This is a genomic window from Paludibacter sp., from assembly GCF_009712605.1.
In the GTDB taxonomy this organism is placed as follows: domain Bacteria; phylum Bacteroidota; class Bacteroidia; order Bacteroidales; family Paludibacteraceae; genus Microbacter.
This window is the reverse complement of record NZ_WASO01000002.1, coordinates 57,672-173,014: the sequence shown is the minus strand read 5'-3', so window position 1 is coordinate 173,014 and position 115,343 is coordinate 57,672. Positions and strand designations below refer to the sequence as shown.

Below are 115,343 nucleotides of genomic sequence, written 5' to 3'. Positions count from 1 at the left end.
CTCGACAATCTTGCCGGAGTCTATTTCAAAATGCAACGTTACAAAGATGCACTGGAGGTGACAGATCGCATGCTTCAATTAGCTCCGTATCTGCCGGGTGTATTCAATTATCGCGGTTATATCTACAAAAACCTGAATCAGCCGGAACTGGCAAAAGAAAGCTTTCGCAAGTCGATCTATTACGGTCCGACATCTTACGACTCAAGGGCTCAGCTGCGCTTACTGGAAAACAAAAAAGAGGTTGGCGAACTGTTTCCGAAGAACGATCTGACCGAAATTATCGCCAAAGCCCCTTCTTCAAAAGAATATCCTGAAGATAACTCTGCTATCCTTCTAAATGACCAGCAACTGGTGGTGTATCCTGAAGGCGCCAAAGAATATCACTACGAGATTGCCATTAAAATTCTGAATCAGGCCGGAATAGAAACATGGAAAGAATATTCCATCGGTTATAATGGCAATACACAGAAGTTGTTGCTCGACAAAGCGGAAGTAATCAAAGCCGGTGGTAACAAAGTGAAAGCCGAAACAAATGACGATAACGACCGCATTGTATTTACCAATCTGGAAGTGAACGATGTACTTCATTTGGATTATCGCGTACAGGACTTCTCTACCGGTGAAATTGCCAAGCATTTCTACGACCAGTTCCTGATGCAGTATAGTATTCCTTCATTACTGAATCGTTATAGCATTCTTGTACCCCAAAACAAAGAGTTCAAATCACTCGTAACAAACGGCGACATCAAGCCGACCATCAGTGATGTGGAAGACATGAAACTGTATCAGTGGGAATCGCGCAACATGCCGGCAATCAAAAGCGAACCGTACATGAGCGAACTGGTGGACGTGGCTCCTACCCTCTCTATCAGCAGCATTCCCGACTGGAAATACATCAGCCATTGGTACAAAGACCTTACTACAAACAAACTCAAATCCGATTTTGTCCTCAAACAGACCATCAGTCAGTTACTGAAAGGAAAAGAGAATGCAAGTGCCATGGAAAAAGCCCGCATTTTCTACAACTATATTCTGGAAAACATCTCCTACTCCAATGTTGCTTTTCTGCACAGCAACTACGTGCCGCAGAAAGCTTCGCGTACCATTACAACCCGTTTGGGAGATTGCAAAGATGTGGCAACGTTGTTTGTTTCTCTTTGTCGTGAAAGCGGAATCAAGGCCAATCTGGTGCTGATCTCCACGCGCGACAACGGCTACAACCGCCTGGTGCTTCCGACTATCGACTTTAATCACTGCATTGCCCGCCTGGACATTGACAACAAAGTCTATTATCTGGAACTTACGGACAACAAACTTCCGTTCAAAGCCGCTTTGACGGTCGATCTGAATTCGAACATACTACCGATTCCTTATGATACGGAATCTTTCGGCGATAAATTAATGTCGATGAAAATGCAATCCCGCCCCAAAAACAGGATTAATCGGAACAACACAATCACGCTGGTAAATAAAGACATGCAGGTACAGCGCCATTCGGTACATTATGCGGCCGACGCTTCTTACCTCAGAGATGCCTATCGTGATCTCGGAGCAGAGGAACAACTGAAGAAAATCACTCAGTCGGTAGCTTCCGATTTTAGCGTGCCCATCAAGGTAACCAACCCGAAATTCAAGAACCTTGAAAACCTGAACGACAGCATCGTATATGACTGCAATATTGAAATCAAAAACAGCTTACAGGATGTTGCCGGAATGAAAATCATGCAATTACCATGGACAGACAAAATCAGTTCTCTGGAAGTAGTCGCCGAAGACACCCGTAAATATCCCATGGAACTCTGGCAATATCATATGGAAGATATCACCACCGAAACACTTACCATTAAATTGCCACAGGGAAAGAAATTCGTTGAAATCCCTTCGAACGTGAATATCGAATGCGCTAATGCCCGTTATAGCCTTACCTACGACACAAAGACCGCAGGCACAGTTATCGCACACCGCACTTTTATGAGAAAGACAGAAACGGTATCGATTGCTGAATATCCTAAATTCAAGGAATTCATGAATTTCGTAAGCGAAGCCGACAACAAACAATATGCAATAAAATAACCTGCTAACCACTATAACAAACGCTGAATGAAACCTTTCTCTTTTTTATTTACACTGCTGATCTCTGCTACCTGTGTAACAACACTTTCGGCAAAAGAATTTGTAGTAGAATCACCGGATAAGTCCATTTCTCTGAAAGTCAATGTAGACAAAACTATCTCCTGGGCTGTCGACTGTAATAAACAGTCGGTTATTACGCCATCTGTTATTTCACTCACGCTGCAGGGAGAAGCTCCTTTGGGTGTCAATCCTTCAGTAAAGACAAGTAAAATAACCACCGTCAACAACATTATCGCAGCTCCGGTTTATAAGAAAAAGAGCATAACCGACAACTACAACGAATTGTCAATAACTTTCAAAGACAATTACTCGCTGATTTTCAGAGCATATAACGATGGAGTGGCATATCGTTGGGTGCTTAACCGTCCGGGAGAAGTGGTTGTAAGTAACGAAGATGCCCGATTCAACTTTGACACCAACTATGTAGCTTACATTCCGTACGCTAATTCGGGAGCAAACAATGTGTATCAATGTTCGTTCGAAAACACATACAAACATTTCAACATCAACCAAATGGAAGACAAACCCACTTACACCCCCATTCTGATTGAGCTGAAAAACAAGATGAAATGTGCCATTACAGAAGCCGATCTTGAAGATTATCCGGGCATGTTCCTCCGCCTCAACAAATCAACCAAACAAGGATTTGTAAGCGATTTTGCACCCTTCCCTCTCGAAGAAAAACAGGGCGGGTACAACAACATTCAATCGTTGGTAACTAAAGGCGGCGATTTTATTGCCAAAACGAAGGGTAACCGGTCTTTTCCGTGGCGCGCGCTGATTATTTCCAAAGAAGACAAGGATTTACTGAACAACGACATGGTTTATAAACTGGCAACGCCTTCCCGTGTACAAGACACAGAATGGATCAAACCGGGACAATTAGCATGGGACTGGTGGAACAACTGGAATCTTGAAGGAGTCAATTTCAAAGCCGGCATCAACACAGAAACATATAAACACTATATCGATTTCGCAGCCAAATACAACCTTTCTTACGTATTACTCGACGAAGGATGGGCCGCCAAAGGTCAGTTGATTAATACCATTCCAGAGATTGATCTGCCTGCTATCATCGATTATGCCAAGTCTAAAAATGTTGGTGTTATTCTCTGGTGTGGATGGGTTCCTTTGAACCAGAACATGGAGCAGGTGTTCGAACACTATTCAAAAATGGGCGTCAAAGGATTCAAAATAGACTTTATGGATCGTGATGATCAAAAGGTGGTAAACTTCTATTACAAAGTGGCACAACTAGGAGCTCAACACCACATGCTGATTGATTTTCACGGAGCTTATAAACCTACCGGACTGCAACGAACCTATCCGAATGTAATCAACTTTGAAGGTGTTTATGGTATGGAACAACTCAAATGGAATAATCCGGACATGCCTCAAAACGACGTGTTGATTTCATATATCCGCATGTTGGCCGGTCCGCTCGATTACACCCCAGGAGCAATGCGCAACGCATCCAAAGACAGTTTCCGTCCAATCGTCGGACAACCCATGAGTCAGGGAACACGTTGCCATCAGCTTGGTTTGTACGTTGTATTTGAAGCTCCGCTCTGCATGCTGGCCGATAGCCCGAGCAATTATGAGAAAGAGCAGGAATGTACCAAATTCATTTCGCAGATACCGACTACCTTCGATCAAACCATCGCTCTCGACGGAGAAGTTGGAAACTACTCGGTCATCGCGCGCAAGAAAGGCAATAACTGGTATATAGGAGCCATCAACAATTGGGATAAACGCGACATCACCATCGATTTCTCATTCCTCGGCCCTGGCAAATGGAAAGCCGAAGTATTCAAAGACGGAGTCAATGCCAACAATAACGGCAACGACTATAAACGGGTATTTTTGAATATCTCCGACCAGTCGCATCTGGCAGTGCATCTTGCCGAAGGTGGAGGCTGGGCTGCCATTGTTAGGGCTGAATAGTCAACAAAACACCCTGAAACAAAAAGCTCCGTGACATTCATCTGTCACGGAGCTTTTTGCTATATAAAGAACAGTAAATTATCCCTTATGCTGCACTTTCCCGTGTCCAGTATGCGACAAATCCTCTAATTCGCCATCGCCGCAATAAGCGACATCGCCGTGTCCGAGATTCTGAATTTTAATGGAGTGAGACGCAAACACCGTTGTGTCGCCATGTCCGATACTTTTCACATTAACATCTCTGGACACAAGATCAGTTCCGGAAATGTCACCATGCCCTTCGTTGCAGATGGACAAAGAATCGCACGAACCGGTCAAAACCATATCGCCTCTCCCTTTGTGGTTTATTTCTACAGCAGCACCTTTCAGGTCAAGGTTCAGATCGCCTTTGCTGGCATTATTAATGACTAAATCGTTGGTTTCGCATTTCAATGTGAAATCGCCATGATTCGTCGACATCACTTTTACGGAAGGAGCCTTTAGTTCGACAAACACATCTCCGTGAGAAACCGTCTTGATTACCATTGCATATTTGGATTCGAGAGGTTTCACCGTTTTAATATCTGCATGTGAAGTCACATAAAGCGCTTCGAGCGCATGGCAATAAATAGTGATTTTACCGTATGTAAAAAGAGGAATTTTTTGGCGAAGATCCTGAGTTACGAAAAGCGTTTTGATGGAATTATCCACCCGTACGCCGTCAATCAGGTTGTCGTCCATTTCAATCACCACTTTTTCTTCGTCCGATTGCACAATCTCGACGTTACATTGAGTGCAAAGATGAAGTTGCAGAAACGGACTGACCGCTATTGTTTTACTGACAACGTTTCCGCTGCCTTTTTCATTAAATATTCTTCTGAGTTTTTTGAATGTCACCATCTCAATAGAATTTTGGTATTAAATCCTTCAGTTGTATGTGTTAATTCGACAAAGATAAACCACCATATACGATGTTCATTTATATATAAAGAAATTGTTTTTATATTTGCAGAATATTATTTTATATTATTTATTGCACTCAGCTTCAAAAAACACAATGACAATTACCATCAACAACCAGACATACTCTTTGTGTGACAGCAAACTGGATTCGGAAAGCATTGAGCAGCTTCTGACGTTTTGGGCAAAAAAGCAGGCAGCTTTATCCATTTTCGAATCGGAGGAACTTTGTGTTTTTTGCCTCCAAAAGCCGCCAATTTCAAAAACCCGATTTTGTCACAACGATTACGACAAAGGTCGGTTGTTGTTTGCCCGTCAGTACCTGCTGGATCACCTGACAATGCCCCCGACAATAGAGGAACTTGCCAAAATCGCAGGCATAAACAGTTTCAAGCTCAAAAATGGCTTCAAAGAATTGTTTGGCGATACCATTTACTGTTATCTGAACAGTTTTCGCCTTGAAAAAGCTGTAAATATGATTGCTTTAGGCGAAAAAAACATGACTCAGATTGCTTTTGAGCTCGGTTTTTCCTCTCTTCAACATTTTAGTACAGCATTTAAAAAAGCATACGGGTGTTCGCCAAAAAAAATTAAATCTACCCCGGGCTTCCTGTCCAAACTATAGGTGGGCAAGAAAAAACTATTATATTTGTTGCATCATTTTTCCAAAACAGGGAGCCCTCAGTCGTTTTTTAAACAAAACGATTACTCTTACGTCTATCAGACTAGACTGTATTTACCTCCGTAAACCAATGATACGGACGGTTCGTTTAACCAAAAACTAACTACTACCAAAAATGAAAACACTGCTATTATCTGCTGTCTTTGCGTGTTCGTGCTCTTTGTTGTCTGCCCAGAATATTCAACTTCCACAACCTGTTCGTACAGGTGGTAAACCGTTGATGGAGGCATTAAACCTGCGTCAGTCTGCCCGTCAGTTTGATTCTGAAAAAAATATTTCAAACCAAACGCTTTCCAACTTGTTGTGGGCGGCATGGGGTTTTAACCGGGAAAAGAAGAGAACTGCTCCTTCTTCGATGGATCGTCAGGAAATCGATTTATATGTCGTTACAAAAGAAGGAATTTACAGATACGATGCAGCAAAAAATAATCTTGTACTTATTGTTGCCGGAGATTATCGCAAAGACACAGGCATGCAACCATATGTAGGCGAAGCTCCTGTGAACATTGTATTTGTTTGCAATAAATCTAAGATCAATTCAAAAAGTGAAAGCGGACTGATTGAAGCAACTTATGCAAACAGCGGTTTCATTTCACAAAATATCTATTTGTTTTGCGCTTCAGAAGGACTTTCAACTGTTGTCCGCGCAAGCATTGCCAAAGAAAAACTGGCAAAAACAATGAACCTGACCGATGACCAGATGATTACGCTGGCTCAAACCATCGGTTACCCTAAAAAGTAAATTCAAACTCATACGCGGCTATTTGCAAGTCGCTAAAAACCATCTAACCCAATGCGCTATTTAGTCTTTTTATTACTCATCTCAATAAATGCTGTTTCACTTTCTGCTAAAGGGAAATCGTCCGCTTCCGTCACATTGCGCGATTCGTTGGTGCACTATGCGAAAACATTAATCAACACACCGTATCGTTCAGGATCAAAAGGTCCAAGCGGATTTGATTGTTCAGGCTACACAAGCTATGTATACGGCAAATTCGGCATGTCTCTCAATTCATCGTCCGGTTCGCAAGTAACAAACGGTCAGGAAGTAGATATAGACAATCTCAAAAAAGGAGATTTGGTATTTTTCAAAGGACACAACAGCAAGAAATCACGTATTGGCCACGTTGGTATCTTTTTGGACAAAAATCCTGATGGAAGCTTTAATTTCATCCATTCAGCCAACGGTGGCGGTGTTCGCATCGACAACAGCAACGCCGGCTACTATGCAAAACGGTATGTTACAGGATGTTCGGTAATAGCCGACAAGAAATTATACAAATTTGATCCCGTTCAGGTGAAATCGTTCTCTGGTTTTGACGACGACGTACAATATGCCTCAACAGGCAAAATCCACAAAGTACGGAAAGGTGAATCGTTATATACCATTGCTCAGAAATACAATGTTTCGGAAGAGCAGCTGAAAGAATGGAACAACATTAACGGTAACAAAATAAAACCGGGACAAAAGCTTTCCATTCAGTCGGAGCAAAAAAGTTCAGGCAAAGAGTTGGCCAGCAACACTGATAAAAAACACGCTAAGGAACAAATTGCATCTGAAGGCAAGACCCACACTGTAAAAAAAGGGGAATCATTTTATACTATCGCAAAGAAATATCATGTTTCTGAAGACGAACTGATCAAAGCCAATTCTCACAACGGAGAAAAAATTAAACCCGGAGATAAACTTCAAATTCCCGGCGGATCATTATCTGCCAGGAACGAGAACGAATCACAGGAAAGTGTAGCTACAAAAACGGTTACTTCACGACAAACCCACAAGGTAAAGAAAGGTGAAACTTTGTCTGAGATCGCCGAAAAATATCATACCACTACAGCAAAAATCAAACGTCTGAACGGATTATCGGGCAATAAGCTCAAACCGGGTGCAACACTGACTGTGCAAGAAGTTGAAAAGGAAGTTCCTGTAAAAGAGACTAAAGCCGAGACAACTTCAAAAGCTTCTAAAAAAGAGAGCGTAAACGAAGAAGAACAAGCCACAAAAACAGCTACTACACGCAAAACACATAAAGTGCGTAAAGGTGAGACCCTATCTGAAATTGCCGACAAGTTTGGTATTTCTGTTTCTCAGCTCAAAAAATGGAACGGACTGTCCAAAAACAAAGTAAAACCAGGAACTTATCTGACTGTTCAGATGACAGAAAAAGAAGTTTCTGCAAAAGAAGTTAAAGCTGAAGCTGCTCCTAAAGCCTCTAAAAAAGAGACAGTAAACGAAGAAGAACAAACTACAAAAACCGCCACATCACGCAAAACTTATAAAGTACGCAAGAAAGATACATTATCTGGTATTGCCGATAAATTCGGTATTTCCGTTACGCAACTCAAAAAATGGAACGGTCTGTCCAAAAACAAAGTAAAGCCAGGAACTTACCTGACTGTTCAGATGACAGAAAAAGAAGTACCCGCAAAAGAGGCCAAAGCTGAAGCTGCTACTAAAGTCTCTAAAAAAGAGATCGTAAACGAAGAAGAACAAGCTACAAAAACCGTCACATCACGCAAATCTCACAAAGTGCGTAAGGGTGAGACTTTATCCGGAATTGCAGACAAGTTTGGCGTTTCTGTATCGCAGCTCAAGAAATGGAACGGAATTTCAAAAAACAAAGTAAAACCGGGCACCTACCTGACAGTTCAGATGACAGAGAAAGAAGTTCCTGTAAAAGAAGCCAAAGCAAAATCTGAGACAGAGACTTCTACCGTTCAAAAAGAAAACCCATCGGAAAAGACTCATGTCGTAGAAAAAGGAGAAACACTCTATTCTATAGCCAAATCACACCACATATCAGCACTAAAAATCAAAGAGCTGAACAACCTCTCAGACAATCAGGTTCATGAAGGAGACGTACTCTCTCTTGATCCGAATGCTCCGGTGTCAAAACCGAAAGAAGTGGTACAAAACGAAACAAAAGCTCAACAACCGGAGGTTGCTCCAGCTCAAAAGGATGATGTAAAACCCGTCGTTCTCAATGCACAACCAACCGAAAAAATAGACACACTGACTACCAGTTATAAAGTCAATAAAACTCACATTGTACAAGACGGAGAAACACTGGAATCGATTGCTGAACTTTATCAGGTAACACCGGCTCAAATAAAAAGCTGGAACGGAATATCCAGAAAGAAAAGCAAGGTAACTCCGGGGCAAAAGCTAACCATTGAAACGGTGAGAAAAGAATATGTTGTTGTATCCGCAAAAAAGAAAAGACCGGCAACAAAAGGGAAAACAACCAAGGAAACAGCTGTAGTCGCAGAAGAGCCATACTCTGCCCCCGTAGTTTCTACCAAGCCGGCAAAAACAAGTCACACTGTTTCCAAAGGTGAAACACTCTTCACCATTGCAAAAGAAACAAACCTCACGGTAGACCAATTAAAAGAATACAATCATCTGAACAACACGGATGTAAAGGAAAATCAGATTTTAAGTCTTATTCCTGACTCAACCAACGTGGTCAAAAAGGCTGAAATTAAAACATCAAATGCTACAAAACACGTCAAATATATTGTGAAACCCGGCGATACTCTCTTCTCTATAGCTAAAGCACACAACGTATCCGTTGACGATCTGAAAGCCGCAAATGAGATCACCTCAGGTGAAGTCAATATAGGTCAGCAGTTGCAAATTCCAGCACGCTAATCGCCCGTGAAAAGAAGGTATTTTATTTGGCTATCATATAACGGCACACACTATCACGGCTGGCAAATACAGCCCAATGGGGTATCCGTACAGCAAAAACTACAGGATGCAATTTCGCTGCTAATGCGGGTACATACCGACGTGATTGGAGCTGGCCGTACAGATGCCGGCGTTCATGCACGCACAATGGTTGCCCATTTTGACGCAGAAGAGATTGAACAACCAGAATTATTCCTTAAGAAGCTAAATGGCGTTCTTCCTAACGATATTGCCGTGTGGGACCTGAAAAAGGTAAAGTCGGGAGCTCATGCCCGCTTTGACGCCATAAACCGCACGTATGAATACTGGGTAACCCCCGAGAAGAATCCGTTCCACCTCGAATCAGCAGCTCGTGTGCATAGTCCGCTCGATTTTGAAGCTATGAATCAAGCGGCGGCAATATTACCCGAATATATCGACTTTACGAGCTTCAGTAAGCTCCATACAGACGTTAAGACCAATAATTGCACCATTACACAGGCATACTGGGCAAAACGGGGAGATATATGGGTATTTACCATTACAGCCAACCGATTTCTCAGAAATATGGTCAGGGCAATTGTTGGAACGCTGCTAAAAGTAGGAAGAGGTCAATTGTCCGAGAATGATTTCAGAGCCATCATCGAAGCCAAAGACAGAGGCAAGGCCGGCTCTTCGGCCTATGCACACGGATTATATTTAACGGATGTGGCTTATCCCGACTCGATTTTTGAGTCCGACGAATGTGCGCAATAAATTTTTGAAAAAAAAATTAGGCAATTAACATATTGAAAAAGAATGACGTAAAAAAAGAAGGCATATTTTTCCGCAAAAAAAGAGACAAAACATTTGCAGGTTTCAAAAAAACCCCTTACCTTTGCATCACTTTTCTGAGAGACATCAACCACAGCAAAGGCCGATAAACAAAGGAAAGTAACCTTCTTCAGTAGCTCAGTCGGTTAGAGCACCTGACTGTTAATCAGGGGGTCGTAGGTTCAAGTCCTACCTGAAGAGCCCTAAAAATTAAGCCACTCCAAAAGAGTGGCTTTTTTTGTATATTTTTGCCTGGAACACTTCTGAAACAAGGCTCACCTACAAAAGTTGAGGGAGAATAACAGAATTTCTATCTTTGCAGCAAAAAAACAGAGATACTAAAAGATGGATATAGCCTGTTATTACGGGTCGCCAATACGAACAACTCAAAAGACTTTAGATTAAACTCCTCACCACAACACACCTGCATAAAAAAAGGGGCATCCCGTAAAGAATACCCCTTCCTATATCTAATCAGATAAGATTACCATCTGTTGTTGCTACGACGGTCGTTATAACCACCACGGCTACCACCGCCATTATTGCTATATTCGCGACGAGGACGTTCTTCGCGAGGTTTTGCAATATTAACGTTGATAGTCATACCGTTAACTTCTGATTGATTCAAAGCTTCGATAGCTTTGTTAGCTTCTGCTTCATCAGGCATTTCAACAAAGCCAAAACCTCTTGATTTACCAGTGAATTTGTCTGTGATAACTTTAGCTGAATCTACTTGTCCGTAAGCTTCAAAGACTTCCTTTAACCCGTTGTCGTCAACACCATAGCTGAGGTGCGAAATGTAAATGTTCATTTGTAAAAATAATTAAAAAATATGAATACATAATTATGCCATTGAAAACAACCTGGTAAAAAAAACAAAATCGCTATCAATCATAATCAACGCAAAGATAGTGTTTTTTTATTAACTCCAATATCCCAACTGCTTTTTTCGGTAAATTACACACAAATTGCATGTTAAATATTATTAATTATATCCAATCAATTGATATTTATATTCGAAATTAACAACCAAAAGCATGTCTATAACAAACAGAGACAATCTGTTACTCTATATTTCACAATAACATTTTAAAATGACTATTCGTAAAATAAATATAGAAAGTCTATCTTTTATCATCACCACAAACATATTAGACAACTCAAATGTGCACTGTAAAAAGAAAACCTTAAATCAGTCAAATTACCTACTTTCTTCAAACAGAGGATAACCTCATCCAATCCACTTGCAAAGCCCTTAATATAGGGATTTGTTTTGAAAATGCCGGCCTAATTTTTATGCTTAACAACAAGCAAAAAACATTGTTACTATTAGAAATAAATGATAACTTGCAACGATTTTCATTAGAAAATCATTTTTATTTCGAAAAAAAACAGACTTAATAGGTTTCAAAACTCAAAAAAGCCATCACCATGAGTTATCTGAAATTTGACAAAACCTTACTGACGAATCTACAAAAGTCGTTGCGGAAAGAAATTTTGCGCACAAACAAGTCAGGTGCCTACAGTGCAAACACAATAACAGACTGCAATACAAGAAAGTATCACGGACTACTGGTAGTACCAATCCCTGACTTGGATGATTACAATCACGTTCTACTTTCATCGCTTGACGAAACTATCATTCAACATGGTGCCGAATTTAATCTCGGTTTGCACAAATACGAAGAAAATCATTTCAGTCCGAATGGTCACAAGTATATCCGCGAATTTCACTTTGATGCTACTGCCAGAACCATTTACAGAGTTGGTGGCGTAATCCTGGAAAAAGAAAGAATCTTTATTTCTCATGAAAATCGCTATTTGATAAAATACACGCTACTGGACGCTCACTCGCGAACAACCCTGCGCCTGCGCCCATTTTTGGCATTCCGAAATGTGAATGACCTCTGTGTTGCTAACGGCAAGGCAAATACTTCGTACACTGAGACTGAAAACGGCATTGGAATGTGTCTGTACGATGGCTACCCTACCCTTTTCATGCAAACGTCCAAACAGAACGAATTTATTCACCATCCGGACTGGTATCGTGGCATAGAATACCCAAAAGAACAGGAGCGCGGATACAATTACAAAGAAGACTTACTTATCCCCGGTTATTTTGAGCTCTCAATAGAGAAAGGAGAAAGCATTATTTTTTCTGCAGGAACATCTCCGATTGAAACTCAAAATCTTGCTGTCCTTTTTGAATCTGAAATAGAAAAAAGAACTGTCAGAAACAGTTTCTTCAACAGTTTGAAAAACGCAGCACAGCAATTTTATTTTAAACGCAACGGAGACTATTACCTCTTAGCCGGATATCCATGGTTCAAAAGTCGTGCGCGCGATGAGTTCATTGCTCTACCGGGATGCACTCTTGCGATAGAAGACACATCCACCTTTGAAAAGATTATGGCGACAGCTCTCATTGCCGTCAACGATTTTATCTCTGAAAAACCGATTGAAAAAGTTATTTACGAGCTGGATGCACCGGATGTTTTATTATGGTTCATAAGAACCGTGCAACAATATGCAAAGGCGGTCTCTATAGAAAAGGCAAACCAGCTGTACGGAGAAACCGTCTTAAAGGTTATTTCATTTATCCGCAAACAAAATCACCCGAATTTATTTTTGCACGACAACGGCTTGTTGTATACCAATGGAACGCAAACAGCTATATCATGGATGAATGCCATGGAAAACGGATGCCCGATAACTCCACGTACCGGTTACATTGTTGAAATCAATGCTCTTTGGTATAATGCCTTAAAATTCGGAGCTGAGATTTCGACCGTCCAAAAGGATGAATATGCCGCCGACTTACTGGATTATCAGTCCGAATTAACGCGCCAGTCTTTCGTTCATATGTTTTGGAACGGAACCTACCTGCACGATTATGTGGATGGAGATTACAAAGACTGGGAAGTACGCCCCAACATGATATTTGCAGTGTCGCTACCCTATTCTCCATTGGAAAAAGCACAGCAAAAATCGATTGTGGATATCACCACACGAGAATTGCTCACACCTAAAGGCCTGCGCACACTAAGCCCCAAGAGTCCTTTTTACCGCCCGACATACGTAGGTAGTATGCTTGAGCGGAACCGAAACTATCACAATGGACCGGTATGGCCATGGCTGACAGGCTCGTTTGCTGAGGCTTATCTCAAAATTTACAAACGTAGCGGTGTTTCCTTCATTGAACGCATGTTAATCGGTTTCGAAAGTGAAATGAGCGAGCTTTGCCTTGGCACTCTTTCCGAATTACACGACGGAAATCCGCCTTTTGCAGGACACGGAGCAATGTCGTTTGCTACAAGCGTTGCTGAAATCCTGCGTACGCTCAAGCTATTGGAATCAATAGAGCAATCCGGAGAACAAACAAAATCTTAAGTCTAATTTTCTTCCAATCAGAATATAACATGAAAGCATTAATGTTTGGATGGGAGTTTCCTCCGCATATCCTGGGCGGCTTGGGAACTGCAAGCTACGGACTAACCCGTGGAATGGCACTCCAGTCAGATATGGAGATCACCTTTGTTATTCCACGTCCGCACGGAGATGAAGATCAGAGTTTTCTCAAAATAATAGGAGCCTGCAATGTACCTGTCGTTTGGCGGGATGTTGAATGGAATTTTGTAAATGAACGCATCGGTAACATAATGCATCCGGATGAATATTACCACCTGCGTAACCGCATCCGCTACGACTACAGCCGTATCGGAACCAACGAACTGGGCTGCATCGGCTTCTCAGGACGCTACCCCGACAATCTGTTGGAAGAGATATCCAATTACGAAGCGGCAGCAAGTGTTATTGCCCATGCCTATCCGTTCGACATTATCCACTCACACGACTGGCTCACTTATCCGGCTGGGATTTTCGCCAAACAAATCACAGGCAAACCACTGGTAATACATGTGCATGCCACTGACTTCGACCGCAGCCGCGGCAATGTGAATCCAACAGTTTATGGTATCGAAAAACGGGGAATGGATACCGCCGATCATATCATTACTGTGAGTAACCTAACCCGCCAGATCGTCATCGAGAAGTACCATATCGACCCTCGCAAAGTGACCACAGTGCATAACGCAGTAGAACCGCTTGCCAACGCTGATTCATTTATAAAACAACCGAGAAAAGATAAGGTCGTAACATTTCTCGGGCGCATCACCATGCAAAAAGGACCGGAATATTTTGTAGAAGCGGCCGCCCGCGTTTTGCAAAAGACACGCCACGTACGCTTTGTAATGGCCGGAAGTGGCGACATGATGAACCAAATGATTCATTTGGTTGCTCAGCGGGGTATTGCTGACCGATTCCATTTTACGGGATTCTTGAAAGGACCGGAAGTTCACAACATGTTGGCGCAAAGTGATGTTTACATTATGCCTTCGGTATCGGAACCGTTCGGTATTTCGCCACTCGAAGCCATGCAGGTCGGAACGCCATCCATTATCTCTAAACAGTCGGGATGTGCCGAGATTCTGACTCATGCCATCAAAACCGATTATTGGGATATCGACGCCATGGCCGATGCCATCTATTCTATTGTAAAATATCCGGCAATGTACAAAAGTCTGCGCGAAGAGGGTCGTGCCGAAGTAAACCGGATTACCTGGGAAGATGCCGGAAAAAAAGTTAGAGCCATCTACGATAGTGTGTTGCGATAAGCCACTCTGATTGCGGTTCGCAACAATAAAAAACGGGAAGTTCCTTTTTACAGGTAACTTCCCGTTTCTCATTACTTGCGATTTATTATTCATTAATATTGAGATCTTTCACCATCCAAAGCGTACAAGCCGTATGCCCGGAATTACCCAATGGTCGGGGAATCGTGTGAAAGCCGGCTTTCTCATACATACCGACCGCCTTGGCCAGTTCGGGAAAACTTTCAAGATAGAGTTGCGTATAACCCAACTTCACGGCCGACTCAAAGCATTTCTGCATCAACAATTTTCCCAATCCGGTACCACGCCGGCTTGCCGCAACATAGAATTTCACCAATTCGGCGCACCCTTCGGGCAAACCTTCGGTAGGAAAAATACCACAACCGCCAGACAACTTACCATCGACCGCCACCACCCAATAGACCGAGCCGGGAGTTTGAAACAGCTGATAAAGTGCATCGGTAGTTGGGTCGGTAAACACCGTGCCAGGACGGGCAACACCATGCTCGCTCAATACGCTACGAATTATTTCAGCCAGCTCATGATTGTCGTCCGGCTGAATTTCGCGGAGAGTGATAGTGTTATTCATTCAGATACGAATCCTTGAAACCCAAGAAATAAAGAATACCGTCCAAACCTATCGTGGAAAGCGACTGGCGAGCATTTTCCTTCACCTTGGGTTTGGCATGGAAAGCGATTCCCAATCCGGCGACACCCAACATCGGGAGGTCATTGGCTCCATCACCCACTGCAATGGTTTGGGCAATATCCACCTTTTCCACCTGAGCGATCAGGCGCAGGAGTTCGGCCTTACGTTTACCATCTACAATGTCGCCCACGTAATTACCTGTCAGCTTGCCATCCACAATTTCCAGTTCGTTGGCATACACATAGTCGAAGTTATATTTTTGTTTCAGAAAGTTTCCAAAATAGGTAAAACCACCCGAGAGCACTGCTATTTTGATACCCACGCGTTTCAGAACGCTCACCAAGCGATCCAATCCCTCAGTGATGGGCAGGTTTTCGGCAATTTCGTGCATCACCGACTCATCGAGACCCTTAAGCAACTTAACGCGACGGGCAAAACTTTCAGAGAAATCGATCTCACCACGCATGGCCGCTTCTGTAATAGCACGCACCTCGGCACCCACGCCGGCACGTTCGGCCAGTTCGTCGATTACCTCAGTTTCAATAAGCGTTGAATCCATATCAAAGCAAATGAGGCGGCGGCTACGACGGTACATATCGTCTTCCTGAAACGAGACATCGAGTTGCAAACGGGTACTCAGATCCATAAACATCCGCTGCATCTCCTCCTTATTACTGGGAGTTCCGCGCACAGAAAGCTCCACGCATGACTTAGAGCTACGCACATCTTCTTTCAGTGGAATACGACCAGTCAGGCGCTGAATCATATCGATATTCAGACCCTGATCGGCTACAACTTTGGTTACTTCGGCAATTTGTACTGCCGTCAGTTTGCGACCTAATAGAGTGATAATATAACGGTTTTTGCCCTGAAGGCTCACCCAACGTTCGTAACGTTCTTCTGTGATAGGAGTAAATTTGATCCCCACTCCCAGTTCGTACGATTTGAACAGCAACTCCTTCATAATTTCGCCGGAGTTACTACTTTGAGTTCTATAGAGGATACCTAATGCCAGGTGGTTATGAATATCGGCTTGTCCGATATCGAGGATAAATGCGCCATAATGCGCAAGAATTTCGGTAAGAGCCGAGGTCACACCCGAACGGTCCTCTCCCGAAATGTTGATCAGAACAATTTCGTCTGTAGTGGTCATAAATGTAAAACTAATACTATTTGCGGCTGCAAAAGTAAGGAAAAAGTTTTAACAGGGAAATGAATGAAATGGCACAAAGCCGCGAAAAATGATATTTACCTCAATAAGCCATATCAGCTCCGATACTTTTTAAAAGCTGCATGAATTTAGCCAACACTACCAATTCACCACCCCGAGCGTTTGTAGCAACAAAGCCAGATTGAGGGCAATAACTATCGCAGCAATACCAGAAATCAGGAAGATAGTTCGCTTTTTGTTGGCATATTTACCCATCACTTTTTGAGAAGAGGTGAGGTATACCTGCAAAAGCACCGTTATCGGTAATTGAATACTCAACAACATCTGCGAAATCAGTAATCCCTGAAACGGATCGGAGATAAAGAAGATGACCAGCACCGCCCCAACGATCGAAATCAGCACACCCCAACGGGAGTGATTATCGCGAATATCGTAGGGTTCGGCAAAAAGTCCGGCAAAGATGGTACCGCCCGCCATACCCGAAGTAACACTGGAAGCTACACCCGCCATCAGCAAGGCCACCGCAAAAATCACCGAAGCATTGCTACCCAACAGCGGTTGCAGTAATCCATGCGCCTGTTGCAATTCGCTTACCGGTTTACCCATTTTAAAGAAGGTAGCCGCAGCCATTATAAACATGGCGCTATTAATAGCCCAACCCACAAACATCGAGAGCAGGGTATCCGCAAATTCGTATTTCAACAGTTTACGAATAGAAGCATCATCGCGTTTATGTAACTGGCGGCTCTGAATTACTTCCGAATGAAGGAACAGGTTGTGAGGCATCACCACAGCACCCAACACGCTAAGAACAATAAGTAACGAACCATGTGGGATCTGAGGTGCCACCACACCCACGGCCACTTTGCTCCATTCTACATTGACAAGTGAAAGTTCGTAGATAAACGAGATGCCGATTAACGACACGAAACCGATGATCCAGCGTTCAATTTTCCGATAAGAATTGGTGAGCAACAAAGTAAGTACAACAATAGCTGAGAGAACAGCTCCCAGCTTTAGCGGAACGTTGAACAACATCTGCAAAGCAATGGCTGCTCCCAAAATTTCGGCAAGCGAAGTAGACACCGAAGCAATCATGGCCGTACCTAAAACCGAGCGGGAAACCACGGGACGCAAATGCAAAGTAGCCGCTTCCGAAAGACACAAACCGGTAGCAATACCAAGATGCGCCACATTGTGTTGCAGCACAATCAGCATCAGCGTACTGAGCGTTACCACCCAAAGCAGCGTATATCCATAACCAGCACCACCCGCAATATTCGTTGCCCAGTTACCTGGATCGATAAAGCCCATGGTAACCAGGAGCCCGGGACCAATGTATTTCAGCACTTCGAGCCCGCCCAGCACCGGATGGTGACCAACTTTACTGAATAAATTTTTCAACATGAATCAAGAACAAAGAATAAAGAATAAAGAGCAAAGAATAAAGACAAATGGAATTATCTTTTATAATTTTCTCGATTACGATTGTAGTTAGAAACAGCTCACTGCAGACTGAGTACTGTATACTGCGTACTCGACCTACTTCCCTTCGTATTCTTTAATCAACGCCAAAAGCTTATCCACGGCGTCTTCTTCGGAGATATTCTTTTCGACACACTCCTTACGACGATAGAGGCTCACCTTTCCTTTGCCGGCACCTACGTAACCATAATCAGCATCGGCCATTTCACCGGGTCCATTCACAATGCAACCCATAATCCCGATTTTGAGTCCGGTGAAATGTTTAGTCGCTTCTTTCACTTTAGCTATAGTGGTTTGCAGGTCGAATAAAGTACGACCGCAACCCGGACAGGAAATATATTCTGTTTTGGATGTTCTGACACGCGACGCCTGCAAAATACCAAAAGCAGTAGCAACCACCTCATCGTCGTTAAGCATCGGATTTTCAAGCCAGATACCGTCACCAAAGCCGTCTATAAAGAGCACGCCCAGATCGGCAGCCGCCGACACCTGAAAGTTCTCCTTGTCATCATCCATATATTTGCGATAAAGGATAACCGGAACTTTGCAATCGTTATTCATTAATGTATGAAAAAACGCCCGCATTTCACCTACCGGATTGACATGATCGGAAGAGAGGATAACAACAATATTTTCAGCAGCTTTCAGTTGCTCGATAACCGCTTCGTTCAAATCACGATAAGTAAGTTGTACAAACCGAACCGGTACGGGAGATACAACGGCAGCTTCTATTTGCTGTGCAGTAAAAAGCGCCAGATGACTTTTGAGATAATCGGGTTTCAGATCACCAAAATCGCTTCCGGTACCCACTACCACAGGAACGTGAGCATCTCCGATATTACCTACAGAAAGTGCTTCACGACGTTGATAAACGTATGGATTAAAAAGTTCAGACGGTTTTGCCTTGATGGGCAGATGACACGCGCAGCTCACAACGTGTTTCATCAGCTTCAATGCCACCGGAATTTCTTTTTCCGGATCTTCACTCAACGAAACACGGATGGTATCGCCAATGCCGTCGGCCAATAAAGCCCCGATTCCCACAGCCGATTTAATGCGCCCGTCTTCGGCATCACCTGCCTCGGTAACTCCCAAATGCAATGGATAAGACATTCCCTCTTCAAACATTGTAGATACGAGTAAACGAACGGTTTGCACCATCACCACCGTATTCGATGCCTTGATGGAAATCACTATATTATCGAAATTTTCTTCACAACAAATACGCAAAAATTCCATACACGATTCCACCATTCCGGCAGGCGTATCGCCGTAGCGACTCATAATGCGGTCGGAAAGCGAACCATGATTCACTCCCAAACGCAAGGCGGTATGATGGCGACGACAAATTTCGAGTAAAGGAATTAGTTTCGCACGAATTTTTTCGAGTTCCTGACGATAACTTTCGTCGTCATATTCCAGTTTTTTGAATGTACGGGCACTATCGACAAAGTTTCCGGGATTGATCCTCACTTTTTCAACGTATTGAGCCGCAACCTCGGCAGCTGCCGGGTTGAAGTGAATATCTGCCGAAATAGGCTGGCGATATCCCCGTTCGATCAATCCGAAACGTATATTTTGCAAATTCTCCGCCTCACGCACACCCTGAGCCGTAAGGCGAACCAGTTCACCTCCGGCATTAAAAATACGGATGGCCTGTTCCACACTTCCTTCGGTATCGAGAGTGGAGGTATTGGTCATCGACTGAAGGCGGACGGGATTTACCCCACCCATTTTGAGTGAGCCGATCGTCACTTCGTGTGACATACGACGACGATAATTGAATAAATCAGGACAATATTTCATGTTAATAATGAATTATAAATTAATAATTATGACACTAAAGATGCATCATAGAACCTATATTTTACCATTAAGGCATTAAGAATATTATATAAATTAGATAATTAAAGTATAACGGTTTGTATTCTATGACCTCTCCCCTTACCCCTCTCCCGAGAGAGAGGGGAAAAATCTGCAAGACACATTAAATCCTAACTATCTCACAGCCTTACTCCTCCTCCCCTCGGGGGAGGAGGTTGGGAGGAAAAGTCTGACAGTGAGATTTATACACTCTTAATCTATACAATGTCTATTAGGAAAATAACATCTTGTTCTTATCATTTTTCACGCATTAATGGTTTATTTGAGTTTATACTTTCGTATAAAACCTGCACCACTGACGGATGCCACACTCTTCGCATTTTGGTTTGCGGGCAATGCAGACATAGCGTCCGTGCAGGATGAGCCAATGATGCGCCTTCGGAATCAGTTCCGGCGGAAAAAGCGAGACCAGCGTCTTTTCCGTTTCGAGTGGCGATTTGGAATTGGTAGTTAATCCCAACCGTTCCGATATACGGAATACATGCGTATCGACGGCCATGGCCGGTTTGTTGAAAATAACCGAAGCCACTACGTTGGCCGTTTTGCGACCCACGCCCTGCAATTTCTGCAACTCTTCGGGCTCTGAAGGCACTTCACCCCCAAACTCCTCTACCAACTGACGTGCCATGGCCGCCAAATGTTTGGCTTTGTTGTTCGGATAAGAAACACTTTTGATATACTCAAAGATCACTTCGTGTGTGGTGGCAGCCATCGCTTCGGCAGTCGGAAAATCGGCCAGCAATTTCGGCGTCACCATATTGACCCGCTTATCGGTACACTGCGCCGACAAAATCACGGCCACCAGCAATTCAAAAGGATTTGTATAATGCAGCTCGCTTTCGGCTACAGGCATATTTTTCTGAAACCAATCAATCAGGTAATTACAACGTTCCTGTGGTGTCATTTACTTTTCTGTTTAGATGTTATCGCAATCGTAAACCGTGCGATATAACTCATTTTTGACTTGTTCGAAATTCTGTTTGAGCAGATCTCCTCCCCACTCCATCAATCGCAATTCCACCGAATTTTGACCCGAAGCATAAGGAGGCTGGATAAACGGTTGCTCACAAAGCACAAAATCTTCTCTTTCGTAAAAACGAATACGACGACTATTTATTTCGCACACCGGAGGTTCCACTTCGAGCACCACCGGAAGATTATTCATTCTGAGGTATTTGTTTAACGCCGTTTTTCCAATGATCTGGCCCCGAAATGCATGTGCAATGGCAAAATGCTCGATATAACGAAATCCCGGCAATTGCCAGCTTAGAAACAATCCCACCGGTTCATCGGCTTTCTGCAAAACATTGCACCAGAAATCAGATCGCTGCAACAATGCCTCAAGATGGGGTAACGGACGGCGTTCATCGGCAGGAAAAGCCTCCAAATAGCAACTCACCAGAAAATGCCAATGAGGATGTTCACAACTGACTACACGATCAAAAACAACCATAGAACAATGATAAACGATTAACGGTTAATGGGAAATATGCATTTTTGCCCAGTTAACCATGTACTTTTAAAATTGGTTCCTGTGAATTTTGTCGTTCGCCAGTTTTGCTTCGTCGTACGGACGGCGTTCTTCGTCTTTATATCCGATAGCAATCACGTTTACCACGTTCATTTCTTCCGGAATTTGTAAAAGTTCGCGGATATATTGTTCGGCGGTAGTATCATCATTATGAGGGCGACGGGCAACCTGTACCCAGCAACTTCCCAGCCCCAGATCCTGTGCCTGCAATTGCAAAAAAGCAGATGCAATAGAGGCATCCTCCAGCCAGCAATCGCTTTTTGAGGGATCTGCCAGCACAACAATAGCCAAAGGCGCATTGGCAATCAGGGTGCTTCCCATGGGGCGACTAAGCGACAATTTCTGCAATAATCCGGCATCATCCACCACAACGAACTCCCACGATCTCGAATTTTTGGAAGTTGGAGCCATCAATGCCGACTTTAGCAGCGTATCAATTTTTGCGGGTTCAACAACCTGAGGTAAAAACTTCCGGATACTACGACGATATTTTATAAGTTCAGAAATTTCAATCATAATAGATTATGCATTAATTATATACAACTAAAAATAGCAATAAAATATAAAGTAAAAAAACATCAATACAAATATAAGGCTAATCACCGGTTTTTCCTACCCACATATTTTAACAACAGACATCAGTTTCATAATGTTTGAAAAGATGTTGATAAATATATGCTGAACATACCGATGTATTTGAAATTATCCGTAATTTTGTAATCTGTAGCTAATTATTGCTTAAGCAGGCAGCACTTCAAAAATCATTGCTGTTATATTTGCTACCAAACACCAATTAACAGGTATTTTGCATGGAGGGATTACTTCAACATTTAGAGCAGCTCATCATTCAGCACGACTACGCCATTCTTCCGGAATTCGGCGGGTTTATCGTGAATTATGTCCCTGCCAAAATTGATGAATCCAGAAACCTCATCGCTGCACCCTGTAAAGAAATCGTTTTCAATCCTGCACTGAATTACAACGACGGGTTACTTGCAGGATCAATCCAGCGAGCTGAAAATGTGTCTTTCCGAAAAGCTAATCTAATCGTTCGCGACAACGTCGATGAATTAAAAAAACGATTAAAAAACGGAGAAACTGTAGCTCTTGGCAAGATCGGCAGCTTACACCTGAACGAAAACGGTCAAACAGAATTCATATCGGCTAGTTCATACGATTTCCTACCGGATAACATTGGGAATTATGACATTCGGCTTAGAAATGTAAACCACGAAGAAGAGGAAACAAGTCAAATTGTGCTGCAATTACCAACGACTAAGCGCCGCTTTTACAAATATGCAGCAGTGTTTGTCACATTGATTGCTTTAGCCGCTCTGACACCTCTGCTTCACATGCACTTTTCTCCCTATTTAGCAAAACTCAACCCGCTGGCGTTTTTCCAGAAAGATTCTGTATTAACCGACTCAACGCACAAGCACCTCATTGTTGCTCTGACAGATACCGATGAATTAACAAAAGACAGTCTGGCGGCGAAAGTGACGCATGCGTCTGACAGCGCCAAAAACAAATGCAAAGCGCCCTGGCATGTAATTGCAGGTTCGTACCCGACGAAAGTAGAAGCCGTTGGCAAAGCACGGGAATTACAAAAGCAACCGGCATATAAAAATACCTGCATCGCTTACAGTACAAAGCTACAAAAGAGCGCTATACCGGCAGTCAAAAATCCGACAACCGCTCAAACACAAACACAAGGTCAACAAAAAGCATGGCACGTTGTAGTTGCAAATTTCGAAACGCCCAACAAGGCTCTCAGATTTGCACAACAACAATCAGCATCCGAAAAAATGCAGATAGAAGCTTACGGCACAAACAATGTTTACCGGATAATTGCGGGGTCATATTCTTCAGAAAAAGAAGCTGACATAAAGGTTGCAGAAATAAGAAAACGCGCAGCTTTCAAAACAGCATGGGTGCTTCACAATCCGGTTTTATTGAATTATCCGCTATCGTCAAAGCCAGCTTTAGCTTCGAAAACTGCGACACAGCCTGCAATGACCAAAACAGCATCTTCGAGCAGCAATGTACCGCAAATAACTACCGGTTCGTGGTATGTGGTGGTTGGCAATTACATGACGTTGCAACAAGCACAGCAATATGCCAATGAAACCGGGAAAGCAGAAAAAGTTTCGTTAAGTGTAATAAAAGACAAGAAATTCTATCGGGTCATTGCCGGAGCATTCAACGACAAAGAAGCCGCTAACGCCAAAATCAAAGAACTTCATAAACATTCGGCTTTCGCAGAGGCCTGGGCTTTCCACAAACCGCAAAAATAAAGTAATTCTTTATTCCAAAATTCAGGATTTCAGGGTTTCAGCAGTCTGCTGATTAAACAATTCAACGATTACACAATTCAACAACTGTGTACTGAGTACTGTAGACTGCATACTAAACTACAAATCTACCACCGTAATTCCGGCTCCACCCAATTGTACATGTTCGTCGGCAAAATGGCGCACACCGGGAATGGTTCCCAGATACTGACGGATCAACTGACGCAGGATACCGGTACCCGTTCCGTGCAGAATGCGCACCCGCTCCACACCCATCATCAGGGCATCGTCAATAAAATACTGCACCGCTTGTAATGCCTCATCGCCCCGCATACCCCGCACATCGATATCCTGTTTGAAGTTGAGTTTCCGCTGACGCAACACCTCGTCGCTATCACTACCCAAAGCACCTTTCTGACGGACAATCTCTTTTTCTTTGTTGCGACTTACCCGTTCCAAACGATTGGCTTTGACGGTCGATTTAAGGTTACCGAACGCTACCGTTACGTTATTGCCATCCACTTCAATCACATCGCCAATGGAGTCGTGACCAGCCAGCTTCACCCGATCACCCGCTTTAATCGGTTCGGGTTTCGGTTTTTCCGGCTGCTTGGACTGCTTCTCCTGTTTGGGTTTATGTTTTTCTTTGGGTTGTTTTTCGCGCTTCGGCTTTTCGTCGAGGTTGGTACGAAATTCCTCAAACTCCTGACGTGCTCCGCGGGTAGCTTCCCGTTCGGCCTGCGCCTCTTTGATACGACGAATCGTATTTTCGATGGTGGCATTGGCTTCCGACAACAGCTGTTGCGCTTCGGCTTTCGCCTTATTGATCACCTCTTTGCGCTGCGCCTTCATCTCGCTCTGGTCGGTTTCGTAGCGGGCGGTCAGCTCTTCGAGCCGTTTCTCCTTCTGACGAATCTGTTGCCGTTTGTTTTCCCAATAATGTTTATCACGAAGAATATCCTGCACATATTTATCCAGATCAACATGCGCAGAACCCGCCTTTTCGGATGCTTCGGCAATTACCTCTTCCGAAAGTCCAATCTTGCGGGCAATTTCGATAGCAAACGAACTACCGGGAATACCTATCTGTAATTTATAAAGAGGTTGCAATTGATGGCGGTCGAACAACATGGCGCCGTTGACGATGCCTTCGGCCGTCTCCGCAAAGTGTTTCAGGTTGGTGTAGTGAGTCGTAATCACCCCGAAAGCGCCGTTGGTATTGAGACGGTGCAGTACCGCTTCGGCAATGGCACCCCCGATCTGCGGCTCGGTACCGGTACCGAATTCGTCGATCAGCAAAAGGGTTTTTCCGTTGCTGTTGCGGATAAAATGTTTCATGTGCAACAGGTGCGAACTGTAGGTAGAGAGGTCGTCCTCGATCGACTGCTCGTCGCCGATATCGATAAAAAGTTTGTCGAAGATTCCGAAACGACTGGCATCACTTACTGGTACCGGAATACCGCACTGTACCATATATTGCAGCAAACCCACCGTCTTCAGGCAAACCGATTTACCACCGGCATTCGGACCCGAAATCAGCAGGATGCGTTGTTTTTCGTTTAATGTAATATCGAGCGGAACGATGGATTTACCCACCTTTTTAAGCGTTCGTTGTAACAAAGGATGGACAGCACGCTCCCACTCCACGCGGCAATCGTTGTCAATGCGGGGAACAATGGCTCCGTTGTCGAGCGCAAACAGCGCCTTGGCACGAATAAAATCGAAAATTCCCAACACACGGTAGGCAGCCTTCAATTCTTCAAGATCGGGACGGATGTAATTGGCAAACTCAGTGAGGATGCGAATTTTCTCGCGCCTCTCGTCCGACTGCAACTCGCGCACCCGGTTGTTGGCCTCCACCACCTCGGCCGGTTCAATGTAAACCGTCTTTCCAGTGGCCGATTCATCGTGCACAATGCCCCGTAACTTCCGTTTGAACGAAGGTGAAACGGGAATCACCAGACGGCCGTCGCGCACGGAAGGAGCGGCATCCTTCTCCACAAAACCTTCGGACTGCGCCTTTCTGAGAATAGAATGCAAAGTACGCGAAATGCTACCCTGCACCTGAAACAGGTCGCGTCGGATCTGTGCCAATGCTGACGAAGCATTGTCCTTCAACAATCCGTGCGCATTGAGCAAGCCATCGAGCCGTTTGAGCACTTCGGGAAAAAGCGCGGTACCTTCGGCACAAGCGCGCAACGCCACGTAACGGGTCTCGTCTCGTCGGGCAAAAAACTGCACCAAATCACGAATGGTACTCAGCGAGCGTTGCAGATCAAACAGCTCCGATTCCTGCGGAAAAGTCCCCTCTACCCGCAGCCGCGAGAGCATTTCGCGCAGGTCGAAATAGTAGCTCACCGGCCAGGCATCTGCCTCCTCCATCAGGATATCCATCATTTCGCGCGTCTCGGCAAGGCGGCGCACCACCTCATCGTAAACAGGTGAAAAGACGGTGAGTTCCACCTCTTCGCGCCCGATGGAGCTGAGGCAGCGTTCCTGCAAGAGGTTACGAACGGTATCGAACCCCACTTTTTGCTCAAAATTGGAAGGATATATCATGCCAATGCGACAATATGCTAATTTACGAATGTGTCAATTGAATCGGAATCGGGGCACACGGATAACACGGAATTATCCACGGATCGACACTGATTTTTAGGAACAGTGATTGTCCGTGTTGCCGAAGGCATCTGTGGAATCCGTGTGCTCAGATTTTCGGGTTACAAAAATACGCAAACAATTTGATACGGGAATATTTTGAACGCGACAGGCTGTGCCGGACGTTGATTCACGAACCTTCACCAATACCAAAAACATTTAACTTAAATAGTTGTAATTTAGAAATAAATTATTGATCTTTGGGAGATAAAATGCGAAATGATTTGATTGCCATTAAGCAAAGTCGGGAAAAGCCTATGCTACAAATGATCTTGCTGCTATTTATTTCAAAGTAAAACTCTTTTTCGTGACAATATTTTTCAGCATGAAAACAACAAAAATTTTATTTGCATTCATTCTATTCTGCAACCTTATATATGCGCAACCCAGCTGCAACTGCAAGGAAAATTTAATCCTATTAAATAATGCTTTGAAAGAGAATTACGCCGGTTATCAATATAAAAAAGAAGGATTCAATGGCATTAGATTAAATGCTCTATTTCAGCAACTATTAATAAAAGCAGATACCAAGCAATATCAGAATTATAATTGCGCACGTCTATTAGACGCATATGTTACAGCTTTTGAAGACAAACATACCCATTTAAACTATCTTGGCATAGGTCATTTAGCAAGAAAATTATCAGAAGAAGCTAAGGATTCTCTATTTAATGCTATTACCGAGAAAATTTCAATCAACAAGGATAGTTTGATTCTAAATCAAAAGAACTCAACAAATTATTTAGAAGGAATTTATGCCAATAACAGAGACACGTGTGTCGTCTTCAAAAACACGAATTTTCTGCACGACTATATTGGTGTTGTTTTGAACACTAATAAGAAGTATTGGAAGAAAGGAGAAGTAATGTTCGAACTAAAACAAAATCAGAAAAATCAGTATGATTATTTTTTGTACGATGAATTACATTCTTTAGAATCAAGACGTGACATAAAAGTAAGTCAAATGAATATAGATAGCTGGAAAAGAATCTCGTCAATAACAAATAGCCCGCAAAAGCAAGAAAATCTTATTTCTCACAACCAAAAATACTGTGACAGTACTTTATATTTGGCATTACCTACATTCGACAGCTCTTATAAACCTACCATTACTGATTTTTTGCAAAGAAATAAACAAAAACTGCGACACACACCAAATTTGATCCTCGACCTGAGAGGAAACGGAGGTGGAAGTGACGATACATTCGCAGAACTAATACCCTATCTGTACACAAATCCAATAGTCAGACAAGGCGTAAAATACTATTGTTCGCAAAACACGATAGAAAATTTACAAGATGAACTAACGGAAGAAGAGAACCTTTTCGTAAGAAAATTGATAACACGAATGAAAGCAAATATTGGTCAATTTATACCTTTACATGAAACAAACGAACTGACTATAAAATTAGACACAGTATTTCTTTATCCAACACACATCTATATCATAGTCGACAGATACTGTGCCAGCAGTGCGGAAGAATTTATACTGATTGCTAAGCAAAGTGCAAAAGCAAAAATACTGGGTGAGAACACGGCCGGATGCTTGGATTTCTCTAATGTAAAGTCATATGCTCCAAAAGGAGATATTGGTGTTACTTGGTGGAATTTAGATTATGCTTCAACTATATCTCAACGTTTACCCGAATCCCCTGTAGATAAGAATGGCATATTCCCTGATTTATATTTAAAAAACGATATAGATTGGATAGATCAAATATACCAGCTTATTGCCGATAGCTACAAATAGAATATTACCGTGCATAGCGACACGGAACCAGCAACATCCGGCAAAGGAACAATCCCGTTAGGGATGACAGGTTTATAGAAGCACCCATGAATACAACAAACGGAGTCCCGTATGGACGACACAAAACACTTGACCATGAAAAAACTTCTCATCTATTCGTTTGTGCTGCTACTGGCAGCATGTAGCGGTAAGAAAAGCGATTTGCCTGCATCGGACAACATAATCACAAAGTACACTTTTTCGTTGCCGCATACTATTGATTTTTCTGTTTGTGGTGCAAGCTACGTCGTGATTTATAACAACTCGCACCCGCTTGACACAGCACTCTTGTACAGTGGAGTATTCAACATTGGCAAAGACACTCTCATTTATGCACAAGTGCGTTCTGAACCCGATGAGAACGGGAAACGTTTTGAGTCCAAAAATGAATCGATGCATGGTGTAGTCACAACACTTTCTCTTTACGATGGCAAGCAGTTTCATTATCTCAAACTCCCGTATTTCGATCCGTTTTTCTCGTCCTTCTGTGTGAACAACTATGCCATTTTTTATTGGGGATTTCATACTGATAAGATGTTTGCCTGCCTGTATAACATCAAGACAGGCACGACTCGAGCCGTTTATCTATCGCAGATAGAAGGCACCGACGATATTGGAGCCTACAACCCGCCCCACATTGAGAATTCAGGCATTGTATTCCGGGACAGCATGGACAACGAATGGGTATTCAACCAAGATCTTAAACGGGTCATAAGTCTCAAATTACATCCGGAAATAAAACAGGAACAAAATTCAAATTCAACAAATATTGCATCTCAGGACACGAAAATATAACGGGCAAGAAACGAAAAAGAGGAAGATCTGTCGGGGCTGACACTCTTCCTCTTTTCGTTTTATTACAGGACAATATATTTAGCTCCTATTACCGGGGTCTGCCTCCACCGCCCGGAAATCCACCGCCACCAGGGAAGCCTCCACCGGCAGGACGATCAAATCCCTCAGGCATCTGGGAAGGGTCAAAGCCGGAACGAGACCGGTTGCCACTCCGGCGATTACCCATATTATTGAAACGATAAGAGATGGTCAACATACAATAACTGGTTAGAGCCGTGTACTGCGTATCGGTAATGGAGTTGGTTGTAACGCTTCGGTTCAGATTGAGACGCTGGTGTAAAATATCGTTGAACTGAAGACGCAGCGAACCTGCATTATTACGCAAAAATGCCTTGTTTAGTTGTGCGTTCCACATCACCTCATCCTGATTGTATCCTGCACTAAGTCCCCGATTGGCAGTATAAGTAATATCGGATGAAAGAGAAAATGACCATGGAAAGGTTATCTGATTGTTATATGAGATATTGTAGGTGGTCGACTGTTTCGGAGAGATTCCTTCCATGGAGTAAGTAGAGGAACTATACCGGAGCAAGCCCCTAAACTGACAATAAAACCAGTTATTCTTGTAACTTATCGATAAATTGGGAGAGACGGACGCTGTATGTGACACATTACGCTCGCTTTGTTTTTGCAGTAACGTATAACCTACCAGATTACTATAACTGGCACCGGTTCGCAGGTTCAGGTTAAAGTGCATTTGTTTATCAAGAGGAGTAGCAAATAAAATGTCAGCCTGACTGCTCCATGTACCGTTTTCGTTAATTGGCTTGGTGTATTGCACTCCTGTACGTGGCTCATAAGTGGTGTAATTGACGATTGAATTCTGTTCAAAGGTATGAGTCAGAGATGTGCTGAACGACGACTGCGATGTTCTGTTGTTGCTGTTGTATTCAAGTGAGATATTGTGATTAAACGACGGCAACAGATCCGGGTTACCACTACGGATATTCAACGGATTGGTTACATCCTGTGACGGATCGAGCTGTGTGATTGACGGCTGATTGGTTCTCCCGTTGTAACGCATACGCAAAAACTTACGAATCATTTTGTCGCCAGAGAAACGGTAAGTAAATTCAAACTGAGGTGCGTAATTTACCGTTTTGCGGGGCTGCGGTTCATTATAGACCGAATCCATGCCAGCTCCAAACCAATCTTTGACATAACCCAAATTATGGGTATAACTTGGAGAAACAGACATACCGATATTGTAAGTGTATCGTGGATGTACCGACCTCAAATTCACTCTGATATTCTGGCTGATAGAATGCACGGATGAGCTACGGCTGTAGTTTGCATTCAGGTCGCTGTATGTCCCGTTAACCGGATCATAGTCATACGTCTCCCTTTCATTGATAGTATTATTGAACTGAATATTATACAAGAAATCAATAAAATAGTTCTTGGCAATCGGCTCGACGTAGGTAAATCGCATGTTATAGGAATTACGGTTTGCCGTGTTGGCATTTTCCTGATTAAACACCGTATTTTTCCCTGTAGCCAGGTAGAAGATATTAGTTGAATTGTTTGTTCCGTTACCATTACTCTCATTCAAATTTAATGAACCGCTGAAACTAATGCGTCTCCCTTTGGCCGACAATCTTCGCGAAAAATCCAATTGCAAGCCCAAATTGGTACCGTTAGAACTTAATGAACTGGCGGAATTACTCTCATTAACTGCCGTAGAATCTTTGTCGCCAGCCATTGATTTTTGATAAGATGAATTGTGAGCCAACGATGAATTATAAGAAAACGTCGGAGTAAAAATAAACGTGGTCACTGAGTCCATTTGGTACTCCATTTTACCGCCTATCGAAAAATTGTGCGTGAAAGAACGGGCAACAGAGGTGCTTCGTCGATAGGAGACGCTATCTGTAAAAATATTTTCTCGAAAACTGCGGCTATTGGTGTAGTTATCTCCATAGTTATACGAAATATTGCCGCCCACTTTCAATTTCTTGTTTACCTCCTTTGCCATATTAAAGCCGAAGGTAGAGGAGCTTGTAATGCCGGTTCCTCCTGTTCCGCCACCGCCAAAGTTGCCGCCACGACCCGACATTACATTGTTTCCGCGATCAGTAAAAGCTCTTTCGTTGATATTATTCGAGTTTCCTATAATTGAATATTGTTCCGTATCAGTAAACCGATTTAGCATGGAAGATGCCACATATCGGGGATCTTCATCATTTTTATTATTCAGGATCTGGCCTCCTCCGGCAGAAAGATTACCCATCCACCCCTTCATCATCCCTTTCTTTATGGTAAGATTGATAATGGTTTCGGGTTCATCATCATCCACTCCGGTCAATATGGCCAAATCCGATTTCTTTTCAATGACCTGTACTTTATCAACAACATCGGCAGTCAGATTCTTGGTTGCCATTTTAGGATCATCGCCAAAAAACTCCTTCCCGTTTACCCGCACCTTGGTTACTTGTTTACCCGCAGCAGTAGTAATCTTGCCATCTGCATCCACCTGCACGCCGGGCAAACGCTTGATCAGATCTTCCACCACAGCACCTTCGGGAGTCCTAAAAGCGGCAGCATTATATTCCACCGTATCTTCCTTCACAACCATTTCGGGCAATTTTCCGGTTACCGTTACAGCTCCCAGCATCACATTCGAAGCACCTAATTTCACATTACCCAAATCAATGACATTTCGCCGGAAATTTTGTTCCCGGAGGTTCAACCGCTTTGTATTATATCCGGTAAATGACATCAAAAGATAATAGCCCCCCGGTTTTACGTCCTTCAGTTCAACACGCCCGTTTTGACTTGTCACGGCACCCTGCGTCAGTTGATTTGTTTTCGAATTGAACAATCTCACCGAGGCAAATTCGATCGGCTGGTTATTCACCGAATCAACGACAGCAACCCTGACAGTAGCGGGCACTACAGTTGAAGCGGTCGCACCCGAAGCGGACCGATTATTGACAACCTGGGCAAAAAAAGTAGCAGCAAAGGCGGCTAAAATAAGGGTAAAGTAAAATTTTAACTTCATTGGCTATTTTGTGAAATGATTTGTAAATAAGACTATACCATATCAAAATAGTTTAAGCAATGTGAATCTTTTTTTATCTTTCAACTCACCAATGTTAATTTTTACAGTTTTACATTACCCTAAAATCAATCCCTACAGGTACAAAAATATCATTACCTTTAAGCCTGTTTTGATCCGGCATTATCAAAACGAATTTGTCGAAATGCATTCAAAACAGAAATTTGTTCCATTTATTCTTTCAACTACTATTTAAAACAAGTCTATTCATGCACAAGCTAGTATTAATCATTTGCTTATTTGCATCTATCACAAGCGTACGCGCCAAAGAGTATGTCATCACAGATTTCGGCGCCTGCACCGACAGCACCCAACTCAACACCAATTTTATTCAGCAAACCATCGACAAAGCAAGCGCCGACGGCGGAGGTATCGTCGTTATTCCGAAGGGTGTTTTCCTCAGCGGGGCACTTTTTTTCAAACCCAACACTTCGCTTCGGTTGGAAGCCGGTGCCGTGTTGAAGGGATCGGACAACATTGCCGACTATCCGTTGATTCCATCGCGCATGGAAGGGCAAAAACTCGATTACTATGCAGCTCTGATCAATGTGTATAACGTCAATAATTTCACCATTACCGGCCCGGGAACCATCGACGGCAACGGACTCAAATTCTGGAAAGAATTTTGGGCACACCGCGAAGAGATGAAAAAGATAGGCAAATCGAGCACCAATCTGGAAGTGCACCGTCCCCGCCTGCTCTTTATATGGGGATGCAACAACGTTATTATTAGTAATGCCACGCTCTGCAATTCCGGCTTCTGGACCACCCATCTCTACCAATGCAACAATGTCCTGATCGAGAATTGTACCATCAAAGCACCCTTCAAACCGGTGCCCGCCCCCAGCAGCGATGGCGTGGATATAGACGTTTGTAAGAAAGTGATCGTACGCGGTTGCTACATTTCGGTGAACGACGACGGCGTTTGCATCAAAGGCGGCAAGGGTCCCAACGCCCGAAACCTGCCCGAAAACGGTCCGGTAGAAGATGTGTTAGTGGAAAACTGTACCTTCGGCGACACACACGGCACCCTCACGCTGGGCAGCGAAAGCCTTTGGGCACGCAACATCATCGTCCGCAACTGCAAGATGGATAACAATTGCCCTATTCTACGCATCAAACTGCGCCCCGACACCTACCAGACCTACGAAAACGTTCACATCAGCAACATTACCGGCCGGTGCGGCAATATCATCGAAATGCGCCCCTGGAAACAGTTTTTCGATATGAAAGGAAGTTCCGAAAAGCCCTATGGCATTGTGCGCAACATTACAATGGAGAACATCAACGTTACCTGTAAAAGTTTTGGCATCATAGAGAGCAACCCGAACGATCAGATATCGGATTTTACCTTCAAAAACATCTCCGCAACAGCAGAAACTCCTGAATTAATTACCAAATTTCAGGGAATTAAAACTGTCAATGTTATAGTGAACGGTAAACCATTAACGACAAAATAGATTAAGCTTCAACCTTCTGTATCGGAACAACACAATTTCCAACCAAAAAATAAAGCAAAAAACATTTCGGTAATTTAAAAAACCATTATCTTTGAAGAACGTTTTGGCAGACCAATCCGCAACGGGAAAATTTCCCAATGATTCTGCCAAACGCAATTGACCATTAAAAAAGAAATAAGAATGAAAGAACTTGTACGTTGTAAACCTTGCGGCTATGTGATGGAAGCCGATAAGCTGGGCGATGTGTGCCCTGCTTGCGGAATGCCCCGCAAGGCTTTCGAACCATATCGCGAACGCGTTGCCGCCAATCGCCTTTTAGTGCTCAGCCTCGATATGCACCCCATTGCCATCCACCTGTCTCAAACCTTTGTGATTATGATTCCGGTACTGATGGCATTTCTCTGGCTTGTCCCCAACCTGCTGAACGAGGTATTCTCGAATGTACTGATCTTTACGATCTACGTATATCCGCTCACCATTTTGGCTTCGATAGCCACCGGCATTATCGACGGACTGTTTCGTTTCAAATCGCTGACCCCACCGCTACTGAAAGCCAAGATTTTCTACAGTTGCCTGATACTTATCAGCTCCGGACTCACCTTTGCGCTCTCCTATCATGGGGAATACAATGTGTGGGGATTTATTTGCAGCCTCTTCAGTCTGGGCTTTGCGGTGCGTCTCGGTCTTTTGGGCAAACACCTTATCGACGTAATCCTCCCGGGCTCATATCCGGTAAAGAAAGGAAAAGTACCGGCAAAAGAAGCATAAATATCAGAATAGAAAAAGTGAATGTAAGCAGAAAGGCATCCCGAGTGATTCAGGATGCCTTTTTCAATAAGAATCGAACCAGTCTGAAAAATCAGTTGAATTGCGAGTATTAATATATTCCACTCTGTAAAGCAAGAAAATAGTTTTATCTTTGAAAAGACTGAAGATCATCTTCTAAACACAGAAGAACACGAGATTCCAATAAAGAAAGGAAAAGTTCACATTATCTACCATGGATTTGAATCTATATAAATCATCATATAATCCAAACTGAACGAGACAAACCATATGGATGCAGATTTCAAACGAGTATATAACAAAATTATTTACAAGTATGTTAGTGCTGATATTGCATTGAAGATACTAAATGACAAAACACTGCTCTTTTCCAGTCCTGATTCATTTAATGATCCATTAGATTGTTACGAAGAATTAATAGATATCACTCTCAACAAACAGTCTTACCTTGACTTTCTCAATAAATCATTGAAATCAAAATTATCAATTGGAAGCCGGAGTGAAAAGAGGCAATTCATCAATGACCTCAAGAACCACCCAAATAAGTTCCATCAATTACACAAGAGACAAATTCTGGAAAAGAAAAAATCAATTGGAATTTGTTGTTTCTCTGAAAATCATGATAATATTCTTTTATGGTCACATTATGCACAGAAACATGAAGGGGTATGCATCGGCTTCCTAATACCTCCAGTCACAGAAAAAACGTATATTTTATATCCTGTAAGATACAAAAAACAAATATCACCCATTAGTTGCTTAGAAGATGTTGATATCGCCATTAAGCATTGGCTCCTTACCAAAGCTATAGATTGGGAATATGAACATGAAATAAGGGCTATTAGTCTACAATATCAAGGTTTAATTTCTATATCACCCTCTCATATAAAAGAAGTATATTTTGGATGCAAAATCAGAGAATCAGCCAAGCATGATTTACTTTACAAACTACAGAAGGAATTTAATCATGTCAAATCTTTTCAAATGAAAATTAATAAAAATACTTTTGGCTTGATTCCTAATCAAATATCTACATTTTAAATCTAACGTTTAATAATGCCGTTCATCACCCGGGCAATGACAGGGCCAGTCGTGGTCGAGGTCGATGCAGGTGATAACGGTGGTTTCGTTACCACAGGAGGCCACGATGATGCGTAACTTTTCACCATTTTCATAGCCTTCCAGCGCGTAACGCTTGTGGCAATCGTCGGCCTTCAAGTTACTCTTTTTGTAGTTGATATAGCCGTGATGCAGCAGGTCGGCCACCTCTTTTTCGTCGATATTGCGGCACTCCATCCGGCAACGGGCATGTTTTGAATAGCTTATTTTGGCAGGATAACGGTTCAGTTCGCCGCTGTCGGAGGCCGGTTGTCCGGCAGGCCGCGACTGGCAGGCAAAAAACAGCGAAAGAAGTAAAAACAGGGTTCCGATTCGTAATTGCTTCATTGGAATTATTCGGTTACAGTTTTATCTTTGCAAAGCTATAACTTCTTTTTGAAGCTGCCATTACCATCGTATCAATTCTTCCGTTATGAGTAACAACCGCATCCTGCAAATATCGCTCGATATCTATATCAAAGCTTACGAAATAGACGCCATGGGCATCGTGAGCAATATCGTATATGTAAAATGGTTTGAAGATATGCGCCACATCTTCCTCGACCAGTTTTATACTTACAAGGAGATGATGACCGAAAACCTCTCTCCCATTCTCACCAAAACGGAGGTGGAGTACAAAACGCCACTCACCATTTTCGATCATCCTACCGGCTACGCCTGGATGGAGGAGCTGGGCGCTTCGAAATGGGTAATGGCGTTTGAGATACGCAGCGGCGAAACCATGCACTGTGCAGGTCAGCAGTCGGGTTGCTTTTATGACGTCAATCGCAAACGCCCCATCCCGTGGCCGAAAGATGCCGTGGAAAGATATTTGGCGGCAGCAGAAAAAAACAACTAACAAGAGCATGTCAATCTATCTTTCACTATTGCGGGGAATCAATATTGGCGGGCACAAGAAAATCAAAATGTCCGACCTGAAGGCATTGTACGAATCGCTCGGGTTCGGACAGGTAACTACCTATATCCAGAGTGGAAACGTGCTGTTCTCAGCAGAAACAAACGAGGCCGACGACATTCTTTCGCTCCGCATCAGTAAGGCAATAGAAGATCGTTTCGGATTTGATGTTCCTGTTGTTGTCCGAACAAAGGAAGAGATGCTACAGATCGTCGCTCAAAATCCATTTACCGCAGAGGCAGAAGCTGCTCCCGACAAATTAGTCGTGATGTTTTTAGGTTCGGTTCCCGACGTCACGACCCTTGAAAAGATCAAAGCCAAGATTACAGACAACAGTCGCTTTGCCTTTATTGGGAACTCGCTCTACTTTTTCTACCCAGACGGCTACGGACAAACCAAATGGCACTCCAATTTCTTCGAAAAGCAGCTCCGCACCACCGTCACCGCGCGCAACTGGGCAACAACCTGCAAACTGGCTGCAATGGTGGCTGATCTATAATTCCATTTTTAAGTCGGGTTTCGTTACCATCTATCGTTTTCATATTGCGAGTTGGAACTCGCACCACCCATTTTACGGATGCAGCATCTCTGGGTGCAGCGACTTCCAAGTCGCTGAATTTCACAACGGATTTAGAGTAATCCGCCTGAGATTCTCTACTCCAACTATCCTAACAGGTGTCTTTAAAATAAAAGCACACGGAATAACCCGGAGTCCGGCTTACCCGTGTGCGGAAAATATAGTTGGGATGTTATTTCAGCTTCTTCGATATCCAGTTGTCGACGGAGAATTTACCGCTACCGCCAATGAGAATCGAAATGGCGAGACCCAGTACGAGAATGAAATATTCAATTCCTTCGCCTTTCTGTGCACCAAACCAATTCATAAAGAAACCATTGTGAACATGCCCGCCCAAAAACATTGCTCCGAAAAACGTCAGCGTGATTGAAAAAGCCATAAATCGGGTAGCTGTGCCTAAAATAAGACCTATACTTCCCAAAAACTCGGCTGACATCACCAAAAGCACAAGTATAACCGGCATCCCCATCTGGCCGTGCATAAATCCGAGTGTTGCACTGAATCCGTTACCGCCGAAAGCGCCTAAAACTTTTTGCATACCGTGAGGTAAAATCACCGCCCCAAGGGCTAATCTGCTTACGAGCAACGACCACGATTGTGTATTCGTTGATAAAAATTGTTTGATCATATTATTCTAAATTTTGACTGTAAATAAATTCTGTTTTCGTTACGACCTCATCCGCCCTACGGGCACCTTCTCCCAAGGAGAAGGCAAATCTGCTAAACGAACTGTTTTTCTCCCTCTCCTTGGGAGAGGGTTGGGGAGAGGTCATTAAAAATACATTGGAACTTCCATTACCAGAAGTTGTGTTTGTTTGTTTGCTTTGATTGAAATAGTTTCGGTTTCCCACACTCCGAAACCGTCGCGTCGGTTCAGTTTTTGACCTGCCACCTCCGCTTCTCCATCTATCACGAAGAAGTAAACTCCATCGCCGGGATTCTTCAATTTGTATTCGCCGGTCCATTCCTCCGACAAATCGCCCAGATGAAACCATGCATTCTGATGAATCCATACGCCCTGATCGTCGGGATTGGGTGAAAGAACCTGATAGAGTTCATCTTTTTTTGCCACGTCAGCCAGCGAAATCTGGTCGTAACGGGGTGTCACATTTTTCTTATTGGGAAAAACCCAGATCTGTAACAGCGAGGTATCGCCAAAACCGTCTTTGCTGTATTCGCTGTGGAAAATACCTGTTCCGGCACTCATCACCTGCACTTCGCCCGAGCGGATAATTTCGCTGTTGTACATGCTGTCCTTGTGCTCGACCGCGCCATGCAACGGAATGGTAACTATTTCCATATTATCGTGAGGATGTGTATCGAATCCCTCTCCCTCAGCAATCGTATCGTCGTTGAGCACCCGAAGCGCTCCGAAATGAACCCTTTCGGGATTGTAATAGTTGGCAAAACTAAAGGTATGGTAGGTATTGAGCCAGCCATGATAGGCATGTCCCCTGCTTGTTGCTGTATGAAGTATTGTTTTCATTATCCTGATGTTTTAGCTGTTGTAATACTAAGCGACTTGGAAGTCGCTTGTCCCGTGTTTTTTGATATGACAAAGGTACGGCAGCAAAAAAGCGGTCGAAGTACGTAAATCAGGGGAATGATTGCAAAAATCAGGACTAATGCACCGAAGCGCGAAATTCGGAAGGGGTTTGCCCCGAAATTTTCTTGAAGAAATTGTTGAAATGAGCCGCTTCCTCGAAACCGAGAGAGAAAGCCAACTCTTTGTTGGATACGGGAGTAAAGATGAGCGCACGTTTTGCCTCGGTCAGCAGTTTGCTCTGAATCATCTCTTTGGCCGACTTGCCGGTAAGCGCTTTTACTGTTTTGTTAAGGTAGTCGCCGGTCACGGCCATCTCTGCGGCATAATCGGACACCATGTGCCACGAAGCATAGTGCTCGTCGAGCATTTTTTTGAAGTTACGCAGCAAATGATTACTTGTCTCCACCATTTGCGGATTGTGCAGTTTGTGCATGGAGCAGTGGTTGTTGCTCTGAATAAGAAACAACTTCACCAGCGAACCGACCGCCTCCAGCTTGTAGTTTTCTATCGACTGCGCAAAATGAAACATCTGCTCCACCAAACCGACGTAGACCGGCATATCCTCATCGCGAATAGGCAGAGGAGGTGACTGTCCGTAATCGCTGAAGAGGTACAAATCGTTAATCATCTTGTCGGGGATGGCATTACGAATCAGGAACTGTTCGGTGAAGGTAATAGCCCATCCTTTCGGCTCGCTCTTCATAATCACCTGATGCATCTGTTGTGGTAGCAAAAAGTAGATGGTCTGGTTTTCTACCTTGTAAGTAGTAAAATCGACCACATGCTCTCCCTCTCCGTTTTCAATAAAAATGATGGAATAGTAGTCGTGACGATGCGGCACATCGGGAGCTCCGTTGTTTTTGCGATAAATATCTTCCATCCGTTTCAGGCCGAAACCAGAAGTCTCGAAGAGATGATCGTCGATCAAGTGAGTTACTATTTCGGGGGTCTGTTCCATTGCAATGCAAAAATAGCACGATTCTCCCGGATTCCGATGCCCGGCACAAAAATCTTCCGTTGTAATATTGGTTACACTTTTCAAACGCTGAAGCACTCTATCTTTGCACAAGAAAACAAACAAAACACCACATAACAATGAAACGGACAATTATCAAGATAGACGAAGAAAAGTGCAACGGTTGCGGACAATGCGTCACTGGTTGCCACGAAGGTGCGTTGCAACTGATAGACGGAAAAGCCCGCATGGTAAGCGAACTCTTTTGCGATGGACTTGGTGCCTGTATCGGCGAATGCCCGGTGGAAGCCATCGAACTGGAAGAGCGCGAAGCCGAGCCCTACAGCGAAACAGCTGTAATGGAACGCATTGCTACCAAAGGTGAGAAAACGATTCTGGCACACCTCCGTCATCTCAAAGAACACGGCGAAACGGGCTATCTGCAAGAGGGTGTTAAATATCTTCAGGAACACAACATTCCGGTTGACCTGAGTTCAATCCGCAACAAGCCGACTGCCGCTATGATGCAGGCACACGGTCATCATCAGGGCTGTCCGGGTTCGAAGAGCTTTGCATTTGCCGGAACAGAAACAAAAACAATACAGGGAGACACTGCATCGCAACTTCGTCAATGGCCGGTACAACTCCACTTGCTCAATCCGCATGCCGGTTATTTCCAGGGAGCAGATGTGCTGCTGGCTGCCGACTGTGCCGCTTTTGCTGCCGGTAATTTCCATTCGGCATACCTCAAAAATAAGGTTTTAGCTATTGCCTGTCCGAAACTGGACGATGGCAAAGATTCGTATATTGCCAAACTGACGGCCATGATCAACGAATCGAACATCAACACGCTGACGGTAGTACGCATGGAAGTGCCCTGTTGCGGGGGTCTCACGCAATTAGCCCAGATTGCCCTTCAACAAGCAGAAAGAAAAGTACCGTTAAAGGAAATTATACTCAACGTACAGGGCGAGCAACTAACAGAACGCTGGATCTGATCAGAGAGAAAACCAGTAGGAAAGTTTCACTAAAAAGACATTATTAACGGTGCCTTTTGAAAGTCCCCGAAAAATAGCAGTTACAGGCTCGTGACTCGGATTTTGATAGCTTGTGATTTCGTTAGACCATACAAAATAGAGCTGAGAACCGGCTCGATACTCCCAACGGAGTACAAAATTAGATCTGAATTGATAGTAATTGAAATCGGGGTTGGAGACTGAATAATCGGTTTTTCCATCCCCGTTTTCGTCTATTTGATAAGCATCGTCCTTATAATTGGAAGTATCCAGGAGCGTAAAACGCTTTTCGAATGATTTATTGCACGGATCTGTAATATGCTTGAATGCGGAGTATTTGCCCACAGACGAATAAGGACTGCCGTAATATTGCAGTGATAATTCCGGTGTCAGGTTACAATCGGCACGAAAAGTAGCCCCCAGCGTTTTCTGATTAATCGTAGCCATGATAGGTTTGTCGCACCCTCCGTCAGAAGCACAACCCACATACTGCAAAACATTATCATTCAAAGCATAACTCAGATTAAGCGAGAATTTCAACAGAGAAATCGGCTGAACAGTAAAAGTTGTGGAATATTGAGAGCCTTTCCCTTGCTTATTTGGGAAATTGCGAATGTAATTCAGGGAGCAATACGCGGCTTTAGAATCATCAGTTTTAATATAAAAATATTCCTGCCAGTTACCCGGAACATACATAGCCGGGCCTCCCCTAAGAATGCGTGTATCCAAAGCTTCAGTCGTATAAGTAAGAGAGTTATTTATGCTCCACTTGTTAAGAAACTCGGCATATCCTGCACCTGTAAATGAAGACGATAAATATTGCAACCCGTAATTCCAGTTATTATTCAGATAAGCGATACACGTATAGGTTCTGAAAATAGATACCGGTTTGTTGACAAAATATGCCAGATAATTATTCTGTCTGATAATATCTGCCGTTTGCATATATCCCATATCGTTCAGTTCAAGACCGGGAGAACGGAAGGAAAGTTCCGTATAATACCGCCAAAGACCTTTGCTTCCCTTACCGATTTTAACATCACCACCCCACCCTGACAGAGAGTTGCGTGTACTATCGTAATGGGCATAGGAAATATCAGGTCGCTGCAGGTAACGGGCAGAAGATTGTTGCATTTCCTGCATGGCTTGTTTACTACCGGTGATATAACTTCCAATCATCTTGGCATCAAGGTAGAATTCTTTATCGTTCCACTGATGCAACAGGTCAATACCACCGGTATAGGCATTTCTGTTCAGGAAATCGAGCTGCGCATTATGTATAAAGCGATTCGTGGAAGTAACAATACCTCCAAGGACTGTATTCCCTTGTTTGAAATCCTGCTGCACACGAGCCAGAAAATAATTTGTCAACGGTTCCACCGTAACAGATTTTTGCCCGGTGGCTGTGCTTAACTGTTCATCTTCTTTGGAGGTGGTACTTTGTAAAATACCGAGAGTTAATCCCTTTTCCGTTTTACCCGAAACTTTGACTGCGTCTATTATTGTTGCGTTATCCGTTTTTTTCAGGTATTCATTATCGGCCAAATCAGGAGTATACGATGGTGCATGACCGATACGACGCGAGTAAAACAGATTGACATCATCCACATCAAAAGCAAAAATATTTTTGCCTTCAAGAAAGAACGGACGTTTTTCAGTAAAAAAAGTCTCGAAGGCCGTCAGATTAATTTCCGAAGGATCCGCTTCCACCTGTCCAAAATCAGGATTAAGCGTCATATCTACGGTAAAATTACTCGTCAAACCGATTTTAGCGTCCAAACCTATATTACTTCCCAAAGTATATCCCTTATTGGCAAACGGATTCAGAGGATCTTTCTTGAAGGTTTTTATTTTTCCAAGACCAGACGCAATCATCTCAAAACGTTTTGACTTTGGCAGGTTATCCAACCCCTTCAACAATCCATAGGCATACAATATTCCAGGACCGGTAGATGTTTGCGGCTCCCAATCACTCTCTTCTTTAAAACGGCTAATCCATCGCCAGCAATGAAGCCCCCAAACCTGATTTTTAGAGCGGCTATAGCGAAGTTGTGAAAAAGGGATAGCCATTTCGGCAGTCCAGGCTGAATCTTCAAGAGCAGTTTTGGCATACCAGACCGCATTCCATGTTAAATCAGTATTCCATGGGTTAGTATTGATACCATCCAACTTTTGGCCTGCGGCGGTCACATCAAATTCAAATCCGGTTCGTCTGTCATGATAACTATCAAAACTCACACCAGTGACATCTCCCGACAAAATATCCCGACGTGCAGCCCTGCGCTGAATCTTGCGCGGCTCATTGTCGACGGCTCTGATCCCAACATAAATATTCTTATCGTCGTATAGAATTTTAAGATAAGTAGCTTGTGATGCTTTTGCGCCTTCTTTGGGAATCCATTGAACAAAATCACCTGCCCATTCGCCTACTTGCCAGCACGAATCATTGAGGTGCCCGTCTATTTTAGGTTTGTGAGTAATGTAGTGTGTGGTATATTCACGCAGTGGCTTTACAACCGGCTTTGAAACAGAGTCCTTTGCTTGCTCTGAATGGCTTGGTTTGTTGCGCGCGGCTACCTGAGGTAAAGAAACAACAAAAGCAAACAGCAATAGCCAAAGAGTCCGTTTTCTTTTTAGTGAATCACTCAAAACAGGACTATAATTGGCTCTGTCTGCGCCCAATTCTTTCTTCGCTTTACAAACAAACGTCATCGTATTATGTCAAAACGCCATTAAATATTGACTTTCTCTTTCCAATGAAAACCGTAGCACCAAAGTTAAACAAAAGATTGTAAATAAACGAATATTTCTAAAATTGTTAATTTACCAACTACAATCAACAGTTTTTCTTGCACATAACCTTTCCCATTTATCGAACGGCCATTAATCCAAGCTCTTCAAAACGCAATCACATCAAACTATCTTTATGCTATTTAGATAATTTCTAAATAAAGAAAGAGCTTAAAGCGACATTTAATGACAAGCTCTGAGATGAAATCGAATTTAAGGGCAAGCAGAACAAATCTTTGCTGTCGTATTGTGTAAAATCAGATCTCAGTTTACACAAAAGCTTTCCTGACTTTACTTTTATATATCATCAAAATTGGCTAAATTGCAGCTTAATATTTAACCCTTGAAACAACAGAGCACAACGCTAGTCTTCAAAGATTTACATCTACCAAGATTATACAAATAACGTTATTTTATTATATACAATGGATACACAACTTCTTTTGGGAGCCGAGGCAATAGCTCTTGCTGCCATTGACGCCGGCATTTCCGGTGTTTATGCATACCCCGGTACTCCGTCTACTGAAATTACAGAGTACATACAACAATCTCCCATCGCTCGTCAAAAAGGCGTGCACTCAACGTGGGCAACAAATGAAAAAACAGCTTACGAAGCTGCACTTGGCATGTCATATGCGGGTAAAAGAAGTCTGGTATGCATGAAACACGTCGGACTTAATGTTGCTGCCGATGCCTTTCTTAACTCTGCCATTACCGGTGTGAACGGCGGTATGGTTATTGTAGTAGCTGACGACCCCTCCATGCACTCATCTCAAAACGAACAGGATACCCGCGTTTATGGAAAATTCGCATTCCTGCCTGTTATCGAACCATCCAACCAGCAAGAAACTTACGACGCCATACGTTACGCTTTCGATTTATCGGAACAACAAAATCTTCCGGTGTTATTCAGAGTAACCACCCGCCTCTCTCACTCCCGTGCCGTTGTCAAACAACAACCGCCGCGTGAAGAAAACATATTAAATCCATCAAAGGAAAAACGGAAATGGATATTACTACCTGCCAACGCAAGAAACAACTACCAGCAGTTACTTGAAAAGCAAGCCACTCTGGCGTCGCTATCCGAACAATCGTCCCTGAACAAAACCACTGCAGGAAACGGGTCTAAGGCTATTATTGCTTTCGGGATTGCTTACAACTACGTAATGGAAGTAAAACAGGCAGAAAACCTGAATATTCCGGTGCTAAAAATATCTCAGTATCCATTACCAGACAAGCTTATTAAAGAATTTACCGACCAATACGATGACATTCTGATTGCAGAAGAAGGATATCCTGTTTATGAAGAATACCTAAAGGGTTATTTCGGCAATAAAAAATTCCGTGGTCGCCTCGACGGAGCACTTCCTCGCACAGGAGAGTTGTCTCCCGATGTTGTTGCAAAAGCCATGGGCGTTGACTCGGATGCAAACAGAACCATTCCTTCCATCGTAGCCGGACGTCCGCCTATGTTGTGCCAGGGATGCAGCCACCGCGATGTGTTTGATGCACTGAACACCATCTTTACAGAATATCCCGAACAACACGTCTTTTCCGATATAGGTTGCTATACTCTGGGAGCGCTTCCTCCATTCAATGCCATCAACACCTGTGTGGATATGGGCGCTTCGGTAACAATGGCAAAAGGCGCTGCCGACGCCGGACTCCACCCGGCAGTTGCCGTTATCGGCGACTCAACATTCACACACTCGGGAATTACCGGCTTGTTAGATGCTGTCAATGACAAATCAGCCATTACCCTCATCATTTCCGACAACTCCACCACGGCTATGACCGGAGGTCAGGATTCTGCCGGCACTGGCAAACTTGCAGAAATATGTAAAGGTATCGGGGTAGAAGAATCGCACATTCGCACTTTTGTTCCCTTGAAGAAAAACCACGATGAAAACGTAATGATCCTGAAAGAAGAACTTGAATACAAGGGAGTTTCGGTTATCATTGCACAACGCGAATGCGTACAAACTGCCAGCCGCAAAAAAAGACAGGAAAACAAAAAGTAAAAGATTAAGACCATGCAAACAAACATTATCATAGCCGGTGTGGGCGGACAAGGAATCCTCACCATTGCATCCATCATAGACTTGGCTGCCATGCAACAAGGACTGCAAGTAAAACAGGCTGAAGTACACGGAATGAGCCAACGTGGCGGAGCCGTAGAGTCGCATCTACGCATTTCGGACAGTGTTATTTATTCTGATCTCATTCCAAAAGGGAAAGCCAACCTTATTCTCGCGATAGAACCGATGGAATCGTTGCGTTATTTACCATTTCTTGCTCCGGATGGAATAATTGTAACCGCCACCGAACCATTCAAAAACATAAATAACTACCCCGACGAGCAGGCTATTAAAGATGAAATAGCCCAAACCGGCAAGCATATTTTCGTCGATGCAGAGAATCTGGCACGCGAAGCTGGCAATCTAAAAGCATTCAACACGGTGATGCTTGGCGCAGCAGCCAACTATATAGGCATCAGCAAAGAGGCTCTTGAAAAAGCTATCGAAAGTTATTTTTCTTCAAAAGGAGAAGCTGTTGTTCAACTCAACATTAAGGCATTCCGCTTAGGGACTGCTGCCATCTGATTAAATTACGATTTCATGGATAAATACCAACAATATTTCACCGCGGACAAGTTCGCTATGAGCAACGGGATAGAGCTCGTCGAGTGCTCTCCCGGCCATGCCAGAGCGACAATCAAAATAGAGAACCGACACCTCAATGGTGCCGGAGTAGTGCACGGCGGATTACTGTTTACCCTCGCCGACTTCTGTTTTGCTGCCGCTGTCAATTCGTATGGATTTATCACGCTATCAATCAATGCCTCCATATCATTCTTTGCAAAAAGCACAGAAGGCACATTGACCGCGGAAGCCAAAGAAATCGCGCGAAGCAATAAATTATGTACCTGCGACATCAACATTTTTAACGAGAATGGTACATTATTGGCCAACTTCAAAGGCACTGCCTACATCACACCAAAAACCATCGAATTCTAACTTTGGATGCCTGTCAAGCTGCTTACATATTCAAACCTCAATTGTTTTACTGAACAAATACTCCACTTTAGCTCTACCCGTCAGGGTGGAGTAAGCAGTGGCGAATATGCCTCGTTAAATTTGGGGAACTTTTCCGATGAAAGCAGAGAAAATATCCTCCAAAACCGACAGATTCTTTGTGATGCGCTTGGCATTCACGTGAATCGCTTAATTGGAGCGCATCAGGTACACGGCATCAACGTCAAAGTTGTAGACAACAGATTGCTCGAAATGGAGGAAAATGACAGAAAAGCCTCTTTAGAAGGATTTGATGCGCTTATATGCAACACGCCGGGCATTTGCATCACGACAACAACCGCCGATTGCGTACCTATCCTCCTATTTGACCCTGTAACGCGAAGTATTGGAGCTATCCATTCGGGCTGGCGCAGCACATTAAATAACATCACCGGATGCACGATAGAGGCTATGCAAGAAAAGTTCGGAGTAAAACCGGTTAATCTAATTGCAGCGATAGGACCCTGCATCAGCGGAGCCGTTTACGAAGTGGGATGCGAGCTGGAATCTCAATTTCATATCAACGGATTCGACACGCATCAGTTTTTCATTCAAAAGAACGAAGATAAATTTCTATTCAACATTCGACTGGCAGTGCAAAAACAACTGGAAGCGGCTGGAGTATCCAATATTGAAGTATCGCCTCACTGCACGTTCAACGAACCTGACCTTTTCTTTTCGGCACGCCGTCAGGGAATCCATTCAGGACGCATGTTAAGCGGCATCTGCTTAAAAAAATAATTCTATACTTTCCGTACCCCTCAAAAAAAAACAATCTCCAACTTTGACAGTTGAAGATTGTCTCATACTCCAATTAACTCATTATTTTTCTCTCTAGATTTGGAATATTAATGAACGTTTGCCTCACGGCAATTATATATCAAAAAGTAAAACCAAAATGTAATTGGATGTATGATGATTGCTTTTGGTGTTGCAAAATTAGAGGTTATTACCGATCCCGGACTTATCAATTCATACAAAATAGCGTACGATTTGACAAAACAACGGTCAAATGGTAAAATTCAGAACACAATTACCCGAACCTTCTTTATGCAAGAATACGCTTTTGCTGACACCATTCGGAAGGAGAAATACCGGTCTCAGTCTTAAATTGACGACTAAAATTTGAAGGTTCACTATAACCTACCATTTCAGATATCTGACTCAAGGAATATTCAGGATTTTCCTGTAACAAACGAATAGCCTCATCGATACGAAGCCGGCGAATCCATGAATTAAAATTAACACCTTCTTCTTTATTGATAAAACCGGACAGCGTCGTTCGACCCACCTTCAAATATTGAGCCATATCTTCAATATTTACCCCCATACGGGTATAATATTTTTCTTTCAATACTTTACTCTTAAGCTCTGTCCACGAAAAACGATTATTGACTTTCAGGTGAACTTCAGGTATCGGAATAACGGGTGAAATGACAGGCTCTATCTTTATAAAGGTTCTGGGATATTGAATATAGCAGGCACCAAATCCCACATAATATACAACACAACACAACGTAAAGACAATTTCCCACACAAAAGAGAATAGACACATCATAAACACACCAAATATCCCCAATGACAAGGCCGAATAATAACAGATAGATACCCACCGGATATGTATCTTATAACCATCAGAAAAATAATCATCTAACGCCTTATCATAATTCTTCACTTCACGAATGAATATTGTTGTCAAATACCCAAGCTGAATCACAAAAAACAGCCAAAAACACTCTCTGATAACGATTGGCGGTATCAGGCTAAGTTTCACTAAAGCATCTAAATTACTAATCTCCGGATTTCCCCAACGCAGAGCAACCAAAGTATAAACAAGATCAAAAGCGATTATCGGGCTCACATGTTTAAGCAGATATTTTCTGGTCACTTTGGCAGGATTAAGCAAAATGACCAATGCCATGGTAAATAAAATAGCTTGCAGCGATGAGATATTCAAATTTATCACTGATAACAAATCCACTTCCGGTTCGTCAATGGCTTCTGATATTAAAACCAAAAAGGCAAATAGAAAATAAGCGGCACCTAAAGTACGGAGGGAAACCTTATAACTCTTTAATCCTTTCAAATTAGGAGGTAAAGGAAAGGCAAAAAAAACGATAGCAAACACCAAACAACTTATAATCAGGGTCGTATTTACATATAAAGTAATAGAACTATCCATCTGACAGCTTTTTGTGTTATAACCTTTCTTTAAGTAAAGACCAAAGGATACTTGTGAGCATTTTGCGACCGCAAATATACAATTTTTAATCTAAACAAATATTTACAATAACATTTCAGAAATAAATAGCCTCAACACCAAAATTAGAGATAAAAACCAACATAACATTTAATTAACCACCATATTTTCATATCCCCATCAAAACAAAATGCAAGTACCATTCACTACATAAAAATTCAATTATAATTTCCAATAAGAAATTATTAAGAAAACATTATTTAACCATAAACAAGTCGGAATGAAATATCATATGTATCTAATATTTTACAAATTACATCCAAATACTACCTGAATTCAACATTATATATTTGAATTTAATTAACGTTAAATCACGTTAATTTCACCTCAATTAAAATCTATTTTTCATTTGTAATACTATATTTGTGAAAGTATAATTCTACATAATTATTTTCACATCACCGTAATATTACTTACGACTCATAGGGAAATTTTACTATTACTGAAAGCATTGCATATTCTTTTTGAAGCACTTGTTATTACAACTGATATTCTAACAAACTAAACCTCAAGACTGTATGAAAAAAGACACATTACATTACAGGAAGCCAAACGCGTTGAGCGCACAAGAGAGGTTGAATAATACTGGAAAAAACTCATCACAAAACAACCAACCTGCTACACCAATAAGCAGAAACGATGTCGGCTCTTTCATCATTGAGTCAACCATTTATTCTTCGGTCGTTTTAAAAAAGCCACACACTCCCTGGTTCGATTGGGGGTAATCTTCTAAAGAGAACTTTTCTGATTTTGTAGCTTCTCATTTTCTATTTTTACTGATGTATGCAGCAATAATGTTGCAGATCAGACTATTCCTATTATAGTTTATATGATGGGCAGGCGACGCGTCACCCTCAAACCACAAATACAACACAACGTAAACAATTGTATAATTGATACTTATACAAACAATATTTTCACCATCCATTACATTCAAATTGTTTCATCTGTCAAATTTTGTTGATTACGAACCCTAATACCTGAACAGTATGGAAGAAAATAGCATCCTTTCCTCGTACAACAGACGTTCTGTCGTCAGACTACCCCTCAGACCCACTCTTTTCAATTCGGATTTTGACCTACAAGCCGAAAACATATTAATTCCTTACAGAAAAGGGACTAAGTGGGGGTTCTCCAACCTTCAAAAGAGATTAATTATTCCATGTAAATATGACGCTGTTCGGAAATTCAAAAACGGAATTGCCTTCGTATCAAAGAATAACAAATGGGGCATAATTACTAATAATGGCAATGAACTGATAAACTGTCATTACGATGCTATTGATGTGAATACCGAAACGATTTTATCTGTAAAACAAGGAGGCAAATGGGGCTTAACAGATATATTTGGAATGGAAATTATTCCATGTAAATATGATTTTATCAGCAAATTTCACAATGGATATGCCGAAGTGGAAAACGACGACAAAAGAGGAATTCTTTCTATCTCTGGTAAAGAAGTTTTGCCTGTCAGATATCGTAATCTAAAGAATTTCGGGAATGGGTATTTTGCCGCTTGCACAAATAAACTCTGGGCATTGGTTGACAGTTCCGGTCATGAAATCACCCCTAGCAGATTTAATAGCATCGATATTTTTGGCAGTTCATTATTTCGGGTTAGTGACAATCGGAGATGGGGCATTATTGATTCCGATGGGACAGAAATCGTTCCCTGTCATTACACGGTCATGGAAAGCATAAACAACGGTTTATGCAAAGTCAAAATCAATGGGAAATGGGGATATATTGACAAAACCGGAGCGATCGCCGTACCGTGTATATACAAGCAAATAGGAGATTTCTCTGACGGACTGGCACGCTGTTTACATAACGGCCAATGGGGATTTGTCGACACAGCCGGTCTCGAAGTCATTACCTGCAAATATGATATGGTCAATGATTTTCATGAGCATTTAGCCGGAGTTTGCAAAAACAATCGTTGGGGCATCATTAACAATTTTGGCGAAATAAAAGCTCCGTTTCAATACTCTTTTATTGGCAATTTCTCTAACGGAAAAGCAGAAATTGCCGTTAATGACAGACTAGGCGTTATCAATAAAAACTTTAGAGTAATGCTATTTTCAGGATATGAATCCATTAAGTCAATCTGCAAAAACACTTACGGGGTACATCTAAATGGCTACTGGAACCTGATAAATCCAGCCGGTCTCTCCTTAACATCCACCGTTTATGATGCAATTGCACGATTCAATGACACGATGATTCTCGTAAAAATCAGAGGAAAATGGGGCATTATTGATTACACAGGAAGAGAGATTGTACCGTGCAGGTATGATAAGATTGAAGAACCTCACGATGAAGTGGCCCGCGTATACAACAAATCTCTTGCCGGATTAATCAATACCAGAGGAGAGGAAATCGTCAGATGCAAATATAAACATATCGGAAAATTCTCAAACGGGTTGGCTTGGGTAGAGGCAAATTCAAAATCAGGATTCATTAACAAAGGCGGTCAGGAAACAATACCCTGCAAGTATAAATGGGTCTGGGAGTTCGAAGATAACCTTGCCATCGCGGGTCTTGACAATAACACAATCGGATTCGTACATAGTAACGGCTCCACATATTGGGAGGACTAATTTTTCAACTCAATAAAAACCTATCGGTTCAAAAGAGTCTGTTATAACAATTCAAAGAAATCATTAGTCAATGATTCATTATTCAGAAAATACAACCCGATATTTATTCCATATAAGAGACTAAATATTAGAATAAACCGGCATAACAATTCTTATTTTAACTACTTAGCATTTACACCATTTAACCAAATCATGATCCGATTTAACCCACCATAAAAATCAATTCATTCTTTTCGGGATTATATTTGCAATGTGCAACTGATCCTCCACTGTGACTCTCTGTATTTTAAGCGCAATGCCGATTGCAGTTTTTCTGAAATACGTGATGTATCTGAAACTCTTTCTGCCAATGATTTTCTCCAACAAGAACCTTCAACAAACAAAACATGAGAACAAGAACTTTGCACCACACAAGGACTGTAACAGGAAGACTATCTACTACCCGCAAGCAAATTCTTCCGCCCCAACAAGACAGTAACAACGAGAGAATGATTGTGACCACCACTCTGCCTGACAATAGAGAGAAAGCGCCTATAACAATCACTGTTGTAAGCAGTAGTGTCGTTTGGTATGACTGGGGTTAAACCTAAAAAACCAATTCTATCGCACTATAAGACAGTTATCCGGCTTTTTTGTTTTCCGAAATAGATAACCCGCATCACATTCATTCCCTACCAGATCATCAGTCAGCGCTTAAGCCAACACGAAACAAACACTATTGCACAACATGACACACCCATCCCTGAACATCCTGATGAAACTCCTTTTAGCGTCGGGAGAAGGCATAGAGAAACGTCTTCTCCATATATAAATTCCCATTGGAGAGCATACACAATCCGTTATGCGGACCCCACAATACTGTAAAACATTTTAAGATCGGGCAATCGAAAGAAGGAGAACTCCAAGCTCCTTCAACTTTCAACTAAACTTCTATCATTTACAGAATTTTAGCTGTACACATATCTCTTACCATTATCTAAAGAGTCAATCAATCAAAATCTCATTATGGTTACCGGCAAACCAGAAATAAGACTTGGCAGACCTCAGGCAATAAGGCTGAATAAATGGACTATACGAAAATTTAAACCGACAGGAGTTGCGACCGACAATCTTTTAATTCCTTACAAAAAAGGAGACAAATGGGGCTATTGCAATACGATACAAAAAGTCATCATTCCATGTGTTTATGAGGAAGCCTGCCTATTCTGGTGCGGCAACGCAACAATTAAAGCAAATCAAAAATGGGGGCTCATAGACTATACAGGCAAAGAAATTTACCCATGCAGATATGATTCTATAGAACGGTTGAACGATGGCAAAATAATTCTCAAACAAAACAACAAATACGGATTAGCCACCAAAACAGGGAAAAGGCTTACAAGCTGCAAGTATGATTATATCGGTAACTTCACAGACGGATACGCCGAAGTGGAACTAAACGGCAAATGGGGCGCTATAAACAACTTTGGAGAAGAAATTTTAGTATGCGCACACGAGAACATTAAATATCTTGGCAACGGCTTATTTAGTATTAAGGCAAATAGAAAATGGGGTGTAGTTGATTACACCGGATGTGAATTAATTACCTGCAGGTACAACGATATTGAAAAATTCGAGAAAAATTTGCTAAAGGTCAAAATAGATAAAGATTGGAGCTTAATTGAGCTTGTTTGTAAAGACAAGCGTACCTGCAGGTATTTTGAAATTGAATCGCTTGCCAACAATATTGCCCGCGTTAAAAGAAACGGGAAATGGGGATACTTGGATGCGTCAGGAAAAGAAACCGTTACTTGCTCTTTTCAATTTATCGACCAGTTTATTAACCAAATGGCCAGATGCCAAAAAGACGGATACTGGGGATATACCGATATCGATGGAAATGAAATAATTCCGTACAAATACGATACAATCGGGCAGTTTTACGATGGATTAGCCATTGTTCAGACTGATTTTCACTGGGGAGCAGTAAATACGAAGGGAGACGTAGTGATTGCATGCAAGTTTGACTACATAGGCCACTTTTCAGACAACATCGCCGAAATCTCCATAAATGGGAAAGTTGGATGCATCAACCGAAAAGGGAAGATAATAGTTCCTTGCAGATACGAAGCCGTCAAATCAATTTGCGAGGGATTGATTGGCGTCTATTCCGAGGGATTTTGGGGCATTTTCGACACACATGAACAAGAAATTGTATCATGTATGTATGACGCAGTGAGAAAATTCACCAGTTTTATGGCCTGTTTCAAATTAAACGGGCAATGGGGCATAATCGACTTCAACGGCACTGAGATTGCCCCTTGCATATACGACGCAATCGAGCCTCTCATTAACGGGTTAGCACGAGTAAAACGCGATGGCAAATTTGGTTTAATCGACATCACAGGCCGAGAAATAACACCTTGCAATTATCAGTTTATCGGGCAGTTTTCGGAAGGAATGGCATGGGTCGAAGCGGACGGACTTGCAGGGTTTATCAACAAAAAAGGACGACTAACCATTTCCTGTAAATACAAATGGGTATCGGATTTCAAAAATGGTCTGGCACTCGTTAGAACACAAGACGACACAAAAGGATATATCAATACAAATGGTTTAGAATACTGGAGTCACTAAAAAACATCCCGGCTTTCGGATCAAGCGATCTTTAAGCCGGGATGCTTTGTTTTTATTTTCTGATTTCTTTTACCTTCATATAAATCCAGCCGATGTTGATGGCCGAGAGAGCGACGACAATATAAACGCCCCACAGAATATAATTCCAGGCCAGATTACCATCATCGATATGAATACTGGTATTGAAACTGGCGGTATATTGTCCCCTGAAGTAATTCACCAACACCAATGCTATCAGCAAAATCACCACATTGAGAATCACCACCAGATATTGATAAGGCTTCGCTATTTTCTCGGTCGAGAAGCCCATCAGCGAGAGATTTTCTATTTTGGTATGATTCTTCTGAATGAGCAAGTTGATACTCAGCAGCATTAACCCAAGAGCCAGCAGGGTAATAATAATCCCCACCCCCATCACAATAAGAATAAGGGTACGCAAAAAAGACGATGCCTGCCCTGCCGATGCCTTATCGTTGGCTATTTCATACTGATGAGATGCGAAATACTCGCCCAGTTTCGGATCGGTAACATTATGTGGCTCGATAATTACACGGGAAGGTTGTGCGCTGCCCGTTCCAAACTGAGCATTGGCCCAATCCATGAATTCCTGAGGTACCAAAATGGAATTGATCCGGTCTGTAAATCCAACTATCCGGCTTTGAAAAACAGCATCTTTGCCGTTACCCGACAGCTCTATATTCATATTTAACAAACCGATAGTTTTTTCAGATAACTGCGGCAATCCCTGACTGGGAGCAAATCCAAAATTGTAAAGCGTCAGATACGAACGGGGAATGATGATTGGGATAAAATTGGCATTCCGGCTCCATCTCCAGTCCGTAGAGTTGATGTCCAGAAAAGTATCGGGCACAGATTCAAAGAAGAGCATTGTACCGAAATTTGCCACCTTTCCCGAAATAGCTGTAGAAGCATACACGCGGAATGTTGCCGCGGTGAATCCGGCCATCCGTTTCACAAAAGGCTGCGACTGCACTTCCGCCATTTCATTTTTCGAAAACTCGGTAGAACTGATCTTCAGCGTTTTCAGAAGAGAAACTTTCTTACTAACGACCAAGTAGTCACGGGCAAAAACGCCCTCCTTGGCACTGAATACCGGTTGCAGATCGTTATAAAATTGCAGGGAGAGCAACACGATAGTAAGCCCCAGCAGCGTGGCGGCAACATAACCGGCCAATTGCCCTGCCACAATATTTTTGCGTAATAATTTCCAGAGTAACATAATCCTGATTTGGGGATTTGGGAATTTAGAAATTTGAGGATTACAAATGAAGCAACGAATTGATTCAATCTAAATTTTCACATCCTCAAATCTTCACATTCTCAAATCATATTGATTTTACATATTCAGTTTTTCGTCGTATTCAAAGAAATAGGGATCACCGAGAGAGCAGAGCATAAGACTTGCACCGCGTTCTTTCAGTTCGGCACTCACCATATTGCAGATAGTGCGTTGGTTTACTTCATCGAGGTGACTAAACGGCTCGTCAAGCAAAAGGAAATCGAAAGGCTGGCACATGGCACGAATAATGGCCACACGTTGTTGTTGTCCGTAAGAGATAAACCGGAGCGGAATATCCTTCTTTTCCGGAATTCCAAGGGTTTCGAGCATCTGCATCATCTTTTGATCGGAGAGATAGCCGGTTTGGTGATTCTTCAACTGAAGATTTTCCCAAACAGTAAGCTCCGGAAAAAGACGGAAACCCTGAAAAACCAGACTGATATTGTGCTGGCGAACCTTATTCCAGTCGCGCACTTTGAATGAATGAAGCGATGCTCCGTCGAAGGTAATAGAGCCCTGAAAATCGTGGCGACGTCCGTACAGGAAGTCGAAAAACGAAGATTTTCCGGTACCCGATTCGGCGGTGATCAGGTAGTGTTTGCCGCGTGTAAACGAATGATCCTTAAACCACACTTCCGACGATTTGGATGCAATGTCGGCAATAGGATCAGGAACAATGTCGTGTATTTCTATTGTTTGCACTTTGTATAATGAATAATTAAAAATGAAGCACTATTTTTTACCATTAAGGCATGAAGATTATTAAGCAGCTCTTTATATCACTCGATGTTCTCTTGATTTCACAAGAAAATCGGGTTAACCACAAAGAACACAAAAGAACTTCAACCCTAAGGCAACTCTATATTTCTTAACTTCTTAATGTTTACTGAAATTCGAATATATTATCTTGCCACCACCAGTTCGTCGGCTTTCTGCAGGATCACCGCCAGACTGTTTTTATTACTTTCTTTCAGTCTAAGCACCACTTTACCCTGCGCCGTATTCGGATCATACGTTCCCTGCAAATCTTTCAGGAAAAGCATCGTTTTGAATTTCGAACCGGCACCACCGCCAAACGTATCGAGCAAACTCATGATAGCCTGCGGGTAATTATCGGGATCGAGGTTGAGATAAAACACACCGGGACAGCCCTTGATATTGGCTACCGGAGAAGCATCCAGCAAGCTTACCGGCTGCGGTTTACCTTCTGCAAACGATTTAATGGCATCTTCGCTATTGGCTACCATCAGCAAATTGCCCTTCTGTGCCAAATAAAACACATACGGATCGAGCGTCAGCGTCAGGTAGGCACCGGTATTCTTCTTTTGAACCATTGCCGGCAATTGTTTGAGAATATAATCGTAGAGCGATTTGTCTTTCACCGTAGCAGCGACAGCCAACTGAGGAACAGGGAGCACGCCATTGGCAAAATTAAACACCGAGAACACCATATCACCGTTGAGGGAGTTAATCACCCTAAGGTTATCGGCATTGGCAAATGCTTTGCTATCCTTACTTGTCGAAAAATATTGTGCAATAGCCGGCATATTGAGTGCCACACGTCCCATCAGGAAAGCAGTTTTCGGAAAGTAACGCAGAATATTATCGTCGGGATGAGCGCTGATATACCTGGCATCCAGTTTCTTTGCCAGTTCAAGCGGAGTAGTTTCCGACGTACAAACCACTTCACCGTCTTTAAATTCGAGATTGACATGCGTAAAAGTACCTTTCATCAATTCGGTCTCGGCCGCCATCACCGGCAATTGCAACAATGCACCAAGACTGCTCGATGCGCTGTCGTTTTTTGTCCAGAGGAAAAGGTCTTTCTTTTGTTTGTAAGCATCGGCAAAATCTTTCACCGTCACAATGCTCGCCTCTTTAGGAGTAGTAAATATTTTTATCGCCTGATCCTTTGGAGTATTGGCTACCAGCAACGCCTTATGTTTGTCCCATACCAACAGAGTACTGTCATTCTGAGGCATCGTTACGTAGTTGCAATCCGACTCTTTCTTCACATCCAGCGCAAGACCCGCCTGTTCGGCAAGTTTTTTCAGCATCGATTCGAAATCAGAGGCATCGTCCAGTTCGAGGGTAACGCCCACATTTTTCGTACCGGTAAGGAACATGAAAACCTGTTTGAATTTTACTCCGCTTTTAGAAGGATCGTCCAGGATTGCTTTTAGAGCCGGTTGATCGGAAAATACCTCCTGACTGAGCGACTTGAACGTTGCCGACTTCTTCAACTCTTTCATATCGGCTTTTTCGGCCAACGCTTTCAGGTCGATGCAAGCCACCAAAGAGCTCTCTTTGGGGATAAACGTAAGATTGTCGGGATATTCCTTTTTGGAACAGGAAGAGATTACAAGGGCTGTAGTAAGCAGCAATAATGCAGTCATTTGACGCACACCGGCAGAAAAAAGAGGTCTCATCGTCATAAAGATTTTAGGAGAGATAACACAAATCCGTAACTTTTCCGATTTTGGCTGCAAATGTACTCTTTTTTGATTTGAAACGAGCATAAATTCACAAAAACACGACACCCTCAAAAACAATTATCTAACCTACAAATACGAGCACTGGCATAAAACAGAAAATCCCTACCTTTGCAAATCATATAGAATGAACCAACCGAAGAACGCTAATCCTCACAAATAAACGCAAATTAAATTTGTGGAAATTCGCGTCATTCGCGTTCTAACCGACTGACCATCTTTTACCATAACACGTCACCCATGACCCTACACGACGAAAAACACCGACGCAAAAACATACGTTTGCAAGGGTACGATTATGCCCGTGCGGGTTTGTATTTTTTGACCATTGTGGTTCAGAATCGATTGCATTTGTTCGGAAAGGTGGTCAATGGAGAAATGATATTGAACGATGCCGGGCGCATGATTGAAAAATGGTATCGCGAAATCGAAAACAAATTTCCCGATAAACGTTGCCGTGAAATGGTGGTAATGCCCAATCACATGCATTGTATTATTGAAATTTTGGAAATGGATAATGTTCCGTCAACCGATATCCACATGATGGAAATGGGGACGGATATAACGGAAATGGACACGGACACCCACGTTGCATATGGAGACGCCCACGTAGGGGCGCCCCTACGTGGGCGTCCCGAAATAATCCCGCATCACGAAAACCGGCATCACGAAACAATGCCATATCGCGAAACGGATGACCGATACGGCATACATAACAAAAAATACGGGGCGACAATCGGCGATGTAATGGATTGGTTCAAAACGATGACCACCAACGAATACATCCGTGGGGTAAAAAACAACGGATGGAGACGATTCGATGACAAATTATGGCAACGCAATTATTACGACCATATTATTCGCGATTGGCAGGATGATGTCCGGATATCAACCTATATCATCGACAATCCGGCAAAATGGGAAGGCGATAAATTTAACGACGAACAATAATAAACGACAACCGCACATTTGGATAGTTTTTTTACCATAGCGCGCCGTTCCGAAGGCATTTACAAAGAAAAGGGAAGTAAATTTCTCTCATTCGCCATCCCTGTAACCGATGCGGAGGAGGTAAAAAGCATTGTGGCATCTTTCCGCAAGGAGTATTACGATGCACGCCACGTGTGCTACGCCTACGTGCTGGGAGCCGACCGCACGGAGTTCCGCGCCAACGACGACGGCGAACCTTCAGGCACTGCCGGCCGCCCCATCCTCGGACAGATACACTCGACCAACCTTACCAACATTCTGATAATCGTGGTGCGTTACTTCGGTGGCATCCTGTTGGGTACCGGCGGACTGATTACCGCCTACAAGGCCGCGGCAGCCGATGCCATCGCCAATAATGAAATCACGGTACAGGAGGTGATGATCGCCCTCGAAATAGAGTTCGACTACCTCACCATGAACGATGTGATGTCGCTACTAAAAGAGACCGACACCACCGTCACCGAACAGCAGTTCGATATGACCTGCCGCATGAAACTATCGGTACGACAAGCCATCTATCCGATGTTTATGGGAAAACTGGAGAAAACAGAGTCGCTTCGGGTGGTGGAACGTGATTAAGTTAGCACACGGACGACACGGATAAAACAGAATATCATCGCTTTTGTTCCATTGCACACGGAAGACACGGACAAAACAGAACATCACGGAATCTTATCGCCCAAAAAAAGTCAGAGCCTCGCATAAAGTGAAGCCCTGACTTTTTTCGTGTAATTCCGTATTGACTGTGTCTTCCGTGTGCGACACACTCTATTTCTTGCTTCGACGGAAAAGTTCTTTTTTCTCCTTCGTCATCTTTTCGCAGGCATACTGGAAAATAAGGCGCGCAGCCGTCTCCTTCCATTTCAGCAAAAATGCTTCGGTAGGTTCGGGAGCCAGTTTCCACGCCTCACGCAGGTACCACCCGATTCCCTGATGCACCTCCCGGATAGGATCACTCATCAACGGTTCCAGAAAAGCAAAGAAAGGTTCGATTGCCTCGTGATGCTTTTTGATATGCTTAATAAAGGTAACCGGCACAGATCTCCGCTGGAAGGGATTCTCAGCCGAGAGCCACGGACGGAAGTCATCGGGTGTAACAATCCCTTTTTCGAGAAAAACGGGCAAAATCATCATTCCCAACACATCAGCATGTGCCCAGTTTCGAATACCAACGCCATAAAAGGCAGCTATCCGGTCGAACACCTCGCGGTTGTACTGTTTTTTATTAATATCGAGCATCCGGAACACAAATGATGCCTCTTCATATTTCGGGGCGGCAATCAGTTCGGGAGCAGCCTCCAGCATTAGTTCAAGCGACACACACTTATCTTCCTGCAATTGACGCACCTTATCTTCGAGCAACAGTTGGGTAAGCCCGTAAGCATTGTACTCACCTTTGAAGTAGCGGCTATACTTTTTTACCAACGCCTCATCGGCATGAGCCTCGCAATAAGCGCGAATATCGGCAATCAGTTCTTTACTTGTCATAACGGACTATTTATCAGCTGGTGTCGGCTTCGAATTCGTTATCATATTGATCAGATCGCCAGGATTGGTAGAATTCTTCATTGCATCGCGGAGCTTCTGTTTTTGCTCCGGAGTCAGTACATTCATCACCTGCATCAACGTACCGGTAACCGATTCAAGCACCTGCGAAACAATTTTCATAGCTTCGGCATTATATTGCTTGCTCAGGTCAATATCAGGCTTATCGGCCAGCAGATTGGTATTGACTTTTTGCAAAACTCCCAATAATTGAGGAATAATCGGAGCAAGACCCTTCGTGACAGAATCTTTAAGTTGCATCATCTTATCTATCTGATCCTGCGTAAGCATGCCCGAAAGCGGATTTTGTTGCGCCTCTTTTTTAGGCGCCGGCACATTCCATGCGGCCACCGAATCTTTAATCTTCAGTTTCTTCGTAGACGTAAATTTACGATTATCGATTTCTTTGTTTTCTGGGGTTTTCTCCACATGTTTCCAGCCACCGAGCGTGTATTTATACTCGTAATTTTTGTCGGCAAAACAAGGCACATCGAGTGAGTAATGACGGGCATCCACCCGTTTCATGCGATAATTTTCATCCTGCGGATTCCAGCCGTTGAAGCTACCGGCAAGATACACCGCCGAGTCCTGAGAGATTCCCTGTCCGGGAAGTTCCACCATAAAACGAACCACCGTCGTCTGCGCATTTACCATCTGGTTGTACAAAAAGCAGAAGGCAAAACAGCTTAAAAACAAAACAAACTTTTTCATGGAGTAAAAATTAATTGGTTCTCTGACAATCAAGCCATTTACAACACAAAGCTACATGATTTTCGTCTCGATTGATATTGCGCCGGCATATTTTTGCAACAACTCCACCGACCAGTCCACTGCCTCGCGAACACCAGCAATACCAGAATAGCCATTGATAATCATCAACAGATGGTTTGACTCCAGCGAGAGTTTGGTTCGCTCATGATCACTGGTAGGCGTCCCGATACCCCCGACCGCATCCTTGTACACCGGTAGTCCTTCGATATTGAGCACTCCCCGACCGATACCCTCGAACTCGTCATCAGCAGTACCGGCAGTGAGCAACAGGTTGCCCTGAATCTTGTCGGCATCAAAGCCTCCGATGGAATAACCAGTACGAATAGAAACCAGATTAATCAGATCGACCAGCGTATTAATTTGATATATGGGCAAGTCGCGCAAAATCCTCCGACACAACGCTTCCGCAGACGGCCGGTAACGATTCGGATCTTTACCCAAAGCTTTATACGCGTCGCGGGTTGCCCTGATGGCCGGAATTTTATTGATCTGTTCGATCTTATACTTTGCTTTGAATTCGCGATCAGCTTCTGCGATTTCGTTCCATAAACCCTCGCTATGTTCGGAATTGGTCACCTCGCAATAAATCAGGCCTAAGGTCAGACCCGGACAGGCTGTTTTTACTTTTTCATCAATGGTTATTGTAAGCATATCGGTCAAATTTCAAAATTTCATGGCTCCAAGATTTCAAAGGTATAATTAGCGTCCAAATGGAATTTTGGAATTTGAAACCTGGAATTCCTACGTCTGCAAATTTAAGAATTTCGACCTTGCAACTATCTATCTCTCAAAAACTTTTTATGTTTTGCAAAACAAGAAAAATATCGTACCTTTGCCGCGCTTTTAAGACAACATAAAGTCTAACCCTATTAACGTCAAAAATTAGTTATGTCAGAACAAAACGAAAACATCGTGGAAGATGTAAAAACTCCCGCAGCTGAAGAAGCTACAGCCACCGTGGCTCCCGCACCAAAAACCACTCCTACCGAAGATTTCGACTGGGATGCTTATGAAAAAGGCGACAATCTTATCGAAGATCGCACTGCCCTTACCCAACAGTATGACGCTACCCTCAACACTGTAAAAGAAAAAGAAGTTGTTGACGGTACTGTTATCTCAATGAACAAACGCGAAGTCGTAGTTAACATCGGCTTCAAATCAGACGGTATCATTCCGTTGAACGAATTCCGCTACAATCCTGACCTCAAAGTTGGTGACATTGTAGAAGTTTACATCGAAAACCAGGAAGACAAAAAAGGTCAGCTTTTGTTGTCTCACAAACAAGCTCGCACTTCTCGCTCTTGGGATCGCGTAAACGCAGCCCTCGAAAACGACGAAACAATCAAGGGTTTTGTAAAATGCCGCACAAAGGGTGGTATGATCGTAGACGTATTCGGCATCGAAGCTTTCTTGCCGGGTTCTCAGATCGACGTGAAACCTATCCGCGACTACGATGTATTCGTTGGCAAAACTATGGAATTCAAGGTTGTTAAAATCAACCACGAATTCAAAAACGTTGTTGTATCGCACAAAGCTCTTATCGAAGCTGAACTCGAACAACAGAAGAAAGAAATTATCTCCAAACTCGAAAAAGGACAAGTTCTTGAAGGAACCGTTAAGAACATCACCAACTACGGTGTATTCATCGACCTCGGTGGCGTTGACGGTCTTATCCACATCACAGACCTTTCTTGGGGCCGCGTAGCTCACCCGGAAGAAGTGGTTCAGCTGGATCAGAAACTGAACGTTGTAATCATCGATTTCGACAACGAAAAGAAACGTATCGCTCTCGGCTTGAAACAACTTACTCCGCACCCATGGGATGCTTTGGATACTAACCTCAAAGTTGGTGACAAAGTAAACGGCAAAGTGGTTGTTGTAGCTGACTACGGTGCATTCGTTGAAGTATTGCCGGGCGTAGAAGGTTTGATCCACGTTTCTGAAATGTCATGGAGCCAACACCTGCGTAGCGCTCAGGACTTCCTGAAAGTAGGCGACGAAGTAGAAGCTGTTATCCTGACTCTGGATCGCGACGAACGCAAAATGTCTTTGGGTATCAAACAACTCAAACAAGATCCTTGGGAAAACATCGAAACCAAATATGCAGTTGGTTCTAAACACACCGCTCGCGTTCGCAACTTCACCAACTTCGGTGTATTTGTTGAAATCGAAGAAGGCGTTGACGGCCTGATCCACATCAGCGACCTGTCTTGGACCCGCAAAATCAAACACCCGTCAGAATTTACTCAGATCGGTGCTAACCTCGAAGTAGTTGTTCTCGAAATCGATAAAGACAACCGTCGTTTGAGCCTCGGCCACAAACAACTCGAAGAAAACCCATGGGATGTATTCGAAACAATCTTTACCGTTGACAGCATCCACGAAGGTACAATCGTTGAAGTTCTTGACAAAGGCGCTGTAATTGCATTGCCTTACGGTGTTGAAGGTTTCGCTACTCCTAAACACCTGGTAAAAGAAGACGGCACACAGGCTAAACTGGACGAAAAACTTCAGTTCAAAGTGATCGAATTCAACAAAGATGCTAAGAGAATTATTCTTTCTCACAGCCGCATCCACGAAGACGAACAAAAAGCTGCATCGGGCATTTCTACCGAAAAGAAAGAAAACAGCCCTAAAAGAGCAAAGAAAGTTGAAGAAACTATCACAAACCAATCGTATGAAAAAACCACTTTAGGTGACATTCAATCATTGGCTGATTTGAAAGATCAACTTTCAGAAGCAGAAAAGACAGAAGCTCATCAAAAAGCTGCTGCCGCTGAAGCTAAAGCTAAACGTGCTGCTAAAAAAGATAAAGACGCAGAAGCTGCTGCTGAATAATTCTTTTTTAAGGTCAAATATCAAAAGCCGTCCGATTTTCGGGCGGCTTTTTTCATTAACTTTGCAAGCAAATAAAGACACGAATTGCACGAATGAACACAAATAATCTGTGATTAATTTGTGGAAGTTGTGGCTTTATATTTTGTACAGATTAGTGTCATGCACATCTAATCTATTATTCACGCCTGATACATTACCGATTACATTGATGACAATTTGTGCAATTCGTGTCTAATATTCAGAATATGACGGATATCATCTACAAAGACGAAGCTTACAATATCATCGGAGCCTGCATGGAGGTTCATAGTGCTTTGGGGAAAGGATTCAATGAGGTTGTATATAAGGATGCTTTAGAAATAGAATTCACCAATCGTCAAATCTATTTTGAAAGAGAAAAGAAATTTGAGATCCGATATAAAAATATCCTTCTACCCCACTATTACATTACTGATTTCATTTTAATGGACAGAATCATTCTGGAGGTAAAAGCGATCGAAGCATTATCATCTGCACATATCAAACAAACATTGAATTATCTGGCAGCAAGCAAACTGAAACTCGGACTTTTAGTAAACTTCGGAGAAGATAGTCTCAGCCACAAAAGAGTCGCATTATAAAAGTTTATTATTCACACCTGATACATTACAGATTGCATTGGTGACAATTCGTGCAATTCGTGTCAAAAGTAATTTCTATGGATCAACATCATATTGAAAACGACGACTGCTATTCAGGTTTGACCGTCAACAGCGGCATCGAACAGCCGCCCACCGTCAACCCTTATCTTCAGAAACGGAAAAAGAAACAAACCTATACGGCTGCCGAATATACAGAAGGAATTCTCAAAGGCAACCGTACAATTCTGAGTCAGGCAGTAACACTACTTGAAAGCCTGAAACCCGAACACCAGGTCATTGCTCAGGAAGTGATAGAAAAATGCCTTCCTCATACCGGCAAATCAATTCGTCTTGGCATCACCGGAGTTCCCGGAGCAGGCAAAAGCACCTTTATCGAAGCAATGGGGATGTACCTGGTCAATGACGACCATCGTTTGGCAGTCCTTGCCATCGACCCAAGTAGTGAACGCAGCAAAGGGAGTATTCTGGGCGATAAGACACGCATGGAACAGCTCTCCAGCCATCCTAATGCTTTTATCCGCCCTTCACCCTCCGCAGGTTCATTGGGTGGCGTAGCTCGCAAAACACGCGAAACAATCATGCTTTGCGAAGCGGCAGGATTCGATACCATTTTTGTGGAGACAGTCGGCGTAGGGCAATCGGAAACCGCAGTGCACTCCATGGTCGATTTCTTCCTATTCCTGCAGGTTGCCGGAACGGGTGATGAACTTCAGGGAATCAAACGAGGCATTATGGAAATGGCCGACGGTATCACCATCAACAAAGCCGATGGCACCAATGTGGACCGTGTCAACCTGACCAAAGCACAACTCACCAGCGCACTCCATCTCTTTCCGTTGCCCGAATCGGGATGGTCGCCCAAGGTATTGACTTGCTCCGCACTAAACGGCATCAATATCGACGGCGTATGGGAGATGATTACCGAGTATATAGCATTCGTGAAAGAATCAGGCTATTTTGACCACAAGCGTCTCCGCCAGTCGAAATATTGGATGTACGAGTCGATTAACGACCAGCTGAAATCGCACTTTTACAACAACGAAAAAATCGATGCTTTGCTAACAGAATACGAACAGAAAGTCGTGGACAATAAAATCAGTTCGTTTATTGCCGCAAAAGAATTACTGGATAGCTATTTCGGGAAATAAAACAGCATAGAAAGGCCGGCTTCCAAACGTAAAGACGCATTGCATGCATCTCTAACAATAACCCACCTACAGATAACTGTGATATACAAAGTAAAAGGGATTGCCTCGCTCTGAGACAATCCCTTTTTCATTAAGGTTATGATGAACAAGAATTACATCATGCCGCCCATTCCGCCACCCATCGGAGGCATTACAGGAGCTGGATTATCTTCTTTCTTTTCAGCAATAATACATTCTGTTGTCAGCATCATACCGGCAATAGAAGCTGCATTTTCAAGAGCTACACGGGTAACTTTTGCAGGGTCGATAACACCGGCAGCATACATTTCCTGATATTCGTCAGTACGTGCATTGTAACCGAAGTCAGCTTTGCCTTCTTTTACTTTCTGAACAACAACAGCACCTTCTTTACCAGCGTTAGCCACGATCTGACGAAGAGGTTCTTCAATAGCGCGTTTAACGATTTCGATACCGGTTGTTTCGTCTTCGTTGTCACCCTTCATGCCTTCGATAGCTTCGATAGCACGGATGTAAGCCACACCACCACCAGGAACAATACCTTCGGCAATAGCAGCACGGGTTGCGCTCAATGCATCGTCAACACGGTCTTTCTTCTCTTTCATTTCAACTTCAGAAGCAGCACCTACGTAAAGAACGGCAACACCACCGGCCAGTTTAGCCAAACGTTCCTGCAGTTTTTCACGATCGTAATCGCTGGTTGTTGTTTCGATCTGAGCTTTGATCTGAGCAACGCGGGTTTCGATAGCTTCTTTAGCACCGGCACCGTTTACGATAGTTGTATTGTCTTTGTTGATTGTTACTTTTTCGGCTGTACCCAACATTTCGATGGTAGCACCGTCAAGTTTCATACCTTTTTCTTCGGAAATAACCACACCACCGGTCAGGATAGCGATATCTTCCAGCATTTCTTTACGACGATCGCCGAAGCCCGGAGCCTTAACAGCTGCAATCTTCAACGAACCGCGCAGACGGTTAACCACCAAAGTACCGAGAGCTTCGCCGTCGATATCTTCAGCGATGATCAACAAAGGACGACCGCTTTGTACGGTAGCTTCAAGGATAGGAAGAATTTCTTTGAGGTTAGAGATTTTTTTGTCGTAGATCAGGATGAAAGGTTTTTCCTGTTCCACTTCCATTTTTTCGGTGTTGGTTACAAAATACGGAGAGATGTAACCACGGTCGAATTGCATACCTTCCACGACTTCGATAGTAGTTTCCATGCCTTTTGCTTCTTCGATGGTAATAACACCTTCTTTTTTTACTTTTTTCATTGCATCGGCAATCAGTTTACCGATGGTAGCGTCGTTGTTGGCAGAAACAGTAGCAACCTGTTCGATTTTGTTGAAATCGTCACCAACTTCTTTCGACTGTGCTTTGATATTTTCAACAACTGTAGTAACAGCTTTGTCGATACCACGTTTCAAATCCATTGGATTTGCACCTGCAGTTACGTTTTTCAAACCAACCGAGATGATAGATTGAGCCAAAACAGTTGCGGTAGTTGTACCATCACCTGCATCGTCACCGGTTTTAGAAGCAACTTCCTTTACCAGCTGAGCACCCATGTTTTCGTATGGATCGGAGAGTTCAACTTCTTTTGCTACAGAAACACCATCTTTTGTGATGTGAGGAGCACCGAATTTCTTTTCGATAATCACGTTACGGCCTTTAGGACCAAGAGTTACTTTAACGGCGTTTGCCAATTCGTCCACACCTTTTTTGAGTAAGTCGCGGGCTTCAATATCAAATTTAATTTCTTTTGCCATAGTATGGTTTATAATTTAGATGTTTACAAATAAAAGAGTTTCTTTTATGCAACCGGGCTGATTAGATAACAGCCAAAATATCGGACTGACGCATGATGAGGTATTTCACGCCATCCAGTTCCAGTTCAGTACCTGCATATTTGCCATAAAGAACCTGATCGCCTACTTTAACGATCATTTCTTCGTCTTTTGTACCCTGACCTACTGCTTTAACTTCACCTTTCAAAGGTTTTTCTTTTGCAGAATCGGGAATAATAATACCACTTGCCGTTTTTTCTTCGGCAGCAGCCGGTTGAATCAGCACTCTGTCTGCTAATGGTTTGATTGTCATAACATCAACTATTTTAAATGATTAAACAAATAATTTTGTAGGTTTTATTTATTGGCATTGCCGCAAACGCTGCAAAGCACGTTGTCTCTAATTACACATTGCGTGCCAAAGACGAACCTATCAGCTAAAATTCTCCACCAAAATTTTTGAATTTAGTTTTATTTTCAGAGGATTACAGAGTAGCAAAAGAAGAATCATGCATTTATTGAAGATTTATTGCGTTTTTCTATCAATGTCAAATTTTCCTTCCAGCGTACAATTTCATTGTTCAATCCTGACAGCTTGTCAGTCTATCAACAATTCATTCTTGCAGGAAAACAACGCAACAACGGCAGTTTAGTGCAGGCAAAACGGAGGTGGCAAAATCAAACCGAGGCTTTTATCTCCTTTTGAGGTACTTTTCATAACGATTCATCACATCCGAAACATAACGGACGGTTTGTGACGCATTAAAATAGCCGTATTGGCACACTTCGTCGTTATAATACTGTGATTGAGACTTGAGCTTCAGAAATTTCTCCACATTACCCTGCCAGGAATGGTTATTCTTGCCATATTTCTTTGCCAGTGCCATCGCATCCAAAACGTGACTGGGACCTGAATGATAGGAGGCCAGAATAAACTTTATACGTTCTTCCTTATTCTCAATATCATGAAACATCATGTTCAGCATTTTGATATACTGCACTGCTGCTTCCAGATTCTTTGCCGGATCAAAAATCTGCGCACGATCCACCCCGTAATGTCGTGCCGTATTTGGCATTAGCTGCATCAATCCCGAAGCTCCGGACCATGCAACACATTGAGGATCGAAATTCGACTCGAGATACGCTTGTGCCGCAAGCATCTGCCACTTCCACCCCAACTGTTTCGCAAACTTTTTAAACAAATGGTCGTACGGAGAAATGGCACCTTTGGGAATTTTTATATAGTTAGCTACAAAAAATTTATTTTCAAAGAAATATTTATCCGAAATAGCGCTTACAATGTTCATATCCTGAGCAGTAGCATACCATTGATTAATCTTATTGAACAAAGAATTGTCTCCGGGAGCGGTAATCCATGATGCTCTTTGTAAAAAACTCACATCAACATGAATATCAATGCCCGACATATTTTTCTTGCTCATCTCCGCAATGGTATTGGATGCAACGGTAAACCTTATCTTTCCATCGGATACCATCCCAATCAGCTGATCCATACTGATGGAATCACCTACTTCTTTAATGATAATTCCACCACCTAACTCAAGATTCAGATTATACAATCTTGCAGAATAACGGGAATCCTCCTTCACATACACCTCTTTTCCGATAAGCTCGGTAACATCATTTATCAACTCATCACCATTGTGCTGTACTAATACCTGCTTGCTTTGTTCGGTAACATCCGTAAATAAAAATTTCCGTGTCGATGGAGTTTTATAAACAGGGGAAGCCACTACATCAGCCTTACCGGATTGCAGAAGCCGAAATGCATCGTGCATATTCTTCGCAACAACAACGTGCAGATTAACACCCAATGAATCAGCCAGATTCGAGCAGAGATCGTAATCATAGCCCATCGGTTGTTCTTTGTAGATAAAATAGGAAGTGGAACCGTACAACATTACGGCATTAAGAGTGTCACGCTCAATGATACGGTCAAGGAGAGTCTTGGCCGGAGGAGGTTTTTTCCATGTTTTACAACCTGAAAGACAGAACAGTCCGGCTATAAGCAAGAGGAAAATCCGATATGTAGTTTTTGAATGTAGCAAGAGTCTAATTTTGTGCTTATTCCGATTTATACTATATAAAACAACTGTCACACATGTTCGATACAATCTTCATCTATCAGGGGAAAACCATTCAGGCGCAACCACAATTGGGCTGTAGCCACAACATCTTTCTGACAATAGACAGATATACGCTCCACATCTCTTTCTTCATAGTAAACCTGAGCCACCTGACTTCCGTTTATATCATCCTTCGGAGTCGGAATATTAAAAATAGCCGTTAGCAGGTTCAACGACGTGAAATTCTTATAATCTCCGAATTTCCACATTTCCAGCGTATCCAAAAACGGGACTTCCCAGGGTTTTTTAGATGCCACATCAAGCACATCCGGAATTGGCAGACCATTCACCAACAATCTACGGCAAATATAAGGCACATCAAACTCTTTAATATTATGCCCGCATAAATTTATCTCCTGAGGACGGCCAAAAAGCTCGAGCATAGCACAAAATTCAATGAGCAGTTTCGCTTCGTCGTCACCATAAAATGATTTGACCCTAAAAAAATCTTTCCCGTTTTTTCGATAAATAAAACCTGCGGAAATACACACGATTTTACCAAACTCGGCAAAGATGCCTGCTCCATTGGCAAACACATACTGCGCGTCTGCATCGTCAGGATATCTGTCAGGCATTCTTTTCTTTAAAGTTTCGGCCTTTTCTTCCCATAATTCGGGAAGCCTGCCGGGCAATTGCCTGTAATCAATCGTTTGAGGAACGGTTTCGATATCAAGAAAAACGATTCTGTCTTTGTTTATATTCTTCATTTTAAGGCGTATTGGCAAGACAAAGGTAGAATTTAAAGTCAATATCGGCAAATGTAGCCGATTCCGGCTTGCAGGATTTCAAGTTGCAGCCTCACCATTTTGGAACTTCGCATCCCTTTTTTAGTATGTGAGAATTATCATGTAATTTTGCATTTTAATAAATCATTTCAAGTGCAAACAGGAGAAATTTCCGCTATTGGAGTTGCTGTATGCTGGACATTCAGCGCTTTGTTTTTTGAAAAAGCAGGTAACCGTATCGGTTCGCTCGCCGTCAACATCATCCGTCTGGCAATGGCCATCGTACTGCTGGGGTTTGGAACCTTGATCACCAGAGGTATGTTCCTGCCTCTCGACGCCACTGCCGAACAATGGTTCTGGCTCTCGCTATCCGGATTCATCGGCTTCTTTTTGGGAGACCTCTGCCTCTTTTATTCCTATACACAAATCGGATCGCGGATGGCACAATTAGTAATGACGCTAGCTCCTCCGATTACTGCTCTGATCGGATTCGTTTTATTGGGTGAACATCTGCACTTACTTCAGGTTACAGGTATCAGCGTCACTGTACTGGGAATCGTCATTGCCATGCTGGGAAAAGAAAAAGGCGAAAAACTGAATTTTAAAGTCCCATTTAAAGGCTTTTTATTTGCTTTGGGCGGAGCAGTCGGACAGGCAGTCGGGCTTATTGCAAGCAAGAAAGGCATTGGCAATTACGATGCCATGGCAGCAACCCAGATCCGGGCATTCACGGGTGGCTTATGCTTTTTCCTTTTAGTGACGTTTCTAAAAAAATGGAATACCATACGCAGTGCATCCAAAGATAGTTCGGGAATACGTTCTGTGCTTATCGGTTCGTTTTTCGGGCCGGTTGTGGGAGTGGCGCTCTCCTTATTCGCCATTCAGCACACCGAGGCGGGAGTGGCTGCCACACTCATGGGACTGGTTCCGATTTTTATCATTATTCCGTCAGCCATCATGTTCAAAGAAAGAATATCCATTTATCAGATTATCGGTGCTTTCGTGAGTGTGGGAGGTTGCGTTCTGCTCTTTATGAAACCTTTATAAGAATAGCAAATCATGCGCGACTATATCACCATATATTCAGACAGCAATCATCTGCCTCAAAAAGCCATACAACTCGCAAAGATACTTTCCGAAGGATTTCAGAAAGAAATTTGTTTCTTAAGTTTTGCAGCAAACACAACCGAAGAACTACAAATCAAAGAGCGGCACCAATTATGGATGCAAGAAGGCGATTGTACCGCGCAAAGCTTTATCCGCACTGCCGGCATCTCAACTCTACACGAATCTCTGACGAAAATCGAAGCTGCTTTTTTAATTATCGAACTTTCCTCAAAAGCCTCTTCAAAGGATATCCAGCATCACCTTAACAACTGTAAGCCATTACGGATTCCGTATTTTTTTGTCAAGGCCGAGATTACATCGGTTACATTCTACAGAGTATTGGTTCCGGTTGGCTTTTTGACCGAAGAAAAAGAAAAAGGCATTTTTGCTTCCAAACTTGCGCGTTTCTGCAACAGTTCAATAACATTACTAAAAGCAAAAGACTACGGTTCGAAAGCGAAAAGGAGTGTCAATCAGATTCAAAGCCTCTTTGAGAAACTTGGCGTCCCATGTGAAATAAAACAGGCTCATAAAGACAGCTTCAAAGTACAACTTGAAGCATCTTTACGAGCCAGTAATGGGGATGCAGACGTGATTATCATCACATCATCAAGAGAATACGGATTAGACGACATGTTTTTCGGTCCGCCCGAACGTAAAATTATTAAAGCCTCCGCGGTTCCGGTAATGGTTCTCAATCCACGTCCGGATCTCTATGTCCTGTGTGATTAGAATCCGGTTATTTATTTCCGTAAATATAATTCAACACACTGGCAAGATGAGCGCCAGCCAATGCCAGACGATCCTCTACAAGCCCAATGTATTTGTAATTATACTTATACTGATTTTCGGCTTCCGGAGCAGAATCATAAACTTTTTGAGCAGTTTGATATGTTCCCCACGCCCAATTCAGAACAGAATCAGGTTGAAACGGGTTGACCTTCACCACATGAGTTCTGAACAGATGATCGGCATATTCCGTGTAGCTCAGTTTTTGAAACTCAATTAAAGCTTCGTCCCACAAAGCATGAATAGATATGTTGCGCCCCTGCCATGTCAAGCGAACAGAGTTTCCCCCTTTATCATCAGGGCGTCCCATATGCAAAGGCATATGCATATCACCGATCAAATGAATCAACATTTTCAGGTTTTCTTCATTATTCGGATCTTTTTTCAATTTTGCAATCAGTTCCTGAACCCGAAAGATAAGCTCACCATTATTTTTGGTTACAGCTTCTTTATTAAAATCTTCACGGTTCATATTTGCTGCAATATCCTTATAATGCCATACTTCCTGACCATTGTATTTTTCATCACTTCTGACAAAATCACCCCAATTGGCAACCATCGCCACACTTGCATGTTTCAATACCGCATCGACATTCTTTCGTGCTATCGGACTCATTTTTTTCTGGGCCAATTCACCTATAACACGATGGCCAATCAATCCCCATCCCCACGCTGCCTGAGGCACAAAAAACAACCCCACTAAAAAACAAATAGTTATATTTTTTTTCATCGCTAAAAATTTTTGTTCAAATATAGCTAATTTTACGGGCCAATAAACATTCCGCTTATTGATATGTTAAAATAACATAACCAACGTAACCTTTTATACGATTCAATCGTCTTCTATTTTGTACATGGATTTACAGCAATTCGAAATAAAAATCCTGCCGCTAAAGAACAAAATCTACCGATTAGCAAAAGCACTGCTCAACAATACAAACGAAGCAGAAGATGCGGTGCAGGATATTTATTTAAAGCTGTGGTCGTCGCGTAAAGAGCTCGAAAAAGCAGAAAACATTACGGCGCTCACGTTACAAATTGCAAGAAACCATTGTATTGACAGAATAAGATCCCGCAACAGGGTTCAGTTCAGTGATCTGATAGATAACGATGAAAGTTTCTCTTCCGAACCTTCTCCTTACGAACAGACCGAACAAAAAGATCTTGTAAAGAATATAAAACAACTTATCAGCGAACTTCCGGAGCAACAAAGAATTGTAATTCACCTTCGTGATGTGGAAGGACTGGAAATGGATGAAATAGCAGCAATTACAGGAATGACTGAAAATGCCATCAAAGTTTACCTGTCGAGAGCTCGCCAAAGCATCCGGAAGTCATTTTTAGGAAAGTAAAACAAACAGTCAATCATCGATTGTCATGGATAACATAAAAGAATTATTGCAGAAATATTTTGAAGGAGACACTTCTCTTGCCGAAGAAAGCGTACTCCAACAATATTTTGCACAAACAGAAATCGCAGAAGACCTAAAGCAATACAAACCTTTGTTTGAATGCTTTGCCGGATTGGAAGCCGAAACCTTGCCAGATTCTGCATTTGACGAAGATTTCAAACAAAAGGTCACACCACGCAGAAAACACCACGGACTGGTTTATCATATTTCTGTATGGAGTTCAGCGGCAGCAGCCTGTGTCATACTGGCCATGGGATCTATCTACTACATCGAACGCCAAAACAATTACATGATTGTCAATGGCAAAAGGGTAAATGATCCTGAGAAAGCACTAATGATTGCAGCCGAGAAATTGCATTTAGTTACAGGAAAATTCAACAACAGCGTATCGCATGTTCAACAAATCGGGAGGGTTGGCAAACAGCTGAGCGTAATGCAAATTTTCAGCAAACACGACTCAACAACCGATACTCTGAACACTAACAACGCAATTAAGCATAATGAAAACTAAACTGATTCTCTTGATGATTGTTCTTTCCGTTGCAGGACTGAAAGCACAAACCGTCGACAAACTAATTGAAAAATATTCAACAAACAAAAGTTTCGAGTACGTATCTATCAGCAAAGGACTATTCAACCTCACTCAATGGTTAGGTGGCAGCAACATCGACAAAGACACCAAAGAGGTTTTGGGCAGAATAAAAAGCATGAAGATACTGACTCTCAACACAACAAATAACAGTCAGGCAAAAGCAAGTTTCCAGAAAGATCTAAACAACCTTCTCAAAAGAGGCAGTTACGAGCAAATGATGGAGACAAGAAACAAATCAGATCAATCGACCGTTTATGGCTTCACCGACAGCAAAGGTGTTTCTCACCTGCTGATAATAGTGAAAAACGATTCCGAAATGAGTTTGATTGTAATGAAAGGAAACCTGACTCACGAAGATTTAGAAAAAATAGCAAAATAACAACAGAGCATACAACTTGACATTCACTTTTTCATCTTTTTACCTGAAAATTGATTACTTTTGCCGGTGTTTGTGAAAACCCCGGCAAATTCTTTTTAAACAGGGATAATTCACTTGACATCACTCCACTTTTTTGAAAGAAACCACACTTATGAACGTAGTCATTATCAAATACAACGCCGGAAATATCCGATCTGTAATATTTGCGCTGGAGCGTATCGGAATCAACGCAACCGTCAGTGACGATCCACAAGTAATAAAAGCTGCCGACAAGGTAATTTTTCCCGGCGTGGGAGAAGCATCTTCGGCCATGCTTTACCTAAAAGAAAAGGGGCTTGACAAAGTGATCTGCTCCCTGCAACAGCCAACTCTTGGCATTTGTCTTGGAATGCAACTACTATGCTCTCATTCAGAAGAAAATGATGTTGATTGTTTGGGATTAATTCCCCAAAAGGTAAAAAAATTCCCCGCAAGCGCAGGGAAAGTACCTCAAATAGGATGGAACGACATCTCGGGACTGAAATCTCCGATTTTTGCAAACATTCCGGAACACAGCTATGTTTACTTTGTTCATGGATATTATGCCGCTTATGGAGCGAATACGATTGCTACAACAACATATGGACTGGAATATAGTGCCGCTCTACAGAAAGATAATTTTTATGCGGTGCAGTTTCACCCCGAAAAATCAGGTGATATAGGCCAAAAGATTTTAGAAAATTTCCTAAACCTGTAAACAAAAACGGAACGTCAAATTCCGGCACTCCGTTTAAGATCTTCTATTTGTTTATTCCACAATAGGATGGCATCACGCTTTTCATCCGGTTCTGCAAAATCAGTAATAACAAGGGCCACGGCAGACGTTAATTCATCCACACTTATCTTTAGCTCAAAATAGGTCTTTTCGCTCTCGTCCTCAAGCCAGTGAAATCGAATAAACGAGCCTCCGTGTAGTAGCACAAGTTCTGCCTGTTGACCATGATCTCCCCACGTAAAGGTATAGAGCCGGCCATCAACGTCTACCTTATCAGCAAACCAGTCAGCAAGCCCCATCGGTGTACTGATACTATTCCACAGCACATTGAAGGAGATATTTTGAAAAACATATTCAATTTGAAATTTTTCTTTGGTCATAACCTGTAATTGTTTATTCGGCTGCAAAATAGGTTTTTTTAGCGAATATTCCAAATTTTAATTCAAAGTTTCGGAATAAATATACTACAATTTCAACCACATTGTATCTATACCGGGCATTCCACGCCGACTTATCCGCTCTTGTCAAACTAATTTGCTATTTTATTTTTTGCATCCCCCTACATTTCAATGGCATGTTATTAAAAAAACACAAATAAATCACACAACAGAATCAATATACAGAGGGGTATTTCTGTAAAAAACAATGTTTTACAAGCATGATGTAAAATTCACACTTATTTCTTCCTCAAATAGATAGTAAATAATAGTATAAATTATTACCTTTGCGCTCTAAAACTATAATTATTGATTTATGGGAAGCGCATCACTTATCGCTCTGCTAATCATTGCAATAGCCATGGCTGTTATAATGATTTATATCGGAAAAATATTCGGTATTTCTTCCACCAATCCTCAAAAGGGAGAACCTTATGAGTGTGGAATTGAAACCAAAGGCTTGACATGGGTTCAATTTAATATTGGCTATTATCTCTACGCATTGTTATTTTTAGTGTTCGACGTGGAAATTGTGTTCTTATTCCCCTGGGCTACAGTTGTAAGGGAATTGGGCATGGTTGCCTTCATCGAAATTCTCCTTTTCACGGGTTTCCTTTTCATTGGACTTTTGTACGCATATAAAAAGAAAGCACTCTCATGGATGTAAAAAAAGAATATATCCCTGAATTTGACGGGGACTTATACAAAGATGAATTTGGAAGAACAAATTTCATCGTTACTACCATCGATAAAATTGCCAACTGGGGACGTAGTAACTCACCATGGCCTTTATCGTTCGGTACAAGTTGTTGTGCTATTGAACTGATGAGCACCGTATCTGCTAAATACGACTGGTCGCGATTCGGTTTTGAAGTAATGCGTGCCAGCCCGCGTCAGTGTGATGTGATTGTGGTAGCAGGTACTATTACCTACAAAATGGCTCCGGTACTCAAACGTCTGTACGACCAGATGCCTGATCCGAAATATGTGATTGCAATGGGTGCCTGCGCTGTTTCCGGCGGCCCGTTCTATTACAACTCGTATGCTGTTTTGAGAGGTGTGGATCAAATCGTCCCTGTTGACGTATATATTCCAGGCTGTCCTCCCCGTCCCGAATCGTTGATTCACGGCATGATGACCTTGCAGGAAAAGATCCGCAAATCAAAAGCTTACGTTATTCAAAAACCCAAAAAGAAAAAGGAAGAAGACAAATGATAAAAGAGGAACTGAAACATTATCTCGAACAAACTTTCCCGAATTCGAAAGTTGATGAGACATTTGATTTTCCGGTATTGTTTATTACAAAAGAGGAACTGATCCCTGTAATGAAACAATTACGTGATGCTCCCGAAACAAAGTTTAACTTCCTGTTTTGCGAGACAGCAGTAGACCGCAATCCCGAATTAGAAATGGTATATCACTTATCTTCTACCTACTACCACCACGACATGATGGTAAAAGTAGTGCTGGAAGATCGTGAAAATCCGGTGATTGAATCGGTTTATTCACTATGGGAGGCTGCCGACCTGTATGAAGATGAAATCTATGACATGTTTGGCATCCGTTTCACCAATCACCCGAACCTTCGCCGTATCTTCTTGACTGAAGAATGGGTAGGTTATCCTCTCCGTAAAGATTATCAAGACGATAAAATTATTTCCTTGTAAAATAGAATGGAAAATCCAATAGTAACCCCATCAGAGCTGAAAACCGAAGAATTTGTGGTCAATATTGGCCCTCAGCACCCTGCCACCCACGGTGTGTTGCGTGTTGAAGCCACGTTAGACGGTGAAATCATCAAAGACGTTCTTCCCCACCTCGGATATATCCACAGAGGCATCGAAAAAATGACTGAATCGCTTGGATACAAGCAATCCATTTTTTTGACAAGCCGTATGGATTACCTTTCGGCTCACATCAATAACCATCTTTGTGCATTGGCTATTGAAAAAGCGGCTCAAATAGAAGTTCCTGCCCGTGCAAAAGCCATCCGTATTATAATGGATGAGTTGCAGCGTCTGACATCTCACGAATTATGGTGGGGTTCCTGCGCAATGGATATCGGTGCGGTAACCCCATTCTTTTTGGCCTTCCGTGACCGGGAACGTATCCTCGAATTATTCGAACAAAATACAGGCAACCGCCTTACGATGAGCTATATCATACCCGGAGGTGTAATGAACGATATTCGACCCGATTTTGTTCCTAAACTCAAGGAATTGATCAAAAGCATCAAAGACTACCGCAAAGAATACGACCAGCTGATTACCGGTAACTTTATTTTCCAACACCGTACACAAGGCATCGGTATTCTGTCTAAAGAACAAGCCATTTCTTTGGGATGTACAGGACCAACCGCACGTGCTTCTGGTCTTAGCTGCGATATTCGTAAACTCTATCCTTATGATGGATACGAAAAGCTTGATTTCAAAGAAGTAATCGATTACGGCTGCGACAACTGGGCTCGTTACGTTGTTCGTATGGAAGAGATGAATCAATCGATTCACATCATCGAACAGTTGCTTGACAACATGCCTACCGGCGAATACAGAACAAAATTGAAAGGTGTTCTGAAATTACCGGCTGGCGAATACTATCAACGTGTTGAATCCGCCCGTGGTGAATTAGGAGTTTACATTGTGAGCGATGGAGGAGCAAAACCTTATCGTATGAAATTCCGTACCCCGTGTTATTCAAACCTCGGAGCTGTAAAACCGATTTCCGTAGGTATGAAGATTGCCGACCTTATGGCAAACATGGCAACAATAGATTTGGTAATCCCTGACATGGACAGATAAAAACAGAGATATGATTTCAATGATACAATTTTCGGATGTTTTGGCCTGGATTCACCAGTTACTCTCGAGTTGCATGGCGCCCTGGCTGGTATTTATCATCGAGTTGGTAGTCGCCTCAGTTGCTGCCGTAGTGGCACTGTTAGTCTGCGTTATCATCATGGTGTACATGGAACGTAAAGTTGCAGGACACATGCAGTTACGCCACGGACCAAACCGGGTAGGTTGGCACGGGGTTTGCCAGTTGTTTGCCGACATCATCAAACTTTTGCTGAAAGAATGCTTTACTCCAACCAGAGCTGATAAATTATTATTTGTGGTTGCTCCTGTTCTTTCTCTGTGTGTTTCATTACTGGCTTTGGCTCCTATTTCATGGGGTCCCGGGTTGGTTTTATGGAATACCAATATCGGAGTTCTCTTTGTTACTGCCATTTCATCAATGGGGGTAATCGGTATATTAATGGCCGGATGGTCAAGTAATAATAAATACGCCCTGATGGGTGCTATGCGTAGTGGTGCTCAGATCGTAAGTTACGAGCTGTCTGCAGGTTTATCTATTGTAGCCATTGTAGCTTTGGCTGGTACACTGAATACTGGAGGCATCATCGAATCGCAGGCAAACGGATGGTGGATTTTGAAAGGACACCTTCCCGCTTTCTTTGCATTCATAATTTACATCATTGCAAGTACAGCTGAATGTAACCGTGCTCCGTTCGACTTAGCAGAAGCTGAATCTGAATTGACCGCAGGTTATCACACCGAGTATTCCGGTATGCAGTTCGGTATTTTCTACCTTAACGAATACATCAACATGGGCGTGGTATCAATGGTGGCATCTACCCTCTTCCTTGGAGGTTGGCAACCGTTCTACCTTCCGTTCGATTTTGCCTGGGCACATACCTTCAATGATATTATGGCACTGAAATTTATGGAAACATGGCCTGCATGGATTTCATGGGTTTCTCTGGCATGGCCTTTGGTTTGGTTCTTCGGTAAATTGTTCCTGATCATCTTCTTTATGATGTGGTTCCGCTGGACATTCCCCCGTTTGAGAATTGACCAGTTGTTGAAACTCGAATGGAAATACCTGTTACCATTGAGTATTGTGAATCTGGTAATCATTGCACTACTCGTTGTGCTGGGATTACATTTTTAATCGTGAGTCATTCGATAGTCATTAATTCGTAATTAATAAAAGAGTGAAAGCACTATATAACTATTTGAAAGAGGTCGCATTTGCGTTTGTATCGCTTGCAAACGGACTTTTGCTGACCCTAAAGTATTTCGTTACTCCCTGGAAATCTATCATCACCGAAAATTATCCGGACAACCGTAATAATCCAAGTGTGGCTGATGAATTTGCCGGAGAAGTGATTTTGATTCACGACGAAAATAACGAACACAAGTGTACTGCTTGTACGCTTTGTCAGCTGGCATGTCCCAACAATTCCATCCAGATCATTTCGAAACAGGTGGAAACGGAAGATGGCAAAAAGAAAAAAGTGCTCGACAAGTGGGTATACCACCTGGAAATGTGTACTTTCTGCAAACAGTGTATTGATGCTTGCCCGCAAGATGCCATCAAAATGACCAATTCATACGAATTAAGTTGTTTTGATCGTAGTACTCTGACAAAGATACTTAACCAGCCGGGATCAAAACTGAAAGAAAAACCAAAAGTAACTGCTAAAGTACAAGAATAATGAGTGCATCGACAATTATATTCTATATCCTGGCAACCTTAGTGGTTGTTTTCGGAGCGCTGACCGTGTTCAGCCGCAAGATTTTCAGAGCTGCTATCAGCCTGTTGTTATCGTTGACCTTTGTTGCCGGTCTCTATTTCCTTTGGGATGTTGATTTCATCGGTGCTCTACAGATCATTATTTATGTAGGCGGGATCATAGTTTTGATTATTTTCTCTATTTTCCTTACACACCATTCCGGTCAGAAACTGCCCAAAGCCAAAGTAAGCAAAAAACTACTTTCGGGAACTTTGGCTGTAGCCGGGTTAGGCTTTACCACCTGGGTTGTTTCTCAATTTGTATTCAAACCTGCTGTTGGCGTCACTCCTGTTGAGCCTAACGTTCACAACATCGGTTTACAAATGTTGAACTATAGCGAATATGGCTATGTTTTCCCGTTTGAAGTAATCAACATCCTGTTGCTTGCAGCTTTGGTCGGAGCCATTGTGATTGCCATTAAAAAGAGCCAGGAAACGGAAAAATAATTTCAAAGGCTGATTAATAAACCTATTATCGAGTAAATATATAAAGATATGGAACAAGTCCCCTTATCGCACATTTTAATATTAAGTTCCACGCTCTTCTTTTTGGGCGTCTACGGCTTTTTCTCCCGTCGTAACCTGATTACGATGCTTATGTCGGTGGAACTAATACTCAACAGCGTGAATATTAATTTCATCGCCTTTAACAAGTATCTTTTTCCGCATCAATTGGAAGGTGTCTTTTTCACCATGTTCATCATTGTGGTTGCTGCGGCAGAAGTATCTATTTCCATTGCTATTATCATTAATCTGTATCGTCGATTCAAGACCATTGATATTGAAGATACCACAACAATGAAATACTAAACTATGAATAGCTACGAATTATCTGCACTTTTAATTGTAATCTTACCGGCACTCAGCTTTATTGTTTTGGGTCTGTTCGGTAATCGACTCAGCAACCGGGTCTCTGGTCTGATTGGCTGTGCGTCATTGGTAACAACTGCTATTCTTGCTATATACGTTGCTGCCGGTTATTTCTTCGATTTCGGTTTGGTAGGTGGTGTGCATGAAAAACACATTGCCCTGCAATTCCAATGGTTGAAATTCACTGAAAATCTCTCGATTGATCTGGGTATTGTTCTCGATCCTATCTCTGTCATGATGCTGCTTGTGATCACCATCGTTTCTTCAATGGTTCACATCTACAGTCTCGGCTACATGAAAGGTGAGGAATACTTTGAAAGATATTATGCTTACCTGTCGTTGTTCTCTTTCTCAATGCTGGGTTTGGTTATTGCTGTAAATATTTTCCAGATGTATATCTTCTGGGAGTTGGTAGGTGTTTCGTCCTTCCTGCTGATTGGGTTCTTCTTTACAAAACCATCGGCTATTGCAGCTGCCAAGAAAGCGTTCATCGTTACACGTTTTGCTGACCTTGGTTTCCTCATCGGGATCCTGATGTTGAGCTACAATACAAAATCACTCGACTTCTTTACCATCATTGAACGTTTGACTCAGGCAGGTTCTCCTTATCTGGCAAACTTCACAGCTACCAGCTTTATGGGTATGTCGGCTCTGTCATGGGCTCTGTTACTCGTATTTATGGGTGGTGCCGGTAAATCGGCCATGTTCCCGTTGCACATCTGGTTACCCGATGCTATGGAAGGTCCTACTCCTGTTTCGGCCTTGATCCACGCTGCTACGATGGTTGTAGCCGGTGTATTCTTAGTTGCCCGCCTTTTCCCTGTATTTGCTATTTCAGCACCTGATGCTTTATTGATTATTGCATACATCGGAGCATTTACTGCTCTGTTTGCAGCTTTAATAGCATGTACACAAACCGATATTAAACGGGTACTCGCCTACTCTACCATTTCCCAAATTGCATACATGATGTTTGGTCTTGGAGTTGCCGGCTGGGGCGCTGAAAACAGCGAAGGTTTCACCGGTTCAATGTTCCACCTCTTTACTCATGCATTCTTCAAAGCTCTGTTATTCCTTGGTGCCGGTGCAGTAATCCATGCGGTTCACAGCAACGAAATGAAAGACATGGGTGGTCTGCGGAAATCACTTCCCATCACTCACATAACATTCCTTATTGCATGTTTGGCAATTGCAGGGGTTCCGGGTCTCTCCGGGTTCTTCAGTAAAGAAGCTATTTTGGCAGCCGCTTTCCATAGCCATCCGGCAATTTTCTATGTTGGTTTATTTACCAGCGGTTTGACTGCTTATTATATGTTCCGTTTGTACTTCCGCATATTCTGGTACAATCCGGTTCCCGAACACAGCCACAATCACGAAGGTCATACCTGGGCAATGAATATTCCTTTGATTATTCTGGCTGTAGGTGCTGCACTCGCAGGTTGGATTCCTTTCGGTTCGTTTGTAAGTGCAGACGGCAAAGCAATGGAGCTTCCATTCCATTTGACTTTCTCCATTGCTCCTGTAGCATTCGGGTTGATCGGTATTGGCATTGCTTACCTGTTGTATGCTAAAAAGAATGATGTACCGGATAAAATCGCATCTTCTATCAATGCATTGTACAAAGCTTCTTATAACAAGTTCTATATTGATGAAATATATCTGTTCATTACCAAAAAGGTATTGTTCAACTTAGTAGGACGTCCTGCTGCATGGTTCGACCGTACTGTAGTGAATGGCCTTTTCATCAATGGTTCTGCCGAAGCTACAGTTGCTACGTCAAGAGCTATCAAACCGATGCAATCCGGCCGCTTGCAATCTTACACCATGTTCTTCCTCGGAGGAGTGTTATTGCTTGCCGCTTTATTAATCCTCAAATTCATGTAATACCCAATGGATATTCTATCATTATTACTCGTTTTCCCCGTCATTACAGCCCTGGGCATTCTGGTTGCAAAGAAGGATAAGGTTGTCAGATGGACAGCGCTTTCGGGAAGTATTGTACAGTTATTTTTAGCAATTGGCATTACCGCTTATTATGTAAGCCTCCGCAATGCAGGTGAAACCGGGCAAATGTTGCTTGAAAGCAGTTACGAATGGTTTGCTCCGTTGCAAATCTATTTCAGCGCAGCCGTTGACGGAATTTCTCTGGTGATGATTCTGATGACTGCCATGGTGGTGGTTGCAGGGATTTTGGTTTCGTGGAAAATTGGCAAACAGGTGAAAGAGTTCTTCTTCCTGATCTTATTGCTCAGTTTAAGTGCCTATGGTTTCTTTATTTCTACCAACCTGTTTGTAATGTTCTTCTTCCTGGAACTTGCCGTAATACCAAAATATTTGTTGATCGGCGTATGGGGAAGCGGACGTAAAGATTACAGCGCAATGAAACTGGCTTTGATGCTGATGTTCGGTTCTGCTCTTGTTTTCATCGGTATCTTAGGCTTGTTCTACTTCACCGGTGCACAGACATGGGATTTTCAGGAAATCGCTAAAATGCACATTCCAATCGAGACACAACGTATCCTTTATGTGTTGCTCTTTACCGGTTTCGGAGTATTTACAGCCATGTTCCCGTTCCACACCTGGGCACCTGACGGTCACTCTTCGGCTCCTACAGCAGCCTCGATGTTCCTCGCCGGTATTTCAATGAAACTCGGTGGTTATGGTTGCTTGCGTGTTGCGACTTACCTTTTGCCTGATGCAGCTCAGGAACTTTCCTGGATCTTCATCATCACAGCATCCATTGCAATTATTTACGGTGCTTTTGCTACCATGATGCAAAAAGACCTCAAGTATATGAACGCATACTCATCCGTTAGTCACTGCGGGTTTGTTATTCTTGGTATTGCCATGTTGACAAAAGCGGCGGTTACCGGAGCGGTAATGCAAATGGTATCACACGGTATCATGACAGCCCTCTTCTTCGCCAGCATCGGTATGATTTATGACAGAGCTCACACTCGTCAGGCAGACGAACTGGGTGGTATGCTGAAACAAATGCCATTTATTGGCTCTGCATTCATTATTTCAGGGTTATGTTCACTCGGTCTTCCGGGCTTCAGTGGATTCGTTTCTGAAATGACAGTGTTTGTAGGTTCATGGGAACGTACCGGAGTATTCTACCGGGTTGCAACAATTTTAGCTTGTGCTTCTATCGTTGTAACTGCCGTTTATATTCTTCGTGCAGTTGGCTTTGCAATTTGGGGAACTGTTACCAATAAAGAATACCTCAAATTCAAAGACGCTACCTGGAGCGAACGTTCGGCAGCAGTCCTGTTGACACTTGGTATTTTAATCATCGGTTTGGCGCCATTCCTTTTCATTCACCTGATCGATGCAGATACAACTTCAATCGTAAGTCGTTTTATCGCCGTGGTAGGCAAATAAGATCTGCCATAATATAACTGAAATTGTAATACAGTAAATTAAAGATACATGGATATAGTTTTGATGTTTCGGTTCGAGATTATCCTTGCAGCACTCATTCTGGCAATTTTTATAATGTCGCTGCGTGGTTTTGACACGAACGTAAAGTGTTTCCTAAACACAATGAACGTGCTTCTGTTGCTTAACTTTATCGCCGGTTGGTTACCATTGAGTGAAGGCAGCTATTTTTCAGATTTCTTCCGCACTAACGGTTTGATTGTTTTACAAAAAAACATCATCAATCTTGGTTTGCTGTTGATCTCTCTTACCTCATATGCATGGCTTGAGCAGTCAAAATACCGTTTAGAATTCTACCTATTGATGCTCAGTAGTATTTTCGGTGTATATGTAATGCTTTCAAGCGGACATATCCTGATGCTTTATCTGGGACTCGAAATGTCGACAATTCCTATTGCTGCCATGTCGAACTTCAACCTTAAAGAACAACGCTCTTCTGAAGCCGGTATCAAGTTGATCTTGTCTTCCGCATTCTCAACAGGTATTATGTTGTTCGGTATTTCGTTGCTTTACGGAGCTGTAGGAAATCTTTCTTTCGCATCTGTAATTGCCAACCTGCATCCGAATGTGCTGACATTGTTTGCCTTTGCATTTATCCTTGCCGGATTTGCATTCAAAATGTCTATCGTACCTTTCCACTTATGGACTGCCGATGTTTACGAAGGCTCTCCTATCGCTGTAACCAACTTCCTGTCGGTTATCAGTAAAGGATCTGTTATTTTCGTTTTCCTTACAGTTCTCTATTCACTCTTCGGAGGTTTGAAAGAAGCCTGGTTGTTGGGTATCAGCATTGTTTCCATTCTCAGTATGACGGTTGGTAATCTCTTTGCGCTACGTCAGCAAAACGCAAAACGATTCCTTGCCTTTTCATCCATTGCTCAGGTCGGGTTTGTTTTGGTGGGTATTACCGCCGCCTCAACAATCGGTTCTGCCTCGGTAGTGTATTTCGTTCTGATCTACTTATTAAGCAATATCGCTGCATTCGGTGTTATCAGCGCAGTAGCAGACTCTACCGGTTCTGAATCGCTTCAATCATTCAAGGGACTTTACAAATCGAATCCTTTCTATGCCTTGATAATGGCTGTTGCACTCTTCTCGTTGGCAGGTGTTCCTCCTATTGCCGGGTTCTTTGGTAAATTATTCCTGTTGACTGCCGGAATGAAAAGCGGCTTGTACGTTTTGTTAGGATTTGCCGGGGTGAATCTGGTATTGTCACTTTACAACTATTTGCGCGTTGTGAAATACATGTTTATCGATGACAATGAAGCCCACCTGGCTCCTCTCAACAGAAACCGTCAGTTAACAACAGCCCTTTACATTTGCCTTATCGGTCTGATTGCAATTGGCTTTGTTACCCCAATTTATCAATATATCGACTCTCTTTGCAGATTCTGATCGCATAAATAATTCATACAGGAGACCCGGACGCAACTCGTTTCGGGTCTTTTTGTTTTATAATCATCTCTTTACAAACGCCTGACGAATTGCATTCATGGAAATAAATATTTTTTATGATTCGTGGGAAATCAAAATTTGTCTTTTTTCATAACTTTGCGTTACTCTTTGATGCTTATTATCAAACGAGTGCGCTTTAAGAAAAATCAATTTGAGAAGAATCTATTACACTATAAAAATTAAACCATCATCGACATGAAAAGATTATCTTTCTTTGCTTTATTGCTTTGCTTTACAGCCTTTTGTTTTGCACAAGACGGTCCAAAACCTGTTTTATCATTTGCAGAAAAAAGCTATGACTTTGGTACTGTAAAAGAAGAAGCCGGCAAAATCACTCACGAATTTACGTTCTCAAATACAGGAAAAGCGCCATTAGTAATTCAACAGGTAACAGCTTCCTGTGGTTGTACCACTCCTTCATGGACGAAAGAACCGATTGCTCCGGGTGCAAAAGGGACCATCACTGTCACCTATTCGGCAGCTGGTCGTCCTGGTTCATTCCAGAAAAGCATAACAGTAACCAACAATTCGGCTGAAAATCCTGTAATCTTAACTATTAAAGGACAGGTTACCCCGAAAGCTACAGCTCAGGTTACAGCAACGAAATAATACTAATTCAATGTTCAGGAGTTTACTCTTCAGTTTATTCTTGTGCATCGCAATGACAGGCTTTTCTCAATACAGAGAGAAGCCTGTCATTTCATTTGTATCAAGAGGATTTGATTTTGGCAACATAAAGGAAGAAACCGGAAAGGTGACACACGACTTTGTTTTCACTAATACCGGCAAAGCGCCACTGGTGATCCAACAAGTCACTGCTTCGTGCGGTTGCACTACACCCAGTTGGACAAAACAGCCCATAGCTCCCAGAGCCAAAGGAAAAATCACCGTCACCTATTCGGCCACAGGCCGGCCAGAAACATTCACCAAGACAATCACCGTTAACAACAATTCAACGGAAAGCATTGTGCAGCTTTCCATTCACGGAACAGTTATTGCCCAACCCCTGTCGCAGGCACAAGCTTTTCCGATAGCTTTCGGAAAGGTAAAATTAAAATCGACCATCATACCTCTCGGAGAGATGCACAAAGGAGAAAAGAAGGTGATGTCAATACCGGTACTGAACACATCTGATTCTTCGATAACGCTTTCTATCGGTAACTTACCCAAACATATTACAGCTTCCGTACAGCCGAAAACGCTTTCTCCCGGTCAAAAAGGCAGCATTCAATTTTCTTGCAATACTTCTCTGATAAACGAATGGGGATTTAGAAGTGATAAGGTAGTATTGGTCGGGAATAATGATGTAGCGAGCTCCAAAAATAACGTATTGACCATCACAGGTTTTATTTCGGAAGATTTTTCTAAACTGACTCCTGCTCAAAAAGTAGCTACTCCAGTTGCCGCTCTGCTGACAAAGCAAGTAAGTCTTGGCAAAATAAAATGTGGGGAAACTGTAAAAGGAAAGTTCGAAATACGCAATACGGGTAAGTCGCCGTTGATTATCCGCAAGATTTTTTCTGACTGCAACTGCATCACAGCCCAATTACCACAGCAAGGCATTGCGGTGGGACAAACCGCGACTATTAGCTTCTCCGTCAGAACCGGCACTTCTATCGGACAAAAAATAGAAAACGTCAACCTGATGACCAATTCTCCGGCAACAACGGATCTTCAACTGCCCGTCAGCTGGGAAACGATACGATAGAAATCGAGAATAAAGGGCGACCACAGGGTCGCCCTATCAGTAGTTATACCGCAAAATAGCTTTCGAGCTCTTTGAGGGTATCTTCGCCAGTGGCAATATCTTTCACCACATCGCCTTTTTCTAGCACTACAATTCGCTTACAGACTTCGGTAACATGGTTCAAATCGTGACTGGAGATGAGCATGGTTATTCCCAAACGGGTTTGCAGATCGTTCAGTAGGCGTTTCAGGCGTATTTGCGAGGATGGATCGAGCGCAGTGAAGGGTTCGTCCAGAATCAAAATTTGAGGATCACCAAGAAGCGCTGCTGCAATGCCAATCTTTTTCTGATTCCCTTTCGAAAATTCACGAATCATTTTTTTACTGCCATTGATCTCGCCATTGAAGAACTCTTCCATCGACTCGAGAAACAAAGCTATATCACCCTCCGATTTATTGTAGAGTTTGCCGACAAACTTGAAATATTCGCCGGGCGTGAGGAAATCAATCAAAAAGCCCTCATCGAGAAATGAACCGGTAAACGGTTTCCAGCTTTCGTTGCGGGCAACTTTCTGTCCGTCGATTTGGACTTCTCCATCGTTGGCTTCTATCAAATCAAGAATAAGACGGAAAAAAGTGGTCTTCCCTGCCCCATTATTGCCTACCAGTCCGAAACTTTCGCCTTTGGGGATGTTCAATGCCGGAATATTCAAAACGGTTACTCCGTTGTATGCTTTCTTAAGATTGGAAACTTGTATCATATGAGTTGTAAGTTAAAAGTTTAAGGTTGAAAGAATGTAAATGCCTCTATTCTACCTCGCGAAATCCCTGCGCAATAATGTATTTACGGCTATTAAACTGCTTTACACAAAGGTTGAGCAATGGCTTTCTAAAAATGAGGCCGACCAAACCCATGGCTGCCAGTGACCACATTGCAACCGACAGAGATGTCAGCCACGACAATACATTGACCCACAATATGGGGAAAAACATGATGGGTAAAACAATAAGAAAACTTTTATAGGTAGTCCCCTGATAATTCATGGCCGACGAACGAGACAAGTCAACCCGCTTGTTGTTGAACGTAGCAAAGAACAAGAGGAAAATGATGTTACATCCTGTATTGAACAGAAATGCCGTCAGGTGCATATAAATAATCTTGGTGCCGAACAAGAAATAGGGCGTAGTCAGAATAAAACAAATAACATTGAACGCCAGCATCAGGTAATAGTTGGAAAGGATATATGTCCGTGCCGGAATATTCTTTGTCAGAATGCTATCAAAATGGGCACTGTCCCAACTAATCGACCATTGCCCGTAAATAAACATCAGGATGCCGGTCATAAACATGGAACAGAAAAAAATCATGCCATCGCCGTAATGTTCATTCGTATAAAACATTAGGCCGTATAAAAGGAAAAACGCTGACAAGAATAACAAGGTACGTGTCCTTTTGTGCCGCAACATCAATTTTATCTGGACGGATATTAACTCTCCGATAACCCCGAAGCGATCGAGAAACGACAGATCGGCGGTTGCCGTGCGCGAATTTTGCAACTTGCTATTGAATTTTTCAGGATAGAAATTTTGTGCAAAAAACCATTTATTGAGCAAAAAAGCAACGACAACAGCTCCTAACGGAATCAGCAATCCGATAGGATTCATCACTATAAAACCGAAAAGAGCCCTGGAAATTGCAAACAAGGAGAAAACATGCAGATATTCAAGTAAAAAGATCGCACCGAAAGCCACCAGCACCAATATGAATGACAATAATCCCGAACCGAACCGTCGTTTCAGAAATGATGCCAACAGAGAATTGCACCAAACCATCAGTTCGAATGCCACCACAAACCGCAGTGCTACTCCTCCTGTATAATAAGCTGCCATCGAACGAATCGCAAAAGGAATTACCACTAACAGCAGCACATAATTTGCAAGACTAACCAGTGGTTTTAGCAACAGAAAATTGATCAGCAGGGAGCGGTTAACCGGCAACACCTGATACGAATTGAGGTTGACCGTACCCAATTGTTGCATCATGAAGCGCAGCAACAAGCCTGTGAGTAGCAGGTAAAGCATAGCTCCATTGAACAGTTCCATCGGAGTTCCTCCCGGCACTTCCTCTAATATTTTATTTAGAGAAAAGCCCATAAAGAATAACAATCCTCCCATATAGAGTGAAAACACCCCCAGGAAAATACTCACAGCAACATTTTTATAGAATCCTGACGAACGAATTCCTTTCTGCCACTCATGCTTTACTAACTCTAACAAAATCATATTCATTTATTTTTTAACACAACAAAGGTATATAAATTTATCAAACGTCAAATTTGAGTTTCAAATGCTTTATCATATTAGACGCAATAATCAAAAAAACTTACACCAATCTCCTGTTTTTTTTCAAAAATTATGCATTATACCGATTAATTCATTTCTTATTTTTCGCATTTGACCTCTCCCCTGCCCCTTTCCCGAAGAGAGGGGAAATCTGCTAAATGAATTGAATTCTAAACATTTCACTGCCTTGCTCCTCCTCCCCTTGGGGGAGGAGGTTGGGAGGAGAGGTCTGCAATGGAGACTTATATACACTTAATCGATATAATATCTATTAATTATCGACTTTTGAAACCACACATTCTAAAACGACAAAGGGCAGCGTGTATGCCTGCCCTTTGTCGTTACTGAACTGATTCAGAATCGTTCACTGTCCGTGTTAGTTGGTCGTATCAACAGAAAATCCGCGGAAAGAGTGCGGCTGTACAACAACGCTGTACTTTGTCACTTCATAATTCTTCCGTCCTAGCACCCGATCGCCCTGCGAATTGGCTCCTTTAATCACCTCTCCGCTATCGAGATCTTTTATGCTTTTTGACTTGCGGGTTACTACGTTAATAGTCACTGGTTCGTCGCGGAACGACTCTACCACAAAAGTACCATTGTCGTATGGGAATAGTGCTACCTGAGACGGGCCTTCGATGTGTAGCCCGATTTCGTTGTCCATAAAATTACGCAGACTATTCAGCACTGCATCGGGCAAAGCATATAAATGACTGAAATTTTCAGGAATCACCCACACGAAAAAATTGGCGGCTCCATAGTAATTTCGCTGTAGCAATGGCCACCCGTTACCATAACTCAGGGTCGAAATCTCTTCCCATGAGTCGTTGGTCATATAAGTCATTTGCGGTATTTTAATGGTTACCGCAGTCTTATACGGCTTTCTCCACCAACCGCCCGGTACGATGATAGTATCAATATCAGCTTTGCGATCTGTGTAAACCATCTCACAAATATTTTCAATGCCCTTGCCCTGCATGGCATGATAAAAGCCCGAAGTGACCACCACTTCCCCTCCGTTGAGCAAATGCTTGTTGATTTTAGCTACAATATCGGGATCTTTAGAAGCAGTTTCGGTCAGCAACACAAGCTCATTATTTTCGGGAAATGCGGGCACAATCTCCACCGGAACGCCTATCATACCCATGTAATTCTGAAGAAAATCCTCGCCTACTGAATGGAACGGTTTGTAAGACTTAATGCCTTTCGGCGTTCCCAGTTTTCCCAAAATTTTATCTGCTTTTTCAAAGGCGTAATCGGCAACGCGACCATACGTAAGCCGGGTAACTCCACGTGCAGCAGATTCCGCTTTCATATCTTCGTAGTCGAATGACGTTTTATACTTGCTCCACGGACGCGGAGTGTCCCGAATAGTTCCCTTCATTGCGCCATAGTTCCACATGGTGATTTCAGGCGTTTTAGCAAACAGGGTCATCCACAATTGTTCCGCAAACATATCGAGGTAACTGGCTCCATTATCGACCCATCCGCCAAAGTTGTAGCCGGGACGCAGGTTGTTGAAGTACCGATAAATTGAAAAACTTTCGTAAGGCTGTAAATGCTGCTCGCCTTTCGGGTCACGGGTTTCGTCGCCGGTATAGACACCATCGAAAATATGAGGCATCTTTTCAAGATCGAAACCGAGTCCCTGAAAATGCTCGTACCAGTTGGGGAACTTCACGATCACCTTGCACTTGGGATTTATGGCATGAACCGGATCTACAATCAGTTCTTTAGCCGATTGATCGAGCAACGCTGTTCTGAATTTAGCCCAACTCTGCTCGCCCTTTGCCGCAACACAAAGCTTACACTTGCAGTTGGTGAAATAAAAGTCGTCCAACAAGATTTCGTCAAAGTATTTGGCAGCAATCTCTGAAATCTTCCTGATAAGCACTCTCGTTTCCGGATTGCTGTAGCAGAATGTCTCCCAACGTCCGGTCACCGAACCCCGCGAGTTGAAAGTAATTCCACCTTCTACTTCAACACCTTTACTTTTGAAAAATTTGATCGCAGTCTGAAGTGCCTTTTCGTCCACAAAATTCATGTCACGGAAAGTCTCGAGATAGATTTTATAGGGCTTTACGCTCTTTGTGAACTCATTCCATTCCGCTTCCAGCTTCTTTTCATCGCCCATTTTATTCACATCCTGAACAATGACGTAAGTCGTCACGCGAAAATTCTTGTAGTTACCTGCCTTGACACCCATCAAAAACAAAAATGGCAAAACAGAAAACAGAACTGTTCTTTTCATAGTGATTATAAGATTAAAGGTTAAAGCTATCTATCTGATATTGGGCATTATTTCCCTTTTAGTTTTTCTGCAGCCAATACCAAAAACATAAAATTGGTAGTCTCAGCACCAATCACATACTCGGTCTGTTGCCACATAAACGGCCATACTTTCAGCTCCGGGAAATCAGGACGAATAATGCCCGTACCCGATACTACTCCGCCCGGAACAGACGACCAGTCACCCCTATTTGGGCCATATGCCGTAGTCACCGAACGGGCACCAACACCCGATACGAACGACGAAGTATTTTCGCCGAAATGGTTGCCCAACACAAAATCAAGTGAATTAAAAATCAGATCAGAAGAAAAAATATTCGGAAAGTTCTTATGCAGAAAATATTGTTGAACACCAGCCTGTTCAATCGACCACCCATCTCCCCAAATGGCAATGTGATAAGGAACGCCAAACGGATTCTGTTTATTCTGACTTTGTACCTGATCGTTCAAACGTTGATAAGCCGGTAACAAAGCACTCTTAAATTCCTCATTCTTCAAGCTGTTCCACACTCTGGAAATATAAGTTGCGGAAGAGAACAGGTTTTTCGAGAGCGTTTCTTTAGCAGCATAAATATCATTCAAATATTTGGAATCGTTAGTCGTAAGATACAATTCGCAGGCAGCATTTACCTTGTTGAACGCGATGCCCCAACCACGACTATCAGAGGCGGTATTATTTTTAGCATACAGTTCAAGAGCGGCTTTTAGACATTTGCCTGACAATGTATCGTTATAACCCCTTAAAACACGAGCAGCAGCAGCCAGTCCCGGAATAGTGGACAATTCCCTGCCCGGATTTTCTTCGGTAAATACCCAACGATCGTCGCTCGAGCCCGATTCTGTCCCTGTTTTCTCGGTTTTAGAAAGTTTCGGGTTGTATTTCAAACCGTCTGTCATCGTTGAACCGTCACCCAACAAAACATATTGCCTCAATTCGTGATCAATTATGCCGCGATAAAGCCGTCCGAGGTTTTCATAACCTCCCAGAATCGTTAAAACGCCATGTTCGATTTGTTGCAGAACGTCCGGTTTCCCATCGGGACGGTGAATCTCGACCACTTTGTTTGTCTCGTCAATGGTAGTCTGATCCCATTTCAGTCCAAATTCTTCGTACAACAAAGCGAGGCTATGTACGGCACCAGCCTGTGATTCCACACGTAGATCATAGTCTCCGGCATCGTGCCATCCGCCGATGTTCAAACCCGGCACCTGTTCGTAAGGTTTGAAACGGGTCAGCGTAGAGTGACCCTGCATGTAACCGTCGTAGTGATTGGTATCGGTAGGAGCCATCAAGGCATCGTCCATATGGCAAAGCCCATGCCATACCCGGTAACCTTCGTTCACCCGCATGTGACACATCTGTACCGGATAGAAATACTCCAGAGTAGGTTGCCACACGCCGCGTTGATACACATCATTATCAATTTTAAAAGGCTCGGTAGTATAATTATCGTACTGTAATTGATACATTCCCGGTTTCTTAACATCCGAGAAGTCGAACTGATAATAGTTGAACCGGAGATATTTACCCCATTTTACCGGCAAAGCCGACTTTGCAACTTCTGGCTTTCCATCTTCGGCAAGACGAATCAAAGAAACTTTCTTGATCTGGGTTTCCGAAGCATCAAGTTCGACATTGGAGACCTTCCGTTGGTCTGGCAAATAACCGATTTGGCTGATATGAACCACCGGTTTTTGTTTGAAATTGGGAACAACATTCGGCTCGACCACCCATTCTACTGCATTTTTAACGGCACCTTCAGGCACTTCCGACCGCACCACGTACCATCCGTTATTGTGGTAAAACCTACCATCGAGTAGTTGAATATCCGATTTGAGACTTGTGATTACCATCGTTTGATCAGGAGCATCCGGAGCTATAGTCAGTTTTTTGCCGGAGGCCATAGGCGATGCCTGCCAAGCTCCGTCATTATCCTGGCGCATAGGGCTGACCGGTTGTCTGGCAAAAATACCCGATTTGCCATCCACATACCAAGCCTTACCAAACAGATTACCCGGAAACAGTTCTAGGTTAAAGCCTACTTTACCAATCCACTCCTTTGGCAGAGGTTTCTCCAAATCGACAATGATACGAAATTTCTTACCTTCGCCAATAACTCTTACATTGTAACTAAAATTCAAATCGGGATATATCACAGGATTAAAGCCTTTGCGATTACGGCTTTCGTCCGGGTAGGTACATTTGATGCTAATTTCGTTTTTGTCAGGAAATACTTCTCTCTTGCCACTTGCGGGAATCGGTTGCCACTGCCCCGGAGTGGGCTCAAGCCGCAGGTCTCCGTTGGTGGCTACGCGGGTTCCATTCTGGATAATTCCGATAGCTCCCTGATGCCCTTCTGGATAAATATCGTAAAACACCATTACATTAAGTCCCGGCATCTCAAAATATTGATCGCTATTAATCTTGAGGCTTTGGGAGTAGCCTGCCGAGCTGATAAAAACGCTCAAAAAAAACAATAAGATGGCTTTTTTCATGGTTGTGTTGTATTAGATCTTGTAAAAAAACGGCATAAATGGTTCTTTTTTAGAAAAGAAACCGGACGAAGGTAGTATTTAATTAGCTTATTTCCAACGAAAAAACCTTGTCTCCATTGGATTTATGTCAAAAAACAGATTTACGTTCCGCCACAATCGTCCAACAGCGTTGATCCTGCAAATGATTCTTCGCAAACCAATTAGACGAACTCAGAATTAAGCTTAGACAATCGCAACTCTTTTAATAGAAACACTTTTGATGCCTCAACTTATACTTAATAAATGCAAGTCAGACCCTTTCTGCTATTAAATTGTGCTAAAACATTACAAAACAAAGACTAATATAACAAACCAACCGTTATTTTTACATTCGTAAATGTAAAATCACCATCAAACTTACATGGATATGAAAAAGATCGCATTATTTTCATTCTTTATTGCCGTCACAGTCGCGCTCAGTAGCTGTGCAAGTACCTACAAACTGGAACACAGCGCAGTACTAAACAAAACCGAGATTGCAACGTATCGTACATTCTACATTGCACCGTTTTCAGAAGCAATGCGAATGCCGCAGAAGGGGAAAGCCGTACTTTCGGAAGAGGAGTATAATAATCTGGCGAATGGCATCCGAAGTGAGATGACAGCTCGTGGTTATGCCGAAGATCCAGCCTCGGATCTAAAAATCAGCTTCAGTCTGTTTGTCGAACGTAATGCCGACATTACTACCAACCTCTACCCCGATTATTATTATGGACGCTTTGGGATGTATCATCCATACGTATTCCGTCGTCCTTATACAGGATACACTTCGACACGCATTTACAAAGAAGGCATTTGGGTGATTAACATCGTTGCGGTTCAAAACAAGATGTTACTTTACTCGGCAGCCGTCAGTGCTGAAATGAGCCCGAAAACATTGACGCTAAAAAGTCCTGAAGAGATCACAAAGGCAAGTGCGGTATTGTTTAAGAAGTTTCCGGTAAAACCGGCGAAGAAATAATCTTTCACTAAAAAGAAAGCACACGGAAAACACGGATTGTACGGATTACCGACAATCGGTATTTTCCGTTTTTTCTGTGTCTTCCGTGTGCTAAAAAACGTCTAAAATAAGCCGAGATTAAAGCCTATTCGAAACCATTCTTTCTGTTAATCGAAATAATTGCCTATCTCAGCAAACAAAACTGCAAAATATAAACACACGGAAAACACAGAGTGAACGGATTACCAATCATTCGGTGGTTTCCGTTTCTTCTGTGTCTTCCGTGTGCTCAGATTATCATCAAATTGAAGCGGCTTCCCAGGCTTCAATCTTATCCTTTTTGCTCAACAGATAGTCGATATCGTCCAGACCGTTCAGCAAACATTCTTTTTTGTAAGAATTAATATCAAATGATTCTACTGCACCATTCGCATTGTTGGTGATAGTTTGTGCAGCGAGATCAACAGTAACCGTTGTTTTAGCATCCGCATTAATGGAGGCAAAAAGATCGGTAAGGAATTTCTCCGATACTACTACCGGAAGAACACCGTTATTGAGTGCATTCCCTTTGAAAATATCGGCAAAAAAGCTCGATACAACCACTTTGAAACCGTACCCGGCAATAGCCCACGCAGCATGTTCTCGACTGGAACCGCTGCCGAAGTTTTTACCGCCAACCAACACCTGACCGGCATAAGTCGGGTTGTTCAACACAAAAGAACTGATAGGCTGACCGGCTTTATCGTAACGCCAGTCGGCAAAAAGATTATCGCCAAAACCTTCACGGGTAGTCGCTTTCAGGAAGCGTGCCGGGATGATCTGGTCGGTATCCACATTCTCAATAGGAAGTGGAACACAAGAAGATGTGATGGTTTGAAATTTTTCCATTTTTTATTTTTTTCGCACACGGAAAACACAGAATATACGGATCCGCATTTCCAGAATGCTCGTTTTAACTTACTATTTTTCTATCGTTGGTATAAATCAGTCGTTTCATCTCTGCTTTCTTACCAAAATTCAAAAGCAAACCCACTTCCAATTCACACGCTTTTAAATAATTTATCAACTGATATTCATGCTCCTTACACATACTTTCGACGGCCTTCAGCTCTAAAATAACTTTACCGTCAACCACAATATCTGCATAAAAGACACCTACAACCTTGCCATTGTAATAAACATTGATTGGTTTCTCAGTTTCGCATTTCAAGCCGGCTTCTGTCAATTCGAGATAAAGTGCGTTTTTATAAACTTTCTCCAGAAATCCAAAACCAAGCTTACGATGCACTTGATAAAACCAGTATATTATTTCTTCTGTCAGTGATTCATGCAGCATATCGGTATCTGTGTAATTCTATACAATCCGTGTAATCTGTGTGCTCACTTAATTATCAGTTGCTCACCTTCAAATTCGATGATACGCTTGCGCCAATCGTCAGGAATAACACAACTGGTTTGTGCCTTGATGTCGAAGCAGACCACAACTGCAGTGCACGTTGAAAGAAGATCGCCGTTATCGCTATTAATCAGTAAGTGCTCCATTGTAAAGCTCTTATTTCCTAAAACAGAGATACGGGTTTCGACATAGATATTATATCGCATAAAGATCGGTTTCAGATAATCAATCTTTATCGATGCTCCGACTACAGCCAAACCGCTAAAATCGATTTCGGGTATCACCAGATCGAAATAATCCATTTTACCGGCATCGTAGTAGTTAAGATACACGGTATTGGAGACATGTCCGATGATATCCACATCATTGAAACGCACCTGAATAGGCACTTTCGATTTGAATGCTGCACTCATAAAAAATTATAGAACGCGTATGACACAGATTTAATTTCTCGGATCGGTAATTTTTCCGGTTACAGCGGCGGCGGCAGCTACCAGCGGACCGGCCAGAATAGTGCGTGCACCCGGACCCTGACGTCCTTCAAAGTTACGGTTGGAGGTCGATACAGCATATTTTCCGGCAGGAACTTTATCTTCGTTCATGGCAAGGCAAGCCGAACATCCCGGTTGACGCAGTTCAAAACCTGCTTCAGTAAGGATTTTATCCAAACCTTCGGCGCGGATCTGCTTTTCAACCATCCAAGAACCCGGCACCAGCCATGCAATCACATTGTCGGCTTTCTTTTTGCCTTTTACGTAAGCGGCAAAAGCACGAAAATCTTCGATACGACCATTGGTACAGCTACCAAGGAATACATAGTCGATTTGTTTGCCTTCCAGTTTTTCACCTGGCTTGAAGCCCATATAGTTCAACGATTTTTCGAACGAAATACGGCCGGCCTCATCAATCTGATCGATAGTAGGAATTGCACCTCCGATAGCCATACCCATACCAGGGTTAGTACCATAAGTAATCCACGGTTCGATGGATGCTGCGTCGAACGAAATTTCACGATCGAACTTGGCATCATCATCCGATTTCAGGGCTTTCCAGTAAGCTAGCGCTTTGTCCCAGGCTTCGCCTTTCGGTGCAAATTCGCGACCTTGTACGTAAGCAAAAGTGGTTTCATCGGGGGCAATCATACCGCCACGGGCTCCCATTTCGATACTCAGGTTACAAACTGTCATACGCTCTTCCATTGACAGGTTACGGATAGCTTCGCCGGCATATTCCACAAAATAGCCTGTTGCGCCACCGGTTGTCAGTTGTGAGATAGTATAAAGGGCAATATCTTTAGCGGTCACACCCGGTTTCAGCTTACCGTTATAGTTGATCCGCATTGTTTTGGGGCGCGGTTGCAGAATACATTGCGAAGCAAGCACCATTTCCACTTCACTGGTACCGATACCAAAAGCAATAGCGCCAAAAGCACCATGAGTAGAGGTGTGGCTATCGCCGCAAACAATGGTCATACCCGGCTGTGTCAAACCGTTTTCCGGTCCGATGACGTGGATAATACCATTCTTTTCGTGTCCCAGTCCGTAGAGTGTAAGACCGAAATCGGCAGCATTCTTTGAGAGTGTATCTACCTGATTTTTAGAAATCGGATCCTGAATCGGTTTGTCCTGATTCAACGTCGGGATATTGTGGTCGGGAGACAAAGTTGTTTTCTCCGGACGAAATACTTTCAGACCGCGTTTACGAAGGCCGTCGAATGCCTGAGGGCTGGTTACTTCGTGGCAAAAATGCCGGTCGATATAAATCTGCGTAGGACCATCGGTAACTGCCGTCACCACATGCGCGTCCCAAATCTTGTCAAATAAAGTCTTAGACATGAAACTAAATATGAATTGTTAATTGTTAATGATTAGTTTAATCTGGATTTAGTTGTCTTGATGCTGCTTGTTAACAGTTTTATAAGCTCAATGGAGTCTTTATTGATACTTTCAAACTGTTGCTCGGTCAAATAAGCCGTTGCTTTTAATAGCTCCAACCAATAAATCGTTTCATTAATCTCTTTTTGTGCAATCGCCAATTTATGCACAAAATCCGTTTTACTCTCGGCATGTTCGGCTTCCCGTACCATTGCCCCAACCGATGTTCCGCTACGGAGCAGCTGTTTACTCATCAAAAACTCCTTCTTCTCTTCATTCAGATATTTGAACAAGTTCACAATCCGAACCGCAAACTCAAAACTCTTCTGCTTTAAAACTCCCTCTTTCATAGTTCATTAACCGCTAATCATTAGCCATTAATCACTATTTACAGGTCTTTTATCAGCACATTGGCCTTGGAGAACTGGGTGTCGTACTCGTCGAGAATCTCTTCGAGCTGATTGGTTATTTCCACGTCACGTAAAGAGCCGTGCTCATCTATTTTTTTCTCTATGGTTTCCATCAACATTCCGAGGGTCATCTGCAGAATGGCAAACGCCGGCTGATAGCCCGTTTTATCGGTATCCGGTATTATCACCTCGCGAATGATTCCTGATTCTGTCAGTTTCGTCAACATCGTTTGCACCACATGCTCTGGCAACTTAATCGCTTTTGCAAGCGTCAGCACCACCGGAGGATCTTCCCGTCGTTCAAAGCATTTTACAATATAGTGAACCAGAAAAAGATAAGCAATCTTCTGTTTCCGTATCGACAAAGAAACTACGCTTCGTTCAATTTCAATACGTTTGATATTTTCGATGGTATAAGCGATATTGGCTCCCAGAAGAAAGATATTCCAGGTGTAATACAGAAAAATCAACAACAGAGGCAAAGCAGCAAAACTGCCGTAAATAGCGTTGTAGCGAGCCACACCTACCTGAAAGTTGATGTAAACAAACTGCCAGAGTTGAAAAGCTGTTCCGGCAATGATACTGGCAATAATAACCGGCTTTACCTTAACCCTGACATTCGGCATAATGGTGTACATGCAAGCAAACAAAAACCAGCTCATCAGGTAAGGAACAAACGAAAAGAACGCTTTGAACAACCAGTTGATTTCGGCCTGATCGGTCACGGATTTCAATGTATGCGACAAATAGATCATCGCACTCGACGAAGCAATCAGAAATACCGGAGTCAGGATCATCATGGCCAGATAATCGGTAAATTTCCGAACCCAGGTTCGCTGTTTCTCCACATGCCGGATATCGTTCAATGCTTTTTCTATATATCCAAACATTTGAATTACAGAATAAAACAAAAACAACAATCCAACTCCTGCCACCACTTCGCCTTTCGTGTGAGACAACAATGATTTGGTAAAATCAAGGATCGTCGGAAGGGCATCGCCCGCCCAGTCGAGATGCTCCTGCATCCATTGCGTCAACAGGGCATCCATTCCGAAGCCTTTAGCCACGCCAAACAACAACGCGAAAACCGGCACTATAGAAAGCAATGTAAAATAAGTCAATGCCGAAGCCCGATACACCAACCGGCCCTTCACCCACTCGTCGTAGGTCACCGACCCTATTTTCATCACTGTGTAGCCAAAAGCCTTGTATTTGGGCAACAATTTTGTATCCGCGTGCCAGAGGTCGTGGAAAATAAACTGATTGAATCGCCCCACCAAGGTTTGTTTTGGCTTTGTTGTCATACTACCTGTTTTAATGGAACAGAGCCCGAAAACCGGAGTATTTCATCCGGCTTATCTGTTTTATTGAATGAATTTATTGATTGCGTCAATGTATGCTTCAACCGAAGCGGCAACGATATCGGTATTGCCCGAAAATCCATAGTACATATTGCCTTCATATTCAACCTGCATGTGTACTTTTCCAACATCGTCGCTCCCTTTTGTTATTGCCTGAATAAGAAAATCATGCAAGGTCATCTTGCGGTTAATAATTTTCTTCAACGCATTGATACCGGCATCCACAGGTCCGTTACCCGTTGCAGCCGCTTCAAAATGTTCACCGGCAATATTAAGTCCGATACTGGCCACCGAACGGATGCCAACCCCCGAAGTTACCTGTAAATATTCCAGTTTGATACGTTGTTTTTCCAAACGCTCTTTACCGGCAAGCATCAGAATGTCATTATCGTTGATATCTTTCTTACGGTCTGCTAATTTAAGAAACTCCTGATAGATTTCATCCAGACGTTGATTATCTTTAACATCCACGCCCAGTACGCTCAAACGGTGTTTCAATGCGGCGCGTCCGCTTCTGGCTGTCAATACGATAGAATTTTCATCCAGTCCAACATCTTTCGGATCGATAATTTCGTAGCTTTCGCGGTTCTTCAACACGCCATCCTGGTGAATACCCGACGAGTGAGCAAATGCATTCCGTCCCACGATGGCTTTATTAGGCTGAACCGGCATATTCATCAGACTCGAGATCATGCGGCTCATCGGCGTAATTTTCTGCGTATTGATATTGGTATCTATCAGCAACTCTTTGTGACTCTTCAGAATCATGGCAATTTCTTCCAGCGAAGTATTACCGGCACGTTCGCCGATACCGTTGATGGTAACTTCCACCTGACGGGCACCATTCATCACACCAGCCAACGTATTGGCCGTTGCCATGCCCAGGTCATTATGACAGTGAGTAGATATAATCGCGTTTTGAATACCGTTTACATGTTCGAACAGATATTTGATTTTAGCCGCATAATCTACCGGCAAGCAATAACCTGTTGTATCGGGAATGTTGACCACGGTAGCACCGGCTTTGATCACCGCTTCCACCACGCGCGCCAGGTATTCGTTGTCAGTACGACCGGCATCTTCGGCATAAAACTCCACATCTTCCACATAACGTTTTGCATATTTCACGGCAGCTACGGCACGTTGCAGAATCTCTTCCTGATTGGAGTTGAATTTATAGCGGATATGGTAATCAGAAGTTCCGATACCTGTATGAATACGTTTGTTTTTAGCATATTTCAACGCCTCTGCGGCCACTTCAATATCTTTCTCCACGCCACGGGTCAGCGCGCAAATGGTCGGCCAGGTAACAGCTTTCGAAATCTCGACCACGGAGTTGAAATCGCCCGGACTGGAGATGGGAAATCCGGCTTCGATCACATCGACTCCCAAACCCTCAAGCGCCTTTGCCACCTGAATCTTTTCCACGGTGTTCAACTGGCAGCCCGGTACCTGTTCGCCGTCGCGAAGCGTTGTATCAAAAATAAATAATTTGTCCATAAAATGAAGTGTTAGTTGATTGTCATATTATTAAAAAAGCCTCCTCACACCAAAGTGAGAAAGGCTTTTTCGTTTTCTGAGATAATGTTTTTATAATCACATGCCGACTCACTTCTGCTTTTTGTAGCACAAGAGTAGTAGGCTTAGTAGTATCGAATTGACAGTTGTCATTTGTTTGATTTTACGGGTGCAAAGATAAGCCCTTTATTTGGAATATGCAAATGATTTGTAACTTTTTCTGCACAAAAAAATAAAATCCGAAATTTTATACCAACAAAAAATATCAAATCACACACCACCTTTTACAATTGTCTAGTTTATTCTGAACGAATTAATGGCTGATACCGAAGTATTACCCATTTTATCTGTGGCGATTACTTTCCAATAATACGTTTTCGCACTTGTCAGCGTTTGTGTGGCTGTGGTTGCCGTTTGAGACGCAATTACCTGAGTTGATGCATTTGTATTATCCAAATAAAGAGCATAACCGGCAATATCATTGTCAGGATCACTACCTGTCCACGAAAACGTGACAGAGACCGATGCCGCTCCGTTTGAATTAATAACGGCTCCCGATACCGGAGATGTAAGATCGGCTGCAAATGGAGCATAACTGCTTGATGCGGCACCCGACAAGTAAAATTTCCAACTATCACTGGTTGTTTTACCCGTTGAATTTATTGCAGACACACTCCATGCATACGGGGTATTGAGCGCCAAACTAATAGTATCACCCGTTTTTGTAGTTGTATATGCAGCCGAAATTTGCGTTTTCAAATTCTTAATCACCAATTGATAACTCTCTGCATTACTCGCCGTTCCCCACGAAAAAATTACAGAAGCGGTGGTGGTAGTTGCCGAAGTACCCTGTAAGCAGGCGGTATTATTAGCCGGCAAAGATAGCGTCGTAAGACCCGGAGCCGGCACCGGCACCGGAGTGGGCTCATCGCTTCCTCCACCACAACTCAACAAAATAAAGCCAAGTATTAAACTGCCAATGCTGGATATTCTTATATTATGTATCATGCGTTTTGTGTTATCATTAATAATTTCGTACTCATCATGAATCTATTGTTTAACCACCCTCAGGCTTCTGTGAATAACAGAGCCGTTAACTTTAACGATATATGTTCCATTTGCGAAGTCCGAAATATCCATATCGACCAATTTGCTTTGAGGAATCTGGTAATGGTATTGACGCAATAGTTGTCCATTCAACGAAAACAAATCTACCGTCACATTCTTATCTTCTCCCGGAATTCCTATGGTAATTTTACCCTTTGTAGGATTGGGGAATAGCGAAAGCTGTCCGTTCACATCATTATATATCGTTTCGTCATACACTCCCTGGCACAACTTATCCGTATAAATTTTTATCCTGTTTTCGCCCGGCTGCAAAGAGATATTTACATTGCCATCGTTATTCTCAGTGGTTTGATCATTTACCACAACGAAATAATTACTTCCTCCGCTTACAGAATATTGCGCACTATTCGGGGCTGCGCTTACTTTCAATACACTCAAATCTTCGGGTTGAGAGACAACAACCTTGAATGTTTGCTCATAATTATCCAGATAATCAATTTTGAAAGTCAGGGTGTAAGTATCCGCAGGGAGATTGGACAAACTAAATGTTTTATCTGTAAATATGATTGATTTATCATACGATGTATTAGCGGCTCCAACAACATGAACCTGATATTCATACAATTTATCCAGCGTAACCTGTATTTTGCCATCTTTTGTATCGCGACAGCTACAGTTGGTCGCCTGTACCTTATAATTTTGAACCGTAACCACCCCGGACGCATTGACAAAGGCAAACACTGGAGGCGATACCACGCTATCCGCAAGACTCTTCAACATGATAGTATGAGTACCTATGGCCAAATTATTAAACACATTAGCTGATTGATAGCCCTTACCATCAATACTATACAAAAATCCGGCAGCAGGAGTTACTGTGGCTGTGCCATACAAAAAGGAGGGATAACTGGTTACCGAACGACCATCAGGCTGGGTTACTACTACTTTAACAGCTTCAAAATTAGCCACCAGTGTACGCGCAGAAGTAACGATAAACGTATATTTGGACTTTGTGGATACCACGCTCCCACTCTCCGACCAGCCCGTAAAGACATACCCCTGCCTTGGGGTGGCGGTAAGAGCACAGGTAGAACCGTAGGTATATGTTGCACCTCCTGACACTGTTCCATTAGATGTTGAACTTGATGTCGCAGAAATAGTATTATTCAGAGGAACAAAATTAGCAACCAAGGTTCTATCCCCGTCTACTTTAAATGTATAATTGGCATCTTTTGAAACCTCAGAGCCACCCTCCGTCCAGTTAGTAAAAACGTATGAAGAACTTGCTGTAGCGGTAAGTGAACACAATTGCCCAGCAACATAAGACCTTACACCGTTTACGACTCCACCGAAACTCGGATTTACAGATGAAGAAATGGTACAGATTTTACCAAAGGAGGGAACAAAAGTATGCGTTCCGCTTACAGTAAAACTATAATTTGGATTTGTAGATATTATCGTATCATTTTCCATCCAAGCCAGAAATCCGTAACCTACAGATGGAGTAGCTTTAAGACTACAAAATGAGCCTAATGCATAGGTTCCCCCGCCCGTTGCGACTCCACCGGCACTACCTGTTGCGACATACACTGCAAATAAGTTAGCATCTTCTACTATTTGAAACTTATTCCATGGATAAACATCCAGATAAAAAGATTTAGATCCCGTTGGGACATACAAAATACAATCGGAACCGGATACTCCATAAAAAACACTGACACCTAGTTCTATATCAGAAGGCAATGCATTTTTAACATGAATATCCTTCAATCCGGTACAATTAGTAAAGACTCCATTTTTTATGTTCTTTATTGAAAGAGGAAATGTAATTGATGTAATGTTGCTACAATCCATAAAAGCTTTATCCTCTATAGTAGTCACTGAAGAAGGTAACGTTACCGATGTTAATCTATCACATTGTATAAAGGCGCTATCCGCTATGATAGTAACTCCCGAAGGAATTGTGTAACTTTCAGATTTACCTTCCGGACATGAAATTAATATTGTTGCCTGCTTATTGAACAAAACACCATTATTACTATAATAATTTGGATTTGAAGCATCAACAACAATAGATGTCAAACCGTTAGTATCAATAAAAGCACCGTTTTCTATTGTAGTAATCGACGATGGAATGGTAACCGAAAGTAAATCGTTACTTCCACAAAAAGCCAAATTGCCAATAGATGCAACGCTAAATGTTGTACCACAATAAGATACCGAAGATGGTATCACAACATTCCCGGTATAAGAAACCTCACCATCATTTGCTACCTTGGCCGTATAAGGATATGAAGGTGATGTAACATAATAGCAAATTCCACCGGATGTGAAAAAGTTGCTTACCTCCATTGTTATAGTATTACTGGTTGCCGTTGGTATTGTGGCACATGGTAAACTGCTGGCCAAAGCACAGTAAATCTCATCATTATCCTTAATAGTTGTACTTGTATAGGTGCTATTTGTTGCTCCAGAAATAGCATCTCCATTGAGATACCACTGATAAGAAGGTGTTGTACCTCCATTTGTTGGAGTCGCAGTAAAAGTAACTGATCCTCCGGGGTAAATTTTGGATACCGAAGAGGCAATGCTCACCATAGGCGCAACATTGGGAGTGACCGTCATTGTTATGGCATTACTCGTTGCCGAATTAGATACTAAAAAAGACAATGTGCTAGAAACATCGCACGAGATAATATCTTTATTAGCTAGCGTCGTAGTAGTGTAGATACGGTTTGTTGCTCCCGGAATATTTTTTGTATTTAATTTCCATTGATAAGCCGGGCTATCACCTCCATCCGTTGATGATGCTGTAAAAGTAGCTGGGCTACCTGAACATATATTTGATTGGGATACACTGATGTCAATCCGCGGAGTTAACCGACCCTCAACAAGATTGACAAAGTCTTTCCATTGATCGGCAGCAGCATAGAGCATTTTCGAACCGGTTGGAACGTAAAGCGTGCAGCTGGTAGTGGAAACTCTCCAAAATACAGAACTACCTAATGTAATATTCGACGGAGAAATATTGCTGACATATAAAGAGGTTAAACCGGTACAGAAACCAAAAGCACAATCCTTGATTGAGGTAACAGATGAAAGTATGGTAATAGAGGTTAAGGCGTAGCAGGAATAAAAAGCAAAATTCCCAATCGAAGTCACCGATGGGGGAATAACGATTGATGTCAGTTTAGTACAGTTAACAAACAGATCATTCGAAATAGACTTAAGACCGGACGGCAGTGTAACCGAGGTCAAACCGGAACAATTGGCAAGGGCGAAACTTCCCATTGTAGTGATGGCATCGGGAAGTGTCAATCTGGATAAACCGATACATTTGTAGAACGCATATCTTCCAATGGAGGTTACCGAATCCGTTAGAGAAACAGACGTTAACCCGCTACAATTAATAAAAGCGCTGTCACCAATGGCTGTTACATTGTAGGTAGTTCCATGATAGCTGGTAGTAGCCGGCACTGCAATATCTCCACTGTAGTCATTTCCATTAAAATACGTCACAGAGGCAGTCGTGGCCGATGTAATTTTATAATACAATCCATTGGCATCCGAAAAATCATATGATGCTTTGGCAAAAGTAGCAGTCAGAATTGTATCCTGAAATAGGGTAAAGGTAAAATTCTTATCCGTAGAAAGTACCATTCCTTTGTTATTTTTCCAACCCCGAAATCCATATCCATCATTGGGAGTTGCTGTAACAGTCCGACTCGATCCATAGTCAAACGTACCCGCTCCGCTTACCGCTCCCTGAGTAGATGGAGAGGCGACTAAAGTAACGGAATATTTTTTCAGCGTAAAATTCGCAATAACGGCAGTATCGCGTGTCAAGGTAAACACAAAACTTGTCGCAGTAGACAAAACTGTACCGTTTTTGTCTGTCCAGTTGATAAAAGCATATCCCTTATTAGCCGTTGCGGAAACAGTGCATTGCGTACCCAAGGCATATGAATCACCACCCACAACGACTCCTCCAGAGGATGGGTTTGGCGTGGCAAATAGAGCCACCAGATCAACCCGTTGCGAAATAGCAAAATCTTTCCATTGATCGGCTGCTGCATAGAGCACTTTCGATCCGATTGGAACATACAGCGTGCAGCTGGTAGTGGAAACTCCCGAGAATACCCAAATACCTAACGTAATATTAGACGGAGAAACATTATTTACATACAAAGAATTTAAGGTGGTACAACCCAAAAAAGCATTACTTTCAATCGAGGTCACAGAAGATGGAATGGTAATAGAGCTTAAAGCATTGCAATTAGCAAAGGCACCATGCAGAATTGAAGTAACAGATCGGGGGATGCTAATGGAGGTCAATGCTGTGCCACTAAAAGCATCATTCCCTATCGAAGCAACAGATGAAGGAATATCATAGGCTACGCCCGGTTTTTTCAATGGATATTGAATCAACATTGTCTGTGCTTTATTGAACAACACTCCATCATTACTACTATAATTCAAATTATTACTATCGACTGAAATGGACGCTAAAGCTTTGTTATAATAAAAAGCCTGACGACCTATAAACGTCACCGATGATGGTATATTAATATTTGTTATTTTATCACAAAAGGCAAAAGCATCATCTCCAATTGAGGTTACAGAAGAGGGGATATTAATAGAAGTTAATCTAGAACAATACATAAAAGCACCATCTTCAATCGAAGTAACAGACGAAGGTATAACATAGCCTATTCCATCCTTGTATAATGGGTACTGAATCAACATTGTCTGGGTTTTATTAAACAGCACTCCATCATTGCTACTATAATTCGGATTATTACTATCGACTAAAATGGAGGTTAAGGCTGTGCAGGAAAAAAAAGCATTAGCCACAACTGAAGTAACAGACGAAGGAATGTTAATGGAGACTAAACCGTAGCAACCATAAAAAGCAGAAGAGTTTATTCGGTTCACCTCATACGTATCTCCACCATAGACAACAGAAGATGGAATCGTGAATGCTCCGGATGTGGATTTACTGATAGCCGCATTTGATCCATCGCCTATCGCTACTTTTTTGTTTGTTGGATCGGTAATGGTGTAGGTAACTCCATCTACGGTAAAAGTGGTAGCAGCCCATGCTTGCAGGCTACATAGAATTAAAACAAAGAAGAGTACTATTTTTCTCATTAGTGGTGTTTTTACATGTATAACTCAGAAATCATATAAAAAAACATTTTCTGCCACCGGCAACATTCAACATAAAATGTTTTTTATTTCTCTAATTTAATCTGTAAAAATAAAACATTTAACTGAATTTGACAAATACAATGTAATTTATTTTATATTAAATTCATCACAAAATAAAAACAACTAATCAACTAACATTTTACTCCATAAAAAAAGCTGCGATTTTGCAACCACAGCTTTTATCGTCTTATTTATTATTGAAGTTTTTCAATTTCACATTGGTAATCACCTTTTTGGTATGAAGGGTAAAATCACCCTGCAAAATCCATCCGTAATATCCGGGATCGCGCTTCAAAACATCGGCCACCTTCTGACCCTTGTATTTCCCGAAATTAAATATTTCTTCATCATTATCGTCCAGTACGATACGCCCTGCAAAATCGGCATTACGGTTAAACGACGAGAATTTAGAGAGATAGTTCACATCGTTTTCCAAGTCTTCGTAACGATCGAGCTGGGCTTTCAGCACTTCGTAAGTAGCGCGTGTGTCGGCCTCAGCGCTGTGGGCATTTTCCAAATCGCCGTCACAGTAAAATTTGAAAGCGGCTGAGAGTGTTCGGGGTTCCTTTTTGTAGAAGATAGTTTGCACATCGATGAACTTACGTTTCATCAAATCGATATCCACATCGGCACGGATAAACTCTTCTGCCAACAGTGGAATATCGAATCGGTTGGAGTTGTAACCCGCCAAATCGCATCCTTCGATGTCTTTTGCCAGATTCTTAGCTACTTCGGTAAACGTTGGACAATCGGCTACATCGGCATCCGAAATTCCATGAATCTCCGTTGACTGAGGTGGAATTGGCATCTCTGGGTTTAGTCTTAAAGTTTTACACTCTTCTTTCCCATTAGGAGAAACTTTCAGGTACGAGATTTCAACGATCCGATCGGAAGCTATATTCATCCCTGTTGTTTCAAGGTCGAAAATGACCAACGGATTCTTTAATTTTAACTGCATTATAATTAGGTTTTTATTATTGTCTTGCTTTTTTCATAACGGCTTTCAGCGATTTCCTCAAATCTCCCACAACCGATTTACTATCAGGATATTTTTTAACATACTCATCCATATCCGAAAATAGCTTTTCAGAAGGTTCTGTATACATCTTCAAAGAAAACATATCCGAAATCGCGTCTTTATCCTTGGGATGAGACGAGAGATATTGCTCTACACATTCCACCGCTTTCTTCATGCTTGCATCCCGATTCTCGACATCACGTTGCTTGTTGTACTTCAACGCGTCAAGAAAATGCCGGTACATCTCTTTCAAATAAGGCCGTGGAAATTGACGAGCATCAACACTTTCCACATATTGACGTCCCGGATCCAGTTGTGCCCTCAAAAGATATACCGTAACCCTGGGAACCACAATAAAATTCAGCAAATTTTTCTGATGAGATGCACTGTCAAGATAATGCCCGGCAGCAATCAATTGTGAAGAATCGTGTGTGGCATTAAAGTTATTCAGGCTACCAATTCCCCGTTGAAGATACATCTCGTAAACCGTATGTTTGGAATGCACCCGCTTCACCTGATCCTTTTTTGAACAGCCAGTGCACAATGCCAACACAATAGCTAAAGAAATAAATACACGATACATGGTTATTCTTTAATTTATCAACTATTTATATTTCAACAATTCACTATTCTATCTCAATTTCCGTCCTCCGGTTCAATGCTCTACCTTGCTCGGTATCATTCGTAGCAAGCGGACGTGTCGCACCATATCCTTTGAAATTGACACGATCGACAGCTATGCCTCCCGCAACCAAAAAATCGACAACCGCTTTGGCTCTTTTTTCGGAAAGATCCATGTTGTAACTCTCCGCACCAACATTATCAGTATGCCCTTCTATTAAAATTTTCACCGAAGGATATTCGAGCAAAAAGCGCCCCAAACGTTTAAGCTCGGGCATTGATTCGGGTTGCAATTGCGAGGAATTAAAGGCAAAGTATACATTTCTCAACGTCGTTTTTCTGCCTTTGGCAATTTTTTGCAGCGCCACTTTCACACTCTTTGCTGAGTCGCCGAGTTCAAACGATTCAAACAGATAAGGTTTGGCCGACACCGTGAGTCCGTATTTTTTACCAACCGGATAACATACCGAGAACTTTCCGGTAACGTCATCCGCATAAAGCGTCTGCACCTTTTGTCCGGAACTTAAATCGGTTATCTCAATCAATGCTCTTAAAGGCTCTTTGGTTGCCGCATCAGTTGTGGTTCCTTCAAAGCAAATCACAGATCGGGGACGGACTTCAACCGGAAGCTCCACCTTGTAAATCTCACGACCATTCCCATTCTTTTCCAATCCATTGGACGAAAAATAGCCATACTTCCCGCCTGTTTCCACAACAAATCCGGTATCATCGCCCGAAGTATTGATTTCTCTACCCATATTAACCGGCCGTTGCCACTGCCCATTGCTATTTTTACGGGCAACAAAAATATCGTTGCCCCCATATCCATCGTGTCCGTTGGATGAAAAATAAAGCGTTTCGTTATCCGGATGAATAAATGGCGACATCTCATTTTTTGCCGTATTGATGCTATCGCCAAGGTTTTCTACATTAAAAAACCGGAGCAGGCCATCTGGTTGCATGGCTACCGCACATTTCCAAATGTCCATTCCCCCTTTTCCTCCCGTCCGGTTGGAGGCAAAAAAGAGCGTTCGCCCGTCGGCTGAGAGCGAGGGATTGCTTTCCCAGAAACGGGTATTCAACGGAGCATCGGCATGAATCGGTTGCGACCAACGACTGCCGTGCCGAATAACATAATAAATATCACAACTGCCCAGTCCGTCTTTACGGTCGGAAGCAACAAAAAAGAGGTAACGCCCGTCAGCCGAAAATGCAGGCGATCCCTCGTTATAAGGTGTGTTCAACGGTTTGGTCAACACACTATCGACTTTCCAGTTTCCGACAGAATCTTTTTCAAATATTGTCAAATCCTCTTGTGTTGCCTGATATGCAGATTCACCTCTATGACTCACCGTTGTTGCAAAATAATGGTTATCTGCTGAAATTGCCGGCCAATAATCATCATCCGGAGAATTGACCGATGAAACATTTACCGGCTTTGATGTGATGGCGGGAACCTGTCCGTAAACAGAAAGCAAAGCCACCGCAGAAAGCATCAAGCAAAAAACAATTCGATATTTAAATACCTTTTTCAACTTCGGTTCTGACCCTTTCAATTAGTAATTGTTGATCCTGGTCAAAAACAGGCTCATAAGGTATCGGTTTATGAATGACCAGAGTCAGTTTGGCAGGATGAATCAGATAACTCCATATAGGTAATGCCTTGAATGTTCCCTTAATCGTCAAAGGTACGATGGGCAGTTTTATTTCGGAAGCAAGGAAGAAAGCCCCCCGCTTAAACTTACCCAATTTACCGTCTTTAGAACGGGTTCCTTCAGGGAAAATGACCACCGACGAACCGTTCACCAGTTTGCGACTGGCATCGTCTATACTTTTCTTGGCCGACATCGGACTGGTACGATCTATAAAAATGTGGCCGGCGGCTTCGCAGGCTGCACCCACGAGCGGAATCTTGCGCAGCTCTTTTTTCATGATCCATTTGAAACGGGAATCGAGCCATCCGTAGATAAGAAAAATATCGTATCCGCTCTGATGATTAGCCGCAAAGATATACGATTCCTCTTTTGAAATATTTTCTGCACCCTCCACATGTACGGTAATAAACATGCCATAACAGGCAAAACGCGACCAGGCACGAGCTGGCAGATAAGTTATCTCCTTATCGCGAAACAATGCCGCAAACAGTATCGTAAACAATGCTGTTAAAACAGTGGCAACTGCAAACAATGGGATGAATATCAGCCATTGGTATAGAAAAAGAATCGGATTGAATCTGCGTTTCATCTGCCCTTATAATTAAGTATCTATTTACTTTTTCGGCTCATATTGCTTCAAATAGTCGAACAACTGACTGTAGACCTGATCGCGTACCGGTTTGCGGGAGAGTACTAAATCGTGCATTCCGCCTGTGATTCCGATAATTTTTACATTGGTCGAGATGTTGCGTGCATATTTGTGAATATCTTCAACATTAAGCACTGCATCGGCATTAAACAAATCATCATTCCATTTTTTAGTATTGATGGAACGATCGGAATGCATTACCAACACCGGTTTGGCAATGTGCAATCCTGCTTGTACCCGTTTGATGCCATCATTCACGGCATGAATCCAGCCATAAGTGATATCCGGGGCAATCAACGGCTTCAAAGTGAGGCTATAATCCCATTCTCCCTTAAAGTTTTTATGAAGACTTTCGCCATACCAACTAACATCAGAAGCCTTACGTGTTTTTTCGGGACGGGTAGCACCTTCACTGGCTGCAATCGGTAAAATAGTTGCCCTGAGGATCGGGCTCAAATTCCATGCAAAAAACGGACTATTCAGAAAAACAGCATCGAATTTTTCTTTTCCAATGCGGTCTTCCGCATATAGCGCGGCTATTAGCCCTCCCATAGAGTGCCCGTTGAGCACTACAAAAGAGTTTTTTTCGCGATGGATGATATTCAGCGCTTCATCTATCTCATTGTAATATTCAACAAGATTTCGGACATCGCCCCTTACCTGACCCGGCAAAATGGAACGACCGTTTTTTCTCAAATCGACAGCATAGAAATTGTACCCATGCTTAATATATTCTTCGGCCATTTCGGTCTGAAAGAAATAATCGTTGTAGCCATGAATATAAAGCACTGCTTTACGGGCAGTTGTATCAGGAGCCAGTTTTCTGACAAGGGTTGCCACTACCCTGCCGTTGTAATCATTGCCCATGTCGAGTGTGGTTTTCTGAAAACCCTGACATAAACTATCTGGCACATACTCACGCTTGAGTTGCGCATTGACACTCAGAAAAGAGGTCAATATCAATATTATAACACCTAATTTCTTAATCATTTTATCGGAGGTTATGTATTAAAGCTGTTTCCGCAATTGTGCCGTAGGCAATCCCAACTGGTCGCGATACTTGGCAACCGTTCTCCGGGCAATATCAAATCCTTCTTTGGTAAGCAGTTCGGCCAGTTTTTCATCCGAATAAGGATGCTTTTTATCTTCGTTCTCAATAATATCCTGCAGCGCATTTTTCACTTCATGAATTGAGAACTCTTCGCCCGATTCGGTTTGCACCAATTGAGAGAAGAAATATTTCAACGGAAAAGTTCCAAATTCCGTCTGCACATATTTACTGTTGCTCACACGAGAAATCGTAGAAAGATCGAAGCCGGTTATTTCTGCAACATCTTTCAAGATCATGGGCTTAAGCAAGGCCTCATTTCCATCCAGGAAAAACGGACGCTGAAGTTCTATGATAGCCCGCATGGTAGTGAGCAGCGTTGTGTTTCTCCTGTTTAAGGTATCGATAAAAATCTCTGCCGATTCTATTTGCTGCTTCACGTATTGCACGGCCTCTTTTATATTTCTGTTCGCTGTTTTATCAGAGGTCAGTTGCTGCTGCATCTGTTGATAGTCCGGATTCACGCGCAACGAATGTTGATTCCGGTCATTCAGAGTAACTATCAGAACGCCGTTATCATTTTCGACAATAAAATCAGGAACAACAATCTCCTTGTTTTTTTCGAGCAAGGTACTCCACGCATTTCCGGGCTTTGGATTGAGACGTAACACTTCATGAACGATCTGTTTCATCGCCTCATCTTTGATCCCCAATTCCGACATTATTTTTTGATAGTTCTTGCGGGCGAACTCTTCAAAGTATTTCTCTATGACGACCTGTGCCAATCTACAGGCTTCAGACTCGGATTCTTCCCTACGCAACTGAAGCAGCAGACATTCCTGCAGAGAACGTGCACAAACTCCCGGCGGATCAAATTCCTGCACACAGGCAATCGCATTATTCAGATCTTTTTCGCTTATATCCTGTCCGAGCTGAAACAACAGATCATTGCTCATGTCGTCGGTAGAACGGCGTAAATAGCCGTCATTATCGATATTTCCTATGATGTATTCCACCAAGGTACGCTCGTATTCCGTTAACGAACGAAGCCCGACCTGATCCTGCAAAAACTCATGAAAAGTAAGATCGGCCGAAAACGGGATATCTTCTTTTTTTTCATCCCTCGATCGATTATTGGCAATCAGCTTATAATCAGGAATATCATCTTCATTCCGATAATCTCCCAAATCCATATCGCCATTATCCTGATCCGATCCGAAATCATCCTGATTGTCAGCATCGTTATTTGATTCCTCTCCGGCCGATTCTTCGAGCGCCGGATTACTTTCCAGTTCCTGAATGACACGCTCATCCAACTCAACCGTCGTTGCTTCGAGTAGCTTCACCAGCATAAGCTGTTGAGGCAACAGTTTAAGTTGTTGTTTTTGTGCCAGTTGTTGTTTAAGCATATTTCAAAATCCTGTCATTTCCTTTTAATACCTGAAACTACTTCCTCCCAAAAACTCTCGCAGAAGTGATGTCGGCGGAATTTCACGGTCACGGATAGGCGTAAAATAACGCATAAATTTAATGAGGCGGTGCGCTTCCGTATATTCATCGCAATTTTGGGGCACTTCGGCAAGGATAGGCTC

At 42.6% G+C, this 115,343-nt stretch carries 98 protein-coding genes and 1 tRNA gene (2 of these 99 cut by a window edge); 50 read left to right on the top strand and 49 right to left on the bottom strand.

Translation table 11 applies throughout. The features are described 5' to 3' along the window. Positions 1–2,073, top strand: partial view of a DUF3857 domain-containing protein gene (locus F8N35_RS03700; RefSeq protein WP_293050002.1) — the 3' portion only. The gene continues 1,698 nt to the left of window position 1, outside the view; only the last 2,073 of its 3,771 coding nucleotides appear in the window; its start codon lies beyond the left edge, outside the window; the stop codon is at positions 2,071–2,073. A gap of 27 nt (positions 2,074–2,100) precedes the next feature. Next, on the top strand, positions 2,101–4,077 hold the full coding sequence (locus F8N35_RS03695; protein WP_293050001.1) for a glycoside hydrolase family 97 protein: 1,977 nt from the start codon (positions 2,101–2,103) through the stop codon (positions 4,075–4,077). Positions 4,078–4,155: 78 nt separating this feature from the next. Here F8N35_RS03695 and F8N35_RS03690 read toward each other — a convergent pair whose 3' ends face one another. Further along, a complete protein-coding gene (locus F8N35_RS03690) occupies positions 4,156–4,956 on the bottom strand; it encodes a DUF2807 domain-containing protein (protein WP_293050000.1) in 801 nt (266 codons plus the stop codon). Between the two features lie 157 nt (positions 4,957–5,113). Here F8N35_RS03690 and F8N35_RS03685 point away from each other — a divergent pair, with 157 nt between their 5' ends. From F8N35_RS03685 to F8N35_RS03665, 5 genes are all read left to right on the top strand, one after another. After that, positions 5,114–5,641: an AraC family transcriptional regulator gene (locus tag F8N35_RS03685; protein ID WP_293049999.1), complete on the top strand. Its 528-nt coding sequence runs from the start codon at positions 5,114–5,116 to the stop codon at positions 5,639–5,641. 172 nt (positions 5,642–5,813) lie between these two features. Continuing rightward, complete coding sequence (locus F8N35_RS03680; RefSeq protein WP_293049998.1) at positions 5,814–6,440, top strand: SagB/ThcOx family dehydrogenase; 627 nt, start codon at positions 5,814–5,816, stop codon at positions 6,438–6,440. Positions 6,441–6,491: 51 nt separating this feature from the next. Further along, the gene (locus tag F8N35_RS03675) at positions 6,492–9,350 is read left to right on the top strand and encodes a LysM peptidoglycan-binding domain-containing protein (protein WP_293049997.1); all 2,859 of its coding nucleotides are present in this window, start codon (positions 6,492–6,494) and stop codon (positions 9,348–9,350) included. Between the two features lie 6 nt (positions 9,351–9,356). Next, entirely contained in the window at positions 9,357–10,124 is a 768-nt protein-coding gene (gene truA, locus F8N35_RS03670) for a tRNA pseudouridine(38-40) synthase TruA (RefSeq protein ID WP_293049996.1), read from the top strand. A 184-nt stretch (positions 10,125–10,308) separates the two neighbouring features. Then, positions 10,309–10,382 (top strand) — tRNA-Asn (locus F8N35_RS03665). Positions 10,383–10,665: 283 nt separating this feature from the next. Here F8N35_RS03665 and F8N35_RS03660 read toward each other — a convergent pair. Continuing rightward, positions 10,666–10,992, bottom strand: coding sequence for an RNA-binding protein (locus F8N35_RS03660; RefSeq protein ID WP_068703670.1), 327 nt, complete (start codon positions 10,990–10,992; stop codon positions 10,666–10,668). A 620-nt stretch (positions 10,993–11,612) separates the two neighbouring features. On the opposite strand from F8N35_RS03660, the gene F8N35_RS03655 reads away from it, so the two are divergent. Further along, a complete protein-coding gene (locus tag F8N35_RS03655; RefSeq protein ID WP_293049995.1) occupies positions 11,613–13,571 on the top strand; it encodes a glycogen debranching enzyme N-terminal domain-containing protein in 1,959 nt (652 codons plus the stop codon). A 29-nt stretch (positions 13,572–13,600) separates the two neighbouring features. Then, positions 13,601–14,854, top strand: a complete 1,254-nt coding sequence (locus F8N35_RS03650; RefSeq protein ID WP_293049994.1) for a glycosyltransferase family 4 protein — start codon at positions 13,601–13,603, stop codon at positions 14,852–14,854. An 85-nt stretch (positions 14,855–14,939) separates the two neighbouring features. Here F8N35_RS03650 and F8N35_RS03645 read toward each other — a convergent pair whose 3' ends face one another. From F8N35_RS03645 to F8N35_RS03615, 7 genes are all read right to left on the bottom strand, one after another. Further along, a complete protein-coding gene (locus F8N35_RS03645) occupies positions 14,940–15,440 on the bottom strand; it encodes a GNAT family N-acetyltransferase (protein ID WP_293049993.1) in 501 nt (166 codons plus the stop codon). Further along, entirely contained in the window at positions 15,433–16,653 is a 1,221-nt protein-coding gene (serB, locus tag F8N35_RS03640; protein ID WP_293049992.1) for a phosphoserine phosphatase SerB, read from the bottom strand. The genes F8N35_RS03645 and serB overlap by 8 nt, the downstream gene beginning before the upstream one ends. A gap of 156 nt (positions 16,654–16,809) precedes the next feature. Next, entirely contained in the window at positions 16,810–18,078 is a 1,269-nt protein-coding gene (locus tag F8N35_RS03635) for an Nramp family divalent metal transporter (RefSeq protein ID WP_293049991.1), read from the bottom strand. Positions 18,079–18,213: 135 nt separating this feature from the next. Beyond that, complete coding sequence (gene ispG, locus F8N35_RS03630) at positions 18,214–19,962, bottom strand: (E)-4-hydroxy-3-methylbut-2-enyl-diphosphate synthase (protein WP_293049990.1); 1,749 nt, start codon at positions 19,960–19,962, stop codon at positions 18,214–18,216. Between the two features lie 346 nt (positions 19,963–20,308). Next, positions 20,309–20,944, bottom strand: a complete 636-nt coding sequence (nth, locus tag F8N35_RS03625; RefSeq protein WP_293049989.1) for an endonuclease III — start codon at positions 20,942–20,944, stop codon at positions 20,309–20,311. A 12-nt stretch (positions 20,945–20,956) separates the two neighbouring features. Then, complete coding sequence (locus F8N35_RS03620) at positions 20,957–21,493, bottom strand: GNAT family N-acetyltransferase (protein WP_293049988.1); 537 nt, start codon at positions 21,491–21,493, stop codon at positions 20,957–20,959. Between the two features lie 66 nt (positions 21,494–21,559). Then, positions 21,560–22,087, bottom strand: a complete 528-nt coding sequence (locus F8N35_RS03615) for a nitroreductase family protein (RefSeq protein WP_293049987.1) — start codon at positions 22,085–22,087, stop codon at positions 21,560–21,562. A gap of 293 nt (positions 22,088–22,380) precedes the next feature. Between F8N35_RS03615 and F8N35_RS03610 the strand changes: the two genes are divergently transcribed. Continuing rightward, positions 22,381–23,865: an SPOR domain-containing protein gene (locus F8N35_RS03610; protein ID WP_293049986.1), complete on the top strand. Its 1,485-nt coding sequence runs from the start codon at positions 22,381–22,383 to the stop codon at positions 23,863–23,865. A gap of 117 nt (positions 23,866–23,982) precedes the next feature. On the opposite strand, the gene F8N35_RS03605 is transcribed toward F8N35_RS03610, so the two are convergent. Further along, positions 23,983–26,421 carry a Smr/MutS family protein gene (locus tag F8N35_RS03605; RefSeq protein WP_293049985.1) on the bottom strand — a complete coding sequence of 813 codons (2,439 nt, stop codon included), beginning with the start codon at positions 26,419–26,421 and terminating at the stop codon, positions 23,983–23,985. 424 nt (positions 26,422–26,845) lie between these two features. Here F8N35_RS03605 and F8N35_RS03600 point away from each other — a divergent pair, with 424 nt between their 5' ends. After that, complete coding sequence (locus F8N35_RS03600; RefSeq protein ID WP_293049984.1) at positions 26,846–28,270, top strand: S41 family peptidase; 1,425 nt, start codon at positions 26,846–26,848, stop codon at positions 28,268–28,270. A 135-nt stretch (positions 28,271–28,405) separates the two neighbouring features. Beyond that, the gene (locus F8N35_RS03595; protein WP_293049983.1) at positions 28,406–29,104 is read left to right on the top strand and encodes a hypothetical protein; all 699 of its coding nucleotides are present in this window, start codon (positions 28,406–28,408) and stop codon (positions 29,102–29,104) included. Between the two features lie 88 nt (positions 29,105–29,192). Here F8N35_RS03595 and F8N35_RS03590 read toward each other — a convergent pair whose 3' ends face one another. Next, complete coding sequence (locus F8N35_RS03590; RefSeq protein ID WP_293049982.1) at positions 29,193–32,165, bottom strand: outer membrane beta-barrel protein; 2,973 nt, start codon at positions 32,163–32,165, stop codon at positions 29,193–29,195. 266 nt (positions 32,166–32,431) lie between these two features. Between F8N35_RS03590 and F8N35_RS03585 the strand changes: the two genes are divergently transcribed. From F8N35_RS03585 to F8N35_RS03575, 3 genes are all read left to right on the top strand, one after another. Further along, positions 32,432–33,682 carry a glycosyl hydrolase family 28 protein gene (locus F8N35_RS03585; protein ID WP_293049981.1) on the top strand — a complete coding sequence of 417 codons (1,251 nt, stop codon included), beginning with the start codon at positions 32,432–32,434 and terminating at the stop codon, positions 33,680–33,682. Between the two features lie 180 nt (positions 33,683–33,862). Continuing rightward, positions 33,863–34,450: a rubredoxin-like domain-containing protein gene (locus F8N35_RS03580; RefSeq protein ID WP_293049980.1), complete on the top strand. Its 588-nt coding sequence runs from the start codon at positions 33,863–33,865 to the stop codon at positions 34,448–34,450. 288 nt (positions 34,451–34,738) lie between these two features. Further along, positions 34,739–35,509, top strand: coding sequence for a DUF2971 domain-containing protein (locus tag F8N35_RS03575; RefSeq protein ID WP_293049979.1), 771 nt, complete (start codon positions 34,739–34,741; stop codon positions 35,507–35,509). A 9-nt stretch (positions 35,510–35,518) separates the two neighbouring features. Here F8N35_RS03575 and F8N35_RS03570 read toward each other — a convergent pair whose 3' ends face one another. Further along, entirely contained in the window at positions 35,519–35,914 is a 396-nt protein-coding gene (locus F8N35_RS03570) for a DUF4258 domain-containing protein (RefSeq protein WP_293049978.1), read from the bottom strand. 85 nt (positions 35,915–35,999) lie between these two features. Here F8N35_RS03570 and F8N35_RS03565 point away from each other — a divergent pair, with 85 nt between their 5' ends. Together F8N35_RS03565 and F8N35_RS03560 are read left to right on the top strand one after the other, a co-directional pair. Continuing rightward, complete coding sequence (locus tag F8N35_RS03565; RefSeq protein ID WP_293049977.1) at positions 36,000–36,425, top strand: thioesterase family protein; 426 nt, start codon at positions 36,000–36,002, stop codon at positions 36,423–36,425. Positions 36,426–36,432: 7 nt separating this feature from the next. Beyond that, complete coding sequence (locus F8N35_RS03560) at positions 36,433–36,981, top strand: DUF1697 domain-containing protein (protein WP_293049976.1); 549 nt, start codon at positions 36,433–36,435, stop codon at positions 36,979–36,981. Between the two features lie 250 nt (positions 36,982–37,231). Here the strand turns inward: F8N35_RS03560 and F8N35_RS03555 are convergent, their stop codons facing one another. From F8N35_RS03555 to F8N35_RS03545, 3 genes are all read right to left on the bottom strand, one after another. Next, entirely contained in the window at positions 37,232–37,687 is a 456-nt protein-coding gene (locus F8N35_RS03555; RefSeq protein WP_293049975.1) for a DoxX family protein, read from the bottom strand. Positions 37,688–37,831: 144 nt separating this feature from the next. Then, positions 37,832–38,545, bottom strand: a complete 714-nt coding sequence (locus tag F8N35_RS03550; protein WP_293049974.1) for a pirin family protein — start codon at positions 38,543–38,545, stop codon at positions 37,832–37,834. Positions 38,546–38,681: 136 nt separating this feature from the next. Beyond that, a complete protein-coding gene (locus F8N35_RS03545; RefSeq protein WP_293049973.1) occupies positions 38,682–39,563 on the bottom strand; it encodes a helix-turn-helix domain-containing protein in 882 nt (293 codons plus the stop codon). A 137-nt stretch (positions 39,564–39,700) separates the two neighbouring features. On the opposite strand from F8N35_RS03545, the gene F8N35_RS03540 reads away from it, so the two are divergent. Beyond that, positions 39,701–40,558, top strand: a complete 858-nt coding sequence (locus F8N35_RS03540; protein WP_293049972.1) for a 4Fe-4S binding protein — start codon at positions 39,701–39,703, stop codon at positions 40,556–40,558. Here F8N35_RS03540 and F8N35_RS03535 read toward each other — a convergent pair whose 3' ends face one another. Then, positions 40,559–43,288 carry a DUF5916 domain-containing protein gene (locus F8N35_RS03535; protein ID WP_293049971.1) on the bottom strand — a complete coding sequence of 910 codons (2,730 nt, stop codon included), beginning with the start codon at positions 43,286–43,288 and terminating at the stop codon, positions 40,559–40,561. It abuts the gene before it with no gap. 503 nt (positions 43,289–43,791) lie between these two features. Here F8N35_RS03535 and F8N35_RS03530 point away from each other — a divergent pair. The 4 genes from F8N35_RS03530 to pgeF are packed head-to-tail and all read left to right on the top strand — an operon-like array spanning position 43,792 to position 47,181. Then, the gene (locus F8N35_RS03530; protein WP_293049970.1) at positions 43,792–45,387 is read left to right on the top strand and encodes a thiamine pyrophosphate-dependent enzyme; all 1,596 of its coding nucleotides are present in this window, start codon (positions 43,792–43,794) and stop codon (positions 45,385–45,387) included. 12 nt (positions 45,388–45,399) lie between these two features. Continuing rightward, positions 45,400–45,969: an indolepyruvate oxidoreductase subunit beta gene (locus F8N35_RS03525; RefSeq protein ID WP_293049969.1), complete on the top strand. Its 570-nt coding sequence runs from the start codon at positions 45,400–45,402 to the stop codon at positions 45,967–45,969. 15 nt (positions 45,970–45,984) lie between these two features. Next, complete coding sequence (locus tag F8N35_RS03520; protein ID WP_293049968.1) at positions 45,985–46,383, top strand: PaaI family thioesterase; 399 nt, start codon at positions 45,985–45,987, stop codon at positions 46,381–46,383. 6 nt (positions 46,384–46,389) lie between these two features. Further along, positions 46,390–47,181, top strand: a complete 792-nt coding sequence (gene pgeF, locus F8N35_RS03515) for a peptidoglycan editing factor PgeF (RefSeq protein ID WP_293049967.1) — start codon at positions 46,390–46,392, stop codon at positions 47,179–47,181. Positions 47,182–47,488: 307 nt separating this feature from the next. On the opposite strand, the gene F8N35_RS03510 is transcribed toward pgeF, so the two are convergent. Continuing rightward, positions 47,489–48,622, bottom strand: a complete 1,134-nt coding sequence (locus tag F8N35_RS03510) for an AraC family transcriptional regulator (RefSeq protein ID WP_293049966.1) — start codon at positions 48,620–48,622, stop codon at positions 47,489–47,491. A gap of 1,067 nt (positions 48,623–49,689) precedes the next feature. Between F8N35_RS03510 and F8N35_RS03505 the strand changes: the two genes are divergently transcribed. The 3 genes from F8N35_RS03505 to F8N35_RS03495 all read left to right on the top strand — a co-directional run bounded on the left by F8N35_RS03505 (position 49,690) and on the right by F8N35_RS03495 (position 53,916). Further along, a complete protein-coding gene (locus tag F8N35_RS03505) occupies positions 49,690–51,300 on the top strand; it encodes a WG repeat-containing protein (protein ID WP_293049965.1) in 1,611 nt (536 codons plus the stop codon). A 386-nt stretch (positions 51,301–51,686) separates the two neighbouring features. Then, on the top strand, positions 51,687–51,884 hold the full coding sequence (locus tag F8N35_RS03500) for a hypothetical protein (RefSeq protein ID WP_293049964.1): 198 nt from the start codon (positions 51,687–51,689) through the stop codon (positions 51,882–51,884). Between the two features lie 421 nt (positions 51,885–52,305). Beyond that, positions 52,306–53,916 carry a WG repeat-containing protein gene (locus F8N35_RS03495; RefSeq protein ID WP_293049963.1) on the top strand — a complete coding sequence of 537 codons (1,611 nt, stop codon included), beginning with the start codon at positions 52,306–52,308 and terminating at the stop codon, positions 53,914–53,916. A 52-nt stretch (positions 53,917–53,968) separates the two neighbouring features. On the opposite strand, the gene F8N35_RS03490 is transcribed toward F8N35_RS03495, so the two are convergent. The 3 genes from F8N35_RS03490 to F8N35_RS03480 form a co-directional block, all read right to left on the bottom strand. Further along, positions 53,969–55,156, bottom strand: a complete 1,188-nt coding sequence (locus F8N35_RS03490) for an ABC transporter permease (RefSeq protein WP_293049962.1) — start codon at positions 55,154–55,156, stop codon at positions 53,969–53,971. A gap of 117 nt (positions 55,157–55,273) precedes the next feature. Continuing rightward, positions 55,274–55,918, bottom strand: a complete 645-nt coding sequence (locus F8N35_RS03485) for an ATP-binding cassette domain-containing protein (protein WP_293049961.1) — start codon at positions 55,916–55,918, stop codon at positions 55,274–55,276. Positions 55,919–56,118: 200 nt separating this feature from the next. Further along, positions 56,119–57,645: a DUF4836 family protein gene (locus tag F8N35_RS03480; RefSeq protein WP_293049960.1), complete on the bottom strand. Its 1,527-nt coding sequence runs from the start codon at positions 57,643–57,645 to the stop codon at positions 56,119–56,121. Between the two features lie 303 nt (positions 57,646–57,948). Here F8N35_RS03480 and F8N35_RS03475 point away from each other — a divergent pair, with 303 nt between their 5' ends. Next, positions 57,949–58,659, top strand: coding sequence for a transposase (locus F8N35_RS03475; protein ID WP_293049959.1), 711 nt, complete (start codon positions 57,949–57,951; stop codon positions 58,657–58,659). Between the two features lie 18 nt (positions 58,660–58,677). After that, positions 58,678–59,277, top strand: coding sequence for a YigZ family protein (locus tag F8N35_RS03470; RefSeq protein WP_293049958.1), 600 nt, complete (start codon positions 58,678–58,680; stop codon positions 59,275–59,277). A 189-nt stretch (positions 59,278–59,466) separates the two neighbouring features. Here F8N35_RS03470 and F8N35_RS03465 read toward each other — a convergent pair whose 3' ends face one another. From F8N35_RS03465 to F8N35_RS03455, 3 genes are read right to left on the bottom strand one after another with little or no spacing between them, the layout of a single operon-like run. After that, on the bottom strand, positions 59,467–60,186 hold the full coding sequence (locus F8N35_RS03465; RefSeq protein ID WP_293049957.1) for a DNA alkylation repair protein: 720 nt from the start codon (positions 60,184–60,186) through the stop codon (positions 59,467–59,469). Between the two features lie 6 nt (positions 60,187–60,192). Next, positions 60,193–60,954, bottom strand: a complete 762-nt coding sequence (locus F8N35_RS03460) for a hypothetical protein (RefSeq protein WP_293049956.1) — start codon at positions 60,952–60,954, stop codon at positions 60,193–60,195. Between the two features lie 51 nt (positions 60,955–61,005). Beyond that, on the bottom strand, positions 61,006–61,665 hold the full coding sequence (locus F8N35_RS03455; RefSeq protein ID WP_293049955.1) for a phenylalanine--tRNA ligase beta subunit-related protein: 660 nt from the start codon (positions 61,663–61,665) through the stop codon (positions 61,006–61,008). A gap of 237 nt (positions 61,666–61,902) precedes the next feature. On the opposite strand from F8N35_RS03455, the gene rpsA reads away from it, so the two are divergent. From rpsA to meaB, 3 genes are all read left to right on the top strand, one after another. Then, positions 61,903–63,852: a 30S ribosomal protein S1 gene (gene rpsA, locus F8N35_RS03450; protein ID WP_293049954.1), complete on the top strand. Its 1,950-nt coding sequence runs from the start codon at positions 61,903–61,905 to the stop codon at positions 63,850–63,852. 245 nt (positions 63,853–64,097) lie between these two features. After that, entirely contained in the window at positions 64,098–64,472 is a 375-nt protein-coding gene (locus F8N35_RS03445; RefSeq protein WP_293049953.1) for a GxxExxY protein, read from the top strand. 77 nt (positions 64,473–64,549) lie between these two features. Beyond that, a complete protein-coding gene (gene meaB, locus F8N35_RS03440; protein ID WP_293049952.1) occupies positions 64,550–65,641 on the top strand; it encodes a methylmalonyl Co-A mutase-associated GTPase MeaB in 1,092 nt (363 codons plus the stop codon). 152 nt (positions 65,642–65,793) lie between these two features. Here the strand turns inward: meaB and groL are convergent, their stop codons facing one another. From groL to F8N35_RS03420, 4 genes are all read right to left on the bottom strand, one after another. After that, on the bottom strand, positions 65,794–67,428 hold the full coding sequence (groL, locus tag F8N35_RS03435) for a chaperonin GroEL (protein WP_068703765.1): 1,635 nt from the start codon (positions 67,426–67,428) through the stop codon (positions 65,794–65,796). A gap of 61 nt (positions 67,429–67,489) precedes the next feature. Then, entirely contained in the window at positions 67,490–67,759 is a 270-nt protein-coding gene (locus tag F8N35_RS03430; RefSeq protein ID WP_068703767.1) for a co-chaperone GroES, read from the bottom strand. 379 nt (positions 67,760–68,138) lie between these two features. Beyond that, the gene (locus F8N35_RS03425) at positions 68,139–69,515 is read right to left on the bottom strand and encodes a transglycosylase SLT domain-containing protein (RefSeq protein WP_293049951.1); all 1,377 of its coding nucleotides are present in this window, start codon (positions 69,513–69,515) and stop codon (positions 68,139–68,141) included. 47 nt (positions 69,516–69,562) lie between these two features. Further along, positions 69,563–70,300 carry a 3'-5' exonuclease gene (locus tag F8N35_RS03420; protein ID WP_293049950.1) on the bottom strand — a complete coding sequence of 246 codons (738 nt, stop codon included), beginning with the start codon at positions 70,298–70,300 and terminating at the stop codon, positions 69,563–69,565. A gap of 171 nt (positions 70,301–70,471) precedes the next feature. Here F8N35_RS03420 and F8N35_RS03415 point away from each other — a divergent pair, with 171 nt between their 5' ends. Both F8N35_RS03415 and F8N35_RS03410 read left to right on the top strand, forming a co-directional pair. Next, positions 70,472–71,365 carry a DMT family transporter gene (locus F8N35_RS03415; RefSeq protein ID WP_293049949.1) on the top strand — a complete coding sequence of 298 codons (894 nt, stop codon included), beginning with the start codon at positions 70,472–70,474 and terminating at the stop codon, positions 71,363–71,365. 12 nt (positions 71,366–71,377) lie between these two features. Then, the gene (locus tag F8N35_RS03410) at positions 71,378–72,157 is read left to right on the top strand and encodes a universal stress protein (protein ID WP_293049948.1); all 780 of its coding nucleotides are present in this window, start codon (positions 71,378–71,380) and stop codon (positions 72,155–72,157) included. 7 nt (positions 72,158–72,164) lie between these two features. Here F8N35_RS03410 and F8N35_RS03405 read toward each other — a convergent pair whose 3' ends face one another. Next, positions 72,165–72,944 (bottom strand): S1/P1 nuclease, encoded by a 780-nt coding sequence (locus F8N35_RS03405; protein WP_293049947.1) that lies wholly within the window; start codon positions 72,942–72,944, stop codon positions 72,165–72,167. 124 nt (positions 72,945–73,068) lie between these two features. Between F8N35_RS03405 and F8N35_RS03400 the strand changes: the two genes are divergently transcribed. The 4 genes from F8N35_RS03400 to hisH all read left to right on the top strand — a co-directional run bounded on the left by F8N35_RS03400 (position 73,069) and on the right by hisH (position 75,333). Continuing rightward, entirely contained in the window at positions 73,069–73,566 is a 498-nt protein-coding gene (locus F8N35_RS03400; RefSeq protein ID WP_293049946.1) for an RNA polymerase sigma factor, read from the top strand. Between the two features lie 25 nt (positions 73,567–73,591). After that, positions 73,592–74,137: a hypothetical protein gene (locus F8N35_RS03395; protein WP_293049945.1), complete on the top strand. Its 546-nt coding sequence runs from the start codon at positions 73,592–73,594 to the stop codon at positions 74,135–74,137. Beyond that, positions 74,127–74,597 carry a DUF4252 domain-containing protein gene (locus tag F8N35_RS03390; RefSeq protein WP_293049944.1) on the top strand — a complete coding sequence of 157 codons (471 nt, stop codon included), beginning with the start codon at positions 74,127–74,129 and terminating at the stop codon, positions 74,595–74,597. The genes F8N35_RS03395 and F8N35_RS03390 overlap by 11 nt, the downstream gene beginning before the upstream one ends. Positions 74,598–74,748: 151 nt before the next feature. Next, on the top strand, positions 74,749–75,333 hold the full coding sequence (gene hisH / locus F8N35_RS03385) for an imidazole glycerol phosphate synthase subunit HisH (RefSeq protein ID WP_293049943.1): 585 nt from the start codon (positions 74,749–74,751) through the stop codon (positions 75,331–75,333). A gap of 14 nt (positions 75,334–75,347) precedes the next feature. On the opposite strand, the gene F8N35_RS03380 is transcribed toward hisH, so the two are convergent. Continuing rightward, positions 75,348–75,731 carry an START-like domain-containing protein gene (locus F8N35_RS03380; protein ID WP_293049942.1) on the bottom strand — a complete coding sequence of 128 codons (384 nt, stop codon included), beginning with the start codon at positions 75,729–75,731 and terminating at the stop codon, positions 75,348–75,350. Positions 75,732–76,104: 373 nt separating this feature from the next. Here F8N35_RS03380 and F8N35_RS03375 point away from each other — a divergent pair, with 373 nt between their 5' ends. The 13 genes from F8N35_RS03375 (at position 76,105) to F8N35_RS03315 (ending at position 87,837) form a co-directional block, all read left to right on the top strand. Continuing rightward, on the top strand, positions 76,105–76,455 hold the full coding sequence (locus F8N35_RS03375; protein ID WP_293049941.1) for an NADH-quinone oxidoreductase subunit A: 351 nt from the start codon (positions 76,105–76,107) through the stop codon (positions 76,453–76,455). After that, on the top strand, positions 76,446–77,003 hold the full coding sequence (gene nuoB, locus F8N35_RS03370; RefSeq protein ID WP_068703789.1) for an NADH-quinone oxidoreductase subunit NuoB: 558 nt from the start codon (positions 76,446–76,448) through the stop codon (positions 77,001–77,003). The genes F8N35_RS03375 and nuoB overlap by 10 nt, the downstream gene beginning before the upstream one ends. Next, complete coding sequence (locus F8N35_RS03365; protein ID WP_293049940.1) at positions 77,000–77,455, top strand: NADH-quinone oxidoreductase subunit C; 456 nt, start codon at positions 77,000–77,002, stop codon at positions 77,453–77,455. The genes nuoB and F8N35_RS03365 overlap by 4 nt, the downstream gene beginning before the upstream one ends. A gap of 6 nt (positions 77,456–77,461) precedes the next feature. Next, positions 77,462–78,586 carry an NADH-quinone oxidoreductase subunit D gene (locus F8N35_RS03360; RefSeq protein WP_293049939.1) on the top strand — a complete coding sequence of 375 codons (1,125 nt, stop codon included), beginning with the start codon at positions 77,462–77,464 and terminating at the stop codon, positions 78,584–78,586. Positions 78,587–78,605: 19 nt separating this feature from the next. Next, on the top strand, positions 78,606–79,739 hold the full coding sequence (gene nuoH / locus F8N35_RS03355) for an NADH-quinone oxidoreductase subunit NuoH (RefSeq protein WP_293050105.1): 1,134 nt from the start codon (positions 78,606–78,608) through the stop codon (positions 79,737–79,739). Between the two features lie 43 nt (positions 79,740–79,782). Further along, entirely contained in the window at positions 79,783–80,286 is a 504-nt protein-coding gene (locus F8N35_RS03350; RefSeq protein WP_293049938.1) for a 4Fe-4S binding protein, read from the top strand. Then, the gene (locus tag F8N35_RS03345; protein WP_293049937.1) at positions 80,286–80,810 is read left to right on the top strand and encodes an NADH-quinone oxidoreductase subunit J; all 525 of its coding nucleotides are present in this window, start codon (positions 80,286–80,288) and stop codon (positions 80,808–80,810) included. The genes F8N35_RS03350 and F8N35_RS03345 overlap by 1 nt, the downstream gene beginning before the upstream one ends. 48 nt (positions 80,811–80,858) lie before the next feature. Beyond that, positions 80,859–81,173, top strand: coding sequence for an NADH-quinone oxidoreductase subunit NuoK (gene nuoK, locus F8N35_RS03340; RefSeq protein ID WP_068703799.1), 315 nt, complete (start codon positions 80,859–80,861; stop codon positions 81,171–81,173). 3 nt (positions 81,174–81,176) lie between these two features. After that, complete coding sequence (gene nuoL / locus F8N35_RS03335; protein ID WP_293049936.1) at positions 81,177–83,117, top strand: NADH-quinone oxidoreductase subunit L; 1,941 nt, start codon at positions 81,177–81,179, stop codon at positions 83,115–83,117. Positions 83,118–83,123: 6 nt separating this feature from the next. Further along, positions 83,124–84,617 carry an NADH-quinone oxidoreductase subunit M gene (locus tag F8N35_RS03330; RefSeq protein WP_293049935.1) on the top strand — a complete coding sequence of 498 codons (1,494 nt, stop codon included), beginning with the start codon at positions 83,124–83,126 and terminating at the stop codon, positions 84,615–84,617. Between the two features lie 48 nt (positions 84,618–84,665). Continuing rightward, positions 84,666–86,069: an NADH-quinone oxidoreductase subunit N gene (locus tag F8N35_RS03325; RefSeq protein WP_293049934.1), complete on the top strand. Its 1,404-nt coding sequence runs from the start codon at positions 84,666–84,668 to the stop codon at positions 86,067–86,069. A 255-nt stretch (positions 86,070–86,324) separates the two neighbouring features. Then, a complete protein-coding gene (locus F8N35_RS03320; RefSeq protein WP_293049933.1) occupies positions 86,325–86,738 on the top strand; it encodes a DUF1573 domain-containing protein in 414 nt (137 codons plus the stop codon). Positions 86,739–86,790: 52 nt separating this feature from the next. Further along, positions 86,791–87,837: a DUF1573 domain-containing protein gene (locus tag F8N35_RS03315; RefSeq protein WP_293049932.1), complete on the top strand. Its 1,047-nt coding sequence runs from the start codon at positions 86,791–86,793 to the stop codon at positions 87,835–87,837. 43 nt (positions 87,838–87,880) lie between these two features. Here F8N35_RS03315 and F8N35_RS03310 read toward each other — a convergent pair whose 3' ends face one another. From F8N35_RS03310 to F8N35_RS03295, 4 genes are all read right to left on the bottom strand, one after another. Next, positions 87,881–88,576, bottom strand: coding sequence for an ABC transporter ATP-binding protein (locus tag F8N35_RS03310; RefSeq protein ID WP_293049931.1), 696 nt, complete (start codon positions 88,574–88,576; stop codon positions 87,881–87,883). A 46-nt stretch (positions 88,577–88,622) separates the two neighbouring features. After that, the gene (locus tag F8N35_RS03305; RefSeq protein ID WP_293049930.1) at positions 88,623–90,098 is read right to left on the bottom strand and encodes a DUF5687 family protein; all 1,476 of its coding nucleotides are present in this window, start codon (positions 90,096–90,098) and stop codon (positions 88,623–88,625) included. A 436-nt stretch (positions 90,099–90,534) separates the two neighbouring features. Continuing rightward, positions 90,535–92,409, bottom strand: a complete 1,875-nt coding sequence (locus tag F8N35_RS03300; protein WP_293049929.1) for a hypothetical protein — start codon at positions 92,407–92,409, stop codon at positions 90,535–90,537. 47 nt (positions 92,410–92,456) lie between these two features. Next, the gene (locus F8N35_RS03295) at positions 92,457–94,943 is read right to left on the bottom strand and encodes a glycoside hydrolase family 9 protein (RefSeq protein ID WP_293049928.1); all 2,487 of its coding nucleotides are present in this window, start codon (positions 94,941–94,943) and stop codon (positions 92,457–92,459) included. Between the two features lie 406 nt (positions 94,944–95,349). On the opposite strand from F8N35_RS03295, the gene F8N35_RS03290 reads away from it, so the two are divergent. After that, positions 95,350–95,943: a DUF4136 domain-containing protein gene (locus F8N35_RS03290; protein WP_293049927.1), complete on the top strand. Its 594-nt coding sequence runs from the start codon at positions 95,350–95,352 to the stop codon at positions 95,941–95,943. 279 nt (positions 95,944–96,222) lie between these two features. Here F8N35_RS03290 and leuD read toward each other — a convergent pair whose 3' ends face one another. From leuD to F8N35_RS03210, 16 genes are all read right to left on the bottom strand, one after another. Continuing rightward, positions 96,223–96,810, bottom strand: coding sequence for a 3-isopropylmalate dehydratase small subunit (gene leuD / locus F8N35_RS03285; RefSeq protein ID WP_293049926.1), 588 nt, complete (start codon positions 96,808–96,810; stop codon positions 96,223–96,225). A 64-nt stretch (positions 96,811–96,874) separates the two neighbouring features. Beyond that, the gene (locus tag F8N35_RS03280; RefSeq protein ID WP_293049925.1) at positions 96,875–97,258 is read right to left on the bottom strand and encodes a GxxExxY protein; all 384 of its coding nucleotides are present in this window, start codon (positions 97,256–97,258) and stop codon (positions 96,875–96,877) included. 44 nt (positions 97,259–97,302) lie between these two features. Beyond that, on the bottom strand, positions 97,303–97,731 hold the full coding sequence (locus F8N35_RS03275; protein ID WP_293049924.1) for an acyl-CoA thioesterase: 429 nt from the start codon (positions 97,729–97,731) through the stop codon (positions 97,303–97,305). A 30-nt stretch (positions 97,732–97,761) separates the two neighbouring features. Next, entirely contained in the window at positions 97,762–99,153 is a 1,392-nt protein-coding gene (gene leuC / locus F8N35_RS03270) for a 3-isopropylmalate dehydratase large subunit (RefSeq protein WP_293049923.1), read from the bottom strand. Between the two features lie 32 nt (positions 99,154–99,185). Beyond that, positions 99,186–99,542, bottom strand: a complete 357-nt coding sequence (locus F8N35_RS03265; protein WP_293049922.1) for a four helix bundle protein — start codon at positions 99,540–99,542, stop codon at positions 99,186–99,188. Positions 99,543–99,580: 38 nt separating this feature from the next. Further along, the gene (locus tag F8N35_RS03260) at positions 99,581–100,906 is read right to left on the bottom strand and encodes a YihY/virulence factor BrkB family protein (protein WP_293049921.1); all 1,326 of its coding nucleotides are present in this window, start codon (positions 100,904–100,906) and stop codon (positions 99,581–99,583) included. A 60-nt stretch (positions 100,907–100,966) separates the two neighbouring features. Then, a complete protein-coding gene (locus tag F8N35_RS03255) occupies positions 100,967–102,463 on the bottom strand; it encodes a 2-isopropylmalate synthase (protein WP_293049920.1) in 1,497 nt (498 codons plus the stop codon). Between the two features lie 312 nt (positions 102,464–102,775). After that, entirely contained in the window at positions 102,776–103,489 is a 714-nt protein-coding gene (locus tag F8N35_RS03250; protein WP_293049919.1) for a hypothetical protein, read from the bottom strand. A 42-nt stretch (positions 103,490–103,531) separates the two neighbouring features. Then, on the bottom strand, positions 103,532–108,700 hold the full coding sequence (locus F8N35_RS03245; protein WP_293049918.1) for a leucine-rich repeat protein: 5,169 nt from the start codon (positions 108,698–108,700) through the stop codon (positions 103,532–103,534). A 247-nt stretch (positions 108,701–108,947) separates the two neighbouring features. Then, positions 108,948–109,718, bottom strand: a complete 771-nt coding sequence (locus F8N35_RS03240) for a 3'-5' exonuclease (RefSeq protein ID WP_293049917.1) — start codon at positions 109,716–109,718, stop codon at positions 108,948–108,950. Positions 109,719–109,734: 16 nt separating this feature from the next. Beyond that, positions 109,735–110,361: a hypothetical protein gene (locus F8N35_RS03235; RefSeq protein ID WP_293049916.1), complete on the bottom strand. Its 627-nt coding sequence runs from the start codon at positions 110,359–110,361 to the stop codon at positions 109,735–109,737. A gap of 43 nt (positions 110,362–110,404) precedes the next feature. Beyond that, positions 110,405–111,895, bottom strand: a complete 1,491-nt coding sequence (locus F8N35_RS03230; protein ID WP_293050104.1) for an OmpA family protein — start codon at positions 111,893–111,895, stop codon at positions 110,405–110,407. Positions 111,896–111,917: 22 nt separating this feature from the next. Beyond that, a complete protein-coding gene (locus F8N35_RS03225) occupies positions 111,918–112,643 on the bottom strand; it encodes a lysophospholipid acyltransferase family protein (protein WP_293049915.1) in 726 nt (241 codons plus the stop codon). Between the two features lie 24 nt (positions 112,644–112,667). Next, positions 112,668–113,693 (bottom strand): alpha/beta hydrolase, encoded by a 1,026-nt coding sequence (locus F8N35_RS03220; protein ID WP_293049914.1) that lies wholly within the window; start codon positions 113,691–113,693, stop codon positions 112,668–112,670. A gap of 18 nt (positions 113,694–113,711) precedes the next feature. Next, positions 113,712–115,160, bottom strand: a complete 1,449-nt coding sequence (gene rpoN / locus F8N35_RS03215) for an RNA polymerase factor sigma-54 (protein WP_293049913.1) — start codon at positions 115,158–115,160, stop codon at positions 113,712–113,714. Positions 115,161–115,184: 24 nt separating this feature from the next. After that, positions 115,185–115,343, bottom strand: the 3' end of a protein-coding gene (locus F8N35_RS03210; protein WP_293049912.1) for a nucleoside kinase. The gene runs 1,506 nt beyond the window's last position; the window shows 159 of its 1,665 coding nt (coding positions 1,507–1,665); its start codon lies off the right edge, out of view; its stop codon occupies positions 115,185–115,187.

Excerpts from the sequence above, each read along its gene's own strand:
- F8N35_RS03695 (WP_293050001.1), top strand. The coding sequence starts at position 2,101 with ATGAAACCTTTCTCTTTTTTATTTACACTGCTGATCTCTGCTACCTGT.
- F8N35_RS03690 (WP_293050000.1), bottom strand. The coding sequence starts at position 4,956 with ATGGTGACATTCAAAAAACTCAGAAGAATATTTAATGAAAAAGGCAGC.
- F8N35_RS03685 (WP_293049999.1), top strand. The coding sequence starts at position 5,114 with ATGACAATTACCATCAACAACCAGACATACTCTTTGTGTGACAGCAAA.
- F8N35_RS03680 (WP_293049998.1), top strand. The coding sequence starts at position 5,814 with ATGAAAACACTGCTATTATCTGCTGTCTTTGCGTGTTCGTGCTCTTTG.
- F8N35_RS03675 (WP_293049997.1), top strand. The coding sequence starts at position 6,492 with ATGCGCTATTTAGTCTTTTTATTACTCATCTCAATAAATGCTGTTTCA.
- F8N35_RS03660 (WP_068703670.1), bottom strand. The coding sequence starts at position 10,992 with ATGAACATTTACATTTCGCACCTCAGCTATGGTGTTGACGACAACGGG.
- F8N35_RS03655 (WP_293049995.1), top strand. The coding sequence starts at position 11,613 with ATGAGTTATCTGAAATTTGACAAAACCTTACTGACGAATCTACAAAAG.
- F8N35_RS03650 (WP_293049994.1), top strand. The coding sequence starts at position 13,601 with ATGAAAGCATTAATGTTTGGATGGGAGTTTCCTCCGCATATCCTGGGC.
- F8N35_RS03645 (WP_293049993.1), bottom strand. The coding sequence starts at position 15,440 with ATGAATAACACTATCACTCTCCGCGAAATTCAGCCGGACGACAATCAT.
- serB (WP_293049992.1), bottom strand. The coding sequence starts at position 16,653 with ATGACCACTACAGACGAAATTGTTCTGATCAACATTTCGGGAGAGGAC.
- F8N35_RS03635 (WP_293049991.1), bottom strand. The coding sequence starts at position 18,078 with ATGTTGAAAAATTTATTCAGTAAAGTTGGTCACCATCCGGTGCTGGGC.
- ispG (WP_293049990.1), bottom strand. The coding sequence starts at position 19,962 with ATGAAATATTGTCCTGATTTATTCAATTATCGTCGTCGTATGTCACAC.
- nth (WP_293049989.1), bottom strand. The coding sequence starts at position 20,944 with ATGACACCACAGGAACGTTGTAATTACCTGATTGATTGGTTTCAGAAA.
- F8N35_RS03620 (WP_293049988.1), bottom strand. The coding sequence starts at position 21,493 with ATGGTTGTTTTTGATCGTGTAGTCAGTTGTGAACATCCTCATTGGCAT.
- F8N35_RS03615 (WP_293049987.1), bottom strand. The coding sequence starts at position 22,087 with ATGATTGAAATTTCTGAACTTATAAAATATCGTCGTAGTATCCGGAAG.
- F8N35_RS03610 (WP_293049986.1), top strand. The coding sequence starts at position 22,381 with ATGGAGGGATTACTTCAACATTTAGAGCAGCTCATCATTCAGCACGAC.
- F8N35_RS03605 (WP_293049985.1), bottom strand. The coding sequence starts at position 26,421 with ATGATATATCCTTCCAATTTTGAGCAAAAAGTGGGGTTCGATACCGTT.
- F8N35_RS03600 (WP_293049984.1), top strand. The coding sequence starts at position 26,846 with ATGAAAACAACAAAAATTTTATTTGCATTCATTCTATTCTGCAACCTT.
- F8N35_RS03595 (WP_293049983.1), top strand. The coding sequence starts at position 28,406 with ATGAAAAAACTTCTCATCTATTCGTTTGTGCTGCTACTGGCAGCATGT.
- F8N35_RS03590 (WP_293049982.1), bottom strand. The coding sequence starts at position 32,165 with ATGAAGTTAAAATTTTACTTTACCCTTATTTTAGCCGCCTTTGCTGCT.
- F8N35_RS03585 (WP_293049981.1), top strand. The coding sequence starts at position 32,432 with ATGCACAAGCTAGTATTAATCATTTGCTTATTTGCATCTATCACAAGC.
- F8N35_RS03580 (WP_293049980.1), top strand. The coding sequence starts at position 33,863 with ATGAAAGAACTTGTACGTTGTAAACCTTGCGGCTATGTGATGGAAGCC.
- F8N35_RS03575 (WP_293049979.1), top strand. The coding sequence starts at position 34,739 with ATGGATGCAGATTTCAAACGAGTATATAACAAAATTATTTACAAGTAT.
- F8N35_RS03570 (WP_293049978.1), bottom strand. The coding sequence starts at position 35,914 with ATGAAGCAATTACGAATCGGAACCCTGTTTTTACTTCTTTCGCTGTTT.
- F8N35_RS03565 (WP_293049977.1), top strand. The coding sequence starts at position 36,000 with ATGAGTAACAACCGCATCCTGCAAATATCGCTCGATATCTATATCAAA.
- F8N35_RS03560 (WP_293049976.1), top strand. The coding sequence starts at position 36,433 with ATGTCAATCTATCTTTCACTATTGCGGGGAATCAATATTGGCGGGCAC.
- F8N35_RS03555 (WP_293049975.1), bottom strand. The coding sequence starts at position 37,687 with ATGATCAAACAATTTTTATCAACGAATACACAATCGTGGTCGTTGCTC.
- F8N35_RS03550 (WP_293049974.1), bottom strand. The coding sequence starts at position 38,545 with ATGAAAACAATACTTCATACAGCAACAAGCAGGGGACATGCCTATCAT.
- F8N35_RS03545 (WP_293049973.1), bottom strand. The coding sequence starts at position 39,563 with ATGGAACAGACCCCCGAAATAGTAACTCACTTGATCGACGATCATCTC.
- F8N35_RS03540 (WP_293049972.1), top strand. The coding sequence starts at position 39,701 with ATGAAACGGACAATTATCAAGATAGACGAAGAAAAGTGCAACGGTTGC.
- F8N35_RS03535 (WP_293049971.1), bottom strand. The coding sequence starts at position 43,288 with ATGACGTTTGTTTGTAAAGCGAAGAAAGAATTGGGCGCAGACAGAGCC.
- F8N35_RS03530 (WP_293049970.1), top strand. The coding sequence starts at position 43,792 with ATGGATACACAACTTCTTTTGGGAGCCGAGGCAATAGCTCTTGCTGCC.
- F8N35_RS03525 (WP_293049969.1), top strand. The coding sequence starts at position 45,400 with ATGCAAACAAACATTATCATAGCCGGTGTGGGCGGACAAGGAATCCTC.
- F8N35_RS03520 (WP_293049968.1), top strand. The coding sequence starts at position 45,985 with ATGGATAAATACCAACAATATTTCACCGCGGACAAGTTCGCTATGAGC.
- pgeF (WP_293049967.1), top strand. The coding sequence starts at position 46,390 with ATGCCTGTCAAGCTGCTTACATATTCAAACCTCAATTGTTTTACTGAA.
- F8N35_RS03510 (WP_293049966.1), bottom strand. The coding sequence starts at position 48,622 with ATGGATAGTTCTATTACTTTATATGTAAATACGACCCTGATTATAAGT.
- F8N35_RS03505 (WP_293049965.1), top strand. The coding sequence starts at position 49,690 with ATGGAAGAAAATAGCATCCTTTCCTCGTACAACAGACGTTCTGTCGTC.
- F8N35_RS03500 (WP_293049964.1), top strand. The coding sequence starts at position 51,687 with ATGAGAACAAGAACTTTGCACCACACAAGGACTGTAACAGGAAGACTA.
- F8N35_RS03495 (WP_293049963.1), top strand. The coding sequence starts at position 52,306 with ATGGTTACCGGCAAACCAGAAATAAGACTTGGCAGACCTCAGGCAATA.
- F8N35_RS03490 (WP_293049962.1), bottom strand. The coding sequence starts at position 55,156 with ATGTTACTCTGGAAATTATTACGCAAAAATATTGTGGCAGGGCAATTG.
- F8N35_RS03480 (WP_293049960.1), bottom strand. The coding sequence starts at position 57,645 with ATGAGACCTCTTTTTTCTGCCGGTGTGCGTCAAATGACTGCATTATTG.
- F8N35_RS03475 (WP_293049959.1), top strand. The coding sequence starts at position 57,949 with ATGACCCTACACGACGAAAAACACCGACGCAAAAACATACGTTTGCAA.
- F8N35_RS03465 (WP_293049957.1), bottom strand. The coding sequence starts at position 60,186 with ATGACAAGTAAAGAACTGATTGCCGATATTCGCGCTTATTGCGAGGCT.
- F8N35_RS03460 (WP_293049956.1), bottom strand. The coding sequence starts at position 60,954 with ATGAAAAAGTTTGTTTTGTTTTTAAGCTGTTTTGCCTTCTGCTTTTTG.
- F8N35_RS03455 (WP_293049955.1), bottom strand. The coding sequence starts at position 61,665 with ATGCTTACAATAACCATTGATGAAAAAGTAAAAACAGCCTGTCCGGGT.
- rpsA (WP_293049954.1), top strand. The coding sequence starts at position 61,903 with ATGTCAGAACAAAACGAAAACATCGTGGAAGATGTAAAAACTCCCGCA.
- F8N35_RS03445 (WP_293049953.1), top strand. The coding sequence starts at position 64,098 with ATGACGGATATCATCTACAAAGACGAAGCTTACAATATCATCGGAGCC.
- meaB (WP_293049952.1), top strand. The coding sequence starts at position 64,550 with ATGGATCAACATCATATTGAAAACGACGACTGCTATTCAGGTTTGACC.
- groL (WP_068703765.1), bottom strand. The coding sequence starts at position 67,428 with ATGGCAAAAGAAATTAAATTTGATATTGAAGCCCGCGACTTACTCAAA.
- F8N35_RS03430 (WP_068703767.1), bottom strand. The coding sequence starts at position 67,759 with ATGACAATCAAACCATTAGCAGACAGAGTGCTGATTCAACCGGCTGCT.
- F8N35_RS03420 (WP_293049950.1), bottom strand. The coding sequence starts at position 70,300 with ATGAAGAATATAAACAAAGACAGAATCGTTTTTCTTGATATCGAAACC.
- F8N35_RS03410 (WP_293049948.1), top strand. The coding sequence starts at position 71,378 with ATGCGCGACTATATCACCATATATTCAGACAGCAATCATCTGCCTCAA.
- F8N35_RS03405 (WP_293049947.1), bottom strand. The coding sequence starts at position 72,944 with ATGAAAAAAAATATAACTATTTGTTTTTTAGTGGGGTTGTTTTTTGTG.
- F8N35_RS03400 (WP_293049946.1), top strand. The coding sequence starts at position 73,069 with ATGGATTTACAGCAATTCGAAATAAAAATCCTGCCGCTAAAGAACAAA.
- F8N35_RS03395 (WP_293049945.1), top strand. The coding sequence starts at position 73,592 with ATGGATAACATAAAAGAATTATTGCAGAAATATTTTGAAGGAGACACT.
- F8N35_RS03390 (WP_293049944.1), top strand. The coding sequence starts at position 74,127 with ATGAAAACTAAACTGATTCTCTTGATGATTGTTCTTTCCGTTGCAGGA.
- hisH (WP_293049943.1), top strand. The coding sequence starts at position 74,749 with ATGAACGTAGTCATTATCAAATACAACGCCGGAAATATCCGATCTGTA.
- F8N35_RS03380 (WP_293049942.1), bottom strand. The coding sequence starts at position 75,731 with ATGACCAAAGAAAAATTTCAAATTGAATATGTTTTTCAAAATATCTCC.
- F8N35_RS03375 (WP_293049941.1), top strand. The coding sequence starts at position 76,105 with ATGGGAAGCGCATCACTTATCGCTCTGCTAATCATTGCAATAGCCATG.
- nuoB (WP_068703789.1), top strand. The coding sequence starts at position 76,446 with ATGGATGTAAAAAAAGAATATATCCCTGAATTTGACGGGGACTTATAC.
- F8N35_RS03365 (WP_293049940.1), top strand. The coding sequence starts at position 77,000 with ATGATAAAAGAGGAACTGAAACATTATCTCGAACAAACTTTCCCGAAT.
- F8N35_RS03360 (WP_293049939.1), top strand. The coding sequence starts at position 77,462 with ATGGAAAATCCAATAGTAACCCCATCAGAGCTGAAAACCGAAGAATTT.
- nuoH (WP_293050105.1), top strand. The coding sequence starts at position 78,606 with ATGATACAATTTTCGGATGTTTTGGCCTGGATTCACCAGTTACTCTCG.
- F8N35_RS03345 (WP_293049937.1), top strand. The coding sequence starts at position 80,286 with ATGAGTGCATCGACAATTATATTCTATATCCTGGCAACCTTAGTGGTT.
- nuoK (WP_068703799.1), top strand. The coding sequence starts at position 80,859 with ATGGAACAAGTCCCCTTATCGCACATTTTAATATTAAGTTCCACGCTC.
- nuoL (WP_293049936.1), top strand. The coding sequence starts at position 81,177 with ATGAATAGCTACGAATTATCTGCACTTTTAATTGTAATCTTACCGGCA.
- F8N35_RS03330 (WP_293049935.1), top strand. The coding sequence starts at position 83,124 with ATGGATATTCTATCATTATTACTCGTTTTCCCCGTCATTACAGCCCTG.
- F8N35_RS03325 (WP_293049934.1), top strand. The coding sequence starts at position 84,666 with ATGGATATAGTTTTGATGTTTCGGTTCGAGATTATCCTTGCAGCACTC.
- F8N35_RS03320 (WP_293049933.1), top strand. The coding sequence starts at position 86,325 with ATGAAAAGATTATCTTTCTTTGCTTTATTGCTTTGCTTTACAGCCTTT.
- F8N35_RS03315 (WP_293049932.1), top strand. The coding sequence starts at position 86,791 with ATGACAGGCTTTTCTCAATACAGAGAGAAGCCTGTCATTTCATTTGTA.
- F8N35_RS03310 (WP_293049931.1), bottom strand. The coding sequence starts at position 88,576 with ATGATACAAGTTTCCAATCTTAAGAAAGCATACAACGGAGTAACCGTT.
- F8N35_RS03305 (WP_293049930.1), bottom strand. The coding sequence starts at position 90,098 with ATGATTTTGTTAGAGTTAGTAAAGCATGAGTGGCAGAAAGGAATTCGT.
- F8N35_RS03300 (WP_293049929.1), bottom strand. The coding sequence starts at position 92,409 with ATGAAAAGAACAGTTCTGTTTTCTGTTTTGCCATTTTTGTTTTTGATG.
- F8N35_RS03295 (WP_293049928.1), bottom strand. The coding sequence starts at position 94,943 with ATGAAAAAAGCCATCTTATTGTTTTTTTTGAGCGTTTTTATCAGCTCG.
- F8N35_RS03290 (WP_293049927.1), top strand. The coding sequence starts at position 95,350 with ATGAAAAAGATCGCATTATTTTCATTCTTTATTGCCGTCACAGTCGCG.
- leuD (WP_293049926.1), bottom strand. The coding sequence starts at position 96,810 with ATGGAAAAATTTCAAACCATCACATCTTCTTGTGTTCCACTTCCTATT.
- F8N35_RS03280 (WP_293049925.1), bottom strand. The coding sequence starts at position 97,258 with ATGCTGCATGAATCACTGACAGAAGAAATAATATACTGGTTTTATCAA.
- F8N35_RS03275 (WP_293049924.1), bottom strand. The coding sequence starts at position 97,731 with ATGAGTGCAGCATTCAAATCGAAAGTGCCTATTCAGGTGCGTTTCAAT.
- leuC (WP_293049923.1), bottom strand. The coding sequence starts at position 99,153 with ATGTCTAAGACTTTATTTGACAAGATTTGGGACGCGCATGTGGTGACG.
- F8N35_RS03265 (WP_293049922.1), bottom strand. The coding sequence starts at position 99,542 with ATGAAAGAGGGAGTTTTAAAGCAGAAGAGTTTTGAGTTTGCGGTTCGG.
- F8N35_RS03260 (WP_293049921.1), bottom strand. The coding sequence starts at position 100,906 with ATGACAACAAAGCCAAAACAAACCTTGGTGGGGCGATTCAATCAGTTT.
- F8N35_RS03255 (WP_293049920.1), bottom strand. The coding sequence starts at position 102,463 with ATGGACAAATTATTTATTTTTGATACAACGCTTCGCGACGGCGAACAG.
- F8N35_RS03250 (WP_293049919.1), bottom strand. The coding sequence starts at position 103,489 with ATGATACATAATATAAGAATATCCAGCATTGGCAGTTTAATACTTGGC.
- F8N35_RS03245 (WP_293049918.1), bottom strand. The coding sequence starts at position 108,700 with ATGAGAAAAATAGTACTCTTCTTTGTTTTAATTCTATGTAGCCTGCAA.
- F8N35_RS03240 (WP_293049917.1), bottom strand. The coding sequence starts at position 109,718 with ATGCAGTTAAAATTAAAGAATCCGTTGGTCATTTTCGACCTTGAAACA.
- F8N35_RS03235 (WP_293049916.1), bottom strand. The coding sequence starts at position 110,361 with ATGTATCGTGTATTTATTTCTTTAGCTATTGTGTTGGCATTGTGCACT.
- F8N35_RS03230 (WP_293050104.1), bottom strand. The coding sequence starts at position 111,895 with ATGCTTTCTGCGGTGGCTTTGCTTTCTGTTTACGGACAGGTTCCCGCC.
- F8N35_RS03225 (WP_293049915.1), bottom strand. The coding sequence starts at position 112,643 with ATGAAACGCAGATTCAATCCGATTCTTTTTCTATACCAATGGCTGATA.
- F8N35_RS03220 (WP_293049914.1), bottom strand. The coding sequence starts at position 113,693 with ATGATTAAGAAATTAGGTGTTATAATATTGATATTGACCTCTTTTCTG.
- rpoN (WP_293049913.1), bottom strand. The coding sequence starts at position 115,160 with ATGCTTAAACAACAACTGGCACAAAAACAACAACTTAAACTGTTGCCT.